The sequence below is a fragment of the Ventosimonas gracilis genome, assembly GCF_001580025.1.
GTDB lineage: Bacteria > Pseudomonadota > Gammaproteobacteria > Pseudomonadales > Pseudomonadaceae > Ventosimonas > Ventosimonas gracilis.
On the sequence record NZ_LSZO01000135.1, the window covers coordinates 1 to 107250 of the forward strand.

Genomic DNA, 107250 nt, shown 5'->3' on the forward strand with positions numbered 1-107250 from the left:
CGGGCTACGCCCTACGCCGCCTGAAACCGCAAGGCAAAACCGGACAGTTCATTTGCTTTAAAACCGGACAAGTCTATTTGTTGACAACAGGACTTTCGAGAAGTTCCCCTTTCTCATAACGGGGCGAGGGGCGAGATACTCAGGCGAGCCGCCAGTCAATCGGGCTGAGGCCGTGCTGGCTTAAGAAATCATTGCAGCGGCTGAAGTGGCTGTTGCCGATAAAACCGCGGTGGGCAGACAAGGGCGAGGGATGCGGCGAGCGCAAAATCAGATGCTTGCTGGCATCAATCAAGGGCTGCTTGCTTTGCGCATGAGCGCCCCAGAGCATAAAAACCAAGTGCGGGCGCAAGCGGCTTATTTGCTCAATCACTAAATCGGTAAAGTGCTGCCAGCCACTTTTGGCGTGCGAACCAGCTTTGCCCTGCTCCACCGTAAGCGAGGTGTTAAGCAGCAGCACGCCTTGCGCCGCCCAAGCCGCAAGGCAGCCGTGGTCGGGCGAGTCAATATTTAAATCGCGCTTGAGTTCTTTAAAGATATTTTGCAGTGAGGGAGGCACGGCAATGCCCGGCGGCACAGAGAAACTCAAGCCGTGCGCCTGCCCCGCACCGTGATAAGGGTCTTGCCCCAAAATCACCACTTTGACCTGCTCTAGCGGGGTGCTGTTCAGTGCATTGAAAATCAGCGAACCTTTCGGGTAAATGATTTTTCCGGCGGCTTTTTCTGCGAGCAAAAAGCGACGTAACTCATGCATCCAAGGCTGATTAAAAGCCTCTTGCAACGCAACAAGCCAGCCAGCTTCAAGCTGTATGGCTCGCCCTTCAGCGCTGTCAGGGCTTGATTTCGACATAGGTCTCGTCACGAATTTGCCGCAGCCAAGCCTGTAACTCTTCATCGTATTTGCGTGCACGCAAAAAGCCGAATGCCTGTTGCTGGCGGATTTGCTCACGGTTATCGACGCTGCGCCTGTCCAGCACTTGCAGCACGTGCCAGCCGTAGGTGCTCTGGAAGGGTTTAGAGAGCAAATCCTTTGGGCTGTTTTCCATCACCTGACGGAACTCAGGCTCCAAGGCATCCGCCGTCACCCAGCCCATATCACCGCCTTCACGTACTGAGCCTGGGTCTTCGGAAAACCTTTGCGCAAGTTCGGTAAAGTCTTCACCATTTTGGATGCGTTGATACAGGCGCTCGGCGAGTCTTCTCGTTTCAGCGTCACTACGGATTTCACTGGGGCGCAGCAGGATATGACGGACATGGGTTTCATTGCGCATTTGCGGCGTTTCGCCGCCGCGTTTTTCCAGCAGCTTGACGATCACAAAGCCGCCCGGGATGCGTACCGGTTCGGTCACGTCCCCCGGCCGCATCAGGCTGACCTCGCGGTCAAACGGCGACGGCAGTTCAGCGGCTTTACGCCAGCCCATATCGCCGCCTTCCAGTGCGCTTTCACTGGCGGAAACCATCATCGCGGCTTGTGCAAAGTCCGCGCCTTGGCGCAACTTTTGGTACAAATCGGTTGCCTTGCGGGTGGCTTCTTGCACGCTTTGCGTGGAGGCGCTTTCCGCTATCGGGACGAGGATGTGCGCCAGGTGGTATTCCTCAGACAGCTCCAGTTTACCCACTTCCGAGTTCAAGAAGTTCTGTACTTCCTGCTCGCTGACCTGAATACGCCCGCCGACCTGGTGCTGACGCACGCGGCTGATAATCATCTCGCGGCGTACTTGCTCGCGCGCCGTGTCAAACGACAGCCCATCCTGCGCCAACGCGGCGCGAAACTGCTCAAGCGTTAGATTGTTGCGTGCGGCAATGGTCTGCATCGCTTGGCCTAGCTCTTCATCGTTAATGCGGATGGCAGCACGCTCACCAATTTGCAATTGGATGCTTTCCAAAATCAGCCGCTCCAGCACTTGTTGGCGCAATGTGGCTTCATCCGGCATCGGCATGTCGTCGCGCTTTTGGATGGTTTGCCGTACTTCGGCCATGCGCTGATTAAGCTGGCTTTGCATAATCAGATCGTTGTCAACAATGGCCACCAAGCGGTCGAGCGGCTGCACCGCCGCAAACAGCGAACCCGATGCCAAAAGCGAGGCAACAAAAATAAAACATAATTCGCGCCCAAAACGGCGCAGCGGTTTAAAAGCCTCGTTTTTCACGTTGTTGATACCCTTCTATGCCATTCATAAAACTTTCCACCTTGTTACCGGCAATGCCGCCCAAGCCTTTAAATACAACTTGCAGAAAAACCCCACGGTCGGGTTTTTCATTTAATACCGGCGACAGGCTGTATTGATCATCATCGAGCCATTCGCGGGCGACCAGCCGCGCCTTCCAGCAACAACTATCGTATTCCACACCAAACAGGCGTTCCAGATTGCGGCTGCGGTTGTAATCGTGCTGCCAACGACCCAACAGGCTCCACTGGTTAAACAGCGGCCAAATAACGCTCAAATCGTGTTGTGAAATCTTGTAATAGTCATGAATCAGTTTGCCGGTGACCGGATCTAAATAATCGCCGCCCGATTGCCAATTACCGGTAGTGGAGTTGTAAACCAAGGTATCGTTGCGATAGCGATAACCCAGGTTAATGATTTTGCGTGGGTCATCTTCCGGCTGATAATGGAACATCACTCTGCCGGAGTGGGTTCGGTGCGCTTTGGCATCCCAATTAAAATCGGAAGAAACACGCCAGTCACGATTCATCCGATATTGCCAAGCCAGCGCGTAGGGCGACTCGCGGTTTGTCGACATGGAACGATTTTTATAATTGATGTTTGGCATTTGCACCGTGCGGTCACGGAAATAACGGATTTGCCCCAAGCTCAAACGCTGGCGCTCAACACCATCGGCCATGATTTCACGCGCGCTAAGTCCCAGCGAAAGCTGATTGGCATCGCCAATGCGGTCATGTCCGCTAAAACGGTTATCGCGCCATAATGAGGCGTAACTAAAGCTGCTTTCAGCGGTATCAAAAATCGGAATGTCTTGTTGGTCTTTTTCCGGCACATAGAGATAAAACAGGCGCGGTTCCAGCGTTTGCTTGCTGTTTTCACCTTGCCGCTCAAAATAAAGGCCAGCGTCCAGACTGGAAATCAATAAATTACCACTGGGTGTTTTATCAAAGTTCGCACCTACCTGGCTTTTGCCCAAGCTGTCCAGCGTTAAACGGTAATCGGTATGCAGGTATTTAAGCCTGGGTTTGATAAAGCCCCATTGCGTTTCAAGCGGCAAACTGATGCTGGGGGCAAAATACAGACGGTCGGCATTACTGCGTTCCATGCCAGACAAATTGGTGTCATACCAAAGCGTTGATACGCCGTTTTTGTCGGTAAAACTGCCGTGGCGTAAATTGCGGGTAAAGCGCGTATATTCCCCGGCATAATCAAATTGCAAACCAGCCGGGGAAAACGGCAGTTTACCGTTAATACCGACTTGCGGCAGGCGGTCATAAGGGGTGACTTGTACCACTGAGGCGAGTTCATAAGCATGCAGTTTAATAAAGGCGCGGTAGCTGTCACCGCGCCAAGTTAAGCTGCCACGCTGGTCTACTTGTTTATCCACATCCGGCAGCAACTCACTGGAAAGGTCTTGAAAAAAATACGGGTCACTAATGCGGCTAAAGTCAATTTCACCCAATAAACGTGAAGCAAAGCCTTGGCTGTGCTGCCAGTTATACAGCCAGCGATTTTTACTGTAACCCGATTGCAATTTACGCTCATCTTCGCTGTCGGAAAGAAACGCCGCGCCCAAGCGCCCTTGTCCATCGTTTACAAGATAACGCCCCTCGCCTTCCAGATATAACCCGCGTTTTTCCATCCAGGTGGGATACAGCGTGGCATCATAATGAGGCGCGAGGTTGAAGTAATAGGGGGTTTGCAAATAAGCACCGCTATCGGTACTGCGCCCAAACGAGGGCATCAGAAAACCGGAAACGCGGCGGTCGTCAATCGGAAAGCGAATATAAGGCGTATAGAGTATCGGCAGGTTTTTAACGCGCAGGGTAACGTTAGTCGCCGTGCCAAAGCCTGCTGCGGGGTCGAGCATGATATTGTTGCCGCGCAAGTGCCAAGCATTACTGTCTGGCGCACACTGCGTATAAGAGCCGTTTTTTAGACGAATAATGCCGTTTGCCTCGCGCTTGATGTAATTGGCACCACCGCGGCTGCGCGTTTCGTGCAAAACATATTCGGCGTTATCGATCTGTGCAGAACCATCGCTCAACTGTACCTCGGCGCGCTCGCCCACCAGTAATGCGCCTTTTTCGCGCAAGCGCACGCCACCGGACAACTCGGCGCGGCTTTCTGTTTGATACAGATGCGCTTCATCGGCCTCAACCTGCAAACTGCCTTGGCGCAGTACCACGCCACCGGCCAGGGTCGCGATTTGCTCCTGCTGCTGATAACGCGAAACACGCGCCGACAGATGGGTAGGCGACTGGCTGGGCGGGGTTTTGTCATCCATCCCCGGGCGAAACGGCTCAACGTAAGTGCCGCTGCACCAAGGCGCTATTTCGGCGCGTTGCGCGTCGCTCAACTGTTCACGTGGCACCCAGTCCAGATGCGTGTAATAGGGGCTGCGTAATTGCAGGGCAAAGCCTTTGTTGTCACCGACTAGAGATTTATCCTGTGCCATCGCCATCGTGCCAAAGGCACAGGCTGCCACCGCCTGTACGCACAACAAAAGGCGAGAACTTGTTGCGAAAGCCCATCCATTGGTTGAGCGATTTTTAACAAGCGTTGGATGAAGTGTTGCCATCTATGCGTTTCCATACCTGTTGATTTATCGACCACCGCATTTAATTGTCACTGCTTTTGTGCTGCACCCGATAATGCATAGGACAGCCCGTTTTCGGCTTGTCATAGTAGCAAGGTTTGCCGCTTGCAGCAGTAGGATTACAATCAGCGCCTTTGTTGCCTTAAGAAGCCCTGTTATGCCGCAAACCCACCGCCCGCCCACCGCCATACTGGATACACGCGGCCTGCTGTGCCCGGAACCGGTGATGATGCTACACGGCAAAGTACGCGAACTGGCTAGCGGTGATGTACTTAGAGTGCTCGCCAGCGACCCCTCCACGCGCCGCGACATCCCCAAGTTTTGCCATTTTTTGGGGCATGAACTGCTTAAGCAAAGCGAGCAGGACGGTGCTTTTGAGTATTGGCTAAGGATTGCTCAATAAGCGAAAAGGCCGCTTGAATAGATCAAGGTTTGTACAAGATTTTTTGCAAGTGGAGGCTACTTAAATGGTCGATAACGTAGAAAACTTGACGCTGGAACATTTAAAGTGTTTTCAAGAAGGGCAAGAGCGTATTGAACACCGATTGGTTGAGTTGACCCAGCGCATTGGCCGCATTGAACAGACACTTGCTCGCTCCAACGCCATTCATGAAGAAAGTTACGCCGAACAAAGCGCCAGACTTGACCATCTGAATGATCGCATCGAACGTATCGAGCGGCGACTTGAGTTGCGTGACCATTAAGCGGCTTTATGGGAACCGCTCTGTTCGCGCACCCAAAGTACGGTAGCTCCGGCTACGGCAATCGGCGCGATCAAAAAACCGACAAAGGGTACGCAAAGGCCAATCACTGCGCCCAAGCCAAGGCTTTGCAGGCGTTTTTTACGCAGCCAGCCGAGGGTTTGTTGCCAGTTAAGACCGTTGTTTTCTGCTGGATAATCCAGATATTGCAACGCCATCATCCAAGCACTTAATAAAATCAGCAATGGAGCGGTTAGCAGATTAACAACGGGTATCCAGGATAAAATAAAAAGCGGCAAAAACCGTGGTAAAAAATAAACCCATTTACGTAACTCGCGCTGCACGCTGCTAATAACAGTGCTGAAGGTAAAAGGCGGGAAATCCTCTTTGCCGGTTAATAGCCCTTCGATTTTTTCCGCCAGCAAGCCGTTAAAAGGTGCCAGAACCAAACCCACCAATAGGTTAAAAGCCAGTGTCAGCAAAAAGACCAACAAGATGGCAAGCAAGGGTTTAAATAAATAGCGTAAAAAATCCAGCCAACTGGGTAAAAAACTCATCAGGCTATCAATAAGGGATGAAAAAAGAATGAGCGCCAGCCATATAATCAGTCCATAGACCAGCATACTCACCAGCAGCGGCAAGACAATAAAGCGTTTAATCTGCGGGCGAAGTAACAGTGGTAATCCTTCAACTAAACAAGCCGAACCTCTAAATAGTTTGAATAGTTTGGCAACAGGCATAAATAGTCCGTTGTAGATCCGTTAGTTTTCGGGGAATTCGTAGATATAAACCTTATCCGCCGCCATTTGGTAGCCCACTTCGGCTAAATCGCTGGTGCTTTTTTCCACTTTTAGATTGCCTTCAACCCAAAACGGTTGATAGAGCATATCCAGCGGTACGCCAAGTTCAGTGGTGACGTGCACAATTTGGTTGGACGGCGGTGGCGGTACGTGGATGCACGCGCCAAAGTAAGGCACTAACAAAAACTCCGGCACGCGCCCTTCTTCTGTGACATCCAACGGCACGATATAACCGGGCAGTTTGACTAATTTGCCATTAAGCGATTGCACCACCGGCGCATTGGGATATTGCTGCAAGGCGGCCGGGCTCGACTCCACGCCATTCAGTACATCAGCCAATTGATTAAGGTTGTGCATCGGCGTTAACTGCGGGATTTGCGGCGGCGCATCGGCTGGGATTAACTCATCCCAAGTGAGTTCGCGCGGCGAGGCGGCGTTTGCCACATTCAATAAAAACAATAAAAAACACAGCGCAATGCGCATGAGAAGAACTCTTTACAAGCGGATGGAAAGCCCATCAGAAAGCGACTGGCGATAGGCGCGCCAAGCCGGTATAAAACCCATCAGCAAGGCAGCAGACAGAATAGCGCCAAGCAGTGCCCATTCATAGCCAGAAGGCAGCGTAAACGGCAGATGCAAGCCGTACAGGCTTTGCAGCAGGTCTCTAGAAACGGCAATGCCCAAATAGAGCAGCAAAAGCCCCAGCAGAATGCCGAGGCCCGTCAGCGCCAAGGCTTCCAGCACCAAAAGACTTGCGATATGCCAAGGCCGCGCACCGACTGAACGCAAAATCGCCATTTCACGGCGGCGTTCATTAAGGCTGGTCAAAATGGCGGTGAGCATGCCTATCAGGCCGGTCAATACCACAAACAGGGAAACCACAAACAGCGCTTTTTCTGCTGTGCCCATCAGACTCCACAGCTCTTGCAGGGCAACGCCCGGCAAAACCGCCAAAAGCGGTTCGCCGCGAAATTCGTTGATTTGCCGCTGCATGCCAAAAGTCGCCACTTTGCTGTTAAGCCCCAGCATAAAGGCGGTAATGGCCTTGGGGGTTAAATCCATCTGCTTTGCTTGCTCAGCGCTGATACGTGCATTGCCGCGAGCGGGCACGCCGTTTTGCCAGTCGATATGCAGCGCCTCCATGCCGCCGAGGCTGATATGCAAGGTGCGGTCCACCGGCGTGCCGGTACGCGCCAAAATGCCGACCACGGTAAAGGGTTTGTCATCGTGCAGCAGCAGATTGACGGTAGCCACACCATGCGCCAGCACGATGCGCTGTCCCAAAGCGTAACGCAGCTTATCGGCGACCTCCGCACCCAGCACCACTTCAAATGGCTCATCGTCTTTAAAAAAACGCCCGTCGCGGATGGCAAGCGACTGCTTGCGGCCATAGCGGTAGTGTTCAAAATAATCGGTATTGGTACCCATCACTCGATAACCACGATGCGAATCGCCCAAGGAAATCGGTATCGCCCAGCTCACCCGTTTATCACCGGCAATGGTCTGAAAACTGCTCCAGCGGATATTGTTGGTCGCGTTGCCGATGCGAAAAACCGAATACAGCAGCAGATTGATGCTGCCGGAACGCGCACCGACGATTAAATCCGTCCCGCTAATGGTGCTGGCAAAACTCGCGCGTGCTTCAGTGCGCACGCGCTCCACCGCAAGCAGCAGGCAGGCGGAAAGGGCAATGGCAAAAACGGTCAAAAAAGCGGTAAAACGGCGATTAGCCAAGCTAGCCAAGGCTAGGCGCAACAGGTGCATTTCAGCAGACCTCGCAGGCGTGGTTGATTTGTGCGAGCGATAAACTGCGGTCAAACAAGGGCGCCAAGCTCTGGTCGTGACTGACAAACAAAAGGCTCGCCCCCGCCGCGCGGCATTCGGCAAACAGCAATCCTAAAAAGGCTTCGCGGGTATCCGCATCCAGCGCGGAAGTCGGCTCATCGGCAATGACCAACTCCGGCTGCCCAATCAGCGCCCGCGCCGCAGCAACACGCTGCTGCTGGCCGATGGACAGCGTATCGGCGCGCCGATGGAGTAAATCCTCAGCCAGCCCCAAATGCTGCAAAAGCTGCTGCGCCGCCTGCGCTACGCTGCCATGACGCGCCGCCGCCCTGCTTTCACGCAGTTTGGAGAAGCAACAAGGCAGTTCGACGTTGCCCTGCACCGACAAAAAAGGCAGCAGATTAAATTGCTGGAAGATATAGCCGGTATGGTCTGCGCGAAAATAGTCACGCTTCGCAGGTGATAGCTTGCCAATGTCCTGCCCCAAAAGCCGCACCACACCACGACTGGCGCGTTGCACGCCGCCAATTAAGCCCAGCAACGTGGTTTTGCCGCTACCTGACGGGCCTTTAAGAAACAAGGTCTCGCCCGCATCCAGATGAAATTCGGGGATATTGAGCAGTTCGTCTTTCTGGCCGGGCCACGCAAAGCCCAGTCCAGAAAGTTCCAACAGATGTGGCATGGTTTAGAAGTCAAAACGCGGATTGGCCGGGGTCACTTCTGCGCCTTTTTGTCCATTCGGGCCGACAAACTGCACCTTGAATTTTTCGGTGCCCGGAAATTGTTTAAAAAAGGCCGATAAATCCAGCGCTTTCAGTTGCTCAGGCGCCGTGCAATTGAATTCGTATTCGGCCTCAATATCGGCGTGCTGATGACTGTGGCCGTCTTCGTCATGGTCATGGTCATGGTCATGGTCGTGGTCGTGGTCGTGCGCGTCGCCAAACAATGGGCTTTCCAACTCCATTTCGGTGACTTTGCAAACGCCCGCAGGCAGCGCAAACAGGGTTAAAGGTTTTTCCAGCGCGGCGCGCGCGGCAGCCAGTTTGGCTTTATCGGCATCGCTCTCAGCCTGGTGCTCAAAGCCCACAAGGTTAATCGCTGGGCTGTCCAGTTCAATCTCAAACTTAGTGCCTTCGAGCGCCAGATTAAGCGAGGCAATCCCGTGCACGTGTGCGCCCAAGCTGCCGTGCGCGTGGTCATGATCATGGTCGTGCTCATGAGGATGGTCGTGGTCATCCGCCGAGGCGATATACAGCGGCGACAGGGCAAACGGCAGGGCAAGCAGTATTGAGCGCATAGCGGCAACTCCATTTTTCGGGGAAAGAAAGAGCGCAATTGTTACGGTATAACGTGGCTATTGGCAATAGCCTACCTGCCCATTTTTAACGCTTTGCTGCGCGCCCTGTTGCAGCAAGGCATGATGCGTGCCGCTTTGATGGTGGCGTTCAGCCAACGCATTGATAAGCCCCTTCCCCACTTGTGGGAGAAGGGAGTAAAGCGCCCTAGTCTTCCAGTTCTGCCCAGCGTTCCAGCAGCCCGTCCAATTGTTGTTGCAGCGCTTGAAGTTGCTGCAACAGGGCGCCGGTTTGTTCTGGCGGGCGCAGATAAAAGTCGGCGGCGGCGATTTCGCCGTTAAGTGCCTGGATTTGCTCTTCCGTCTGTTCAATACGCGAAGGCAGTGCGTCAAGCTCGCGTTGCAGTTGGTAGCTCAGTTTTTTTCGGGCGGACGGAGCGCTATTGGCCTCGCTGCTTCTTGGCTTATCAACGGCGGGTTTATCGCCTTCTACCTTGTCGCCAACGGCCGCAAGCCACGCGGGCGAGCCGCCTTGTGCCAGCCAATCCTGATAGCCACCGACGTATTCGCTAACCTTGCCGCCGCCTTCAAAGACCAAAGTGCTGGTGGCGAGGTTATCTAAAAAGCTGCGGTCGTGGCTGACCAGCAAGACGCTGCCGCTAAATTCAAGCAGTCGTTCTTCGAGCAGTTCGAGGGTTTCTACGTCGAGGTCGTTAGTCGGTTCATCCAGCACCAGTAAATTGGCCGGTTTGCTGAACAGTTTGGCCAGCACCAGCCGCGCCCGTTCGCCGCCAGAGAGCGCCTTGACCGGCGTTCTGGCACGCGCAGGACTAAATAAAAAATCGCCCAGATAACTTAAAACATGGCGGTTTTGCCCGTTGATCTCAATAAAGTCGCGCCCTTCGGCCAGGTTATCCAGCACGCTTTTTTCCAGATCCAATGACTCGCGTAATTGGTCAAAGTAAGCCAGCTGTAGCTTGGTTCCTGCGGTCACTGTGCCGCTGTCGGGTGTGAGTTCGCCCAGCAAAAGTCGAAGCAAGGTACTTTTGCCGCTGCCATTGGCACCCAATAGGCCAATACGGTCGCCACGCTGGATGACCAAGGAGAAGTGATCAATCAGCTTTTGCCCGCTGCCCGCATGGCTAAAGCTAATGTCCTTGGCGACTATCACTTGCTTGCCGGATTCTGCCGCTGTTTGCAGTTGCAAATTGGCGCGTCCTTGCCGTTCGCGGCGCTGCTTGCGCTCTTCACGCAGTGCTTTAAGTGCGCGCACACGGCCTTCATTGCGAGTACGTCGCGCCTTGATGCCTTGGCGAATCCAGACTTCTTCTTTGGCAAGATTTTTATCAAAGAGGGCATTAGCGGTTTCTTCCGCCTCAAGCTGCTGGGTTTTGTGCTGCAAAAAGCCCGCGTAGTCGCCTTGCCACTGCGTTAAGTGACCACGGTCGAGTTCCCAAATATGGGTCGCCAGATTTTGCAGAAAGCTGCGGTCGTGGGTGATAAACAGCAGCGCACCGGAAAATCCACGCAGCACGTCTTCAAGCCAGGCGATAGCGCCGATGTCCAGATGGTTAGTCGGCTCGTCCAAAAGCAGCACATCCGGCTCTGCGACCAAGGCTTGCGCCAGCAGCACGCGCCGCCGCCAGCCGCCGGACAGTTCACTTAGCGCTTTATCCGCCGGTAGATGCAAGCGGCTCAGCGTGCTCTCCACCCGCTGCTGTAACTGCCAACCGTCGTTTGCTTCCAACTGGTGCTGAATATGGCTTAGCCGGGCAAGGTCGTCATCGGTCTTGATATGCTGCGAAAGGTGCTGATATTCGGCGAGCAGGCGGCCATTTTCAGCCAAACCCAGAGCCACTTGCTCAAATACCGTGCGCTCGCTGGCTTCGGGCAATTCTTGTGGCAACTCGCCAATGATAAGGCCGTTTTCCTTCCAGACGTCACCGGAATCGGCCTGTATTTCGCCTTTAATCACGCGCAGCAGGCTGGATTTTCCGCTGCCGTTGCGACCAATCAAACAAACCCGCTCACCACGCGCAAGCTGCGCCGACACGCCGTCTAAAAGCGCCATAGCGCCGTAAGCGAGTGATAGTTGATTGAGCCTTAATACCGTCATGCCACATTCTCCAAAGCAAGCGGCGGATTTTACGGGAAAGCTTAAGTTCTTTTCCTGGCGCGGATTAGAGAGGAGTAAAAACTTTCCATTTAATATTTTTATCCATTACTCTTGCGCCTCTTTAGTAGTTTCGACTAATAACCACTTCGCAAGGAAGCCTTGCCATGCCTTACCTTCGTTTGTTGCTGGTCTGTGCGTTATTTGCTTTGACTGCCTGCGAGCAGTCGTCCACCGATTCCTCGCAAAATCAGCTCACGACAGCAGCGCAGGCACAGACCGGCCAGCCGCAGCCGCCCAAAAAAGCATCTCTTGATACCAAGGAACTGGCGCAGCGCTACGCAGACCGCCCGCTTACTGTGGCGGATGTTTCAGAAATCCAGCTTGACGGTGCCAGCACGCTGTCAGTGACCTTTTCCACACCGCTTGACCCGCAGCAAAAGCTCAGTGATCGCCTGCATCTGGTAGACAGCAAAAGCGGCGCGGTCGATGGTGCGTGGGAGCTTAGCGATAACCTGATGACGGTCTATCTGCGCCATCTTGAGCCGCAGCGCGAGCTGATTTTTACCGCCGATGCCCATTTGCAGGGCGTGGCCGGGCAGCGTTTGGGCACGGATCACAGCGAGAAACTGGCCACCCAAGACATTAAGCCGATGATTGGTTTTGCCAGCCGTGGCTCGCTGCTGCCGACTCGTCTTGCTGAAGGCTTGCCGGTGATTGCGCTGAATGTGGATAAAGTCAATGTCGAGTTCTTTCGTATCAAACCAGAAAGCTTGCCGAAGTTTCTAAGCCAATGGGGGCGCTCGACCGGCTTGGTCCATTGGAATGCCGAAGACTTAATTCCCATGGCCGATTTGGTCTACGGCGGGCGTTTTGATTTAAATCCAGCGCGCAACACACGCGAGCGCTTGCTGCTGCCGCTATCCGGCATTAAAGCGTTGCAAGAGCCTGGCGTTTATTTTGCCGTGATGCGCGAAGCGGGCGATTACAGCCGATACACCCATCCGGCAACAGTGTTTTCCTTGAGCGATATTGGCCTGTCCGCGCACCGCTACCAAGGGCAGTTGGCGGTATTTACCCAGGCGCTGGAAGGCGGCGAGGCACTCGCTGGCATTGAGCTGGAACTGCTGGACGATAAAGGCCAACTGGTGCAAAGCGGGAAAACCGATAAAGCCGGTTACGCGCTGCTGCCGTTATCCACTAAAGCAGAAGTGCTGCTGGCGCGCCAAGGCCATCAAACCAGTGTGCTGCAACTTAAACGCGCGGCGCTGGATTTATCCGAGTTCAAGGTAGACGGCGCTAGCGCACAGGCGCTGCAATTTTTCGTCTTTGGCCCGCGCGATTTATACCGCCCAGGCGAGACCGTACTGCTCAATGCCTTATTGCGTGATGCCGACGGCAAGCCGGTCGCCGCGCAGCCAGTGACGGTGGAAGTTAAAAAACCGGATGGCCAGACCGCACGAACCTTTGTCTGGAATCCTGGCGAAGGCGGCTTCTATCAATACCAACTGCCGATTGACGCAGGTGCACCGACGGGTCGCTGGCAACTGCTGTTTAATTTGACCGGCAACAGCAGCGCCGTGCACAGTTACGAGCTGATGGTCGAGGACTTTTTGCCCGAACGCATGGCGCTTACCCTATCCGCCAGCAAAGAACCACTCAGCCCAAAAGAACTGGCGCAGATTGAAGTCGAAGGCCGCTACCTGTACGGCGCTCCAGCGGCGGGCAACCGCCTGTCCGGCCAATTTTTTGTACGCCCGTTGCGTGAAGCAGTGCCCGCACTGCCGGGCTATCAGTTCGGCTCAGTGACCGAAAAAATCGAACAATACTTTGATTTGGATGAAGAAAATCTAGACAGCGAAGGCAAAGCCCAGCTAATCATCGAAAGCTTGTGGGCAGAAACCCGCTCGCCGCTTGCCTTAACGGTGCAAGCGAGCTTGCAGGAATCTGGCGGCAGGCCGATTACCCGCCGCGTGCAGCAACCGATTTGGCCGGCGAAGCAGATGCCCGGATTGCGCCCGCTGTTTGACGGCCTAGAGGTCGATGCAGACAGCCTCGCCGAATTTGAACTGGTGATGGCCGATATTGACGGCAACAAGCTGGCGGCGGATAACCTTGCCTTACGCTTTATTCACGAACGGCGCGATTACTACTGGAGTTTTTCCGAAGATTCCGGCTGGGGCTATCGCTACAACGAAAAACCCATCCAGCTTGACCAAAGCACGGTGCAGATTACTGAAGGCAGCAGCTTAAATTTAAGCTTTCCGGTGGAATGGGGCAGCTACCGCGTTGAGGTAGAGGATCCTAAAAGCGGCGTGATCAGCAGTGTGCGCTTCTGGGCGGGCTACCGCTCGCAGGACAACAGTGAAGATGGTGCCGTACGCCCCGACCAAGTCAAGCTCAGCTTGGATAAACCGGCCTATCAGGCCGGTGAAATCGCCCAAGTCACCATTACTCCGCCTGCCGCCGGACGCGGCTGGCTGCTTTTAGAATCGTCCAAAGGCCCGCTCTGGTGGCAGGAAATCGACCTGCCGGAAGGCGGCAAAACCGTTGAGCTGCCGGTAAGCCATGATTGGGCGCGGCATGATTTGTATTTAAGCGCCTTGGTTATCCGCCCCAGCGAGCGCAAAGTGGCAAGTGTGCCCAAACGCGCGGTCGGCGTACTGCATCTGCCGTTATCGCGCCAAGAGCGAAAGTTAAGCCTTAATCTGCAAGCGCCAGAAAAAATGCGCCCACGCCAACCGCTTAAGGTAAAGGTCAGCGGTTTGGATGCTCAGGGTGTCGCCGCCAGCGGTGCCAAGGTACTGGTGTCGGCGGTGGATGTCGGCATTTTGAATATCACCGACTACAAAACCCCCGACCCGTTTGCCGCGCTGTTTTCGCGTAAGGGCTACGGGGTAGACCAGATGGATGTCTACAGCCAGCTTATTGAAGCCGGCAACGCGCGTTTGGCCAATCTTGCCTTTGGCGGCGATGCGGAGCTTGAAAGCGGCGGCAAGCGCCCTGACACCAGCGTTAATATTGTCGCGCTGCAAAGTGCGCCGGTCACGCTGGATGAAAACGGACAGGCCGAAATTAGCCTCGATATTCCCGACTTTAACGGCGAGCTGCGGCTGATGGCGCAAATCTGGAATGACCAGCAATTTGGCGCAAGCGAAGAAAAAACCATTGTCGCCGCGCCTTTAATTGTCGAACTGTCTGCCCCGCGCTTTTTAGGCAGCGGCGATCACAGCCTGCTGGCGCTGGATCTGCACAACTTGACCGATACGGCCCAGCAGCTTGAAATCCAGGTTGAATTTGACGGCCAATTGACCTCAGACACTACGCCATCTTGGTCTCAATCGCTCGCCGCCGGGGGAAAACACATCGCCCATCTGCCGGTATCGGCCAAGTCAGGCTATGGCACAGGCACGGTACGCGTTTCCGTGACCGGTCTTAGTCTGCCGGATGAAACCTTTGATGTTTGGCAGCGGCAGTGGCGCATCGGCGTGCGCCCGCCTTACCCTGCGCAGGTAAAAATCTTGCGCGCGGCGCTTGAAGGCGGCAAGTCCTGGTCCAAGGACGAGCTACTGGCAGGCTTTGCCCGCGCTGGATTGCAAGCACGCTTTGAGCTGTCCGCGCATCCGCCGCTTAATCTGTCTGAACATATCCGCGCCCTTGAAGCCTATCCCTACGGCTGCGCCGAACAGACCACCAGCGGCCTGTTCCCCTCGCTTTATGCCGATGCCGCGAGCCTCAAAAAACTTGGGCTGCAAGGCGACAGCAACAGCGAACGCGCGCAAAAAATCGAAATCGGCATTGAACGCCTGCTCGGCATGCAGCGCTACAGCGGCGGTTTTGGCCTATGGAGCAATAACGGCCGCGAGGAATACTGGCTAACCCCTTATATCTTCGATTTTCTGCTGCGCGCCCGCGAACAGGGTTTTACCGTGCCACAGCAGGCACTGGATAAAACCAGCGAACGCCTGCTGCGCTATCTGCAAGAACGCAGCCTGATTGAGCCGGACTACACAGAGGACAGCGCACACAGCATCTTCGCCACCCAAGCCTACGCAGGCTTCGTGCTCTCGCGCAGCCAGCAGGCACCGCTCGGCACACTGCGCAATCTGTTTGAACGGCGTGGCGAAGCGCAAAGCGGTCTGCCTTTGCTGCATCTTTCCATCGCCTTGAAAAACATGGGCGATGAGCTCAAAGCGCAACAAGCACTGAGCGAGGCGTTAAGCAAACAGCGCTCATCACAATACTGGTTGGGCGACTACGGCAGCGACTTGCGCGACCAAGCGCTGATACTCGCCCTGCTTGATGAGCACCAACTGCTGCCGCAAGCGCAGCGCGAAGAGCGCCTGTTTGCCCTATCCGACCTACTTGGGCGGCAGTCTTACCTGTCCACCCAAGAACGCGGCGCACTGTTTATGGTTGGCCGCAGACTGCTCAATTGGGCAAGCGGCGACTGGACGGCCAAGCTGCAAAGCGGCGAACAATCCTTTGCCCTGTCCAATCATGCGGCCTCGCTTGCCTTCTCCGCTGAAAGCTTGGCCGATAGCTTGCGCGTGGAAAACAACAGCGAGCAGACGCTGTATCAACGCCTGGATATTTCCGGCTACCCCATCAGCGCCCCGCCCGCCGGGGGTGAAAACTTAAAGATCGACCGCGAATACCTAAGCTCCGACGGGCAGCCGCTTAGCGCTGATCAGCTTAGTCAGCTTAAAAGCGGCGACTTGCTGCTGGTGCATATTCGCCTGTCCGCCAAAAACCGCGTACCCGATGCACTGGTGGTGGACTTGCTGCCCGCTGGATTGGAATTGGAAAACCAAAACCTCGCCAGCAGCAGCGCCCAACTGACCGCCACCAGCCATCAGGTCAAGGAATGGCAAAGAGAGATGTACTACCGCGCCCGCATCAAGCATCAGGAATATCGTGATGACCGCTATGTGGCCGCCCTGGACATCGACTCGGGCGTCGTCACCCACCTGCTCTATCTGGCTCGCGCCGTCACCCCCGGCACTTACCAAATACCGCCCCCGCAGGTCGAATCCATGTACCGCCCCAACTGGCAAGCCATCGGCAGTACTTCGGGCACACTCACCATCCAGGCCGAGCGATAAAAGCGCCCACTCCCCCGCCCCTCTCCCGTGAGGGGGCGGGAAGTTAATCCCAAGTGCGGGGGTCATCGGTGCTTGTCTATTGGCTGGAAACCAAGCGGGAAAGAAGCCATTAACGGGTGGTAAAAATCACTCACGGATGATTATTTATTGGATAAATCCGCTTGTTTGGACAAAGGCAGGCGCAGGGTATGTTTGTCTTGTTGCGCATTAGGAAAGTCTTGCAGCGCAGCCCGAAACAATAGGGCAAAGATATCAAGTGTATTGCTGCGCATGCCGCGGTATTCGGCGCTGCTCTCATAAACCAGTTGGCCGCTTTGGCTGTCGCGCAGCAGCAGGCGAACGCTGCGCCGGTAAATCGTCCGCGCGGGTGGAGGATCCCAGTAAAAAGGCCCCCAAGCCGAGCCAAAGCCATAAGGCGAGTAAGGCCACCAAGGCGAATAAGCGCTGTAGTAACGCGGCCAGGGGCTTTCATCAGAGACATCAGTATCGACACTAATCTGCACTATCCAGCGCCCCTGCTGATCGTCACGCTGCAAACCAGCAGCGGCCAGCGCAAGTTCTGCCCTAGCGAGAATCTGCACAAAACGCCCGCTATCACCCTGTTGCGAGGGCAGCCGCTCCAAGCGATAGCCGGTTGCCTCAAGCGGCTCGGTCAAGCTGGAATAGCTTTGCACCGTTACCGGCACTTCACGCCAACTGGCGCAGCCGGTCAGCCAGCCAAACATCAGCAGGCAAACGCCTGCATATAAAGTTCGCTTGTTAATCGGTAAGATTTGCATTTTGCCACCCCCTTCGCCGAACCATCGGCCCACTCTGCGGAAAATGAACGGATGAATGTAGAACAAGCGCTGAATTTGCGCCATTCGGCGCGTGCCTTTCTGCCACAAATTCCAGATAAATCACTGGTAAAACAATTGCTTGAGCAATCGGCGAAAGCCGCTTCCGGCGGCAATTTGCAGCCTTGGCGGGTGATTGCCTTAAGCGGTGCGCCGTTGCGTGAGCTTATCAATAAGGCCAAAGCCAGCGAAGCCTGCCCACAACAGGGGATGTCCTACCCTTCCCCACTGTTTGAGCCGTACCGCAGCCGGCGTTTTGAAAATGGCGAGATGCTCTATCAAGCGCTTCGCATTGACCGCGAAGACAAAGCCGCACGAATGGTGCAGTGGCGCAAAAATGGCGAATTTTTCGGAGCTCCTGTGGGCATTTTTATCGCTGTGCATCAGCGCATGGGCTATGCGCAGTGGATTGATCTGGGCATTTATCTGCAATCGTTGATGTTGCTCGCTTGTGAAAACGGCTTGGCCACCTGTGCGCAAGGCTATTGGCGCGACCACAACGCGCTGTTAGTTAAGGCACTGGAACTGCCCGCTGATTACCAAATCGCCTTTGGTATCGCCTTGGGTTTTGAGGATAAAAGCGCAGCAGTCAACCAATGGCGGGCAACCCGTACGGATTTTGCCGAGTGGGGCGAGTTGCGCGGGTTTTAACCCTACACCATCGCCCGCCCTACCCGGCCGGAAAACAAGCAGCCGCCTAAAAGCTACCTTCCAGCGCGTTGTACCCTTGATAGCCGCCTTCGCCAAAGCCAGCGACTTCAGCGGCTGGCACCAGTCAATCCTGCCGTGCCAGTGCCAGTGCCAAGCTGTCTCGAATGCCAAGGCGGCGTTCCAGCGGAAGTTAGCTCACAGGCCGCGACCAAACCGGCAAGACCGGCTCCCACAATAATGGCATCAGCGCTTTCCACCGGTGTGCTCCTCAGGTTTTACTCCACGGTTATCTGAATACGCTCGGAAATCACCGGTGGATTAAACGGGATATGGTTTTTATCGCCCAATAACAACTGCAAGCTGTGTTTACCCGGTGGCAAGGTGATTTGCGTTTCGGTCTGACCACCGCCAAAGTGTTGGGATTGTTCGGTAAAGGCAATGGGCTGCGCCATATCCGGAAGCGTATCCAGATCAATCAACAGATGATGATGGCCGGTCGCCGGGAAATCGACACCTGCTGGTGCGACACCCATGCCGGCAAGGCCAAATTTGACGGTGAAGGTCTGCGCGACCTTTGCCCCATCTTGCGGCTCAATAAAATAGAGCTTGGCACCTTCGGGCGCGTCGGTACGCGGCAACTCTTGCGAGGCCGCGTTGAAACTGGCTGCCAAAATCAGCGCAGACAACAGAGATTTCATCGAGTATGGCATGGCATATTTCCTTAAAATTCAGGTCTAAAGAGACGAAATAATACACAATAGCAACGAAATCGTTTTTTGCGCTTATCTTGGATAACATCACCATCAACATGCCCGAATTGCTGCTTGCCCGTGTAGAGACCTGTTATCAGCAGGCGCAGCGGTTTTTCAATCGCACCTTTACCCGCCCGCATATCAGCTTTGCACTGCGCGGACAAAAAGCCGGTTGTGCGCATCTACAGGAAAACCGCCTGCGCTTTAACGAGCGGCTCTACCGCGAAAACCAGAGCCATTTCCTGCTGCAAACGGTCGCCCATGAGGTCGCGCACTTGGTGGCTTATCAACAGTTTGGCGACAACATTCGCCCGCACGGCAAGCAGTGGCAATCCATTATGCGTGAAGTTTATGGACTCAAACCCGATCGCTGCCATCAGTACGTCATCGCTGAAAAACCGCGCCAAGGCTTTATTTACCGCTGCGCTTGCGCAGAAGACGTGATTTTCTCCGCAAAAAGACATACTTTGGTGCAAAAAGGACGGCGCTACCGCTGCCTGCGCTGCGCCAGTCCCTTGATATTTTTTGCCAAACAAGGACGTTGAAATAATGCGCACCCGCCCATCAATGGGCTATACAATCCGGCGCACAACATGCACCCTGCAAAACAATCGCATCCAAGGGAGAATGGTATGCACAAGCCTTGCGTGGCAATGGGAGTTAGCCTTGCGCTATTGCTGAACTGCGCGTTAAGCAAGGCAGAGGATTACGCTGACTTTGAGTTGCGCCGCGGTTTTGCCAGCCAAACCAGTAGCGGGGAAACCGGCGGCGATAGGGATGCTGCCGAATACTATGGAGGCGATTGCTTGGGTTTTATTGACGAAACACCCGACCATCACATTAAGGTGCTAGAACCCGTGACCCTGACCTTAACCCTAGACAGCACCACCGATTCCACCTTGATTGTACAGGGAGAAAACCGCCTTTATTGTGATGATGACAGCGCCGGCGGCGAGGACGCACGCATTACCACATCGCTGACTGCGGGCGATTACGCGGTTTATGTCGGGCACATCCAACAAAATGGCTATTACCAACTGACCTTAGACGAAGGCGAACCCGTATCTGCTGCCATACCGAAAGCCGCCGTGTATCAATATGCCAATTTCAAACTCAGCCCGGGCTTTGCCACTACCCACATCAGCGGCGGCACTACCGGCGGCAATAAAGACCACCCAGTCGACGCGGGCGAGCGTTACGGTGGGGGTTGTGTAGGGGAAATTGATGATATACCCGACCATCATTTATTGATCAAGGAACAAGCGGGGCTGCGTCTTACGCTGCAAAGCACCGCCGATGCAACCTTGGTGATCAGCGGGCCAGATGGTTTGCTGATGTGCGAGCAAAACCGTTCGGATAATGGGCAGACCGTGATGGAAGGCTCTTTTTTACCCGGGCGTTACGAAGTCTATGTGGGTCACTTAAGTGGAGTCGGTGTTTACCGGCTAACCATCAGTGAACTAACAGCCGACTAATCAAGCCAGCAGGCTTTTTGTTTTTTACTCTTGATTGGTGTTGTTTTATCGTTATTTCCACTATCTACAATAGGAACGACCATGTACGAGAATTTTTGGAAAGACAAATACCCAGAAGGTATTCCCAGCGAAATTAACCCCGACGAATTTGAAAATATCCAGCAGGTGTTTAAATATTCCTGCGAGCGCTATGCTAATAATCCCGCTTTTACCAATATCGGCCATACCTTAAGTTATTCTGAGCTTTATCGTTTATCCGGCCAGTTTGCCGCCTGGCTGCAACAGCATACGGATTTAGTGCCGGGCGACCGTATCGCCCTGCAAATGCCAAACCTATTGCAATATCCGATTGCCTTGTTTGGTGCAATACGCGCAGGTCTTATCATCGTTAATACCAACCCGCTCTATACCGCCCGCGAGATGGAGCACCAGTTTAATGACTCTGGCGCGAAAGCCTTGGTTTGCTTGGCCAATATGGCGCATTTGGCACAGCAAGTTATCCCAAAGACCAGCATCAAGCATGTAGTGATTACTGAAATTGGCGATATGCTGCCGTTTTTCAAACGCCACTTGGTCAATGCGGCGGTGCGTTATGTGAAAAAAATGATACCGCCTTACAACCTGCCGCAAGCACTGTCCTTTCGCAAAGTGCTTAGCCTGGGTGAAGGCAAGGCGGTGGTCGAAGCCAGTCCAAAATCGAATGATTTGGCGATGCTGCAATATACCGGCGGCACTACCGGGGTTGCCAAAGGTGCCATGCTCAGCCAGCGCAACCTGATTGCCAATATGATTCAAGCCAAGGCGCTGGGCACTTCTGAATGGGTAGAAGGCGAAGAAATCATTATTGCGCCGCTGCCGCTTTATCACATCTACGCCTTTACCTCCCATTGCATGCTGGCGCTACTCGCCGGTGCGCATAGCGTATTGATTACCGACCCACGCAATGCGGCGTTAATGACCAAGGCGATTTCACAGTGGCCGTTCACCGCTTTCCTTGGTCTTAATACCTTGTTTGTGAGTTTGTGTAATTACGAGCCATTCCGTAAGCTGGACTTTTCCAAACTGCGTTTAACCGCCTCTGGCGGCATGCCGTTGCAACAAGCCATTGCCGAGCGCTGGCAACAAGTCACCGGGTGTCCTATCCACGAAGGCTATGGCCTAACCGAAACCAGTCCGATTGCCGCCGCTAACCCCTATATGAAATACCAGATTGGTAGCATTGGCATGCCGGTGCCTTCCACCGCCTTTAAAACCATTGATGCCGACGGCAATGATTTGCCCATAGGCGAAACCGGCGAGTTGTGCATTAAAGGCCCGCAAGTGATGCAAGGCTACTGGCAGCGCCCGGAAGCCACCGCTGAAGTATTGGATAAAGACGGCTGGTTAAAAACCGGTGATGTCGGCTTTATTCAGCCGGACGGTTATATCCGCATTGTTGACCGTAAAAAAGACATGATTTTAGTCTCCGGCTTTAATGTGTATCCCAATGAACTGGAAGACGTACTCGCCAGCATGCCAGGCGTACTGCAATGCGCCGCTATCGGCGTGCCGGATGAAAAATCCGGTGAAACCATTAAAGTCTTTGTGGTACGTCAACCCGGTTCGGCTATTACTGAAGAACAAGTGCTTAAATATATGCACGATAACTTGACCGGCTACAAGCGCCCCAAATACGTTGAGTTTCGCAATGAACTGCCGCTAACCCCGGTCGGAAAAGTATTGCGCCGCGAATTGCGTGATGAGGAACTGGCAAAACGTAAAAAGTCTTAAGTTACCATTCACCGGACTGGCCGATGGGTCAGCCCGGTATTTAATATCGAATAAACTGCCTTATTAAACAGCGGCAATGCTATTTAAGCATTGCCGCTGAATAACGACTTACCTTTAATCAACCAAGCTGTATCCAAATGGCTTTTTGCTCGGTGTATTGCTCGTGTGCGGCAAGCCCTTTGTCTTTACCACCAAAGCCCGATTCCTTATAACCGCCAAAGGGAACGGCGTAGTCGCCTTCGCTATAGCAATTGACCGATACCGTTCCGGCGCGGATGGCTTTAGCTATACGGTGCGCCGTATTTAAATCCTCGGTATACAAGGACGCGGCCAGACCATAGTTGGTATCGTTAGCAAGACGCACGGCTTCTTCTTCACTGTCAAACGGGATCACCGAAAGTACCGGGCCGAAGATTTCTTCACGGGCAATCGCCATATCATTGCGCACGTTTTCGACAATAGTCGGCTCAACAAACCAGCCGCCGCTTTCGACCAGCGCTTGTTTGCCGCCAAAGGTGACTTTGCCGCCTTCGGCTTTGCCGCGTTCAATCAATCCCAACACTTTTTGCAGGTGCGGTTGCTCAATCAAGGCACCGATACGGGTATCGAGCGCCAGTGGGTCGCCGACTTTCCACTGTGCAAACACCGGTTTAAGTTGTTCCAGCAGCTTATCAGCAATACTGCGGTGCACTAACAGGCGCGAACCCGCCGAGCAGTTCTCGCCTTGGCAGAACAGGATGCCGGTGGCGATATTTTCGACCACTGGCGCTAAATCTTTAACATCCGGCATAACAATGGCCGGACTTTTACCGCCGCATTCGAGCACGATACGCTTCATATTGGACTCGGCGGAATACTGCAAAAAGTAGCGCCCGACTTCGCCAGAACCGGTAAAACTGACGCAATCAATACCGCGGTGCAGGCCGATGGCGCGTCCTGCTTCCTCGCCAAGGCCGGGGACTACGTTAAATACGCCGTCCGGGATACCGGCATCGGCGGCGAGTTCTGCCAAGCGCAGCAAGGAGAGCGACGTCAATTCTGCTGGTTTTAAAATCAGTGAATTGCCGCCCGCCAGTGCCGGCGCCATTTTCCAAGCCGCCATAAACAGCGGGAAGTTCCACGGAATCACCCCGGCGACCACGCCAATCGGCTCGCGCACCAGCATGGACACCACATTGTGCGGCGCAGGCGACATCTGGTCGTAGAGTTTATCGATGGCTTCGGCGTGCCAGCGCAGGGTTTCGATGGTATCCGGCAAATCCACCTCGTTGGAATCGCTGATGGGTTTGCCGCAGTCCAAGGTTTCCAGCAACGCCAGTTCGCCCAAGTTCGCTTCAATTAAATCGGCAAATTTAAGCAGGATTTTTTTGCGCTCACGTGGTGCCATGCGTGACCAGCTTCCTGCTTCAAAAGCACGGCGGGCGGCACTGACGGCGCGGTCTACGTCTTCATCCGCGCAAGAGGCGACTTGCGCAAGCTCTCGTCCAGTAGCCGGATTAACCGTGGCAAAGGTCTTGCCGGAGGCGGCATTAACGTACTTTCCATCAATAAAAGCGCGGGTTTCAAAGGAAAGCGCTTTGGCGACTTGGTGAAAATCAGTGGTCATTATCGGCTTACTCCATGCGATTTTTAAGGAGGTCTAGCCTGTCGGAAAACCAGCGAGCAGGTCAAGTTACTTTTGGTATTTTATTGCCCGCTCCCCCTCTCCCGCATGCGGGCGAGGGGAATATCAGCATCAGGCTTTGATGCGCAGTCCATCCGGGTCGTAGAACGGGCGCAAACTCAGCCCGAGCGCACTAATCAGCTTTAGCACCGTGTCATAACGCGGCTAAGCGCCAGAGGCTAACGCCTTATACAAGCTCTGCCGCCCTACCCTGCCGCTTCGGCTAGCTGAGCCATGCCGCGAGCCTTTGCCACGTTGCCCAATGCCAACAGAAAGCGTCGGGGTTTGGGTCTTCCAGGGCGGCGCTGAGGTAAGCGCGAATGGTTTCTTCGTCGTCCAGGTGTGCCGACACGTCAAACGCTTGAATAGTTACGGTTGTTACTCCTTGCCAAGCTCGGCCGCGAGCTTGATTGCTTGTTTAGTGTCGCGCTTTTGCATAACCAAACCGCGAAGCGCTACTTTTTTGTAGTACAATCCCGTCATGGAACAGTATTTTGAATGGGACGATGCGAAAGCGGCCAGCAATCTGCGCAAGCATGGCATTCAGTTTGAAGATGCTGTCGAAGTCTTTGATGACCCGCATTCCATCACCAAGCAAGACCGCATCGAGGGCGGCGAGTATCGCTGGCAGACCTTGGGAACCACCATCAGCAAAACCTTGCTTCTTCTGGTTGCACACACCAGCAACACAGACGATGGAAACATTGAAATCATCCGTATCATCAGCGCCCGAAAGGCCAACAGGAAAGAGAGAGCACGTTATGAGCATGGTCAGATATAAACGAGGCGAATTGCCGCCAATGACCGAACAGCGAAAAGCTGAACTTAGGGCCTTGGCCGAGCGCCCGGACAGCGAGATCGATTACAGCGACATCCCGCCGCTGGATGAAAAATTCTGGCAGAACGCGGTGCCCAATCTTTTCTACAGACCCACCAAAACCGCCAAGACATTGCGCATCGATTCGGATGTGCTGGCTTGGTTCATGCAAACCGGAAAAGGCTACCAATCGAGGATCAACGCCATTTTGCGCGATGCCATGTTGCGCTCGATGCGCGAGCAAAAAGTGTAGGTAGCAAGCACGGCTGTATGTTTCCCCTCCTTTAACGCAAGACAAGGCGAACGGGGCGCTGTCGTTTCACAGCGCCACGGATACGAGTGGATTGATACCCCACTCAGGCGGCCAGCAGATCCCCGTGCGGGTCGAGCACATATTTCACCGCCGCGCCTTTATCGAAAGTGGCGTAGCCTGCTACCGCCTGATCCAGCGGGATGATTTTGGCGTTGACAATATCGGCAATCGGCAAGCGGTCATGCCAAATGGCCTGCATCAGTTGCCGGTTGTAGCGCAGAGTCGGGGTTTGCCCGGTATGCAGGCTCTGTGCCTTCGCCCAGCCCAGCCCAAAACGGATGGAAAGACTGCCGTGCTTGGCGGCATCATCGACCGCGCCCGGGTCTTCGGTGACATAGAGGCCAGGAATGCCGATATGCCCCGCCGGACGGGCGATTTGCATCATCTGATTTAATACCGTGGCCGGTTGCTCGCCGCCCGAATGGCCGCGCGCCTCAAAGCCAACCGCGTCAATGGCGCTGTCCACTTCATCCGTGCCGATGACTTCGGCAATCATCTCGCCCAAGCGGTCGCTTTTGCTTAAATCAATCGGCACAAAGCCGTGTTTGGCGGCGTGCGCCAAGCGTTCAGCATTAAAGTCGCCCACCATCACCACCGCCGCGCCCAAAATCTGCGCCGATGCCGCTGCCGCAAGCCCCACCGGCCCGGCTCCGGCCACATAAACGGTTGAACCTACGCCGACTTTGGCATTGACGGCAGCGTGAAAGCCGGTCGGCAGAATATCCGAGAGCATGGTCAGATCGCGGATTTTTTCCCGCGCGCGGTCGCGATCCGGGAATTTCAGCAGGTTAAAGTCCGCGTAAGGTACCATCACATAACGCGCCTGCCCGCCAACCCAGCCGCCCATATCCACATAGCCATACGCCCCGCCTGCGCGAGAGGGATTGACCGTTAGGCACACGCCGGTATCTTGCTCGCGGCAGCAGCGGCAGCGACCACAGGCCACGTTAAACGGCACGGAAACAATGTCGCCAATGTCGAGCATCTCCACATCCGCGCCTTTTTCGATGACTTCGCCGGTAATTTCATGTCCCAATACCAAGCCAGCCGGTGCGGTGGTACGCCCGCGCACCATGTGTTGGTCAGAACCGCAGATATTGGTGGAAAGCACTTTTAAAATAACCGCGTGGTCGATTTTTTTACCATTGGGCGCTTCAAATTTAGGGTCGGCAATATCCTGCACTTCGACTTTGCCTGGACCAATATAAACCACGCCACGATTTTTGCTCATTGTATTTTCTCCATGAAAATAATTTGTTGTGCTTGTTTGAAAATAACTTTCCCTTTCTACTTGGGGAAAGTGATTTTTGGCACAAATAATCGCGTCACTCAAGTGATTATTCAAATAAAGTCGCAAACAATTATCCAACAGGTCGCAAATACTCCAGGTCGTTATCATATAACATAGCCAAATACCGTCTTTTAATGATCTACTGATATTAAATTCAGCAATGACTTATTGAGATTTAATTTAAGACGACACGGCCAGTTTATTTTATGGATTATTCTTGTAGCAGGTTTAGCCCAAAACAAAATAACGCTCAAAAAAGCCTGCAACTTATCCAGCACGCGCTGCTTTTTCTTCACTACTGCCGCCAATGGCAGAACTTTCGATGGATTTAAAAACCCTTGCCAAGGGCTTTAGAGACAGTAAATAAGGCCGATGGTAAGGGATTGGCGCGCTATTGGGGTTAATTTCGGCTAAACTTTGCCTTTTTGACCGGTTGCTTTATTGATGTTTGATTTTGTTGGAGTAGTGTTTTGAACCCTAATTGCCGCATGCGTTTTGAACGGCTTGCCAGTGACGGCAAGGCGCGGCACGGACGGCTGCATTTTCCGCGTGGCGTCGTGGAAACGCCCGCTTTTATGCCGGTGGGTACTTATGGCACGGTTAAGGGCATGTTGCCGCGCGATATTGAGGCGATTGGCGCGCAGATTGTGCTCGGCAATACCTTTCACCTGTGGCTGCGCCCAGGCACTGAGGTGATCGAGAAGCTGGGCGACCTGCACGATTTTATGCAGTGGCAGCGGCCCATTTTGACCGATTCCGGTGGCTTTCAAGTCTTTAGCTTGGGCAAGCTGCGCAAAATCCGTGAAGAAGGCGTGCACTTTGCCTCGCCGGTGGACGGACGCAAGGTGTTTATGGGGCCGGAGGAATCCATTGCCGTGCAGCGCTCGCTGGGGTCGGACATTGTGATGATTTTTGACGAATGCACGCCCTACCCTGCCGATTTTGCTAGCGCGCAGCGTTCGATGGAGCTGTCGCTGCGCTGGGCGGCACGCTCCAAGGCGGCGCACAGCGGCAGCAGCGCCGCGCTGTTTGGCATTATCCAAGGCGGTATGTATCAAGATTTACGGCTGCGCTCGCTGGAGGGTCTTGCGCAAATTGGCTTTGACGGCCTTGCCATTGGCGGGCTTTCCGTCGGCGAGCCAAAGGATGAAATGCGCCGTGTGCTGGATTTTTTGCCGGAGGCCATGCCGCCCGAACTGCCGCGCTATCTGATGGGCGTGGGCACGCCGGAGGATTTGGTCGAAGGCGTGCGCCGCGGCGTTGATATGTTCGATTGCGTGATGCCCACGCGCAACGCACGTAACGGCTATCTGTTTACCGAAAGCGGCATTTTAAAAATCCGCAATGCCAAAAACCGTCACGATGACTCAGCCGTTGACCCTGGCTGTGACTGCTACTGCTGCCTGCATTTCTCCCGTGCTTACCTGCATCATCTGGATAAATGCGGCGAGATGCTCGCGCCCATGCTGATGACCATTCACAACCTGCGTTACTACCAAAGACTGATGGCCGGTTTGCGTGATGCTATCGAGCAGGGTAAATTAGCCGACTTTTCGCACGCCTTCTACGCTAAGCGCGGTCAATCTTGTCCGTCAGTTTAAGCACTTAATTTTTGGAGTTTTTATGAGTTTTTTGATTCCACAAGCCTTTGCCGATACCACCGCGAGCGTACCTGCTGATGCGGCAATGGGCGGCGGGTCTTTTCAGTTTATATTCCTGCTTGGCTTTGTGGCGATTTTCTATTTTATGATTTGGCGACCACAGGCCAAACGCAGTAAAGAACATAAAGCACTGATTGGTGGTTTGCAAAAAGGCGATGAAGTCGTTACTGCCGCTGGTATTGCTGGCAAAGTCAGCAAAGTCACGGATGACTTTGTACTGGTTGAAGTAGCCGATAAAGTGGAACTTAAGTTCCAAAAAAGCGCTATTGCTGCAACTTTACCCAAAGGCACTTTAAAAGCCATTTAACTTTAACTTTCCGCGTGCACTTTATTTAAGTGCGCGTAAAAGCGAGCGGCTGCATGCTGAATAAATATCCCCTGTGGAAATACCTGCTGATTTTGGCCTTTCTTTGCATTGGCTTGGTCTATGGCATTCCCAATCTTTATCCCGATGACCCGGCCATTCAAATCAGTGGCGCGAGCGCCACACAAGCGATTGAAGAGTCGCTTTTGCAACGCGCTCAAACAGCACTGGAAGAAGCCGGTATTGCCGTTAAAGCAAGCGAGCTCAATAAACGCGCCGATACCAGCAGCGGCCTGCTGCGCCTTAACCGTTTGCAAGACCAGCTTCCGGCCAAAGACATCGTGCGCCGCGCCTTGGGGGATGATTATGTGGTCGCGCTCAACCTTGCGCCGACTACGCCAAACTGGCTGCGCTCGATTGGCGCAAGGCCGATGAAACTGGGGCTGGACCTATCCGGCGGCGTGCATTTTTTGCTCGAAGTGGATATGGAAAAAGCCGTCGCTACGCAGCTTAAAGTCTATGAAACCGAGCTTAAAAACCTGCTGCGCCGTGAGCGCATCCGCTATCGCAGCCTGCCCACTCTTGAACGCGCCATCCAATTGGGCTTTGTCGACGAAAGCGCCTTAAATGGGGCGCAAAGCCTGCTGCGCAAAAGTTTTGCCGATTTTGCCGACTTTGAACTGAGCCGCAGCCAGCAGGGTGAACTGCAGGTGCTGCATCTGGCCATGACCGAGGCCAAATACAACCAAATCCGCGATAAATCGATCGAGCAAAACCTCACCACGGTGCGCAATCGCGTGAATGAACTGGGCGTATCCGAGCCTTTGGTACAGCGCCAAGGCGGCAGCCGAATAGTAGTAGAACTGCCGGGCGTACAGGATACCGCCGAAGCCAAGCGCATTTTGGGTGCGACCGCCAACCTCGAACTGCGCTTGGCGGCAAACCCCGATAGCCCGCGCGCGGCGACCGAAACTTTTGAGTTCCGCGATGGCAGCCGCCCGCCCGCCGCTTTGGAGCGCGACATTATCGTCACAGGTGAAAATGTGGTGGATGCCCGCGCCGCCTTTGACGAACAAGGCCGTCCGCAAGTGGACATCCGTCTCGACGGCCACGGCGGCAGCCGCATGCTGGACATCACCCGCGCCAATCTGTATCGCGGCATGGCCGTCGTGTTTATCGAGCAAAAACCCGTTACCCGTTATGTGCGTGAAACAGCAAACGGCACGGAAAAAGAAACCGCCATACAGACCTTTCGTGAAGAAAAAAGCATCATCAGCCTCGCCACCATTCAAGGCGCGTTTGGTGAACGCTTTCGCATTACCGGCATCGGCGGTTCTGCAGAAGCCTCAGAACTCGCGCTGCTGATGCGCTCCGGCAGTCTCGCAGCGCCCATGTACTTTGCCGAAGAACGTACCATCGGTCCCAGCTTGGGTGCGGAAAATATCGCCAAGGGCATTACTTCAACCTGGTGGGCGCTGATTTTTGTCTCAGTCTTTGTGATGCTGATTTACCGCTTCTTCGGCCTGCTGGCGACCATCGCGCTAGCCTTTAACCTGGTGCTATTGGTTGGCTTGATGTCGATTATCGGTGCGACTTTAACCTTGCCTGGTATCGCCGGTATCGTATTAACGCTGGGTATGGCGGTCGATGCCAACGTGCTGATTTATTCGCGTATCCGCGAAGAACTTAAAAACGGGCTGCCCGTGCAACAAGCCATTCACGAAGGCTTTGACCGCGCCTATAGCGCCATTATCGACAGTAACCTGACCACGTTATTGGTTGGTGCGATTTTATTTGCGCTAGGTAATGGGCCGATTAAAGGCTTTGCCGTCACGCTTTCGCTTGGCATATTAACTTCATTATTTACCGCCATTATGTTTACCCGCGGCATGGTCAATTTAATCTTCGGCGGGCGTAACGTTAAGAAACTATGGATCTAACCATGCGCAAAATCATTCCCTTTATGGCAATACGCAATCTTGCGTTTGCCATTACTGTATTACTGACCGTCGTCGGCATTATCGCACTGATTGGCAAAGGCTTAAACTTTGGCCTTGACTTTACCGGCGGCACTTTAATTGAGCTTAAATACCAACAAGCCGCCGACTTAGAGCGTATTAAAGCGGAACTTTCGGCAGAAGGCTTTAATGATGCCGTAGTACAAAGTTTTGGTGCCACCACGGATGTATTGGTGCGCTTGCCGGGGGATGACCCGCAGCTTGGCAACCGTATCGCCGCCGTCCTGCACAAAGCAGGCGGCGACAGCCGTTTTGAACTGGTGCGGGTAGAGTTTGTCGGCCCGCAAGTCGGCAAGGAACTGCGCGACCAAGGCGGCCTTGCCATGCTGCTCGCCTTGGGTGGCATTCTTTTATATTTGGCTTTTCGCTTTCAGTGGAAGTTTGGCCTGGGCGCCGTCGCCTCCTTGTTTCACGATACGGTATTAACCCTTGGCATTCTTGCCTTCTTTGGCGTGCCATTTGATTTAACCGTACTGGCCGCCGTGCTCGCCATGATTGGTTATTCATTAAACGACACCATCATTATTTACGACCGTATCCGCGAGAACTTTCGCGTACTGCGCACAGCCAGCCTGATTGAAAATATCGATACCTCAGTCACGCAAACCCTGCTGCGCACCTTGGCAACGTCCTTTTCCACCGCACTCGCACTGATTGCCCTGCTGGTCTTCGGCGGCGATACGCTGGCTAACTTTGCCTTGACCTTATTGATTGGTGTAGTGGTCGGTACTTATTCTTCCGTTTATATCGGCGCAACCGTATTGATTTGGCTAAAACTGACCAGTGAAGATTTAATCCCGCCGCCGGTTAAAGAGCATGAAGTGGAAGAGATGGTTTAAAAAACCATAAACAGCTATCTTTTCCGATAATCCTTATGGCTGTTCAGCGAGTTTGTCTGATGAAAACGGCCATATCGATTGAAGATGCTCGGTACGACCAAGCCATTAGGGTTTTTGTCATGGTTCAGTCAACCAGATATACCTTGTCGCTTACCTTCCCTAAGCAACAAGGTATTGATTTTATCAACGCTCTTTTAAAGACCCGGACAAATAAGGCTGAATGGCCGTTAATACCGCTTTAAAACATTTTGGATTACCGGCGACTATTTGGCTTTTTGGCAAAAACTGTTCGCTACCGGCAAAATCACTGACCAATCCGCCCGCCTCTTGAATGAGCAGCGCACCAGCGGCCATATCCCATTCAGACAGGCCAAACTCCCAAAAGGCATCAAAACGTCCGGCGGCAACGTAAGCCAAATCCAAACTGGCCGCACCGGCACGGCGCAGTCCACCGCACTGTTCAGTTAATGCGCGGTACATACCCAGGTAGTTATCCAGTCGCTGGGCATTTTTGTGGTAGACAAAGCCGGTACCCACCAAGGCACCGCTCAAACTTTTGCGTGAACTTACCCGCAAACGACGGCCATTTAAGCTCGCCCCGTGCCCGCGACTGGCGGTAAATTCTTCCTGGCGCACCGGGTCGAGCACTACCGCGTGTTCCAGACGCCCTTTGTATTGGCAGGCAATGCTAATAGCAAAATGCGGTACGCCGCGCAGAAAATTGGTGGTGCCGTCCAGCGGGTCGATAATCCACAGATAATCACGCCCCGCACCCTGGCCTTCCATCAGTCCGCTTTCTTCACAGAGAAAACCGTGCTCCGGCCAAGTTTTGCGCAGCGCCTGCACAATGCACTGCTCTGCCGCGCGGTCTACCTCACTGACATAATCCCCACTGCTTTTTTCACTAACAGCCAGGCTGTCGAGCCTGTCCATCGAGCGCACAATCAACTGCGCCGCACTGCGCGCCGCACGCAGTGCCATATTCAGCATGGGCTGCATAACAAGATACCGAGAACATCCAAAAGAGCCGCGTATTCTAGCAGCATTGCAGACGGCAAATAAGACAGACTGTTACCCTTCCAAGTTTTCCTCGCTTGGATAAAAGTGATATTTTTGTCAAATTAAAATCTTGCCGATGCACCATAGATAGAGGGTGCTGCATGGCAGCAAAAAGGAGGATAAGTGCATGGAAACCATTATTTTTAGACTGATTGCGCTACTTGCACTCGCGCTTTTGGCGGGTTGCCAAAACGTGCAGACCACCAGCGGCGGGGCGGTGGGCGTGGAGCGATCGCAGTATATGTTTCTTGGTGTATCGGCGGCGGAAATTGAGCAGCAGTACGCTAAGTCCTACCAAGATTTGCTGATTAAAGCCGAAGAAAAGAATCTGCTCGATTATGAGAGTAAAAACGCCGAACGAGTCGATACCATCAGCGAACGTCTGATTAAACAAGCGCCGGTATTTCGCGCCGATGCGGCCAATTGGAACTGGCAGATTGCGCTGATTAAAGACGACACCATCAATGCCAACTGCGGGCCGGGCGGCAAAATTATTGTTTACACAGGTATTATCGAGAAGCTTCAGTTGACCGATGACGAACTCGCTGCGGTGATTGGTCATGAAATCGCCCATGCCTTGCGTGAGCACAGCCGCGAGGCCATCTCCAAGGCGTATCCGATTAACGTAGCCAGTCAGATTGGCTCGCTTTTGGGCTATGCCAATGAGGTGGAGCTTGTCAATCTCGGCGTGGGATTGCTGATGACCTTGCCGAACAGTCGACAAAATGAAAATGAAGCGGATTTAATTGGCTTGGAGCTCGCCGCCCGCGCGGGCTACAACCCCAATGCCGCGGTCACCCTGTGGCAAAAAATGGCGGCCAAAGCCGGTGGCGCACCGCTGGAATTTCTCAGTACTCACCCCTCGTCAGAAAACCGCATCAACAACCTGCAAGCGGTCATTCCCAAAGTGTTGCCGCTTTATCAGCGGGCGAACAAGCACTAATACAAATCCATCGGGTCGACATCCAGCGACCAGCGCACGCGCCTGCTGCTGTGCTCGGTTTCCAAAGCGACCAGCCAAGGCGCAAGCAATCGATGCAGTTCGCGGCGGCTAGCCGCTTTTAGCAGCAGTTGAGCGCGATATTTCCCCGCACGGCGCTCCATTGGCGCAGGGATTGGCCCCAGTAACTCAACACGGCTGCCAAGCTGCGCTTGTTGTTTTTCAGCCAGCAGGCAGGCGTTATCCAAAAAATCAAGCGCGCGTTTGGGCTTTGGCGCTTCGGCGCGCAGCAGGGCGAGATGGGCAAAAGGCGGTAGCCCTGCGGCTTTGCGCTCTTGCAACGCTTGCCTTGCAAAGGCTGCGTAGCCCTGTTCGCAAAGCTGCACCAGTAGCGGATGGTCGGCAAAATGGCTTTGAATGATGACTTGCCCGGGCGCATCCGCGCGACCGGCGCGACCGGCCACTTGCACGATTTGCTGCGCCATGCGCTCGGCGGCGCGAAAGTCCGCCGAAAACAGTCCGCTGTCTGCATCCAAAATGGCCACCAAGGTCACGCGGGGAAAGTGATGCCCTTTGGCGAGCATCTGCGTGCCTAACAAGATGCACGGCTTGCCGCGCTGCACCCGGCTTAAAAGCTGCTCCAAGGTGCCTTTGCGGCGGGTGCTGTCACGGTCAATACGCAGCACCGGATAATCCGGGAAGAGAATACCTAAGCGTTGTTCGGCACGTTCGGTACCCGCCCCCAGTGGCCTTAAATCCACTTGTCCACAATCGGGGCATTGTTTCGGCCTTGGCTTTACATGGCCGCAGTGATGACAGCGCAGCTCGCCGCTTTGCTGATGCAAGGTCATCCTTGCGTCACAGCGCGGGCATGCGCTCAGCCAGCCGCAATCGTGACAACAGAGTACCGGCGCAAAACCGCGCCGATTAAGAAACACCAACACTTGCTGCCCGCTCGCCAATGCCTGCCCTATCGCCTTGGCGAGCGGTTCAGAAATCCCGCTATCGAGCGGCCTGCTTTTAATATCCAGCCGAATAAAACGCACCGCCGCTGCACCGGCTGCCCGCTGCGCCAAGTGCAGCCATTGGTAGCGTCCCGTTTGCGCGTTATGCAAGGTTTCCAGCGCGGGGGTCGCCGAACCCAGCACAATCGGCACCGCCTCTTGCTGCGCGCGCACCAGCGCGAGGTCACGCGCGTGGTAGCGCAGCCCTTCTTGCTGCTTGTAGGAGCTGTCGTGCTCCTCATCAATCACTATCAGCCCAAGCCTTGGCAGCGGGGTAAACAGCGCCGAGCGCGTACCAATCACAATATCCGCCTCGCCAAGGCTCGCGGCCAGCCAAGCATCCAGCCGTTCTTGGTCGCTGCGGGCGGAATGCAGCAGGGCAATCCGCGCATTAAAACGGCAGGTAAAGCGCGACAGCGTCTGCGGCCCCAAATTGATTTCCGGAATCAGCACCAGTGCTTGCTTGCCTGATTGCAAAATGGCGTGGATCAGTTGCAGGTAAACCTCGGTCTTGCCGCTGCCGGTCACGCCGTCGAGCAAAAACGCGGCAAACTCACCCGCTTTGGCCTGCACGGCTGCAAAAGCTGCCTGCTGCTCAGTATTTAAAGTAAGTTCCGGCTGCGCCAACCAATGAGCAGGCGGCGCGACAGCTGTGTGCCTGTGGGTTTTAACCTCAACCAATCCTTTGCCGAGCAACAGATTTAAGCTCTCGCGGTTTAACTGCAAACGCGCAAGCAACCGCTGCGGCACACCGTGCGGATGCTGCGCAAGCACTTGCAACACCTGCCGCTGACGCGGCGCACGGGCAAGGCGCGGGTCATCAAGTCTGGCCTGCTCTGCCACTTGCCAGAACGGCTCCTGCCAGCGCCTTGCAGGCTCGCCCTGACGCAAAAGCAACGGTAGCGCGCAACTTAAGGTATCGCCCAAACTGTGTTGCCAGTAGCTCGCAGCAAACCGGCACAGGCGCAGCAAGGGCTGCGGGATAACCGGCTGCTCATCCAACACTTCAAGCGCCGCTTTAAGTTTTGCCGGCGCTATATCGGAATGGCTTACAACCTCCACCAATACACCGACCATTTGCCGCCTGCCAAAGGGCACAAGCAGGCGAATGCCCGGCTGCAAGTCATCCGCAACCAGCGAAGGCGGCGGCAGATAGTCAAACAGGCGGCGCAGTGGCGAAGGCAGGGCAAGGCGCAAAATGGGTGAAGACACAGGCACTCCAGACAGATGCGCTATCTTAACTGGCCAGGGCTGTTCCCGTTCCACACATGCGATAAGTCAATAATGGTTAGACCGTTTGGCTTTAACCTACCTTAACCTGCCCTACCTGAATCAGGATTTGTTATGTTGCTTTTCAACCGACTGCACTTATCTACCCTGTTGCTTATTTTGCTGTGTACAGTAGCCGCCAACAGTTGGGCGAACTGCCCACACCCCGGGAAATTGCCGGGGTATCAGGTTAAACGGGTGGTCGATGGCGATACTTTGCGCCTTACCGATGGGCGCAGTGTGCGGCTGATTGGGGTGAATACGCCGGAATTAGGCAGGCGTGGTACGCGTACTGAACCTTACGCCAAAGCAGCCAAAGCGGCGCTGGAAAAACTGGTCACGGCCAGCGGCGGCGTGGTTTTACTCAAAGAAGGCGCTGAGGCTAAAGACCATTACGGGCGCACGCTGGCTTATCTGTTTGATAAAAACGGACGCAGTATTCAGGCGCAGTTACTCGCACAAGGTTTGGGTTTTTGGGCGGTTATCGCACCCAATAACGAGTTTTTGGTCTGTTTTCGTGAAGCGGAAAACAGCGCACGCCACGCGCAGCTGGCGCTGTGGAAAAAATCGCCGTTGCGCACGCCCAAGCAAATCCGCCGTTCCGGTTTTACGCTGATACAAACGCAAATTACTGGTGCCACGAAAAAAGGCAGCAGTCTTTGGCTTTCCACCGATGGCGCTTTAGTGCTGCAAGTGCCGAAAAGCCGCTTGCGCTATTTTGACCAAGGCGCACTGCAAGCCTTGGTCGGTCAAAAGGTGGAGGCGCGCGGCTGGATGATTGAACGCAGCAATCGAAAGCGCGGACAACCGCGCTGGCAGTTGCCGCTGGGCGATAGCTCCATGCTGGTACGGCGCAATTAAGGTTAAAATGAGCCGCATTTTCGCTGCCAAGGCTGTTATCACTTGCCTACTACCACCCCTAGCTGGTTTACCCCAGAGCGATGCCAGTGTGCGCCCAAACTGCTCGGTTGGCTGCTTGATACGGGTTCGCTGACCCGTCGTTTAACCCATCTGGCGGGTGGCGATTTTTCCGTTCGCCCACTTATCGAAGGCTGGCAGCCATTGCGTGATGATGAATGTTTAGCGCTTGACGTGCCGTGCGCAAGTCTGGGCTGGGTGCGCGAGGTGCATTTGCTGGGCAGTGGGCGGCCTTGGGTATTTGGGCGCAGCGTGGCGGTGCAGTCCGCGCTTGCGGCCAGTGATTTTGACCTGAGCGGGCTGGGCAATCGTTCCTTGGGTGAGCTTTTGTTTTGCGAGCAGGATTTTATCCGTGGCGCGATTGAGCTGTGCCGCTATCCGGCTTCGCTGCTGCCGCCCGATACCCGCGCAGACGGCTTGTGGGGACGGCGCTCGTGCTTTCGTCGGGGAACGCTTGCGGTATTGGTTGCGGAAATTTGGCTGCCACAACTGCTCGCTGAGCTTGATCTCTCCCGAAGCCCCTCTCCCGCAAACTGCCGGGGGGAGTAAGTTGTCGTATGCTTGGCGACCTTAAATCAGCACATCAGGAAGTCCTTAAAGATGCTTGCTCGCCTGTTGCAATCAGCCAAATCCTTGAAACCCGCCTTGCTTAACCTGCTGCCAGCGCGCAGTTTGGACTTTATCCAACTCATGCGCCTGAATAAGCCCATCGGCATTTGGCTGCTGCTGTGGCCGACGCTTTGGGCATTGTGGATTGCCGGGGCCGGCAGACCCGCGCTAAGCAACCTGCTGATTTTTACTTTGGGAACGGTACTGATGCGCAGCGCCGGTTGCGTATTAAATGATTGGGCTGACCGCGACTTTGACGGCCATGTCAAACGCACGCAAAACCGCCCGCTGGCAACCGGCAAAATCACCGGCAAAGAAGCGCTGCGGCTCGCCGCCGGTTTGCTCGCAGCGAGTTTTCTGCTGGTGCTTTGCACCAATGGCTTAACCCTGCTCTGGTCGCTTGGCGCCGTCGCCATTGCCGCGCTTTATCCTTTGATGAAGCGCTACACCTTCTACCCGCAACTGGTGCTGGGGGCTGCGTTTTCTTGGGGCATGCCGATGGCCTTTACCGCCGAAACCGGCCAGATGCCGCCGCCTGAGGCTTGGCTGTTGTTTCTCGCCAATCTGCTGTGGACGGTCGCTTACGATACCTACTACGCCATGGCCGACCGCGAGGACGATATCAAGCTGGGGCTTAAATCCACCGCCATTTTATTCGGCGACCTCGACCGCCCAATCATTGCCCTGCTGCAAGGCATGGCGCTGCTTTGTCTCGTGCTCGCCGGGCAGCGCTTTGATTTTGGTATTTACTTTTATCTGGGATTGCTGGTGGCAGCCTGTTGCTTTAGCTATCAGTTTTATTTCAGCAGAGCACGGGATGCGGCCAGTTGCTTTCGCGCCTTTTTGCATAATCATTGGGCGGGACTTGCTATCTTGGCCGGAATTATTGTGGATTTTCTCGCGCGGTAACCAATCGGTAACAATCGGCTGGCCTACTGCGCGTATCCACTTGCTGGGGTATTGCCATGCCAGAGCGGCAAATTCTGATCGTCGATGATGAAGCACCCATCCGTGAACTGCTGGTCGATACGCTGCAAGCGGCCGGATATCAATGCCTTTGCGCCGAAAACAGCCAGCAGGCGCATGCCTTGGTGGTGGACCATCAGCCGGATTTGCTGCTGCTCGACTGGATGCTGCCCGGCATCAGCGGATTGGAGCTGGCGCGGCGGCTAAAGCGCGATGCCAGCACGCGCGACATTCCCTTGCTAATGTTGACCGCCAAGCACGCTGAAGACAGCAAAGTCGCGGCGCTGGAAAGCGGCGCGGACGATTACATCTGTAAGCCGTTTTCCCCGCGTGAGCTGCTCGCGCGCATCAAAGCGGTGCTGCGCCGCAGCCTGCCGGATGAGCAAGCAATGCTGGAAATAGGCGCGGTTCGGCTAGAACCTAGTAGCGCGCGCGTATTTATAGGTGGTGAAAACGTAGCCATAGCGCCGACCGAATACCGTCTGCTGCGGTTTTTTATCAGCCATCCCGAGCGCGTTTACAGCCGCAGCCAATTGCTCGACCAGGTCTGGGGTGCCAATCAGTATCTGGAAGAGCGCACCATCGACGTGCATATCCGCCGCCTGCGCAAAGTATTGGGCGAGCGCGCCGCGCACCTGCTACAAACCGTACGCGGCAGCGGCTATCGCTTTTCCGACAAATAATGCGCCCAGCTCTGTTTGCCCTGCTCGCACTGCTGACAGGCAGTGCACTGATCGGTTGGCTAATCGATGCGCCCGCGCTTTGTTTGGCGCTGGGCTGGCTGCTCTACGGCCTTATCCAACTCTGGCAACTGGCTCGTTTGCAGCGTTGGCTTATCCGGCCTTCCATGCAAACCCTGCCGCATGCCAAAAGACTTTGGGGCGATCTGTTCGATACGCTGCACCGCCTGCTGCGCCGCGAGCAAAAAGAGCGCGAGCGATTTGGCAGGATTATCGAGCGGATTGAAACCGCCACCGCCGCACTGCAAGACGCGCTGCTGATACTCGATAGCCAAGGCCAGTTAAGTTGGTGGAACCCTGCCGCCGAAAGCCTGCTGGGGCTTAAATCGCGGCAAGACAGCGGCCAGTTACTGTGCAATCTTATCCGCCATCCCGATTTTCGCGCCTGGTTGATGCAGCCTGAAACCAGCGATGTGCTAGCGCTGCCCTCACCGCTTAATGAGCAAAATACCTTGCAGTTTCACAAAACCCAGTACGGCGACGGTGAAACCCTACTGTTGGTGCGCGATATCACCCGCGTCAAGCAACTGGAGCAAATGCGCAAAGACTTTGTCGACAACCTCTCGCACGAACTACGCACGCCACTGACGGTGATTAGCGGCTATCTGGAAATCCTGCAATACAGCGCCGATGCACTGCCCGCACCCAGCAAAAAAGCACTGCTGCAGATGCAAACACAGGCGGTGCGCATGCAACGTTTGCTGGAAGACTTACTGCATCTGGCCGAACTCGAAGGCAGCGCGCCCGCCGCTTGCGAGCCGGTGGATGTTGCCGCACTGCTAAGCAGTATCGTCACCGATACCCGCGTACTGGCCGATGCCAGAGACTTGCGTATCCAGCTTGAGGCGCATCCTGCGCTGCAACTTTTAGGCTGCGCTGAAGAACTGCGTAGCGCCTTTGCCAATCTGATTGTTAACGCCGTTAAATACAGCCCAAACGGCACTCAGATACAGATTCGCTGGTGGAGCGATCAGCAAGGGGCGCACTTTGCCGTGCAAGACCAAGGCAGCGGAATTGAGGAAAAACACCTGCCAAGGCTGACCGAACGCTTCTACCGCGTCGATAAAAGCCGCGAAAGCACAAGCGGCGGCAGCGGGCTGGGTCTTGCCATCGTCAAACATGTGTTGCTGCGCCACGGCGGGCAGTTGCAAATCCAAAGCAAGCCAGGCGAAGGCAGCACTTTTAGTTGCCACTTTCCCCTTACTCCCTTCCCTGCTGGCGAAAGAGGGAAGTAACCGCGAGCGGTGCTTGCAATGGGTCGCCCTGCCCTGTAACCATAACTGCCTTCTTGGCTGCCAGTGATTTCAATGGATCCTTCCAGTAGTACCTTTCTAATCTATTTCGCCGATTTCGGCCTTGTCCTGTTTGCTTTGCTGCTCGTGTTACTTAACGGCTTTTTTGTCGCCGCTGAGTTCGCCATGGTCAAACTGCGCGCAACACAGGTTCAAGCCATTGCCGCGCAACACGGCTGGCGCGGGCGCATTTTGCGCACCGTGCATGGACAGTTGGACGCTTACCTGTCCGCCTGCCAACTGGGCATTACGCTGGCCTCACTGGGGCTTGGTTGGGTGGGCGAACCGGCTTTTGCTGAACTACTGACCCCGCTGCTCAGCTTCATGGGTATCAGCAGTGCCGCGTTAATACACGGCATTGCGTTTTTTCTGGCGTTTTTCATCATTGCTTACCTGCATATTGTGGTCGGCGAACTTGCGCCAAAATCCTGGGCCATTCGCCAGCCGCAGCGTTTGTCGTTATGGACAGCCGTGCCACTGTATCTGTTCTACTGGCTGATGTATCCGGCCATCTGGCTGCTTAATGCCAGTGCCAACAGTATGTTGCGGCTGGTCGGTCTCGGCGCGACGGACGGCCCTCACGACCATCACCACTACAGCCGTGAAGAACTCAAGCTGATTTTGCACGGCAGCCGTGCGCGTGACCCATCGGATGAACATATGCGCGTGCTGGCGCAGGCGGTTGAGCTGGGCGAATTGGAAGTGGTGGACTGGGCCAATTCACGCGAGGATTTGATTAGTATCGACAAACAAATGCCACTGGCGGAGATTTTCAGCATTTTTCGCCGCCACAAATACAGCCGTTATCCGGTTTATGACGAGCAAGTAGGCGAATTTATTGGCCTGCTACATATCAAGGATTTGCTGCTGCAACTCTCCTTACTGGAAATGCTGCCCGAACGTCTTGATATGGATGAACTTATCCGCCCGATTGAGCACGTTGCCCGCACCTTGCCCTTGGCGCGGCTGCTGGAACGCTTTCGCCAGGGCAGCTCGCACTTTGCGCTGGTTGAAGAGGCCGATGGCAAGGTGATTGGCTATCTGACGATGGAGGATGTACTGGAGGTTTTGGTTGGTGACATTCAAGACGAGCACCGCCGCACGGAACGCGGCGTACTCGCCTATCAGCCGGGCAAACTACTGATTCGTGGCGACACACCGCTGTTTAAACTCGAACGCCTGCTAAATGTTGATCTGGACCATGTCGAAGCAGAAACCCTCGCCGGTTTGGTCTACGAAACCTTAAAGCGCGTACCACAAGAAGAAGAGCCGCTTGAAGTGGAAGGGCTGCGCATCACCATCAAAAAGATGAAAGGACCCAAGATAGTGCTGGCAAAAGTGCTGAAGATGCCCTAGCCCTTCTCCCATAAATAGCCGTTAAACCGCTGCTACCGGCGGCATATAGGAAATCGGCGCGTCGCTTGCATTATCAAAGGTGACGATTTCAAAGGCATCCGGCTGTGACAGCAAGGTGCGCAGCAGGCGGTTGTTCAGGCCGTGGCCGGATTTAAAGCCGCGAAACTCGCCAATCAAGCTTTTGCCCAGCAGGTACAAATCGCCAATGGCATCGAGGATTTTGTGTTTGACGAACTCATCTTCATAACGCAACCCGTCTTCGTTCAGTACGCTGGTATCGTCCACCACAATGGCGTTTTCAAGACTGCCACCCAAGGCAAGGTTGCGCGAGCGCAAATATTCGATGTCACGCATAAAACCAAAGGTGCGGGCGCGGCTGACTTCCTTGACAAAAGAGGTGCTGGAAAAATCCACCGAGGCGCACTGCGTATGGCTGTCAAAGGCCGGATGCTTAAACTCGATTTCAAAGCCCACTTTAAAGCCTTCAAATGGCAGGAAGGTCGCGCGTTTGTCACCGTCGGTCACGCTGACTTCACGCAAAATGCGGATAAATTGCTTAGGTGCGTCCTGTTCCTGTAAACCGGCAGACTGGATTAAAAACACGAAAGGCCCGGCGCTGCCGTCCATAATCGGCACTTCCGGCGCAGAAATTTCCACACAAGCATTGTCAATACCGAGACCGGCCATTGCCGACAACAAATGCTCGACCGTATCGACCTTGGCTTGCCCTTGCACCAGAGTGGTGGAGAGCGTAGTTTCACCGACGTTCTCGGCGCAGGCGCGGATTTCCTGCGCCGGTTCCAGGTCGGTACGGCGAAATACGATACCGCTGTCGACCGGAGCTGGGCGCAAGGTTAGATAGACTTTTTTTCCAGAATGCAGGCCAATGCCCGTTGCGCGGATGATGTTTTTCAGGGTGCGTTGTTTAATCATGAATTCACTACGGGAAAAATTATTGATAACGGCTTGCAATAATCAGCGTGGGGCATGATAGCAGGTCGCTGCCCTGGCTGAAAAAAATCCTCCCTTTTCCCTCGTTCCCCTCTCCCGCAAGCGGGCGAGGGGGAGAAACCCGCCATCAGTCGGCTTGGTTACGCAGCCAGGCGGGTATATCCAGATAGTCGCTGTCCACGGCGGCAGCGGCGTTTAGTCTTTGTCCACCACGTGCCAATGGGCGCGGTTCTACGTCCGCGACAGACAGGGCGCGAAGGGTTCTGCCCGCTTGCGGTGCAAGTGTTTCGCGTGTTTTTTCCAGCACGCTGTGCGGGCGTTCCAAGCCGGTCACTATCACCGTGACCTGTAGCTCGCCTTGTTTATCGCGGTCAACCACTGTGCCGATTTTGATGTCGGCTTCTTCGCTGCTGAAGGTGCCGAGCATTTCCGCCACGGCTTTCACATCACGCGGGCCAAAGTCGCCGGTGATATTGACCAAAATGCCACGCGCACCTTGCAGGTTGACGTCTTCCAGCAGCGGGTTGTGAATAGCCGCTTCAGTGGCTTCGCGGGCGCGGTTGGGGCCGCTGGCTGATCCGCTACCCATCACCGCCATGCCCATTTGGCTCATCATGGTTTTGATATCGGCAAAATCGACGTTTTGCAGACCGGCCTTTTGGATGATGTCGGAAATGCCGCGCACTGCGCCCAGCAGCACATCGTCTACCTTGGCATAGGCTTCCACCATGCAGACATCTTCCTCAAGGATGGTCAGCAGTTTTTCATTGGGGATGGTAATCAGCGAATCGACCGATTCGACCAGTGTGCGAATGCCTTCTTCGGCTATCTTCATGCGCTTGCTGCCTTCATAGGCAAACGGGCGGGTGACTACGGCAACCGTCAAAATGCCTTTTTCGCGGGCGATTTCGGCAATCACCGGGATGGCTCCGGTGCCGGTGCCGCCGCCCATGCCGGTGGTGATAAACAGCATGTCGGTGCCTTCGAGCAATTCACCGATAGCCGCTCGGTCTTCTTCGGCCGCGCTTCTACCAATTTCTGGCTTGCCACCTGCGCCCAAGCCGCGCGTCAAGTTGCGGCCAATGACTATTCGCTGGTCGGCTTGCGCTTTTTGCAGCGACTGTAAATCGGTATTGATGCAGATAAGCTCCACGCCCTCAATACCGCTTCTTTTCATGTTGTCGATAGCGTTACAGCCACCACCACCTACCCCAATGACCTTGATAACGGCGCGTTGCAGCGCTTCGCCTTGCAGGGCATTGTCCAAAACCTCAAGCATTTCGCTCTCCTTTACAATTTAAATTCGTAACTTTCCTGCGCGGCTTACAGATTGTCCCATATCCAGCGCTTAAGACGCGCCAGCCAAGTGTTGGCAGAGGGTGATTTAAAGCCGTCAATAGGCAGCGGGTCTGCCAATGGCGCGCGGTCAAAATCCCCGGCCAGTCGTCCGCGCCCGTACTGCAACAAACCGACGCTGCTTGCGTAAATCGGGTCTTGTACCACATCCAAAAGCCCGCTGATACCGTAGGGTGAGCCCAAGCGCACGGGTATTTGGAAGACTTCTTCGGCCAGTTCCACCGCACCTTCCATTTTGGCGGTGCCTCCGGTTAGGACTACACCGCCGGGCAGCAGCTCCTCATAACCACTTCGTCTAAGTTCTTCACGTATCTGCGCAAACAATTCTTCATAGCGCGGTTCAATGGCTTCCGCCAGGGTTTGCCTGGACAACTCGCGCGGCGGCCTGTCGCCTACGCTCGGCACCTTGATGATTTGTTCGGCGCGGGTCATTTTGCTAAGGGCACAGCCGTAGCGGATTTTAATCGCCTCGGCATCGGCTGTCGGTGTACGCAGCATCATGGCAATGTCGTGGGTGACTTGGTTGCCGGCAATGGGGATAACCGCCGTATGGCGAATCGCCCCTTCGCTGAAAATGGCAATGTCACTGGTGCCGCCGCCAATATCGACCAAACACACGCCCAGTTCTTTTTCGTCCTCAGTCAATACCGCAAAGGCCGAAGCCAAGGGTTCGAGCACAATACCATCGACCGCTATGCCGCACAGCTCGACGCATTTTTCAATGTTCTGCGCCGCATTCATCGCACAAGTGACCACGTGTACCCGCGCTTCCAGGCGCACGCCGCACATGCCTAACGGCTGGCGCACACCACTTTGGTTATCCAGCAGGTAATCTTGCTCCAAGGTATGCAGCACGCGCTGGTTGGAAGGCAGCGGCACGGCGCGGGCGCTGTCCAGCACGCGCTCGATGTCGCTAGCGCTGACTTCGCTGCCGTGAATACCGACCACGCCTTTGGAGTTAAGCCCGTAAATATGGCTTCCGGCGATGCCAACCCAGGCCGAATGAATGCGGCATCCAGCCATTTGCTGCGCTTCATCGACCGCAGCGCTAATGGCCTGGGCGGTGGATTCGATATTAACCACCACGCCTTTTTTTAAGCCACGTGATGGGTGAGTGCCTAACCCTAATATTTCCAGGCCATCTTCACGCACGGCAGCGATCACCGCCGCCACCTTGGAAGTGCCAATATCCAACGCCACCAATATTCGCTCGTTTGACTCGCCGGTCATACGCGCTCCTTTTTCTCTATTTGCCATCATTGTCATCATGGTGCGGCTTTCGGTTCCGCTTGCCTGCTGACTACGGCAAAGCCATTGCGGTGACGCAAATCGACCCGCGCCAATTCGCTTAAGGAAAGCGCCCCTTGCCTTACGAAATGAATAAAGCGCTGCATTTTTTCCATCCACTGCCCACTGCCTAACGCAAGCTCAACGACCCTATCGCCACTTAGCGCTTTTGCGGTCAAAAAACCGCTGCCGCGCTCCTGTTGCACAAGCCGCACGACACTCAAACCCAGCGGCCGCAGCATTTGCTCAAACTGCTGATACTGTTTAAAAAGTGCCTCTTCACTGCCGATAGGACCGATCAGTTGCGGCAACTGCGGGTAGTGCTGCGCGCCTTCGGCCAGTACCTGTCCGCCGGAGGCCAATAAACCCTGCTCGCCCCAACGTGCCAGCGGCTGGTGCATTTGCAGTTGCACAACCAATTGCCCCGGCCAGCGTCTGCGCAAGCTCGCATGGGCAATCAACGGCAGACTTTCCAGCTCCCTGCGTGCGGCATCCAGATCAAGGCTGAAAAAACCGCTGCGCGCAAACAAAGGAGCCAAGCGCTGCTGTACCTGCTGCTGGTCAATATTGGCCGTGGAAGTGACTAATTGTACCTGTGCCAACGGCTGGTCAAGGTCCGTAAACAGCGATTGCACCAGTTGAAAACCGCCCAGCAACAGTGCGCCCAGCAGCAAAGTCGGGGCGGCGCGTCCAGCCTGCTGGCACAGCACCATTAACAGACGCAGCGCAGCGCAGCCGCCCGCCAGCAATAACGCCAGCGCCAGTGCCAAGCCTCGAACCAAGCCTTGCGCGTTCGCACGCCTTGACGGCTGTTCGCGCACTCGGCTTGCACCGCGCAATAAATCCGGCGAGTAAATGGGGTCTGCACGCAAATAGGTGGCAAACATCGCTAATCCCTCTTAAGGCTGTGCGCCAAAATCAGCAGCACGAGCTGGTCAAAATCATGTCCCACGGCTTTGGCTGCCATCGGTACCAAGCTGTGGTCGGTCATCCCTGGCGCGGTGTTGACTTCCAGCAGATAAAAATGTCCGGCCTGGTCTTGCATTAAATCCACCCGTCCCCAACCGGTAACGCCGAGACTTTCACAGGCACGTGCGGACAGTGCGCGAAGTTCGGCTTCTTGAACTTCATCAAGGCCACAGGGGATTTGGTATTGGGTGTCGTCGGCCAGATACTTGGCGTGGTAGTCGTAAAACAGGTGCGGCGTGCCCAGGCGTATCGGCGGCAGAATTTCGCCGCCCAGCATGCTGACGGTAAATTCGGTGCCGCTAATCCACTGCTCAACCAACACTTGCGCGTCGTACTTTCTTGCTTCAACAAAAGCCGCATTCAGCGCTTCAAGGGTTTCGACCTTGGCCATGCCGATGCTGGAACCTTCGTGCACCGGTTTGACCATCAGCGGAAAGCCCAATTCCTCAGCCGCAGCCTGACAGTCGAGAACGCTTGAAAGCGCCGCGTAACGTGGCGTCGGCAGGCCCAGCGCCAGCCAAAGCTGTTTGCTGCGCAGTTTGTCCATGGCCAAGGAGGAAGCCAGCACGCCGCTGCCGGTGTAGGGGATACCGGCGCATTCGAGTAGTCCTTGCATGCTGCCATCCTCGCCGCCACGCCCGTGCAGAATGATAAAGGCGCGGTCAATCTTGGCTTTGGCCTGTTCGGCCACCCACTCACCCAAGAAATTCGCGCCGACATCCATGCCAAAAGCGTTCACGCCCATGCGCTGCAACGCGGCAAGAACCGCCGCACCGGATTTAAGCGAAACCTCACGTTCGGCGTTTTGTCCGCCAAACAGTACCGCAACGCGGCCAAAAACGGCGGGATTTACTCGGTTATCAAGGATGCTTTGAATAAGTGAGTCATGGTTCATGGCTGTTCTCCTTGATCTGCTTCGGTGAATAGCGGGTGCGCCATCAACTGTGCGGCGAGCAGGCCAATGTCGCCCGCGCCTTGGCAGAGCAGGATGTCGCCGTCTTGCAGCAGTGGTGCGAGCAGCGGCGCGGGGTCGCTGCCGCGTTCCAGATAAATCGGGTCGATTTGCCCGCGTTGGCGGATGCTTGCGGCCAGATGGCGACTGTCTGCCCCGGCGACGGGCGCTTCGCCCGCCGGATAGACTTCGAGCAGCAACAATAAATCGACCTCGCCCAGCACTTTGACAAAATCGTCGTATAAATCGCGCGTACGGCTGTAACGGTGCGGCTGGTAAATCATCAGCAAGCGCCGCCCCGGCCAGCCGCCGCGTACTGCGCGAATCACCGCCGCTACTTCGCTGGGATGATGGCCGTAGTCATCGACCAGCATCACCGCTCCATCCGCACAAGGCAGTTCGCCGTAAACCTGAAAGCGCCTGCCTACGCCCGCAAATCCCGCCAATCCCTGGTAAATATGTTCGTCACTGATGCCTTCATCGGTAGCGATGGCGACACAGGCCAGCGCGTTTTGTACGTAATGCAGGCCGGGCAGGTTGACGGTGAGCGGCAGCGGCTTTCGGCCTTCGCGCAGCGCGGTAAAGTGGGTGCAAAGGCCGTCCTGGCGCACATCCACCGCGCGCACGTCGGCCTCTTCGGCAAAGCCGTAGGTAAGGGTCTGGCGGGAGACTTGCGGGGCGATTTCGCGCACTACCGGATCATCGATGCAAAGCACCGCCAAGCCGTGGAACGGCAGGTTGTGCAAAAACTCGATAAAGATCTTTTTCAGCAGGGAAAAATCACCTTGGTAGGTATCCATATGGTCGCGGTCGATATTGGTAACGACCGCAACCAAGGGCAGCAAATGCAAAAAGCTCGCGTCGCTTTCGTCCGCTTCGGCAACCAGATAGCGGCTACTGCCAAGCTGTGCGTTGCTGCCTGCCGCATTTAAACGCCCGCCGATGACAAAGGTCGGGTCAAGACCTGCCGCCGCAAAAACCGACGCCATCAAGCTGGTGGTAGTGGTTTTGCCGTGCGTGCCCGCCACCGCGATACCGTGGCGATAGCGCATCAGTTCGGCCAGCATTTCCGCACGCGGCACCACTGGAATGCGCCGCTCTTGCGCCCGCGCAACTTCCGGGTTGTTGCTGTCGATAGCGCTGGAAACCACCAAAACATCGGCCTGATCAGCATTGTCTGGCTGATGTCCTAAGGCAATCTGTGCGCCAAAGCCCTTTAGTCGTTCGGTAACAGGCGAGGTTTTAAGGTCTGAACCGCTCACCTGATAGCCTAAATTAAGCAGCACTTCAGCAATGCCGCACATGCCAGTGCCACCAATGCCGACAAAGTGGATATTGCGAATGCGGCGCATGGTAGGAATGCGGATGCCTTTTTCATTATCAGGACTTTGCATGCGTCTCTCCGCTGCTAAGGGTTAGGCAGTAATCGACCAGTGCCTTGGTCGCGCAAGGCTTGGCACATTGCCGCGCGTTTTGCCCCATCCGTTGCAGGATTTGCGGCTGTGCGAGCAGTTCGCCAAGCTGCGCCGCCAGCACGGCTCCCGTGGTTTGGCTTTGCACCAGCAGACGCGCAGCGCCCGCTTCGCTTAAAAAACGGGCGTTCTGTGTTTGGTGGTCGTCAATGGCCTGTGGCAGCGGTATCAGTAACGCGGCCTTGGCGGCAGCGGCCAGTTCACTCACGGTGAGCGCTCCGGCTCTGGCAATAAGCAAATCCGCCCAAGCGTAGTGGCTTGCCATATCGGCGATAAAGGGCAGCACTTCGGCGCTGATACCGGCTTTTTTGTAGCGCTCCTCGGTTTTTTCTGCATGCGCACGTCCGGCTTGATGTTTCACCTTAGGGCGCAGCTTCGCGGGCAGTAAAGCCAGCGCTTCGGGCAGCAGTTGGTTAATCGATTCCGCGCCTAAGCTGCCGCCCAATACCAACAGGTGCGGCGCACCCGTTATCGGGCGAGGCTCGATGCTGGTCAGCGTTTTACGCAGCGGATTGCCGATAGTGCGGCATTTGCCTTGGTATTTTTCGGCCAGTCCCAGCACCTTGGGGAAACCCAAGGCAATCCCGCGGGCAAAGCGGGCAAGCAGGCGGTTGCTGGTACCCATAACGGCATTTTGTTCGTGAATAATCAAAGGCACGCGCGAAAGCCAGGCCGCAAGCCCGCCGGGGCCGGTCACGTAGCCGCCAAAGCCCAGTACGCAGTGCGGGCGCAGTTGTTTTATCAGCGCTCGCGCCTGCCAAAGCGCACGCAGCAGTTGCCAGGGCGCTTTTAGCAAACTGCCGATGGCTTTGCCGCGCAGCCCGCCAATCTGAATGTGGTGCAGCCGGTAGCCTGCCGCTTCAACCAGTTCGTTTTCAATGCCGCGCGGCGTACCCAGCCAGTGCACCTTAAAGCCGCGCACGGTAAATTCCTCAGCCGTCGCCAGCGCGGGGAACACATGGCCGCCGGTGCCGCCTGCCATAATCAGCACGCTCTTAACCATAGATTTAGTCATAGCGCAGCCTTTGCAGCCAGTCGGGCAATCGGTCGTCCTCTGGCTCGTCCGCTGGCACGACAGGCAACTGCTGATATTCCCAGTCAATACGCAGCAACAGCCCTAAACTTGCGCAGCAAGCCAGCAAGGCGCTGCCGCCGTAGCTGACAAAAGGCAGCGCCAAGCCCTTGGTCGGTACCAGCCCTAAATTGACCGCGAAATTCACCAGCACCTGCCCCATCCACAAGAGGGCAATGCCGTAAGCGAGCAAGGCCGAAAACAACAAACCGGCGCGTTCCGCGCGCACGCCGATATAAAGGGCGCGCAGACAGACCAGGGCAAACAGGCCAAGACAAGCCAGTACGCCGACAAAGCCCAGCTCTTCGCCCAATATCGCCAAGATAAAGTCGGTATGCGCTTCGGGCAGATAAGCGTGCTTTTGCACACTGTTGCCCAAACCGACGCCAAACCAACCGCCACTAGCAAAGGCAATCAGTGATTGGATCACTTGATAGCCGTTGCCGTAGCGGTCTGCCCAAGGGTCGAGCGCGTGCATCCAACGCTCAATACGGTAGCCGCCATCCAGCAGCAGCCAAGCCACCAACGTACCCGCCAGCCCAGCCAGAAACAGCAGATGACGAAAATTAAGCCCAGCCAGAAACAGCATCCCGCCGGCGACGCCCATCAGTACCAAGATGCTGCCAAAGTCCGGCTGTAAATTGAGCAAAATGCCCAGCGGAAACAGGGAGACAATCGGTATCAGTACGCCTTTCCAACTGGAGCGCAAATTGTGCCTGCGGTGCAGCAAGTAACCGGCGAGATAAATAATGACGAAGAGTTTGACCAGTTCGGCCGGCTGTACTTTGAATACGCCCAGATCAAACCAGCGCAGCGCCCCGTTGGCCGGCTTGGCAACGAGCAGCAGCAGTGCCAACAAAAAGATGGATAGCCCCCATAGCCACCAACCGACTTGTCGGCGCTGCCACAGACGAAGCGGTATCAGTAAAAAAAACAATCCAGCCAGCACACCCGCCAGCAGGTTCAAGCATTGGCGGCTTAAGTAGCCATACGGATTGTTGTCTGCGACCACGCTGGTCGAGGTAATCATCACCAGTCCCAGCGCCATCAACGCCAAGCAGCCACCGAGCAGCAGCCAGTCCAGACTAAGCGGACGCAGCGGCGAGGGTCTGTGCCAAAAATCGGTGATAAAGCGGCGCATCAGCTAAGCGCCTCCACCGCTTTGGCAAACAGATCGCCGCGTTGCTCAAAGTTGTCAAACATATCGAGGCTGGCACAGGCCGGTGAAAGCAGCACGGCATCGCCTGTTTGCGCAAGCTGTGCGGCAAGCTTTACCGCTTGTTCGAGGCCACCTACGCGCTGTTGCACCACGGTGTTCGGCAACGCGGCTGCCAGCTTGTCGGCATCACGACCGATCAGCAGCACGGCGCGGCAGTGCTGAGCGACCGGCTCCGCCAGCGGGGAAAAATCCGCGCCTTTTCCGTCGCCACCTGCGATTAACACCAGCTTGCCGTCAATATCAGCACCCAAGCCATTAATGGCCGCACAGGCTGCGCCCACATTGGTCGCCTTGGAGTCGTTGTACCAAGCAACGCCATGTAACTCGCGCAGCCATTGGCAGCGGTGCGGCAATCCGGCAAATTCGCGCAAGGCATCAAGCATGGCCTGCATCGGAAAGCCTGCGGCATAGCCGATGGCAAGCGCGGCCAGTGCATTAAGTTGATTATGTGTGCCACGGATTTTTAGCTGCGAGACCGGCAGCAGGAGGCTGTCCCCGTGACTTAGGTGATAAACGCCGCGGGAAAAAAGCAGCCCAAAATGCTTGGGGTCGCCGCCTTGCTGATATTCACCAAAGGTAAAGGTTGGCCTTGGTTCGGCGGATTTCAAATCGGGGCAGTCAGTAGCGACCACCTGATAATTCACGCCATTAAAAATGCGCAGCTTGGCGGCGCGGTATTCATCCAGATCGGCATACCTGTCCATATGGTCTTCAGACAGGTTCAGGCAGCAGGCGACTTCTGCGCTTAATTCACGGCAGGTTTCCAGTTGAAAGCTGGAAAGCTCCAGCACGTAAAGCTCCACATCATCGGCCAGCAAGTTAAGCGCGGGCGTTCCCAGATTGCCGCCAACGGCGACGCGCTTACCCGCTTTTTTGGCCATCTCGCCCACCAGGGTGGTGACCGTGCTTTTGCCGTTGGAGCCGGTAATAGCGACGACAGGTGCTTTACTCAATTCACTGAATAAATCCATATCCCCGCTAAAGCGCACGCCACGACGGGCGGCTTCTTGCAAAGCCGTCTCCTTTAGGGAAATGCCCGGGCTGACATAGACCTTATCCACGGACTGCAAAAAGTCGGCATGCCAAGCACCCAGCCTGACTTCAACTTCGGGAAATTCCCGCTTTAAGGCGGCAAGTTCCGGTGGATTTTGCCGACTGTCACAGCCAATTACCGTGCAGCCGCGCAGGCGCAGAGCGCGCACCAGCGAAAGTCCGCTTTTACCCAGGCCAAGCACTATCGCGCGTGAATGCTCCATGCTTATCTCAACTTCAAGGTCGAAAGGCCGACCAGAACCAAAATCAAGGTGATAATCCAAAAGCGCACAGTGATGCGTGGCTCCGGCCAGCCTTTGAGTTCAAAGTGATGATGTATGGGTGCCATGCGAAACACGCGCTTGCCGGTCAATTTGAATGAGGCGACCTGAATCATCACCGACAACGCCTCGACCACAAAAATCCCGCCCATCACCGCCAGTACCAATTCCTGGCGCACGATAATGGCGATGGTGCCAAGCGCCGCGCCCAAGGCTAGTGCGCCGATGTCACCCATAAACACTTGCGCCGGATAGGTGTTAAACCACAAGAAACCCAAACCCGCGCCGACCAGCGCGGCGCAGTAAACAATCAGTTCGCCGCTGCCGGGCAGATAAGGGATTAACAGGTATTCGGCAAAGCGCGCGTTACCGGACAGATAGCAAAAAATCCCCAGCGCCCCGCCCACCAACACCGTCGGCATAATGGCGAGACCGTCCTGCCCATCGGTCAAATTGACCGCGTTGCTCGCACCGACAATGACGAAATAAGCCAGCAAAACAAAACCGGCCAAGCCCAGCGGCAGGCTGATGCCTTTTAATAACGGCACAAAGAGTGTTGTTTCCAGCGGACTTTGCGCCGTGCTGTAGAGAAACAGCGCCGCGCCCAAGGCAAATACCGATTGCCAAAAATACTTCCAGCGTCCGGGCAAGCCGCGCGAGTTTTTCTCCACCACCTTGCGCCAGTCGTCCACCCAGCCGATGCCGCCAAACAGCAGCGTGACCAGCAGTACGACCCAAACATAGCGGTTATCCAAATCCGCCCAGAGCAAGGTGCTGATGGCAATCGAAGCCAAAATCAACGCCCCACCCATGGTTGGCGTGCCTTTTTTCGATAGGTGCGCCTGCGGACCGTCATGGCGTACCGCTTGACCAATTTGTCCGCGTTGCAACGCGCGAATCATCCAAGGCCCAAGGCACAGGGAAATCAAAAGAGCCGTCAGCACGCCAAAAATGCCGCGCAGCGTCAGGTATTGGAAAACCGCAAAACCTTTGTGGAAGGTTTGCAGATATTCGGCGAGCCATAGCAGCATCAGTGCGTTCCCCCATCTTCGCCGCACAGCGCTGCGGTGACCTTATCCATCTGCGCCGAACGCGAGCCTTTGACCAGCAGCACGCTATCTACAGGTTCAAGGTTAAGTGCCGCAATCAGGCTGGCAAAATCCTCAAAATGCTGGCTTTGCCCGATAAAGGCGCGTACCGCGTGCGCCATCATCGGACCCACGGCATAGAGTGCATCGACTTTGCCGCTGGCATAGCAGCCAATTTCGCGGTGACTGGCCTCGCTCATCTCGCCCAGTTCGCCCATATCGCCCAGCACTAGCACGCGCCGTCCGGCAAAAGCAGCGAGCAAATCAATCGCCGCGTGCAGAGCCGCCGGATTGGCGTTGTAGCTGTCATCCAGCAAACGCTGGCCTTGCAAGGTGCGGCGCAGCTTGCCGCGCCCGCTCATCGGCTTGACGCTTTGCAAGCCCTGGCCAACAACCGCCAGCGGCACACCCAGCGCATGCGCCGCAGTCGCTGCGGCCAGCGCATTGGCGACTTGGTGCAGGCCGTGCAGCTTAAGTTGCACATCGATTTGTCCCGCCGGGCTATGCAGAGTAAAAGCGGCGCAGCCGTTGCCATCCAAGCGGATGTTTTGCGCATAACAATCGGCGCTGTCATCGGTTAGTGAGAAGCTAAACACGCGCCGCCCGCCTGCACGCGCCTGCCAAGTGCTAAAGGCGGCATCGTCCAGATTAAGCACTGCCGTGCCATCTGCGAGTAGCGCATCGAGTATCTCGCCCTTGCTCTCAACGATTTTCTGCAAGCTGCCAAATTCGCCCAAATGTGCACTGCCCGCATTGGTAATCAGCGCCACTTGTGGGTGAGCAAGCGTGGCACTGGCGGCAATTTCGCCCACGTGGTTGGCTCCTAACTCAATCACCGCGGCTTGATGCTTAGCCGATAGTTGCAGCAGGGTTAAAGGCACGCCCAGGTCATTATTAAGGTTGCCCAAGGTGGCGCAGACCGCGCCGTTAAGCTGCGCTTTTAAAATGGCCGCGAGCAGTTCTTTGACCGTGGTTTTGCCGGATGAGCCGGTTAGCGCGACCAGCTTGCCTTGCCACGCGGCGCGGTGCCAGGCGGCAAAGGCCGCCAGCGCGGCGCGGCAGTTATCGACCTGCAATTGCGCCAAGGCAATGTCATTGTTTACCCGTTCGAGCAAGGCCGCTGCCGCGCCTTTTTCTTTGGCGGCCGCCAGCCAATCGTGACCGTCGAAATGTTCACCCTTAAGCGCGACAAACAACTGCCCAAGGCTTAAGGTGCGCGTGTCGATACTGACCGCGTTAAAGGCGGCGTCCGCGCCGTGCAGGCGACCGTTCAGTACGGCGGACAGCTCGCTCAATCGCCACTCAGGCATGAGTACGCTCCCAAGCAAGCAGCGCGAGGCTTGCTTGCTGCAAATCAGAAAAAGGCAGGCGTTTACCGTTCAGCTCTTGATAGTTTTCATGTCCCTTGCCCGCTAACAGCACAACATCCCCCAACTTGGCACTATTGATAATCTGCGCAATGGCTTGGTCGCGGTCTGCCACAAACTGCACGGCTTGCGGGTTTGCGAAACCTTCACGGATGTCTTGAATAATCTGCTTGCGCTCTTCACCGCGTGGATTGTCATCCGTTACCCAAACGCCATCGGCCAGACCTTCTGCGACCTGCGCCATCAGCGGGCGCTTGCCCTTATCGCGTTCGCCGCCACAGCCAAACAGGCACAATAAGCGCCCCGGACAATGCGCGCGTAACGCGCTTAGCGTGTTTTTAAGAGCATCCGGGGTATGCGCGTAATCGACCGCGACCAGCGGTAAATGCCCGCCGCCCAAGCGCTGTAAACGCCCCGGCGGCGGCGCAAGTCTTGGCAGCAACGGGGCAATACGGCTAAGCGGATAACCTAACGCCTGCAGCGTGCCGATAACCGCCAGCAGATTGGCAAGATTAAAGCGCCCAAGCAGCGGGCTGCGCAGCGTGCCTTCGTCGCTCTCGCTGATCAGCCGGGCGGACAGCCCCTTGTCGGAAAGCTTAATGTCACGGCAGTACAGGCTCGCTTTGGGATTATCCAAACTGTAACTGAGCACCTGCGCCGCGCCCGCTTGCTGCACCAAGCGCTGCCCCAATTGATCATCCAGATTAAGCACTTGCCTTTGGCAACCGGCAAACAGCCGGGCTTTGGCGGCGGCATAAGCGTCCATTGAGCCGTGGTAGTCCAGATGGTCGCGCGACAGGTTGGTCAATACCGCAACGGAAAAATCCAAAGCAGCCACGCGGGCTTGTACCAGTGCATGTGAGGACACTTCCATCGCCACTGCCTTGGCTCCACCTGCAACCAAGCGCGCAAGGCTCGCCTGCACGCCAATGGCATCCGGCGTGGTGTGAGCACTTTCTTGCAACACGCCGTAAAAACCATTGCCCAGCGTGCCGATAATCCCGCAGCGCTCGCCAAGACCTTCCAGCGCTTGCGCCAGCAGTTGGCTAACGCTGGTTTTGCCGTTGGTGCCGGTAATGCCAATGAGTCGCAGCTTTTGTGCAGGATGGCCATAAAAGCGCCCGGCAATGGCCGAGATTTCATCGGCGAGGTTTTCTACCGCAAGCATCGGCACGTCGCTTTCTGGCAAAGGCGGCGCGTTGCTTGCTTCATAAATAACCGCCGCCGCGCCGCGCTTAAGTGCGTCTTTGATATAACTGCGGCCATCACTTTTTATACCCGGCACGGCAAAAAACAAATCGCCCGCCTGCACTTGAGCACTAGAAAGGCAAAGATTGCGGATAAGCGAATGGCTTTGTGCCCCCACAAGCAACTGATCAAGCGGCATTGGCATCAGTTGGACGCTCCGGCAAGGCGGGCTGCAGGCATATCCGGCGGCACTTGCATCAAGCGCAAAGTGCCTTCCATCACTTTGCTAAACACCGGTGCGGCCACCGCGCCGCCATAGTGTGCAGTGCGCTTGCCGGGGATTTTTTCTGGCTCATCGAGCACCACGACCAAGGCAAAGCGCGGCGCATCGGCCGGAGCGAAACCTGCAAACAGTGCGCGGGTTTTGCCTTTCTTGCCGGGTTCGTTTTTGTCTGCCGTGCCGCTTTTACCCGCGACACGATAGCCTTCCACCCGCGCCAGGCTGCGCATGCGTGAACCATGAACCACCTGTTGCAACATACCGCGCACGGTTTTGGCGAGGGTTTTATCGATCACTTGTTCGCCTTGCGGTATTTCGCTTTGCCGAAGCAGCGTTAACGGTTTCATCAACCCATCATTGGCGATGGTCGCGTACGCTTGGGCAAGCTGCACGGCGGTCACTTCCAGGCCATAGCCGTAGGCGAGGTTAGTCGTCTCGCTCTCGCCCCAGCGCTTGTGCGCAGGTAGTTTGCCGAACTGTTCAGCAGGAAACCCAAGGCTGCTGCCTTGGCCTAGACCCAGGCGCTGCATCATCTCGCGGATAGGCTCTGCGCCTATATCCAGCGCAATCTTGCTGATGCCGACATTGCTCGACTCAATCAAAATTTGCGTTAAATTCGGCTCGTTCGGCCCGCCAATCGCAACGTCCTTGATCGGCGATTTGCGGCCTCTGACCATCAGCTCACGCCTGCCCGCAGCGTTAAGCAAACTGACTTGGTCTTGCGGCTTCCAGCGCCCTGTTTGCAAGGCGGCCAGCATGGACAGCGGTTTGATCGTAGAGCCTGGTTCGATATTGTCGAGCAGTGCATGGTTGCGTGCTGCCCTTGGGTTGTAAGCCTTGCGGTCGTTGGGGTTATAGGTCGGTTGATTGGCCAGCGCGAGTATTTCACCGCTTCCCACATCCACCAGTACCACACAGCCCCAAGTGGCTTTGCTTTGCTCTAACGCCCGTGCCAACTCAAGATTGGCCAGATTTTGCAGGCGCAAATCGATGGAAAGCCGCAAATCCTTACCGGCCTGCGGCGACTGCACAATGCCTAAATCTTCAAGCACGCGCCCGTTGCCATCCCTAAGCTCGCGCTGCTTGCCTGGCGTGCCGCCAAGCCAGTTATCGAACATCTTCTCCAGCCCTTCCTGGCCGTGCCCGTTATGGTCTACACGACCAATAAGCTGTGCGGTCGTTTCGCCGTACGGGTAATAGCGGCGGTATTGTTCCATGGCAACAATGTCGGGGATTTTTAGCGAAAGTACCGCTGCTGCCCGTTCCGGCGGCAGTCGCAGCGCCAGCGGATAGGCGTTGCGGGTGCCTACTTTATTGACCCGCTCGGCAAACGCTTTATCCGTTTCACCTTCCATCGGCTTGGCGGGACCTACGTTTTCCAGACGGCGACGTAGCGCGTCCGGCGGCTCGCCCAGCGCAGCGGCCAGTTCTTCCCAGCGAGCGCGGCTGCCCTGCGCTTCAATGCGCTTAACAAATTCATCGGCGTCAAGTCCGAGCTGCTCGGCCAGTTTGCTCAGGCTCCGTTTCTCATCCCTTTTCAGCGGGCGCGGTTCTTCCCATAACAGTCTGCCCGCTTGCAGCGTAACCTGCGTGGTGCTGACGGCAAGCGGCGCGCCGTCCCGATCGACGATCATGCCGCGCGGCGCGGCGATGAGGCGGTCACGAACCGCTTGCTTGCTGGCCTCCAAGCGCAGTTCGTCGCGTTGCAACCACTGCACGTTGAACAGCTCTACCACCAACACCAGCAACGCCAACACAAATAACGCCACTACCCAGCGCAAACGCGCAGGGAAGGCCGTGCCAGTAAATCCTTTCATTGCATCAACTTGCGCACTTGCTCATGGCTGGGAATGCGCATCTGCAACTGCACCTGTGCCAATTGCTCAATACGACGAGGGGCGTTTAATGCGGCTTGCTCAAGCAGCAAACGTCTCCATTGCTGTTGCGCTTGATGCTGCACCGCGCCCTGCCGGGACAGTTCATTGAGGCGGTGTTTTTTTTGTTGCGCCAATATCGGCAGTGCAATGGCGCTGCACAGTACCGATAGCAACAGAAACAAAGGCACGCCGATACGTAACACGGACTTAACATCGTTCATGACAGCTTCTCCGCCACGCGAAAAATGGCGCTGCGGGCGCGCGGGTTACGCGCCACTTCATCATCACTGGCACGCCTTGGCCTGCCCAGCACAGCAAGACGCGCAGTAAAGGGCTTTAGCGGAATCGGCAGGTGGCGCGGCCGGTTATCCTTCGGCGGTTTCGCCTGACTTTGCATAAAGCGTTTGACGATGCGGTCTTCCAGCGAATGAAAGCTGATCACCACCAGTCGCCCGCCGGGCATCAAGGCTTCCAGCGCCGCCGCCAAGCCGCGCTCAAGGTCGGCAAGTTCTTGATTAAGGTAAATGCGCAGCCCCTGAAAAGCTCGGGTAGCCGGATGCTTACCCTTTTCCCAGGCGGGATTGGCGGCTTTAAGCACTTCGGCCAAATCCAGCGTGCGGGTGAACGGGCGCTCGGCACGGCGCTCCACCACAGCACGCGCCATGCGCCGAGCAAAGCGCTCTTCGCCATAGTCTTTAAACACTTGCGCAATCGTTTGCTCGTCCGCACTCGCCAGAAAGTCGGCGGCGGACTGCCCTGCGTTCGGATTCATGCGCATATCCAGCGGGCCGTCTTGTTGAAAGCTAAAACCGCGCGCAGCATCGTCAAGCTGCGGCGAGGACAGGCCAAGATCCAATAAAATGCCGGATAATTTGCCGTTAAGTTGTCGCGCTTCTAATACTTCGCCCAGTTCGGCAAAGCTTTTATTGATTATTTCAAAGCGCTTATCTTGCGCCGCCAGTTCACGGCCAACCGCTACCGCTTCGGGGTCTTTATCAAAACCCAGCAAGCGGCCTTCTGTGTTTAAGTTTTGCAAAATCAGGCGGCTGTGCCCGCCACGACCAAAGGTGCCATCCAAATAACAGCCAGTCGCCCGCACATTCAGCGCCGCTACTGCTTCATCCGGCAATACGCTGATATGTTCAAATCTTTGTAGTTGGCTGGTGCTGCTCATAAAATTCCTTAATTACTACTTGCACTTCACATCTTGAAGCTATGCAATCCTTTGACTAACTCGTCCCAAGACTTGTTTTTTTGTCCAGCCACTCCAGACAAGAGGGCTTGTTTGATCTCATTTTTCATCGCTTCTTTACCTGCTTTAGCCTCTTCCATAAGCTCTTTCATCGCTTCTTCGACCGCATCGAAGGCGGCCTGGTTTCTTGCCCTTTCCTTGGCTTGTTCGACTTCTTTAACCTTTCTGGCAAGTTCTTGCTTTTCCTTTAAAGCCGCATTAGCCCGTTGATACTCTTCATCCCACAGTTCTTTTTGCCACAGCTCCAGCTTGTTTTTCTTGCCAATCAAACAAAATTTGTTTTTTGATAACTCTTTTAACTTCAAGCCGATGCATTCAAGCAAGTATCCAGGCAGTGCAAAGCGCCCCTTGGCATCCAAATCCACAACAGTGACCAATCCCAAGAGCGTTTCTATATATTCACTATCTTCATCTTGTCCGGCGCGTTCTTCCCAATCGCGCTCAACCGCTTCCCACTTATCCAGTGGATACACCAGCAGACGTTTGCTTGAGTTCACATCCGGCGCGATAACCAGCCGTCCTTTGAGATCCTTGCCTTCTTCGCCTTTTGCTTCAGATAGCTCTTCGGTCTCTTGGTCAGTCTCTTGGAGAGCCTTTGCGGCTTGCTCATCGTGCTTTAGGGCAAAGGCAGGCAAGCAGCGACTTGGCATAACCAAGCGGCCTTTATCGTCAATCGTGACTTCAAACTGTCCGCGAAGCACATCCTTACCCTGTTTTCCAAGCGACTGCTTTAAGTCGTTAAAGAGAAGCCGCTTGCTTCAACTGACCCACTACTACCCAATTTGACCCATTTTATCCCCCGATTAAAGACAAAGGCTATAGAAGGCTGCATTATTTTTCAGTAATCAATAATCAAATAATAACCATTAAAATCAACTAGTTATAATAAATCCAGGCAAGCAAACGGACAGCAGAAAAAAAAAATTTACAAAAAATGTAAAAAATACAAGGATTTTTGTTGAAGACGGGTGCGGATGCAAAAGCACATCCAGCAGAAAAGTAAGGAGGAAAGTCGGTCTGTAAGCCGGGTTCTGTCGTGGACAGTCATTCATCTGGGACGATTTTCACAAATCGCCTCAAGCAACCTACCCGGTTCCAACGCGGGCCGCGCTTAGGAACCCTATTTGGTCTTGCTCCGAGTGGGGTTTGCCTTGCCGCGGACTGTTACCAGCCGCGCGGTGCGCTCTTACCGCACCTTTTCACCCTTACCGGCCTTGCGTGCAAGACTTAGGCGGTTGTTTTCTGTGGCACTTTCCGTAGGCTCGCGCCTCCCAGGCGTTACCTGGCACTTTGCCCTGTGGAGCCCGGACTTTCCTCCCCCGTGACTTGCAGACAACTTTTCTTGCAAGAAGACGGCAGCGACTGTCCGACCGACTTTCCGCAGGCAAGGGTACTTGGCAAGCGTTAAAGCTGCAAGTTATTAAGCGTCTTGATTTTTTAAATCTGCCAAAATTTGCAGCGCACGCAAACGGTCAGCCAAGGCATAAAAATCGCAAGTCACTATCAGTTCATCGGCCTGCGTTCGCTCAAGCAGTGCCTCCAGCTGCGCCTCCACTTTTTCTGCGCCGCCAATCAGGGCAAGCCCCAAATGCTCAAAGACCGCTTGGCGTTCCCAGGGTTGCCAATCAAGCTTATCCAGGCTCGCGAGTGGCGCTCGTATGCGCAGACTTTGTTCACGCACCAAGGCGAGCACGCGCTGGTAGGCGGAGGTCGCCAGATGCTCAGCCTGTTCGTCGCTGTCTGCAACCAGTAGCGGCGCGGCAATCATCAAGTAAGGTTTGCTTAAGACAGGCGAAGGCTGAAAACCACGGCGATAAGTATCAATCGCCTCAAACAACAGGCGTGGAGCAAAGTGGGAAGCAAAAGCAAAAGGCAGGCCCTTGGCGGCGGCGAGCCGCGCACCAAACAGGCTGGAACCCAAAATCCACAGCGGCACGCCGGTGCCGTGGCCGGGTACGGCAATCACCTGCTGTCCCTCGCGGCGTGGGGCAAAATAGGCTTGCAGTTCTTCGACTTCGACAGGGAAGTCGTCACTGCTGCCAAGGCGCTCGCGGCGCAGCGCATAGGCGGTGAACGGGTCAGTCCCCGGTGCGCGGCCAAGGCCAAGGTCGATTCGTCCGGGGTAGAGCGATTCGAGCGTGCCGAATTGTTCGGCAATCACCAAGGGGGAGTGATTGGGCAGCATCACGCCGCCTGCACCAAGGCGGATGCTTTGTGTGCCTGCCGCCAGATAACCAATCAATACGGCAGTCGCCGCGCTGGCAATGCCGTCCATATTGTGATGTTCGGCGACCCAAAAGCGCTTAAAGCCTAATTTTTCAGCAAGTTGTGCCAGTTGCAAGGAATGCTGCAGTGCTTCAGCGACTGTGCCGTCCACCCGCACCGGCGCGAGGTCGAGTACCGAGAGGGCGGTATTTTGCAAACGGCTCATCGGAGCACCCTTTGCGGGTTTTGCTGGGTTAGTCGGCGGCTTTGCTTGCTGAGCGCTCCTGTTCTATCAGCTTATCGGCCAGTTGCAGAGCGGCTTCAGCACCACCGGCCTGGCCTACGCCAAAGACGTATTTACCACCCACGACCAGAGTCGGCACGCCAGTGACTTGGTAGCCCATCAACTGTTTTTTGGCTTTTTCCATCTGCGTTTTTACGCCAAAGGAGTTGTACGCCTTAAGGAAGCTCTCTTTATCGATACCCAAGGGGGCGAGGAAGGCGGCCATTTCATTCGGCGTTGCCAGCATTTTGCCTTCTTGGTGAATGGCATTGAAGATCGCCTCATGCACTTCGTGCGGTGCTTTTAGCGCTTCGAGGGCGAAAAAAAGCTGTCCGTGGACATCCCACAAGCGGCCAAACAGTGCGGGCAGGCGCACCAGGTTGACGTCTTCCGGCAGCGTTTTCGACCACTCGTTGATATAAGGCTCAAACTGATAGCAATGGCCGCAGCCGTACCAAAATAGCTCAACCACTTCGATTTTGCCGGGATCCCTGGTGGCTACCGGAGTTGCAAGCTCAGTGTATTGCGCAGGCGTCTCGGCCGCCACCAAGCCGCCCGACAGAAGGCCAAGGGTTGCCATAAGGGCGGTTAACAGTTTACGCATAGTCTTTATTCCTTGACCGATTAAACAGATTTAGTGCAAGCCCTGGATATAGCTGGAAATAGCGGCAATGTCCTTGTTGGACAGCTTGGCGGCAATGCTGCGCATAATCATCGCATCGCCATCGTTGACGCGCTCGCCTTCACGAAAATCGGTCAACTGCTTGGCGGTGTACTGTGCGTGCTGGCCACCCAAATGCGGAAAGCCCGCTGCGCTGTTGCCAGTGCCTTGCGGGGAATGGCAGCCGGTGCAGGCGGGCATGCCTTCGGCCAGTTTGCCACCGCGAAACAGGCTTTCACCACGTGCGACCAGTTCAGCATCGGCTGCGCCTACGGTCATTTTCTGACTGGCAAACCAAGCGGCGATGTCGGCTAAATCCTGCTCGTTAAAGTTATCCAGTTGACCGGTCATCTCCAGTACCGGGCGACTGCCGGATTTGATGTCCTGCAACTGTTTAAACAGGTAGCGCTCGCCTTGTCCGGCGAGCTTCGGGAAGTTCGGTGCCGGGCTGTTGCCGTCTGGCCCGTGACAGGCGCCACAAACGGCGACCTTGCCCTGTCCGGCGGCGGCATCACCGGCAGCATGTACGATACCGGTAAATCCCATCAGCAAAAGACCCAGAAGTAGTTTATTCATCAGTTCATCCAATCTGCGGTCAAACAATCTGCCGTGCTATCAGTTATCAAGCCGCCTGCGGCTGTCCGATAATCCCCGGCACTTCGCCCATTTCATAACGATAAGGGCGCACAACAAAGAGGCGCATTATATACTCGCGCAGCTTACGCGAAACACTTATGCCGACTGTGACCACCCGTCGCACACTTAATTTTGACTTTTATCATGCCTTCTATTGAAACCCTTTGCCAACAAGCGAGTTTTTTAACCAGCGCCACCCAGCTTGGCGAGTGCCCCAGCGACAGCGGTCTTGAGGTGGCCTTCGCCGGACGCTCCAATGCGGGCAAATCCAGTGCACTAAATGTATTGACCCACGCCCGTTTGGCGCGTACTTCGAAAACCCCCGGACGCACGCGACTGCTTAATTTTTTTCGCCTGGATGACGAGCGCCGTCTGGTGGATTTGCCCGGCTACGGCTATGCCAAGGTCTCGCTTTCGCTCAAGCAGCACTGGCAGCAACATCTGGAAGCCTATCTCGGCGGTCGGCAGAGTTTGGTCGGCATGGTGTTGCTGATGGACATCCGCCATCCCTTGACCGATTTTGACCGCATGCTGCTTAACTGGTCTGGTGCCTGCAATATGCCGCTGCATGTGCTTTTGACCAAGGCGGACAAACTCAGCTTTGGTGCGGCGAAAACCGCGCTGTTTAAGGTCAGTAGCCAGCTTAAGCAGGAATTCCCTAACGCCCGCGTGCAGCTTTTTTCCGCACCGGCGCGCCAAGGTATCGAGCAAGCGCAGAGCGTGTTGGCCGATTGGCTCAGGCTTGGCTAGGTTTCTCGCGGGTTAAATACCAAGCGGCGAGTATCGGCAGCATGGTTGTCAGCATCACCAGCAGAGCGACCACGTTGGTAATCGGCACGTCGCGCGGACGGGCGAGTTGATTAAGCAGCCACAGCGGTAGGGTGCGTTCGTGCCCGGCGGTAAAGGTGGTGACGATGATTTCATCAAAGGACAGCGCAAAGGCGAGTATCCCGCCCGCCAGCAAAGCAGTCGCCAGATTGGGCAGCACGATATGGCGAAAGGTCTGCCAGCCGTCCGCGCCCAAGTCCATGCTCGCTTCAATCAGGTTATGACTGGTGCGACGAAAACGCGCAATCACGTTGTTGTAGACGATAACCACACAAAAGGTCGCGTGGCCTATCACTATGGTTAAAGTCCCCGGCTCAATGCCTAATCGTTTGAACGCGGATAAAAGCGCCAGTCCGCTGATAATGCCGGGCAGCGCGAGCGGCAGCATCAGCAGCAGCGAGAGACTCTGCTTGCCGAAAAAATCCCGCCGCCACAAGGCCGCCGCTGCCAAAGTCCCCAGCAGCAGGGCAATCACCGTAGCGAGGCTTGCCACTTGCAGCGACAGGCTAATCGCCTCGCGCACATCCTCGCGCGACCATGCAAGGCGAAACCAGTTAAGCGTTAATCCTTTGGGCGGAAAGCTCGCGCCGCTGCGTTCGGCGTTAAAGGCGTAAAGAAAGATCATCAGAATCGGAAAATGCAAAAATACCAAGCCGCCCCAAGCGGCGAGTTTTAGCCCGAAGGAAGCACGTTCAGAGTGCATCGAAAGCCCCCAGTCGCCGAACGACGGAAAGATACAGCGCAATCAGCACAATCGGCACCAAGGTAAAGGCCGCCGCCAGCGGCATATTGCCGACCGTGCCTTGCTGCGCATAAACCATATTGCCGATAAAAAAGCCGGGCGGGCCGACCAGTTGCGGCACGATAAAATCGCCCAGCGTCAAGCTAAAAGTAAAAATCGAACCGGCGGCAATGCCCGGCACGGCCAGCGGCAAAATCACCAGCCTGAAAGTTTGCCAAGGACGGGCACCCAAATCGCTGGAGGCTTGCAGCAGAGAAAGCGGCAAGCGTTCCAGCGAAGCCTGAATCGGTAAAATCATAAACGGCAGCCAGATATAGACGAAGACCAAAAAGCGCCCAAGGTGCGAGGTAGACAGCGTATTGCCGCCAATCGGGGTCGCCAGCAGGAAGTCCAGCAGCCATTCAAGGTGCAGCCTTTGGATAAACCACAGGCTTATGCCTTCTTTAGCCAGCAGCAACGTCCAGGCGTAGGCTTTAACGATATAGCTCGCCCACATCGGCAACATCACTGCGATATAGAAAAACGCCTTGAGCCTGCCGCTGGCATAACGCGCCATGTAATAGGCAATGGGAAAGGCAATCAGCGCCGCCGCCAAGGAAACCGCCAGCGCCATCAGCACGGTACGGCGGATGATATCGAGATTGGCCGCTTGCAGCAGCGCTTTAAAGTTGGCGAGCGTCAGCGTGCTGCTGACTGTCATGGAAAAATCGTCGTAGCTGTAAAAGCCCTGCCAGAGCAGCGCGAGCAGCGAGGCGAGATAGACCGTGCCAAACCAGAGTAGTGGCGGTATCAGCAGCAGTAGCAGGTAGAGATTGGGACGGCGGTACAGCACATCGGATAAACGCCGCAGCGCACCACCTGCGGCGGGCGCGAAAGTCGCGTTCATCGGGAAGCTTCCTCGCGTAGCGCGACCATCAGGCGGCGCGGCCAGCGCAAGGTTAGCGGCTGCCCCAGTTGCAGCGGTTCGCTGCCTTCCTGCCCGCTGGCACGCGTCACCGTGAACACCTGCCCGCTTGGCAGCAGCACTTCATAGCGCGTGCTCGCACCTTGGTATTGGATGCCCTGCAAGCTGCCGGACAGTTGCAGATAATCATCAGGCAGCGGGCTGCTGTCTGCCAGTTCCAGATATTCCGGTCGAATGGCAAAGGGCGCCCTTCTTCCGGTCAATTGCTGCGCCAATTCCCCGCGCAGCAGGTTGCTGGTGCCGACAAATTCGGCGACAAAAGCCGTAGCCGGTTGTTGATAGAGCGCCCTTGGCGTATCCACCTGCTCAATCCGCCCTTGGTTAAACACGGCCACACGGTCGGACATGGACAACGCCTCGCCTTGGTCGTGGGTGACAAACACAAAAGTAATGCCCAACTGACGCTGAAGTTTTTTCAGCTCGCCCTGCATTTGCTCGCGCAGTTTTAAATCCAGTGCGCCCAAAGGCTCATCCAGGAGCAGCACGCGCGGACGGTTAATCAGCGCGCGCGCCAAGGCCACGCGCTGGCGCTGACCGCCGGACATCTGCGAGGGTTTGCGCGCACCAAAACCCTCAAGGGCAACCATTTCCAGCGCTTCTTCGGCCTGCTTGTACCGCTCGGCCTTGTCCACGCCGCGCACTTTTAAGCCATAGGCGACGTTATCGCGCACGTTCATATGCGGAAACAGTGCGTAGTCCTGAAAGACCGTGTTGACATCACGCCGATAAGGAGGAAGTCCCGCCGCTTCCACCCCGTGAATGCGGATGCTGCCGCTGTCTGGCTGTTCAAATCCGGCAATCAGCCGCAGGCAAGTGGTTTTGCCGGAGCCGGACGGGCCGAGCAACGAGAAGAACTCGCCCTCTGCAATCTCAATCGACAGATTGGAGACCGCCTGCACGCTGCCAAAACGGCGCGAGACGTTAAGTAACTGCACGGCAGCGGGCATGATTTTGCTTTCCTTATTGTTTTGGCCGAGTGATCAACGACAGGGTAAAGGTGACAACCAGTGTCGGCAAGGCCGAACCCAACCCCAAGTCAAGCAGCGGCAAACCGTGATAGCAGGCAATCCCCAGCAGCCAGAGCAAGGCCGGAACCGGCTCAATCAGACGAGCACTCACTGGGCGGGCGAGCGCGCCAAAGGCTTGCCTGCCTAAAATCACGCCGTACAGCGGCACAAATACTGAACTTAGCATCAGCAAGAAAGGCTCCAAACTGTGCATCGGCAGCAGCAAGGCGCACAGCGAGCCCACCAGCACCAGCAGCAGGGCAAAGCGGCGGATGCTAAAGCGCGGCAGCAGGCTGTGCGCAGAAACGGCAGCGCTGTACAGGTCGCCGTAGGCGTTATCCAGCTCGTCCAGCAAAATCAGCCCCAGTGCGATCAGCCCGCCTTGTGCCAGCAGCAACGCGGTAACGACTGAACCATCGACCTGCCCGCTGCTGGCTATCATCACGCCCAGCGCGTAGCACCAGATATTGGCGATGGCATAACCCAGCCAAACGCCGCCCAAGGCGCTGCGCCCACTGCGACCATGACGGGCGTAGTCGGCCACCAGCGGCAACCAGGAAATCGGCATGGCAATCACCAAATCCAGTGCGCCGAACAGGCCAAGGCTGCCATCCCCGGTACGGTTCCAAAATGCTGCAAAACCGCTGTCTGCCAAGCGGGAGGCAAACTGATAGGTCAGCCACAATAGCGAGATAATCACCAAAGGCAGGCCAAATCGACTGACAAAACGGCGCACCAAGGTTTGCATGGAAGCGGATAGCAGTGCGGCCAGTAGCAGCCCCCAAAAGAGCGCGACCACAATCGACGCGATGGGACTTTGTGCGTTAATTCCAAGGGCTTGCGCAGCAATCGCCAGCGTACCTTCGCGCATGATTAACAGCTCAAAACTGGTCCAGCCGATCAGCTGCACGATATTGAGCAGCACCGGCAGCCGCGCAAAGCCGCGGCCATAGCTATGGTGCATCAATGCGGCACTGGACAGGCCGCTGTCACAGGCAATTTTACTGACCCAGGCAAGCAAACCTGCGCCAATCACTGAACCGGCCAGTGTGGCAAAAATAGCTTCACGAATGCCCACCGCTGGCACCAGATAAGCGCCGACCTGGATGACCAACAGCCCCACGCCGAGGCTAAACCAAAGCGCGGCGTGGTCGCGCCAAGCGAATACGCGCTCAGCGGCGGGAACGGGATTTAACGCTTGATTGACAACCGTTTCTTTCATGGCAGCACCTTAAGGGAAGAACGCGGCAGGTGCGCCAGCACCTTGGCGCAGACGCACCAAGGCCGGTCGCTTTCCTGCGCGAGGATTATCTCAACAGGTTCAAAGGGACTCTCTCAGCCAGTCGTCCAGACAGACGGCGGCACCCCCAGCGAGCCTCGTAGCATGCCCTGTGCCGCACGGCAGGTCAAATCCTGCTCGCCTGCAAGCGGGAGAGGGGCTAAGGGAGAGGGAACCAGAGGCAGGGGCTCTTTTGGGAGCCGATAAGAGGTTCAGTTACAACGCCGATTGACACTCCTGTAGCAAACGTCCGTTTTATGATCAGCTCCTCAGCAGTCAGTAAAACCGGACAACTCATTTGCTCTGCTGCGGACAGATTACTTATCACTGACACCGCCTTAATCAGTGCTTGGCAAATACTCCATCAGCAATACCGAGCACAGGCTGACGACAGGGCATTTGACAAGCGAATACGCCTGCATCGGTCGCTCAATAAGCGAAAACCAATGCAGTTTCTGGGGATTGGAGGGTAGCTCAATGCCGCCCACTCAGTTAACGGGCGGCAAGGAGAAATCAAGCAGTCGGCGGAGGCCGTTGTCCTTTTTGGATACGTTGGTAGATTTCTTCACGGTGTACGGAAACGTTTTTAGGCGCATCAACGCCAAGTCGCACTTGATGGCCTTTTACTGCCAGTACGGTGATGCAGATGTCATCACCGACCATCAGGGTCTCCCCAACCCGGCGCGTTAAAATTAGCATTCCCCAATCTCCTTGAGTCTCTCGCCTCCCCCGCTTGTATCGCGGATACGACCAAGCATTGCAGAATCAAGATTGAACAAATAAAGGCGGGAATCACGCAAAAATGCGCGAATAGGTACAAGAGTATAGCTGGCTACTGCCGACTTGCTAATTTTTTTAGCAGCAGAATCACTCAAATTTGCAAGTGGTTCTACCCTGTTTTCGTTAGCGAAATTGATGCCAATTATTGCCAGTACTGGATGGAAACTGCACATTCCCCAAAGTAGGCAGGAGCGCCCTTGCGGCGCTCCCGTGGCTGGCATTAAACCAGTTTTTCTTTGATGCGGGCGGCTTTGCCGGAGAGGGCGCGCAGGTAGTAGAGCTTGGCTTTGCGCACATCGCCACGGCGCTTGACCTGGATGCTTTCAATCAGCGGGGAATAGCTTTGGAAGGTGCGCTCCACGCCGGTTCCGCTGGAGATTTTACGCACGGTGAAGGCGCTATTTAAGCCGCGATTGCGTTTGCCTATCACGACGCCTTCAAAGGCTTGCAGACGGCTGCGTTCGCCTTCTTTCACGCGCACTTGCACGACGACGGTGTCGCCTGGGGCAAAAGCGGGGATTTCTTTGCCCATTTGCTCGGCTTCGAGTTGGGCGATGATATTGCTCATGTTGCGTGCTCCTTTAAGGTCAATCTTGACCATCGATACGGGGTCTATCGTCCTGCTGAGCGCGGTATTGCGCTAGCAGCGCTTGTTCTTCTCCAGAAAGCGAGCGGCTATCCAGAAGATCAGCGCGACGTTGCAGCGTTCTGATTAAAGATTGCTGTAAACGCCAGCGCCGGATGTGTTCATGATGGCCGCTTAGCAGCACTTCAGGAACACGTCTGCCTGCATAGACTTCGGGTCTTGTGTAATGCGGATAGTCAAGCAAGCCGTCCGTAAACGAGTCTTGCTCGGCAGAATCCGCATGCCCCAAAGCACCGGGCAGCAGGCGGGTTATTGCATCGATCAGCACCAGTGCAGGCAGCTCGCCGCCGGATAGCACATAGTCACCGATGGACCATTGTTCATCGACGTGCATCTCAATAAAACGCTCGTCGATACCTTCGTAACGTCCGGCAAGCAGAATGAGTGCCGGCTCTTGCGCCAATTCGGCGACTGCCGCCTGGTTTAATCTGCGTCCCTGGGGCGACAGGTAAATCACTTTGGCCACTTGATTTAGCGCTTGCTTGGCGGCAAACAGCGCGTCTTCCAGCGGTTTTATCATCATCACCATGCCGGGGCCGCCGCCAAACGGGCGGTCATCGACTTTGTGATGCACGTCTTGGGTAAAGCTGCGCGGATTGTGGCAATTGAGCTGCAACAAGCCGCGCTTGAGCGCCCGTCCAGTAATGCCCTGTTCGAGCGCATCCGTAATCATCTGCGGGAACAGGCTGATGACTTCAATTTGCATCAATCAAAAGTCTGCGTCCCATTCCACCTGCATTTCACCGGCACCAAGGTCAACCCGCCGCACACAACCATCCGTGTAGGGCAGTAGGCGTTCGCGCTGATCCAGACTGCCTTCGCAGGGCAATACACGCATCACGTCATTGGCACCGGTGGACAACATACGTTCAATACGGCCAAGCAGCCTGCCGTTTTGTTCAATAACCTTAAGCCCTTCCAACTGATGCCAGTAATATTCACCGTCATCCAATTTTGGCAACTCGCTACGCCGGACGCAGATTTCCAGATGGGCCAGTTGCTGCGCTTGGTCGCGGTCGTCAATGCCGTCTAAAAACACCAGCAGGTTTTTGCCCTGCTGACGGCTATCGCTTAATGTCACTTCAAGGTGCCTGCGACTGTCTCGCAATATCCAGTTGGGATAATCCAGCAGATTGGCGGGCGGTTCGGTAAAGGAATAGACCTTAAGCTCGCCGCGTACGCCGTGTGCGGACAGCACTTTGCCGACGACGATCAGCTCTTGATCAAGCGGCGGCACGGGTTTTGGCGGCTTCCTTGAGCAGGCTGGCGACGCGCTCGGACGGCTGCGCACCTTGACCCAGCCAGTAGTCGGCACGGGCTTGGTCTACATTCAGGCGAACCTCGCCACCGGTCGCTATCGGGTTAAAAAAGCCGATGCGCTCGATAAAGCGGCCATCACGCGCGTTGCGGCTGTTGGCGACGGTTAAGTGGTAGAACGGGCGTTTTTTCGAGCCGCCACGTGCAAGACGAATAGTTACCATTAAAAATCTTTCCTTTATGCCTTCCTGCCTTGGCTAAGGCAGGGCGAAATTGAAGTCATCATGACCCGAAAGGGCGAACATTCTAAGAGCAGTCGATAGTTGCTGCAAGAGTGTCCTGGCTAAATTACCCTCTCCCACCAGTGGGCGAGGGTTTAGTGGGGTTTTAGGCGGCGCTGGCCTCGTAGGCTTCGACATCTTTAATCGACAGCTTGATGCGGCCACGGTTGTCAACGTCGAGCACCACGACTTTGACCTCCTGACCTTCTTTGAGTACATCGCTGACTTTTTCGATGCGCTGATGGCTAATCATGGAGATATGCACCAGCCCATCCTTGCCGGGCAGGATGTTGACAAAGGCACCAAAGTCGACAATGCGCTCAACACGTCCGACATAGATCTTGCCAATTTCCGCTTCGGCGGTAATGGCCAGTACGCGCTGGCGAGCCGCTTCGGCGGCTTCTTTGCTTTCGCCAAAGATTTTTACCGCGCCGTTGTCTTCAAGGTCGATGCTGGCTTTGGTTTCTTCGCAAATCGCACGGATGGTCGCGCCGCCTTTGCCAATCACGTCACGGATTTTGTCCGGGTCGATTTTCATCGTCAGCATGGCCGGGGCGTTTTCCGACAGTTCTTGGCGCGAGGCGGGCAGCACTTGATTCATCTGCGAGAGGATGTGCAGACGAGCTTCACGCGCCTGCTCCAGCGCGATTTCCATAATCTGCTCGGTAATGCCCTGGATTTTGATGTCCATTTGCAGTGCGGTGACGCCGTTTGCGGTACCGGCGACTTTAAAGTCCATATCGCCCAAGTGGTCTTCATCGCCGAGGATGTCGGTTAATACGGCAAATTGTTCGCCTTCTTTGACCAAGCCCATAGCGATACCGGCGACCGGCGCTTTCATCGGCACACCGGCATCCATCAGCGCAAGCGACGCGCCGCAGACCGAGGCCATCGAGCTGGAACCGTTGGATTCGGTGATTTCCGACACCACGCGGATGCTGTAGGGGAAGTCGTTTGCATTCGGCAACATGGCCGCGACGCCACGCCGCGCAAGGCGACCGTGGCCGATTTCGCGCCGTCCGGCACCGCCCATGCGGCCGCATTCGCCGACCGAATAGGGCGGGAAATTGTAGTGCAGCATAAAGTTGTCGCGCTTTTCGCCTTCGAGCGTATCGAGCAGTTGAGCGTCACGTGCCGTGCCCAAGGTCGCCACGACCAAGGCTTGCGTTTCGCCGCGGGTAAATAGCGCCGAGCCGTGGACTTTCGGCAGCACGCCGACTTCAATCGACAGCGGGCGCACGGTGCGCGTGTCGCGTCCGTCGATACGCGGCTTGCCTTCGACGATATTGCGGCGCACGGTGCGGTATTCGAGCAGGCTGAAGGCTTCTTTTACCGCGCCCGGATCAAATTCGCTCAAAGCGGCTACGGCTTCGCTGCGCAGCACATCCAGGCGGTTGTAACGCTCTTGCTTAAGAATGATGCCGTAGGCGTCGTTAATCGCCGCGGCAAAACGACTTTCAACCGCCTCCCGCAGTGTGCGGTTTTCTTCCGGCGCAGACCAGTCCCAAACCGGTTTAGCGGCCTCAGCGGCAAAGCTCTTGACCGCTTCAATCACCGCTTGAAATTCCTGATGGGCAAACAGTACGCCGCCCAGCATTTGGTCTTCGGTCAGTTCAAGGGCTTCGGATTCGACCATCAGTACCGCGCTTTCGGTACCGGCGACGACCATATCGAGGCTGGATGCAGCCAGTTGTTCGTAGCTGGGATTGAGCAGATAACCCAATTCGCTGTGATAAGCCACACGCGCCGCGCCAATCGGTCCGTTAAAGGGAATGCCGGAAATGGCCAGCGCCGCCGAGGTGCCAATCATCGCGGCAATATCCGGGTCGGTCTTTTTGCTGGTGGAAAGCACGGTGCAGACCACCTGCACCTCGTTCAGAAAACCTTCTGGAAACAACGGACGAATCGGGCGGTCAATCAGCCTGGAGGTGAGCGTTTCTTTTTCCGAAGGACGGCCTTCGCGCTTAAAAAAACCGCCGGGGATTTTACCGGCGGCGTAGGTTTTCTCTTGATAGTGTACGGACAGCGGAAAAAAATCGCGCCCCGCTTCGGCTTGTTTTGCACCGACTACGGTCACTAATACGCTGATGTCGTTATCGACTGTGACCAGTACCGCGCCGCTGGCCTGACGGGCGATCCGTCCGGTTTCCAGCGTCACCTGTGACGAGCCGAAGGTAAATTGTTTGATAACCGGTTTCACGGTGTCTTCCTTTTCTCTTGCCTTGGGGAAAGTTGCGAAATGCGCAGGAGTGGGACCTGCGCATTCCTGGAGAGGTCTTAGCGACGCAGACCCAAACGGCCAATCAAACTGCTGTAACGTGCAGTGTCTTTACCTTTGAGGTAATCCAGCAGTTTACGGCGTTGGTTGACCATGCGGATAAGCCCGCGTCTGGAGTGGTGGTCTTTTTTATTGGCCTTGAAGTGCTCTTGCAACTTATTGATGTTGTAGGTCAATAGGGCAACCTGTACTTCCGGCGAGCCGGTGTCGTTTTCCGCTTGACGGTATTCGGCCAAAATTGCAGCCTTTTCAATCACGCTTAATGCCATGTCGGCGTTTCCTTCTCTAACAGGCTGGGAATAAAAGGGTTTGACCGTGCCTGCCAACAGCCAACCCCACACTGCGCCGGTTTTGGCGCAATCGCTTTAGGCTGAGCGAATCAAGCGGCGCGGAGCAATGCGTCCGTCCTCGCTGATTTCGCCAATGCCAATAAATTCACCTTCGGCGTTTTGTACACGCAGCAGGCCAAATTTGGGCGCATTCGGCGCACGTACCGGCTGACCCTGTAGCCAATAAAAAGCGCTGCTGGTCGAAAGCTTGACCAAGGGCAAATCCTGCAAGGCGGTATCGACCGGCAGCAGTAATTCATCCAGTGCCGTCGCACCTTTTTCCTCTTGCAGCTGGATTAAATGATCCAGCGCCAAACACTGGCCTAACTCAAAGGGTCCTGCCTTGGTACGCACCAATTCGGCGACATGCGCCCCGCAGCCCAAACGCTCGCCAATATCTTCGGCCAGCGTGCGGATATAAGTGCCTTTGCTACAGCGAATGGATAATCTTGCCTGTGCTTTTTCAACATCAAAATCCATCAGCTCAAGACTATGGATAGTGACCGTGCGCGGCTCGCGCTCGACCGTTTTGCCTTCCCGCGCCAGCTTATAGAGCGGCTGGCCGTTTTTTTTCAGCGCCGAATACATCGGCGGAATTTGCTTGATTTCCCCGCGAAATTCCGGCAGCAAATGTTCTAAATCGGCGCGGGTTAATTTCACTTCACGCTGCGCGAGAATTTCACCTTCCGCATCACCGGTCGCGGTGGTGACACCCAGCTGTATAAGCGTTTCATAGCCTTTATCGGCTTCGAGCAGATACTGCGAAAACTTGGTTGCCTCGCCAAAACACAGCGGCAATACGCCGGTTGCGAGCGGGTCGAGATTACCGGTATGACCGGCTTTTTCCGCTTCAAACAACCAGCGCACTTTTTGCAGCGCAGCACTGGAGGTGAAGTTCAAGGGCTTATCCAGCAATAAAATGCCGTTAACCGCCCGACGTTTGCGCTTGACTTGCGGCCTACCGGGTTTACGTTCAGTCATTGGCGTGCTGCTGGTCTTCGGCGACGGCGCGCTCAATCAACGCCGACAAACGCGCACCGCGCTGGGTGCTTTCATCGAAATAAAAATGCAGTTGCGGCAAGCTGCGCAGCTTGATCGCCTGCCCCAGACGGGAACGCAACAGTCCGCTGGCATCGGTCAAAATATGCAGACTTTGCTGGATTTTGTCGGCATCGTCATCCATCAGCGTAATAAACACCTTGGCATGACCAAGGTCGCGACTCACCTCAACACCGGTAATGGTGACAAAGCCAAGGCGCGGGTCTTTCACTTCACGCGGAATCATCAACGCCAACTCACGCTGAATTTGGTCGCCGATACGAAGCGTTCGGCTGTAGTCTTTGGGCATGCTTGGGGTAATCGACAGAAACTTAAGAGAAACCCCAGCGAAGCGAGGGGGCGGATAAAAGCGCGGCAGTTTAACGGATAGCGGCGCTTTAGTCCAAGGCATGCAGCGATTTTATCCGCTATTTTCTTGCAGTTTGAGTGCAATGGAATTGATGCAGTAACGCAATCCCGAAGGCGGCGGGCCGTCCTCAAATACATGCCCCAAATGCGCATCACAGCCCGCACAGCGTACTTCAATGCGCTGCATGCCGTGGCTGTTATCGACCAAGCCGCGGATAGCATCAGGCTTAACCGGCTGCCAGTAACTCGGCCAGCCGCTGCCGGAGTCGTACTTGGCGCTGGCATCAAACAACGGTGCCTGGCAGCAAACGCAGTGATAAATCCCGGGCTTATCGCAACGGTAATAGGCGCCGCTACCGGGCATTTCGGTTTCCCCCAATCGGCAAACACGAAACTGCGCTTCGCTTAATTGCTGCCGCCACTGCTTAAGGGACTTTTCGGCTGCTGCCATCACAAAACTCCTGCTGTTTGTAAGCATTGATGGGAAAGAGCAAGCCATGCAGCATAGCCTGCCTCTTGTTACCATGCCCGCCCGCTTTACTGATAGAGCCTCGCCAAGTGCTTAACCTCTACCACGCCGCTGACTTGGAAAGCTTGGGCGAACTCGCCTGCACTTTACTGGCTCAGCCGATGACCGATGCACTGTCCGCGCAGCCCATCGTTGTGCCAAGCCAAGGCATAGGCCGCTGGCTGGAACTCGCCGTTGCCCGTCATCAGGGCATTGCCATGCGCCTTGAATTTGAACTGCCTTCGGCCTTTGTTTGGCGGCTCAGTCGGCAAATATTGGGCGAATTGCCCGAGCAGTCGGCCTTTGCCCCGGAAAATCTCACCTGGCGGCTGTATGACTGGTTGAGCAAGCCTTCCAATCTGCTTCAAATTCAGCCGCTTGCGCGTTATCTGAAAGACGGTGACGAACGCAGACGGCTAACGCTGTCGGCGCGAATAGCCGATGTATTCGACCAATACCTGCTTTATCGCAACGACTGGCTGGCGGCTTGGGAACGCGGGCAGCTTTTGCACTTGGCGGCCGATGAAGCCTGGCAAGCGCAACTGTGGCGCGAACTCACCAAAAGCGGCCATCCGCACCGCGCTCGCTTGCTCGATGCGCTGCTGCGCCGTCTATACAGCGATGAACCTCTGCCAGGCTTGCCCGAACGGCTGCTGGTGTTTGGCATCAGCAGTCTGCCGCCGCACCAATTACAGGTATTGGCCGGGCTTTCCCGCCACTGCGAAGTGGTGCTCTGTGCGCTGTCACCCTGCCGTGAGTTTTGGGGGGATTTGCGCGATAAAAAACAACTGCTGCAAGACCACAGTGTTTCGCCCGATGACTGGTACCTGGATTTGGGCAATCCGCTGCTGGCAAGCCTTGGCAAGCAGGGGCGCGACTTTTTCCAAAGCCTGCTGCAAACGCTGGAGGCCGAACAGGGCGAAGCCTTTGCCATCTACCCCGAAGACGATGAATTAACAGACGACAGCCTCTTGCACGCGCTGCAAAACGACGTACTGCGCCTGCATACACGCACCGCTACACAGCGATTTTTGCTGGCCGAAAACGACCGCTCGCTGGAAATCCACGTTGCCCATTCGCCGCTGCGCGAGGTGGAAATCCTCTACGACCAACTGCTCGCCCGCTTTGCCGAAGACGCGGCGCTAACGCCCGACCAAGTGGTTGTCCTTACGCCCGATATTGAGCAATACGCACCTTGGATTGAGGCGGTGTTTGCTGAAGGAGGCATCCCGTTTAACTTGGAAGGGCGCAGTCCACGCGCAGAAAACCCGCTGGCCGAACCCTTACTGAAACTGTTCGCCCTGCCCGACTCACGCTTTAGCGCCGAAGACATTCTTGACCTGCTGGAGTGTCCGCCTATTGCCGAACGCGCCGCCATCGATGATGCCGATTTTTCGTTGCTGCGCGATTGGCTGCGTGAAGCGGGCGTGCGCTGGGGACGCGACAGCAAGCACCGCGAAAGCCTTGGCTTGCCAGCAAATGCAGCGATAGGCTGGCAGGAAGGCCTGGATCGCCTGCTGCTTGGCTTTGCCGCGCCGCCCACTTTAGCCGGTGAAAACCCACCACTGCTCGGCGAACAGGCACCACTTAATGTGCTCGAAGGCAGTCGCGCGCAGCTTTTGGGGCAGCTTTCGGCCTTTGTCAGCCTTTTAAGCAAACTGGCGCAAAGCCTGCAAAGGCCGCGCCCGCTGGCCGATTGGGCAGACAGCCTGCAACAGATACTCGATACGCTGTTTGATGAAAACAGTGCCGGTGAAGACCTGCTACTACTGCATGGAGCCTGCGCCAGACTACGCGAACAGGCCGCCGCCAGCGGTATCACCCGCCCGCTGGAACGCACCCTTATCCAGCAGCAACTCACCGATTTACTCAGCGAAAGCCGTGCCAATCGCGCATTGCTCAACGGCGCATTGACCTTTGCCAGCATGGTGCCGCTGCGCAGCCTTCCGTTTAGCCTGATTTGCCTGCTGGGACTGGATGACCACGCGCTGCCAAGGCGCACCACAGCGGCGGGCTTTGACCTGATCACGCAGCATCCTCGTGGCGGCGACCGTATGCGTCGTCTGGACGACCGTTATCTGTTTTTAGAAGCACTACTCTGTGCCCGCAAAGCGCTCTATATCAGCTACCTGGGTCGCAGCGTGCGCGACAACAGCGAACTGCCGCCCTCGGTCTTGGTCAGCGAACTGCTCGAAGTGGTCGATCACACGGCCTTTAGCCATAATGGCGACGCCCGCGCCCTTATCCACTTTGATCATCCGCTGCAAGCCTTTGCCGCAAGCAACTTCCAAGGTGGCCGTGTGCAGAGTTTTGCCGCCCCTTGGTTTCGCGCAGCTTTAGCGCTGGCGCTGCCTGCCAGGGCAGAACCTGCGCCCTTTGCCGCGCCGCTGCCTGTCATCAAGGAGGAGACGGTTGAAGTGGAACTGGGCGACTTTTTGCGCTGCTTTGCCAACCCTTCGCGGTTCTTTCTGCAACGACGTTTAGGCATTGACCTGCCAGACAGCGACAGCAGCCTCGAAGTGGATGAACCGTTTGAACTGACGCGAAAACCGGCCCAACAACTTGCCGCGCTGGCCTTGGCAGGCTTTGAAAAGCATTGGAGCCAGGCCGCCATGCAGCCACTCGCCCGCACCCTGCTACCCGCTGGGGAACTTGGCAACGTGCATTGGCAACAACTGCAAGAGCGCATCAGCCGCTTTGCCCCGCGCCTTTGTGAACTTCGTCCGCAAGACCCGATCGAGCCACTGCGTATCGCTTTTAAAGCCGAAGGCGTACAACTTTACGGACATTTGGCGGATGTTCGCGCCAGCGGGCTATTTGACTTTCGACTGGATCAACTCGCTCCTTGGGATTTACCCGCTTTCTGGCTGCGCCATTTACTCTTGTGTCTGTGCGCACCAGCAGAAGTGATCCGCAATAGCCTGCTGCTTTGCCCACAGCAAAGCTGGCACTTGGGCGTTATCGAACGGCCAGCAGAAGGGCTAACGCCTTGGCTTGCTGCCTACCGACAAGCACTTGGCCAGCCCCTGCCGTTTTTCTCGCGGGCAAGTCTTGCCTTTGCCGAAAAAGCGCAAAACCTGCCGCCCGAAGCGCCGCGCAGCGAGGCGCACAAAGCCGCGCACAATATCTGGGCAGGCAACGGTTTTATCAAGCAAAAACCCGAGCGCGAAGACCCTTGGCATGCACTCGCCTTCCGTGGCCGCGAAGCGCTCGATAGCCCATTTGCACAACTTGCCGAAACCCTTATGGTGCCTGCACTGCGCGCGCGGGTATTAGTGGAGTAGCCGCGGCAGGCGCTTATCCAGCAATTGGTAAAGCGCGCTGTTTGCCGGGAAGTTGCGCAAGAGCCTTTCGCGATCGCGCGCAAAGGCGCGGGCGAAGCGATACCGGCAACGGTGCTGCTGCATGGCATCAAGGTCGATCAAATGCCATTTGCCGCCATTCCACAGCAGGTTGTGTCCCTTTAAGTCGCCGTGACTGATTTGCGCGCGTATCAAGCTGGCGAGCAATTGCTCCAAGGCTTGGATGTAGATCTCTGGCGGCGGCTTATCGTGATAATCGGCCAAACAGGCGATTAAATCCGCACCCGGACAGTGTTCGGTCAATAGATAAGCACGGCCACGCAGGCCAAAGCGGCGCTGTTCGATCACCGCCAGTGGTTTGGGCGTGGCTATCCCATACATCAGCAGCCGATGCGCCTGCCGCCAACTGCGCAGTGCGCGGCTTTCGCGCAAGCCGCGTTTAACGGCGTGCCAGAGGCTTTTGATGTTGTAGCGTTTAAGCACCAGCCACCGGCCATGCCAATCCACACGCGTAACGCTGGCGCTACCTTCCTGTTTGTAGCGCTCGCCATTTTCAATGTGCTGGTCAGCCGTTGCCAGCAAGGGCGACAGCTTTGATTGTTCGCTACGGCGGATAATGCAAAATCCTTGTGCGCTGCGCCGCGCGGCAAATTCACTGCAATCGCGTGTGCATTTTTTGACAAAAGCCTGCACCCGCCGCTTTCGAAAGCGCCTGATCGCTTGCAGCAATAAGGGCAAGGATAGATTTAACCCTGCGCCCGCGCGCAGGTAAGCGGGTAATAGCGGCTCAATAAAGTCTTCCAACTCTGGCGCAAGCTGGGCGAAAAACAGTGCCAGATTGTCCCGTGCCCGCCGCAGCGACAAGGGCTTGCCAAGACGCTTGACCTGAACGCCTGCGCCGTCAATCAGCCAGATTTTGCCCTCTTGTTGCAGCAGGTTGTCCAGATGTAAATCGTCCTGCCACAGCCCGTGCGCGTGCAAGCTGCCGATGCTGTGCAGCGCTTGTTCCAGCAAATGCTGCTGGCTTTGACTGAGCAGCGGCTCGCTCGCCACTTGCTGCCAGAGGCTAAGTAGACTTTGGCTGTGCTCTAGATAGTCAAACAGTAACCAGCCACCCTGTGCACACTGGCCGTTTGCCAGCAGCTTGGGCGTGGGCTGCGTTGATACGGCAAGCAGCAGTGCACCGTAAAGTTCCGTTTGGTAATGGTGGGTGAATTTGCGCCCGACAAACAGTTTGGCGAGCACGGTTTTGCCCTGCCAAAGCGCTTTACCGACATAGCGCTGCGCGGGCAGTACGCGCAGCCATTGTTCAACGCGCAGCACTTCGCCATCTGCAAGCTCAATCAGCAGAGGTAGCGGTGGCTCACGTCCGCTGCCTGGCAGTTCGGCAAGCTGCACTAACGTGCCTGCTTTCGCTGGCTGCGGGCGCTTAAGCGCTCAAGCCAGGGCGTCAGGTTTTCGCCTTGGGGCAGATAGCTGCGCAGAAACAGTCTTTGCTCATCCGCCGACCAAGGCTCGCTACGACGCAGCAGGGGTTCGAGATCGCTGATACGATCGCGCTGAAAAGGCAGCAGCGGGCGGGCTTTTTCCAGGTCAATCAGGCAGCTTTGCCAATCGTCTTGGGTTTGTCGCAAGAAAATATGCTTAGGGTAAAGGCAGCCGTGTTTTTGCCGAGCTTGATGCAGATTTTTTGCAAGTGCGCCGCAGCAGCAGACAATGGCTTGTCGCTGCCCGCTCGCTAAGGTCTGCCAGTTTTTAAGATAACTGCAAAGGTCATTAAAACCGTCCAGCGCATGCGTTAATAAAATGGCACGTTGTTCTTTACCGCTGTCGCGCGTACCGAAATAAGCACAAGTCACGGCGGCAATATTAAGGCGCTGGAATTTTTGGATATTGCGCCATTCACGCGCACACAGCGACTCGCCAAAAGGATGATGCAAGCTGCGGGTAAAATAGCCTTGCTGGCGCTTGAGATAATACCGGGCACTGCCGATTTTAAGAAAACAAACTGAGCTTACGCCACCACGGCGGATATTGGGTTCATCCACCGACGCAAGGTCAAGTCGCCACAGCGCTTCAAAATCGGCAAGTCCGGCAGCGTTCAGCGCCTGTAGGTCGGTTTGGGCGATAAAGTCCTTCATTCGCGTCCTTGAAAAAATCGGCAAATGCGGCGGATGCGCTTTTTATCTTGCCGGTTAAGCCGCAACTGGCCGCTGTATTGCAGGTAAAAGCGCAGCCTTTGCGCCGCCCTTAAGTGGTATTTGCCGAGCTTATCCAGGCAGGCCAAGTCTTTGATAATGCGGTATTCGAGCAGCGGCCAACGCCAAAAGCGGCCGCTAGGGCAGTCGATAAAAAAGACATTACCAAGGCCATCGACCAGCACATTGCGCCATTTTAAATCGTTATGGGCAAAGCGATTCGCGTGCAGGGCGCGTGTGGCAGTGGCCAGTTGCTCGCTGATGCGCCCAACAAAGGCGCGGTCTTTCAGCCTTGGGTCGTTATTGCCCGCGAGTTTGGCGAGGTCTTCGCAGCCTTTAAGTTCCGCAGTAATCAACGCGCCGCGCACAAAGCCGCCGCAGCGGCGCTGCAAACCAAAAGCCAGCAACGGCGCACAGGCAATACCCCAGCGCGCAAAGTGCTGAAGATTTTCCCATTCGCTTTGCACCTTGGGTTTGCTCAGCCAACGCCGTGGCCCGTGACACCAGTAGCGCTTAAGATAAAAACCGCGGCCCTGATGGTTAATCCGCAGGACTTCAGACTGCGAATCGCCGGAAACCTTTTCGCCACAAAGCGCAAAGACGGCATCAAGGCTCGGGAAGACCTCAGCTAGCGCGGGGTCAACGGTCCAGCGGTTCACAGCATCGCCTCTTTACGCAGGTAGCGTTGCTGTAGCCGCCGCGCTTTGCGCCTTAGCCAAGCTAACAGCACGGCCTCGTTTGCCAAGATTTCACGTAGCGGGCGCTGAAAATAGCGTTGCAAAAAGCGCAGTTCATCACGGCGCGTTAAGCCAATCGTCAGCGCAGAAAAATAAAGTCCCGCCAAGTCCTTATTACGCCAGCGTTTTGGCACTTTTGAGCGAGTTTGCGCGCGGTGCAGGTCAATCAAGGAAAGCCTTGGGTGATCCGTGGGCGCTTTATCCAGATGCAATAGAAAATGGCAGATATAGCAGTCGCGGTGGTTCACCCCGCCTTGGTGCATGGCGGCTGTGATACGCGCCACCTCCATGATCAGGGCGCGTTTTAAAGCAGGTTCAGGCGGCTCAGTGCGCCAATCTTGGCAGAACTGCTCAAGGTCAATGGTCGGTGCGAGTTCGCGGGTGATGATAAAGGACTGCTGTCTTGCCGGATTGCGTCCCTTTTCACCAAAAGCGACCGCCTGCATGCTGGGTACGCCCAATTGCTGCAAACGCTCAAGCGCCCGCCATTCCTGCCCGGCGCCCAATACCGGGGATTTGGCGCTGAGCCAGTTTTTGCCCATTTCCCGCCAGCCAATGCCTTGGTGGATTTTGACGAAAAAACCTTGACCGTCCACTTCCACACGTAAAGTCCGCCGCCCTTCCAAGGCGCGGTAGACCTTGCCTTGCAGCTTTAAAACCTCAACAAAGGGGTCTTTATCCTGCCATAGGGTTTTAAAAGGCTCAGCCAATATCAGACGCATAAAAAGCGACCCTTAAGCCAAAATCAAGTCCGCCGCGTGTTGCGGCAGGCGGTATAAATCGACCTGTCCGGCAAAGGCCAACGCGTTTTGCGCATAATGAGCGCGCTCGTCATCGTCCGTTAGCATCTGCTCCAAGCGTTCGACCAGCGCCTGCTGCATAAACGGGCTGGGCAGCACCCAACCGGCCTTGGCCTCGCGAATGTAGTGCGCGTAGCCACAAATATCGGTGACCAGCACCGGCAGACCAAAGACCAAGGCTTCCAGCAGCACGGCTCCGGCGCTCTCAAAGTAAGCGGGGTGAATCAGCAGGTCTGCACCCAATAGAAAGCGTGCAATGTCGTCACGTCCGCCCAGAAAGCGCACCCGTTCGCCAACGCCCTGTTGTTTTGCCAGCTTTACAAAGGCTTTGGGATTGTCTTCGCCAATAACAAATAATTGTGTGCGTTGTTTGAGCGAGCCAGGCAGCGCCGCCAAAGCTTTAATGCTGCGGTCAACGCCCTTGGTTTTAAAGCCGGAGCCGATGCAAAGCAGCAAGCGCTCACCTTCTTCGAGCTGCCATTCACGGCGAAAATCCGCGCGGATGGTTTTGCCATCGAGCGGCCTTTTGCGGTCTTGCCCAAGCCCCGGCGGCAGCAGGTGCAGGCGGTTTGGCGGGGTTTGGTAGTGCGCAATAAACAGCGGCTGTTGCATCTTTGCAATCAGCAGGATTTGTGTGGCCGACTGTGCTGAAAAGACCGCTTGCTCGTAATGAAGAAAGTGCCGGTAACGCCCACTTAAATGGCGCAGCCAAGACGACTGATGGGTTTTTTCTGCCAGACAGCCGTCCGCCGCAAAGTAAAAATCAAGACCCGGCATTTTGTTAAAGCCAATCACCCGCTCAGCCGGGCGCTGTTGTAATTGCCTACTGAGCCACTGGCTGAATTTTTGATTGCGCCGGTGGCTGGAAAACGCACGAACCGGCGCGATATTAAGTTCAAAGCCTTGCGGTAGTTCGCCTTGCCACTCCAGGCAATACACGCGAATCACATGCCCACGCCGCTGGCATTCCAGCGCAATGCGCAAAAAATCACGCTGCAAGCCACCAAACGGAAAGTATTTGTACAGTACAAAAGCCAAAGTCATCAGGCGCTCTTATCCAGCAGGGTTTGCAGCGCTTTGCCGACTTGTTCAGGCAAAAGGCTGTCGAAACAGGGTTGATAACGGTCGCCACGTCCGGAGTGCTCGCTTATCGCGCACAGATGCTGTTGATTAGCCCCGCGCGTACCCACCCGCGCGGGCAGCGTCGGCCCGTACAGGGAAAGGCAAGGCACCGAAAGCGCCGCCGCCAGATGACCCAGGCCGCTGTCTACCGCCACACAGGCACGCGCTCCGGCAATGGCGCTCGCCATGCCGTTAAGGTCAAGCGGCGGCAATACCTGCACCTGCTTAAGGCCAGCGGCCAAGCGCTGCGCCCGTGCCTGCTCGGCGGCATTACCAAAGGGCAGGCGAACCGGCAGCTTTATTTGCTCTAAAAGAGTACGCCAGAACGGCTCCGGCCAGTGTTTGCTCGGCCAAGTGGTGCCGTGCAAAAACAACAAATAGGGTTCGCTGTTTTGTGGCATAAAATCTTGCCGTGACAGGCCGTAATCTGGCGCATCCATTGGCGGCGGATAATTTAGCGCCTGCGCCAATAACTGGCGCAGGCGGTCTATCGCATGCTGGTTTTTATCGACAAAAAAACGCTTCTGGTAAAAGCGGCTCGAAAGCGCTTCACGGGCGCTGGCGCTATCGAATCCGGCTATCGGCGCAGAAGCTGCCCGCGAAAGCCAAGCGCTTTTTAGCAGCCCCTGCGCATCAATCACCAAGTCGTAATCCGTCGCCCGCACTTGCTGCTTAAACGCCCGCCATTCATCGTTACTAAGCAGCGGCCAAAAGCGCTTGCGCCAACGCCGCACGGCGACCAAAAGCACCTGATCTACCGCCGAATGCCAAGCAGGGATTTGCGCAAAGTGCTCCTCGGCCACCCAATCAAAACGGATGGCCGGATGAGCGCGCCTCGCATCCGTCAGCGCGGGCAGACAATGGATTAAATCGCCCATTGAGGAGGTTTTTACCAGCAGTACGCGCATCTAAGGCTATCCACGGGCAACACAAACAGGCGTTTTTAAGTGTTCAAACAGAGGGTTCAAAGCAGGCTCTGGTGGCAGTTTTAAGGGTAAGGTCGCAAAGGGCGCGATTTTACCGCAAAGCGCTGCGCTCTGTTTTCGTTTCAAACAGCCGCCGAAAAAGCCTTGCCGCCTTTTGACAGCAGTAATACTCTGCGCGAACCTATGCGCGAACCTCTGTGTAAACAGTCGCGTGCGGTGCAGTTATCTTTCTTTGCTGAAAAATCTACAGATTGGCTTTTCATTGTTATTTTTATTACCGCTGTTTTTCGCTTCAGTTCAGTCCATTAAATTTAATTGTTAAACCACAAAGTATCCGTGGAAATTTGAGGAGTATTGCTCATGCTGGCCTCTGTCAAATCGTCACCCGCGTTACCGGAACAACCCCACCCCACCCACCATCCAGAACTCGACGCGCTGCTCGCCCGCCAACGCGCCGCTTTTGCGCAAAACCCCATGCCCAGCGCCATACAGCGCATTGAATGGCTGCGCAAGCTGCGCCAGATGCTGAAAAATCATCAAGAGGAATGGGTCTGCGCCATCAACCAAGACTTTGGCAACCGCAGCGCCGATGAAACGCGCCTCGCCGAACTGATGCCGTCCATCCTTGGCATTCGCCACGCCTGTGCGCATATCAAACAATGGATGAGGCCTTCAAAGCGATCGGTGGGCATGGCTTTTCAGCCCGCACGCGCACAAGTGGTTTATCAGCCGCTTGGCGTAGTCGGCGTGATTGTGCCGTGGAACTATCCACTGATGCTCGCCATCGGCCCGCTGGTGGGGGCGTTGTCGGCGGGCAATCGAGTGATGCTGAAAATAAGCGAGTTCACCCCGGCGACCGGTGCACTGCTAAAAAAACGCCTGGCGCAGATTTTCCCCGAAGACCTGGTCGCCGTGGTGCTCGGCGAGGCCGATGTGGCACGGGCATTTTCCCGCCTGCCGTTTGACCATCTGCTGTTTACCGGCTCGACTGAAGTCGGCAAGCAGGTCATGCGTGCCGCCGCCGATAACCTTACCCCGCTGACCTTGGAATTAGGCGGCAAATCGCCGGCCATTATCAGCCATTCAATTCCCATCGAGGAAGCCGCTCGCCGCCTGGCCTTTGGCAAAGCGCTTAACAGCGGGCAGACCTGCATTGCGCCGGATTATGTGTTGCTGCCAAAGGCGCAGCAGGATGCGTTTGTCCTCGCTTATAAGCAGGCTATCGAAGCCTTTTACCCGAAGATGGCAGACAACCCTGACTACAGCAGCATTATCAACGAACGCCAGTTTGAGCGTCTGCAAGCGGTACTGGCGGAAGCGCAAAACAAAGGTGCACAGGTTATTCGCCTGTTCGATAAAGCCGGTGACCGAAGGATGGCGCACACACTGATACTGAACATTGATGACTCCATGCGCCTGATGCAAGAAGAAATCTTCGGTCCGCTGCTGCCGGTCGTGACTTACGAAAACCTGGATGACGCCATTGCTTATATCAACGCAAGGCCAAGACCGCTGGCGCTTTATTACTTTGGCTACGACCAAGAAGGCCAGCAAAAAGTGCTGCATGGCACGCATTCCGGCGGCGTGGGGCTAAACGAATGCCTGTTGCACATTGTGCAAGACGACATGCCGTTCGGCGGCATCGGCCCATCCGGTATGGGGCATTACCACGGGCACGAGGGCTTTTTAACCTTCAGCAAGGCCAAGGCGGTGTTTTCCCGTGGGCGCTTTAATGCGACCCGCTTTATCTACCCGCCCTACGGAAGACCGCTGCAAAAGCTGATTTATAAGCTGTTTATCCGCTGACCTGCCTGGAGAAAAACCATGCTGGAGAGTAAAACCAACGGCGGATTGTCTCGCCGTGCACTGTTTAAATACGGGCTGCTGGGTGCAGCAGCGCTTGCCGCTGGCGGCGGGATAAGCAGCATTGACTTTTTCCGCGAAAGCGCCTTGGCTCAAGGCATGCGCATTCTGCGCGAGCGCGATCTGCACTTTTTACGCGCGATCATCCCGGTACTGTTACAAGGTGCTGTTAGCGCCGATGAAATGCCCAAAACCGTCGAACAAACCCTGCGCGGTATGGATTACAGCCTAAGCCACCTTTCCCCGGCCATGCTGGCGCTGACCGAGCAGCTTATGGTCACGCTCAGTCTGCCGCTTTCCCGTGCGCCACTGTCTGGCATTTGGGGACGCTGGGAAAACGCAAGCCCTGAAGATATCCGCCGCTTTTTTAAGCGCTGGCAAAACAGCCCGCTGGCGCTTTTAAAAATGGGGCATAACTCGCTGCTGCAACTGGTGCCGATGGGCTGGTACGGCAATCCCGCTTCATGGCAGCACTGCGGCTACCCCGGCCCGCCGAATATCTAAAAAGACCATTTAAGTCCATTTAAAAAAGAGAACTTAAAAATGCCTGTACCCGATTTATTTGCCGAGGGGTTAGCCCGCGGCTGGAAAGTCCATAACGCCTCGCAATTGGAACAAGACCTTGAGCTTGAAACCGATATTGCCATTATCGGCAGCGGCGCCGGTGGCGGCACCAGTGCAGAAATCCTGAGCGCCGCCGGTTTTCGCGTGCTGATCATTGAAGAAGGCCCGCTAAAAACCAGTAGCGACTTCAAACTACAAGAACCAGAGGCCTACGCCAGCCTCTATCAAGAAGGCATTGGGCGGATGAGTAAAGATGCCGCTGTCAGCATCCTGCAAGGTCGCGCCGTCGGCGGCAGCACGCTGGTCAACTGGACATCGAGCTTTCGCACGCCGCCGCAGACACTTCAGTTTTGGGCGGATCACCATGCCGTTATCGGCCACAGCGAACAGGACATGCAGCCTTGGTTCGAGATGATGGAAACACGCCTTGGCGTTGCCCCTTGGTACGTGCCTCCGAATGCCAATAACGACGTGATACGCAAAGGCTGCGAGAAACTAGGCCTGCACTGGGCGGTTATCCCGCGTAACGTGCGCGGCTGCTGGAACTTGGGCTACTGCGGCATGGGCTGTCCGGTCAACGCCAAGCAATCCATGCTGGTCACCACCATTCCAGCGACTTTAGATAAAGGCGGCGAACTGCTCTATCTCGCCCGCGCCGAACGCTTGCAGCTCAAAAACGGGCGCGTCACCGGCCTTGAATGCAGCGCACTGGATGATCGATGCGTGCAGCCCACTGGCCGCAAAATCAAGGTGAAAGCGCGGCATTACGTGCTGGCCGGTGGCGCGATTAACAGTCCGGCGCTGCTTATGCGCTCGCAAGCGCCCGACCCGCAAAAGCGCGTCGGCAAGCGCACCTTTTTGCATCTGGTGAATTTTTCTGCCGCGCAGTTTAAGGAGGTGGTCAACCCCTTCTACGGCGCGCCGCAGTCGATTTATTGCGACCACTTCCAGTGGCAAAACGGCGTAACCGGGCCGCTTTCTTACAAACTGGAAGTCCCGCCACTGCACCCTGCATTCGCCGCCAGCATTCTGGGCGGCGTGGGCCGCGTCAATGCGCAGCGCATGCAGGCACTGCCACATACCCACATGATGCTTTCCCTGCTGCGCGATGGCTTTCACCCACAAAGCCCCGAAGGCACGGTGGAACTGCGCAGCGATAACAGTGCCGTGCTGGATTACCGCCTCACCGACTACGGTTGGGATGGCGTACGGCGCGCTTTTTTAAGCATGGCCGAAATTCAATTTGCCGCCGGTGCGAGCAAAGTCATGCCGCTGCATCAGGATGCAGACTACGTGACAAGCTGGGCGGCTGCGAAAAAACTGATTAACGCGCTGCCCATGGAGCGCTACCGTACCCGTCTTGGCAGCGCTCACGTGATGGGCGGCCTCGCAATGGGCGAGGATAAGCAGCTTGCAGTCGCCGACAGCCTGGGGCGACATCACTACTTGGAGAACCTCTCCATCCACGACGGCTCACTGTTCCCAACCAGCGTAGGTGCCAACCCACAACTTTCCATCTACGCCTTAAGCGCCCAATTGAGTACAGCATTGGCACTTCGTTTGCAGCAAACTTAAGCTATCATTTGCGCCTTTTTGCGGAGTTCCCATGAATCGAGTGCTTTACCCCGGCACCTTTGACCCGATTACCAAAGGCCACAGCGACCTGATTGAACGCGCGGCCCGTCTGTTCGATACGGTTATCGTGGCGGTTGCCGCCAGCCCCAAAAAAAACCCGCTGTTTACGCTGGAGCAGCGGGTGCAGCTTGCGCGGGAAGTCACCGCGCACTTGCCGAATGTGAAGGTCGTGGGTTTTTCCAATCTTTTGGTGCACTTTGTCAAAGAGCAGCAAGCCAATATTCTGCTGCGTGGCCTGCGTGCAGTATCGGACTTTGAATACGAGTTTCAGCTTGCCAATATGAACCGCCAGCTCGCGCCAACGGTGGAAAGCATGTTCCTCACCCCGTCGGAAAAATACTCCTTTATCTCCTCCACCTTGGTGCGCGAAGTCGCTCTCTTGGGCGGTGATGTCGGCCAGTTTGTCCATCCAGCCGTCGCCTCTGCCCTCAGTGAGCGCGCCAAAAGCTGACAGACTCTAATTTGCTCCCCTGCCCCACCGCCCTGCGAACTGTTGTTATGGCACTAAAAATCACTGACGACTGCATTAACTGTGATGTCTGCGAACCCGAGTGCCCGAATGAGGCCATCAGTGCCGGGGAAGAAATCTATGTGATCGACCCCGCCCGCTGCACCGAATGCGTCGGCCACTTTAGCGAACCGCAATGCCAACAAGTCTGCCCGGTAGACTGCATCCCGCTGGATGAAGACCACGCAGAAAGCCAAGAAGCGCTTATGCAAAAATATCAGCGGCTGATTGGCAAGGCTTGATTGGCTCACGGGGAGACGGCAGTCTGCAAGGCCAACTGGGCGATATACGCCGAACGGCTTTCGCCCGCCAAACTGGCCTTGTTATCCAGCAAAGCCAAGATACGGCGCGGCAGGGTAATGTTGACCCGCTCGGCGCGCTCATCCATCCACGCCGGATCGACCTGCACCACCGCCCAAATCCATCCGTCAAACTCACCGGACTTGGCTAGCTTATCAATGCTGGACGCACGAGGGATGGCTTGGCCATTGGCAATGGCTTCTTCCATCCACGCAGCAATCGCCTCATGCGCATTGTCCAAGGCTTCGTCCAAACCGCTGTCGGCAGCCGAAAAACACCCCGGCAAGTCAGGCACCACCACGCCCCACGCCGTCGTATCGCTGCCAGGCTCAATCGCAACAGGATATTTCATCATGACTTACTCCGTTTCAATCCACGCGCCCGCGCAGGGCGCGGCCACTTACTCCAAACCGGCTTGCTGCCGAATCTTGCGAACCAGACCGACACCCAAATCTTTACGGGGATGCGGCACGCTGATATGACCGCCCCGTTCAGGGTGGCGGAAAATATAGTGCGAACCCCTGATGCGGGAGAGATTCCACCCCGTTGCTTCAAGTTGTCGAATCAAGTCTCTGCCGCTCATGGTGTGTATTATACACATAAATCAGCGCTTTTGACCCATTAGCGCGGGTTTGCTACCCCAATAGTGGTATCAACGCAACGAAATCACCCGCCAGCCACGCGCTTCGGCAACCTTGCGCAGTTTGTCGTCCGCGTCTACCGCAACCGGATAAGTCACCACTTCCAATAGCGGCAAGTCGTTGTGCGAGTCGCTGTAAAAGTGGCTGCCATCCAAGCTAAAACCGCTTTCGGCGAGCCACTCATTTAGCCGAACAACCTTGCCTTGCTGATAGCAAGGCGTGCCGCTTAACTGCCCGCTATAGCGGCCATTTTGCATGCCGCATTCAGTGGCAATCAGCGTTTCTACCCCCAAGCGCTCTGCAATGCGTTCGGTAATAAAGCGATTGGTCGCGGTGATAATAACGAGCTTATCGCCTGCCTTTCGGTGTTGTTCTAATAGTGCTTCGCCTTTCGGCAAAATCATCGGCTCAATCTGCTCGCGGACAAAATCCTCTTGCAGGCGTGTTAAATCCGCCGCTTCAAGCTTGGTCAAAATAGCCTGATTAAAGCGTTGAAAAGCGACGATATCCATCGATCCTGCGCAGTAATCGGCGTAAAAAGCATCGTTACGGGCGCGGTGCTCCCCAGCATCGACTAACCCACGCTGGCAGATAAATTCACCAAAGGCGTGCTCACTGTCACCTTCGAGCAAGGTGTTATCCAAGTCAAACAGCGCAAGTTTTTGCATAGCTTTTTGCATAGTTTTTTGCATGGCAATTATTCTCTTATGTCTGGCAGAAGGCGGGAAGGATACGCAGCTTTTATTCATCCTGCCAACGCGCCTTGCGCTAAAATCCGCGCAAACTTTTCCCCTTGGAGCCTCTTATGCCTCGCGTCACCCTAAGCCGTTATCTGATTGAGCAAACCCGCAGCCACAATACCCCAGCGGATTTGCGCTTTCTGATTGAGGTGGTCGCGCGCGCTTGTAAGGAAATCAGCCACACCGTTTCCAAAGGCGCGTTAGGCGGCGTGCTGGGCAGCACCGAGACGGAAAACGTGCAAGGCGAGGTGCAGAAAAAACTCGATGTAATGTCCAATGAAATCCTGCTCGAAGCCAACGAATGGGGCGGGCATTTGGCTGCAATGGCTTCCGAAGAAATGGACAGCGCTTACCAAATCCCCGGCCGTTACCCCAAGGGTGCCTACCTGTTGGTGTTTGACCCGCTGGACGGCTCGTCCAATATCGATGTGAACGTATCCGTTGGCACGATTTTTTCTGTGCTGCGCTGCCCGTCGCAACACTTTAGCCAGAACGATAGCTTGGGCGAAGCCGCCTTTTTGCAGCCAGGCAGCCGTCAGGTCGCCGCCGGTTACGCGATCTACGGCCCGCAAACCATGCTGATGTTAACTCTAGGCGACGGCGTAAAGGGCTTTACCCTTGACCGCGAGCTGGGCAGTTTTGTGTTGACGCATGACGCTATTCGCGTGCCAGAAACCACCCATGAATTTGCCATCAACATGTCCAACCAACGCCACTGGCAAGCGCCGGTTCAGCGCTATGTGGGCGAACTGTTGGCCGGAACCGAAGGTGCTTTAGGCAAAAATTACAATATGCGCTGGATTGCCTCGATGGTCGCCGATGTGCACCGCATCCTCACCCGCGGCGGCATTTTTATGTATCCGCGCGACAGCCGCGAGCCCGCCAAACCCGGCAAACTGCGGCTGATGTACGAGGCCAATCCAATGGCCTTTATTATCGAACAAGCCGGCGGCGCGGCGACCAATGGCGAACAGCGTATTCTCGACATTGTCCCGCAATCACTGCATCAGCGCGTGGCGGTCTTTTTGGGATCAAAAGAAGAAGTAGAACGGGTAACGCAGTATCACCAAACGGCATAAAAAAGCCCCATGCCACAGCATGGCGCTTTTTTTAAGCCTGGTTTATGCCTGCTGCTCTTTAAAGCGACGGCGAAAGTGGTGCAAAAGTGGTTCGGTATAACCCGAGGGTTGCGCCGCGCCTTGCAGCACCAACGCCAGCGCGGCCTGGAAGGCGAGGCTTTGCTGCAAATCGGCGCACATCGGGCGATAGGCTTTATCGGCGGCATTCTGGCGGTCAACCACTTGCGCCATCCGCGCAAAACTTTCGCGGATTTGCGCTTCGCTCAGCAGGCCATGTAGCAGCCAGTTGGCCAGCAGTTGGCTGGAAATACGCAAAGTGGCACGGTCTTCCATCAGCGCTACATCATCAATATCCGGCACTTTCGAGCAACCAATGCCCTGCTCCACCCAGCGCACCACGTAGCCCAGAATACTTTGCGCGTTATTGTCCAGTTCAGTCGCTATTTCTTCTGCCGAACAGGTTTTATCTGCCAGCGGAATGGCAAGCAAGCGGTCACGCTCGGCACGGGATTGCCCAGCGCGTACTTTTTGCTCGGCGAATACATCGACTTGGTGATAGTGCAATGCATGCAAGGTGGCCGCGGTGGGCGACGGCACCCAAGCGGTATTGGCCGCGCTTTTTGGGTGAACGATTTTTTCCTTGAGCATGGCGGCCATTAAATCCGGCATCGCCCACATGCCCTTGCCAATCTGCGCACGACCGGATAGCCCACATGCAAGGCCAATATCCACGTTTTGCGCCTCGTAAGCGGCCAGCCAGTCGGTGCCTTTCATCTGCGCCTTGCGCAGCATGGCTCCTGCCTGCATGGAGCTGTGGATTTCATCGCCGGTGCGGTCGAGAAAACCGGTATTGATAAACACCAGTCGCTCGCTCGCGGCTTTAATACAGGCTTTGAGGTTAAGGCTGGTGCGCCGTTCTTCGTCCATCAGACCCAGTTTCAGCGTGTTTTTTGGTAAGCCTAACAACGTCTCAACGCGCTCAAATAGTTCTACGGTAAAGGCGACTTCTTCCGCACCGTGCATCTTGGGTTTGACGATATAAACACTCATGCTGCGACTGTTGCGGTATTTGCCCTTGCCTTGCAAATCGTGGACGGCGCACAAACTGGTAATGAGCGCATCCAAAATACCTTCCGGCAGCTCACGGCCGGATTGATCCACAATCGCCGGTGTGCGCATTAAATGACCGACATTGCGCACAAATAGCAGCGAACGTCCGCGCACACTTAAAGCGCTACCCGCTACTTGCTGATACTCGCGGTCAGGATTTAACGTGCGGGTAAAGCGCACGCCGTTTTTCTCGACCACCTCAGTCAAATCGCCCTTCATCAAGCCCAGCCAGTTGCGGTAGACCGTCACTTTATCCTCGGCATCGACGGCAGCGACCGAATCTTCGCAGTCGATAATGGTCGAAAGCGCCGCTTCCAGCAAAATGTCTTTAATCCCTGCCGGGTCTTGCTTGCCCACTTCGCTTTTTGCATCGAATTGGATTTCCACATGCAAGCCGTTGTGGATAAGCAAAATAGCCGTCGGCTGCTGGATGGGTCCTTGAAAACCCAAAAACTGCGACGGATTTTTAATGCCCGTAGACTGCCCACTTTTAAGCTGCACCGACAGTTGCCCGCCGCTAATGGCATAGCCTTGCGCATCAAGGTGCGAACCTTGCGCAAGCGGCGCGACTTCATCGAGTACCTTTCGGGCAAAGGCAACGACTTTTGCACCACGCACGGGATTGTAGCTCGCGCCTTTTTCTGCGCCGCTTAGCTCGCTAATCACATCGGTGCCATAGAGCGCGTCATACAACGAACCCCAACGCGCATTGGCGGCATTGAGCGCAAAACGCGCATTGCTCGCCGGTACCACCAATTGGGGTCCTGCCATCTGAGCGATTTCTTCATCGACCCCTTGCGTCTTAATGACAAAGTCATCCGGCTCTTGCTGCCAATAACCGATTTCCTGCAAGAACGCCTTGTAACTTGCTCCATCGTGCGGCTGACCACGACGCGCCTTGTGCCAATCGTCGATTTGCTGCTGGAGCCGCTCGCGCTTATCGAGCAGCGCCTGATTTTTCATAGTTAACTCAGCAAACAAGGTTGACGCACCTTGCCAGAAAGCCTCCTGCGAGATCCCGGTACCCGGCAACGCTTCATTATTGACAAAATCAAACAGCACCCTGGCAACCGCCAAGCCCCCTACCCCAATACGCATCGTCATCGTTAATCTCACTGATTAAAGGGAATGTAGTGCAGCGCCGCGCATACTACATAAAAATGCGCGGCTTTCCTAAGCGCAAAATGCCAGCAAAGGCTTTTATGGTAATACCCCCATTCTTACCGGGTCGCAGAAGTAGAAACTGATACTGCAAGCATCCCCAAAAGCCGTGGATTTTTCTGTGGATAATCTGGGGGATAGTATCGCGGTACGGCTTGGTCACTGGCTTTAAAGGGCTTGCTCAAAAAATCGCCAGTGCTTTTCCGCTTGTCCCCAAATGCACGGGATGAAGCTGTGCAAAAGTCTTGAATAACGTCCGCCAAGCCTTGCCGTTACTGGCTTTCAGCCAACTGCCTGTTTTTTGTTCAGCTTTTATTCAACTGCGACATAAGGACGCTTAAAGGAAATAACCGCTGGCTAGCGGATTGACAAAGCCCCTGTCAATCCCGCCAGCGCTCTGTGGATAACTTAGTGGGTAAGTTTTTAGTGATTGGCCGAAAGCCCCGCCGCTTCGCGCAGAATTGGCGCTTTGTCGGTACGTTCCCAGCTAAAGCAGGTAAAGCGGTCGCCGCAGGCGGTAAGCTCATAAGGCTCGCGGCCAAAGTGGCCGTAGGCGGCGGTGGCGCGGTACATCGGGTGCAGCAAATCGAGCATGCGGGTGATGGCGTAGGGGCGAAGGTCAAAATGCTCGCGGATCAGTTGCACAATCCGCGCGTCGCTGATTTTGCCGCTGCCAAAAGTATTGATGGCAATAGAGGTCGGCTGCGCCACGCCGATGGCGTAGGAAACCTGCACCTCGCAACGCGCCGCCAATCCGGCGGCGACAATATTTTTTGCCAAGTAGCGTCCGGCATAGGCCGCCGAGCGGTCCACTTTGGACGGGTCTTTGCCAGAAAACGCGCCGCCGCCGTGCCGCGCCATACCGCCGTAGGTATCGACAATAATTTTGCGACCGGTCAACCCGCAGTCGCCAACCGGCCCGCCGATCACAAAGTTGCCGGTCGGGTTGATATGAAAGCGCGTGCCCTTGTGTAAAAGTTCCGGCGGCAGCACGTGTTTAACAATCAGCTCCATCACCGCCTCGCGCAAATCGGCGAGGCTAATACCCGGCTGGTGCTGGGTGGACAGCACCACGGCATCAATGCCCACCACTTTGCCGTCTTCATAACGGCAAGTCACCTGACTTTTTGCATCGGGCCTAAGCCAAGGCAACAGACCCGATTTACGTGCTTCGGCCTGGCGCTGGGCGAGGCGGTGGGAAAAGCAAATCGGCGCGGGCATCAGTACATCGGTTTCATCGCTGGCGTAGCCGAACATTAAGCCCTGGTCGCCCGCCCCCTGGTCTTCGGGCTGCTCGCGGTCAACGCCTTGGGCAATGTCGCCGGACTGTTTGCCAATCACATTAAAAATGGCGCAAGTCGCCCCGTCAAAGCCGACCTCCGAGCTGGTGTAGCCAATTTCGCAGATCACATCGCGGACGATTTGCTCCAAATCCACCCAAGCGCTGGTGGAAACCTCCCCAGCGACTATGGCAACGCCGGTTTTAACCATGGTTTCACAGGCGACGCGGGCGTTTTTATCCTGCATCAGGATGGCATCTAGCACCGCATCGGAAATCTGGTCGGCGATTTTGTCCGGATGTCCCTCAGATACGGACTCGGAAGTAAACAGGCTGTACTCGCTCATAGGGCTACTGGCTCATGGGTGAAATGCAATGGCGCATTATCCGCACTCAGCGCACCGCAAGCAAAAGCGCGTGGGCATAAGCACTGTGGGGAAGACATCTAAGCTTTGTTTCCGTTATCCTTGCCTGGCCTGTGCGACAAGAACACCAAATTACACTGATAAATAACTAAAAGAGGATTTACCATGAAGTATCTAAGTTTATTGCTTGCGTTTTGCTTGATTGCACCGCTGGCTTATGCCGATAATCCCGATCTTCCCGCGCGGCTGCAAAAAGCCGATAAGTGGGTATTTTGCAGCGGGGTGGATTCACCACCTATGGTCTTTAATGACGAAAAACAAAACCGCGCCGGCGTAGTAGTCGATTTAGGTGAACAAATCGCCAAGCGGCTTGGCAATAAAAAGATTGAATGGCGGATTATTCCCTTTGCCGGATTGATACCAGCCATGCTCGCCAGGCAATGCGACATTATTATGGATCAATTATTCGATAAGCCGGAACGGCGCGAAGTGATCGATATGGTCAACTATATGTATTCCAGCCAGGCCGTATTAGTTGGCAAAGGCAATCCGCACAATATTCATAAGCTGGATGATTTATCCGGCAAAAAAGTTGCGGCACTTAACGGCTCAACCATTCGCGTTTTATTGGAAGAACATAATAAAAAGCTGCAACAAGCCCAAAAAGCACCGATGAAGTTAGTGATTTATTCTACCGATACCGACGCTTTTCAAGCACTGCGCTTTGGTCATGCCGATGCTTATGGCACTACGGTAGAAAGCGCCGGTTGGTATCAGAGTATTGCCCCGGATTTATTTGAAACCGGCGTGCCATCTTTTGCGCGTATCTTGACCGGTGTAGGTATTCATAAAGAAGACAAAGCCTTAACCGCCGCGGTAGAACAAGTCATTAAAGCCATGCAGGCCGATGGAAGCTATCTGCAAATATTAAAGAAATGGAATATTGAAGACGACCAACTGGAATTTTAAGGGGGATTTATGAATTTCAGTTGGGATATCTTCTGGCAATACCTGCTGCGTCCCAGTGATGTTTATCTACACGGATTATGGATAACCTGCGCGATAGCGGTATTTTCCATGTTATTAGGCTGTGTATTAGGCTTGGCCGCGGCGTTACTGCGCTTATCGCCTTATGCGCTGCTACGCTGGCCGGTGGATTTTTATGTCTGGCTGATGCGCGGCACGCCGTTATTGGTGCAGATTGTCTTTCTTTATACTGCGCTTGCGGCAGGTGGTATCTTTCGATTTGAAGATATTGACCTGGGATTATTTATCCTGCCCGGCAATATTCAAGCGGCGATTATCGCACTGGGATTAAATGAAGGCGCCTATATGGCAGAGATTATCCGTTCCGGTTTAAGCTCGGTCAGCCGTGGGCAATACGATGCCGGACGTTCACTGGGCATGAGCTTTCCAGTGTTAATGCGCCATATTGTATTGCCGCAAGCCTTTCGCATTATTATTCCGCCACTCGGCAATGAATTTAATGTCATGCTGAAAAATACCACCTTGGTGAGCGTCATTGGCGTACAGGAATTATTGCTCAGTACGCAAATGGTCACCTCAGCGACTTTTCGGGTATTTGAGCTGTATTTAGTCGTGGCGCTGTATTTCTTATTATTAACGACCATTTGGGGCTTTTTTCAGCGCGCATTGGAACGGCGCTTTGGCAAGTCCACACAAGCCGGGGAAAGCGCCAGCAGCCGCTTATTGGGCGCACAGTGGTTTAAACAACTGCGCAGCCGTTAACTCTCTATTGATAAAGAAAAGATAAAGAAAACCATGCTTAATTTTTCCTCTCATCATTACCCTTACCCTTCTCAGCGCCAATGCGTGTTTGCACAAAATGGCATGCTGGCCACCTCGCAGCCGCTCGCAGCCGAAGCCGGTATCCGCATGCTGCATCAGGGCGGCAACGCCATTGATGCGGCAATAGCGTGCGCCGCCGCGCTAACCGTGGTTGAGCCGGCCGGCTGCGCTATCGGCGGCGATGCCTTTGCTCTGGTGTGGACCGCTGGTCGCCTGCACGGCCTTGATGCCAGTGGCCATGCGCCCGCAGCGCTTTCCATCGACAAGGTTAAGGAAAAAGGCTATGAGCGTATGCCGATGCACGGCTGGCTGCCGGTCACAGTGCCGGGTTGCCCATCCGCTTGGGCGGCACTTTCCAAACGTTTTGGCAAGCTGCCGTTTGCCGAACTGCTGAAGCCCGCGATTGATCTGGCGGTCAAAGGCTTTCCCGTTTCGCCAGTGATTGCGCACCAGTGGGAAATTTCAAAGAATGCCTATCAAGCGAGCCTTGAGCGCGAGCCGGTGCTTGCTAGCTGGTTTGAGTGCTGGACAGAAAACGGCCAAGCACCCGCCGCAGGCGAGCTGTTTAAAAATCCAGCACTGGCAAAAACCTTGCAAGAACTGGCAAAAAGCGGCTGCGAGAGTTTTTATCGCGGCGAACTGGCGCGGCGGCTGGTCGATTACGCGGCGCAAACCGGCGGCCTTTTAAGCGCTGAAGACCTTGCTAATTACCATCCGCAGTGGGTAGAGCCGATCAAGGTCAATTATCGCGGGGTGGATGTGTGGGAAATCCCGCCCAGCGGGCAGGGCTTGGTCGTGCTGCTGTGCTTAAATATCCTGCAAGGCTTTGATTTTACGCATCGTGACAGCGATTTGACCTGGCATCGCCAGCTTGAAGCGCTGAAAAAAGCCTATAGCGATGGCCGCCACTACATTAGCGACCCCGCGCATATGCGCATTTATGCCCGTCATCTGCTGCAAGCGAGCTACGCCCAAACCCGTCGTCTTGAGATTGGCGAACAGGCCGCCCTGCCCTTTCACGGCACGCCAGAAAGCAGCGGCACGGTTTATCTTGCGGCTGCCGATGGGCAGGGCAATATGGTCTCCTTTATCCAAAGCCCCTATCACGGCTTTGGCTCAGGCGTAGTGCTGCCGGACAGCGGGATTTGCCTGCAAAACCGCGGCTATGAATTTAGCCTTGAGCCTTCGCACGTCAATGCGCTAAAGGGCGGAAAAAAGACCTTTCATACCATTATCCCCGGCTTTCTCAGCCAACACGGACAGCCACTGGGGCCATTTGGCGTAATGGGTGGCTATATGCAGCCGCAAGGCCATGTACAGATGGTGATGAACCTGGTGGACTTTGGCCTGAATCCGCAAGCCGCGCTGGATGCCCCGCGCTGGCAGTGGCTGGGCGAGATGAAAATAGGGCTTGAACAAAGCACCCCGCAAAGCCTCGCGCTGGCGCTAGCACGACGCGGGCACCAGGTGGAAATCAACGGCGACAGCCTCGACTACGGACGCGGCCAAATCATCCTGCGTGACCCGCAAAGCGGCGTGCTCTGCGGCGGCACCGAACCCAGGGCGGACTCACATATTGCGGTGTGCTAAGAACCAGGCAATGTATCGCAAGCCTGCAAGATAATGAAGCGGCGATGCAGAGTGACGGGTTAGTCGTGTTGATCAGCAAAGCTTTGTGGATGCCTATTCCCTTCTCCCGCAAGCGGAAGAAGGGTTGGGTAGTCAAAAGTGGTCGCTAAACCCGCGTCAGCCACTCGCCGTGTGCTTCGCTTTTGCCGCTGACCAACTCAAAGTAGGCTTTTTGCAAGGTTTCGGTGATTGGTCCGCGGCAGCCTTGGCCGATTTGGCGGCCATCCAGTTCACGGATGGGCGTTACTTCGGCGGCGCTACCGGTAAAGAAGGCTTCATCGGCAATATAAACTTCATCACGGGTAATGCGTTTTTCGATGATTTCAATACCGCGTTCACGCGCTAATACAAAAATAGTATTACGGGTAATACCGTTTAAGCAGGCAGTGACTTCCGGTGTATAGAGCACGCCGTTTTTAACGATAAACACATTCTCGCCGCTGCCTTCGGCAACATAGCCTTCCGGATCAAGTAATAAGGCTTCATCCGCACCGCTGGCTAAGGCTTCTTGCAATGCCAACATGGAGTTGACATAAGCGGCGCTGCTTTTGGCGCGGGTCATGGTGATATTGACATGATGACGGGTAAAGGAACTGGTGCGGATGCGAATACCTTTGGCGAGCGCTTCTTCGCCCATATAAGCGCCCCACTGCCAGGCGGCAACAAACACATGGGTGTTTAATCCTTCCGCGCGCAGCCCCATACCTTCGCTGCCATAAAAGGCGAGTGGGCGGATATAGGCGCTTTGCAGATGGTTTTCGCGCACCGCCGCGCAGCAGGCGGCGTTGATTTCATCCTTGCTGTAGGGGATTTTCATATTGAGGATATGCGCCGACTCGAACAACCGGTTGGTGTGTTCTTTAAGGCGAAAAATCGCCGTGCCGGATGGCGTTTGATAGGCACGGATGCCTTCAAACACGGCAAGGCCATAGTGCAATGAGTGGGTCAGTACGTGGGTATTGGCCTCGCGCCAAGGCACTAGTTTTCCGTCGTACCAGATAACACCGTCCCTATCCGCCATTGACATTGTTTGTGCTCCGTAGCTGTCTTGAAATTCGCGGCTTTAGCCTTGCCCACCAGCGCGGGCAAGACTCATCATTCGCCATAAAATGACGCTACTTTAGCGACCCCGCCTTGCGCAGGCTAGGGGAATTTAAGGATTGACGCTTTTGATTGGGCTCGCCGATTAATTAAGCCCCAGTTCGTGCCACAGGCGGATCACTTCGCGGCGTTCGCTGGCAAACGCATCATCCGCCAAGCGCAGCGCTTTTTGTTGCAAGGCCAGTTGATGCGCTTTGCTGCGGTAGCTTTTGTAGATGCTTTGCAGCACATGCGCATCTTCGGCAGAAAACAGGGCGCTACTGCCAAGTTCATCCAAAAGGCGCATGCAGTCCGTCCAGCGCAGTAAGTCGGGGTGTTGGTAGGCAAAGGCGAGGGCTGCGTATTGCACGATAAATTCAATATCGACGATACCGCCGACATCTTGTTTTAAATCAAAACCTTGACCTCCGCTGCGGGTTCCCAAGTTTTCACGCATTTTGCGCCGCATATCGCTGACTTCTGCCGCGAGTTTCGTTTTATCGCGCGGCCTGCTCAGCACGCGCTGGCGCACTTGCTCAAAGGCCGCGCCCAGTTGCTCGCTACCCGCCAGTACGCGGGCGCGAAGCAGCGCTTGGTGCTCCCAAGTCCAGGCGGATTCGCTCTGGTAGCGCGCAAAGGCGGCGAGCGAGCTGACCAATAGGCCGGATGCGCCGGACGGGCGAAGGCGCATATCCACTTCGTACAGTGCGCCGGAGGCGGTATTGGTGGTTAACAGATGCAAAATGCGCTGGCCTAAGCGCATAAAAAACTGTGCGCCATCGACCGGCTTGTCACCATCGGTGCTGGCATTGGGGTCGCCGTCGTGCAGAAAGACCAAGTCCAGATCCGACGAATGGCTAAGTTCCAAACCGCCTAATTTTCCGTAGCCAATAATGACAAAATCAAGCTCAGAGCGGCCGCCATCCAATCGCTTCGGCCTGCCGTGCCGCGCGACGCACTGTTGCCAGGCAAGATGCAGCACCTGCTCCAAAATCGCCTCGGCCAGCCAGGTGAGATAGTCCGATACCTTCATGAGCGGTAACGTACCACCCAGTTCCGCGGTGACCACGCGCAGGCTGTGCGCGAGTTTGAAGTGGCGCAGTGCTTCCATTTGTTGTTCGAGGTCATCCGCCGGGATACGCAGCAAGCGCTCTTGCAATTCGGCGGCAAGCTGCGGGGCACGCGGTACTTGGTAAAGTTTGTCGCCTTGCAAAAGCTCATCTAACAAAAGCGGATAACGCGCCATTTGTGCGGCAATCCACGGACTTTTTGCGCACAGCTCCAGCAATTGATTCAGTGCATCGGGGCGCTCACACAGCAGCAGCAGATAAACCGAACGCCGCGCAATGGCGCCAACCAATGGCAATACGCGCTCCAGCACTTCACCTGGCCTGTCTTGCTGCACGATTTGTGCGAGCAGGCGCGGCATCAGTGCATCCAAACGTTGCCGCCCTTGGCTTTGCATGGCGCGCACGGCTGAACTTTCACGCAATGCCATCAGTTGTTGCCAGGCGGTTTGCGCTTGGCTAAAACCCGCTTCGCCAAGCTGCGCCTGGGCGCTGGTTTCGGGTAATCTGCCCAGCCAAAGCGGCAGCCACTGGCCGCTTTCATCGGCGCTTTCGGTTTCGTCATCCTTTGCTGCAATCACCGCGCGAAAGTGTTGATCAATCCGCGTGCGCCACTGCCCAAGCTGCCGCATAAAGCTCGTCCAGTCGGCAAAACCCATCAGACAGGCGAGGCGTGCCCGGTTAACCTCATCGTCCGGCAGCGCGTGGGTTTGTTGGTCGGCAATCGCTTGCAAGCCGTGTTCGACATAGCGCAAAAAGCGGTAGCCGTCTTTAAGCTCGCGTATCACTTTTGCCGGCAGATAGCCTTGTTTTTCCAGTACCGCCAGCACGTCGAGCAAGGCACGTTGTTGCAGCGCGAGATTGCGCCCACCGTGGATAAGCTGGAAGGCTTGCGCGATAAACTCCACCTCGCGGATGCCGCCCGCGCCGAGCTTGATATTGTCTTGCAGTTCGCGGCGGCGTACTTCCTGCTCAATCAGCCGCTTCATGTCGCGCAGCGCTTCGATCGCCGAATAGTCCAGATAACGGCGAAACACAAACGGGCGCAGTAGTTTGAGCAGTGCCCGTCCGGCGCTGTTATCGCCTGCGACCACCCGCGCCTTAATCAGCGCGTAGCGCTCCCAATCGCGCCCTTGCGTTTGGTAATACTGCTCCAACGCGTTAAAGCTAAACACCAACGGGCCGCTGGAGCCGTACGGACGAAGGCGCATGTCCACGCGAAAGACAAAACCGTCCACGGTGATGGCATCGAGCGCTTTAATCAGCTTTTGCCCCAGCTTGGTGAAAAATTCCTGATTGTCGATAGAGCGTTTGCCGCCATGCGTTTCACCGCTTTGCGGGTAGGCAAAAATCAAGTCAATATCGGATGACAGGTTCAGTTCTTCTGCACCTAACTTGCCCATGCCGAGCACCAACAGTTGCTGCTCCTTACCGCTCTGTTTACCAATTGGCGTGCCGAACTGGGCGATTTGCTGGCGATAGAGAAAATCCGCCGCAAGGCTGATGGTCGTATCGGCCAGTTGAGACAGGTCGCGGCAGGTCTCGGCCAAATCGGCGAGGCGATTTAACTCGCGCCAAACAATGCGCAGTTGCTCGCGGTTACGAAAACGGCGCAAACAGTGCGCAAGCTGCGTTTCATCGGTGCAGTTTTTAAGCTGCTGTGAAAGCAGCGTGCGCAACTCGCCCGCTCTTCGCGGGCGCTCCAACTCGCCCGTTTCGGCTAATTGCAGGAGCTGTTCGGGGTCGCGCTGCACTTGTTCAAAGGCAAAATCACTTAACGCGCAGACCCACTGCAACGCGCTCTGGCGTTCGTCCGGCCAGGCCGCCAAGCGGGCATCTGCCAGCAAGCGGTCTGCGCGGCACGCTTGTTCGCCCAAGTCATCCGGCAAAGCCCGCAGCAGCGGCAAACTCATGGTTAATCTCCAACAAAAAGATGAAAACTGGTGCGTTTTGTAGTAAAACTACAGAGTTACTGGCTACCCGCCCGTCCGTTACAACAATACCGGTGCCTGCGCCTTACAAGGGGGCTGGCATTTCCTGCTAGGCTTTCGATTTTGACGGCCTTTTACGTACTGGAGCAAGGCATGCAAGACATCGATAGCGTCGAAACCCAAGAATGGCTCGACGCGCTGGAATCGGTCATTGAGCGCGAAGGTGAAGAACGCGCCCATTATCTGATGACCCGCATGGGCGATTTGGCCACCAAAAGTGGCTCGCAACTGCCCTACGCCATCACCACGCCCTACCGCAATACCCTTGGCGTTGACCAGGGCGCGTTGATGCCGGGAGATTTGTTTATGGAGCGGCGCATCCGCTCGCTGGTGCGCTGGAATGCGCTCGCCATGGTGATGCGTGCCAACCTGCAAGACCCGGACTTGGGCGGGCATATTTCCAGCTTTGCGTCTTCGGCCACGCTCTATGACGTGGGTTTTAACTACTTTTTCAAAGGCCCTTCCGAGCAACAGGGCGGCGACTTGGTGTTCTTCCAGGGTCACGCTTCTCCGGGCGTCTATGCCCGTGCGTTTTTGGAAGGACGGATCAGCGAAGAACAGATGAACAACTTTCGCCGTGAGGTCAGCGGCGGCGGGCTGTCGTCCTATCCGCATCCTTGGCTGATGCCCGATTTCTGGCAGTTCCCCACCGTTTCGATGGGGCTCGGTCCGATTCAGGCCATCTACCAGGCGCGTTTTATGAAGTATCTGGAAAGCCGCGGCTTTATCGAGGCCGGAACGCGCAAAGTCTGGTGCTTTTTGGGCGACGGCGAGTGCGACGAGCCGGAATCCTTGGGCGCGATTTCACTCGCCGGACGCGAAAAACTGGACAACCTGATTTTTGTCATCAACTGCAACCTGCAACGCCTCGACGGCCCGGTGCGCGGTAACGGCAAAATCATTCAGGAGCTCGAAGGCGTATTCCGTGGCGCAAAATGGAATGTGCTGAAAGTCATCTGGGGCAGGCTGTGGGATCCGCTGCTCGCACGCGATAAAGACGGCCTGCTGCAACGGCGGATGGATGAAGCGGTCGATGGCGAGTACCAAAACTACAAAGCCAAAGACGGCGCGTTTGTTCGCGAAAACTTCTTTAACAGCCCCGCACTGAAAGACCTGGTCAAGGATATGACCGACGATGAAATCTGGATGCTCAACCGTGGCGGGCACGACCCGTACAAGGTCTACGCGGCCTATCATCGTGCGGTCAATACACAAGGCCAGCCCAGCGTGGTTTTGGCGAAAACCATCAAAGGCTACGGCACCGGCGCAGGTGAAGCGCAAAACACCGCGCACAATACGAAAAAGGTCGATACCGAAAGCCTTAAAAAATTCCGCGACCGCTTTAATATCCCGATTGCCGATAGCGAACTGGAACAACTGCCGTTTTACCGTCCGCCAGCAGACAGCATCGAGGCGCGTTATCTGACCGAGCGCCGGCAAGCCTTGGGCGGCTTTGTACCGCAACGGCGCAGCAAAAGCGTTGCCATCCCCGCGCCCAAAATGGATAGCTTTAAAAGCATTACCGACGGCACTGGCGAGCGCGAAATCTCCACCACCATGGCCTTTGTGCGCATCCTCTCGCAGCTTGTCAAAGACAAAGCCTTGGGCAGCCGCATCGTACCGATTGTGCCGGACGAAGCGCGCACCTTCGGCATGGAAGGCATGTTCCGCCAGCTTGGCATCTACTCCTCGGTCGGCCAGCTTTACGAACCGGTCGATAAAGACCAGGTGATGTTCTACCGCGAGGACAAAAAAGGGCAAATCCTCGAAGAAGGCATTACCGAAGCCGGTGCGATGAGTTCCTTTATTGCCGCGGCGACCAGCTACAGCACGCACAATCAGCCGATGCTGCCGTTTTACATCTTCTACTCGATGTTCGGCCTGCAACGCATTGGCGACCTCGCCTGGGCCGCCGGTGACAGCCGTGCGCGCGGCTTTTTGATTGGCGGCACCGCCGGACGCACCACGCTTAACGGCGAAGGCTTGCAGCACGAAGACGGCCACAGCCATATCATGGCGAGCACCATTCCGAATTGTCGCAGCTACGACCCCACTTACGCGGGCGAGCTTGCCGTGATCATCCGCGAAGGCATTCGCCAGATGACCGAAGAGCAGCAGGACGTTTTCTACTACATCACCGTGATGAACGAAAACTACGCGCAACCGGCGCTGCCTGAAGGCTGCGAAGAAGGCATTATCCGTGGCATGTACCGACTGGAGGCCGCGCCTGCCGGTGCCGCGCGCAAAGTGCAGCTTTTAGGCAGCGGCAGCATTTTGCGCGAAGTGCGCGAGGCGGCGGTTATTTTGCGCGAGCAATACCAGGTCGAGGCCGATGTATGGAGCGTGACCAGCTTTAACGAACTGCGCCGCGACGGTCTTGATGTTGAGCGCTACAACCGCCTGCACCCCGGCGCAAAGCGGCGCGCCAGCTACGTGGAGCAGTGTTTGGATAAAGACGGCGGCGCGGTGATTGCGGCGACCGACTATATGAAGCTGTTTGCCGAACAAATCCGCCAATGGGTGCCGGTTAAAGAATACAAAGTGCTGGGCACCGACGGCTTTGGCCGCAGCGACAGCCGCAAGCAACTGCGCCACTTCTTCGAAGTAGACCGCAACTGGATTGTGCTGACTGCGCTGGAAGCCTTGGTCGAACGCGGCGAGCTGAAGGCGCAAGTTTTGACCGAAGCCTTTGCCCGCTTGGGTATCGATCCGGAAAAACCCAACCCGCTTAACGTCTAAGGAGCGCCGCAAAATGAGCGAACTGATTTGCGTACCCGACATCGGCAGCGGTGAAGGTGAAGTCATTGAACTGATGGTCAAAGTGGGCGAGCGTATCGAGGCCGAACAAAGCCTTTTAACGCTTGAATCCGACAAAGCCAGCATGGATATTCCAGCGCCCAAGGCCGGGGTGGTGAAGTCACTCAAAGTTAAATTGGGCGACCGGCTAAAACAGGGCGACCCGCTTTTGGAGCTGGAAGCCGAAGACAGCAGCAACGCCACGCCGCTTGCTGCCCCCGCAGCCACTGCGCCGCTTGCGCAAAGCGCCCCGGCGACTGTGCCGGAAGCCACCGAAACGGTGCAAGATATTTGCGTGCCGGATATCGGCTCAGCCGGTAAAGCACGAGTGATTGAACTGTTGGTTAAAGCAGGCGACAGCATCGAAGCCGAACAAGGGCTGATTACGCTCGAATCCGACAAAGCCAGCATGGAAATCCCCTCCCCGGCGGCGGGCGTGGTGCAAAGCCTGCACGTACAGCTTGACAGCGAAGTCGGCACCGGCGAACTGATTTTAAAACTGCGCACGGCGGGCGCGGCATCTGCTGCTGTAAGCACTCCCGCATCCGCTGCACCCGCAATGCCCGCCGCCGCACCCGCACAGCAGGCAGCCGCAGTCGCCGCCAAGCCGGCAGAACCTGTCGCCGAAGTCGTGACCAGCAACGCCAAAGTGCACGCAGGCCCCGCCGTTCGCCTGCTCGCCCGTGAATTTGGCGTACCACTGGCAGAAGTCAGCGGCACTGGCCCGAAAGGGCGCATCCTCAAAGAGGACGTGCAGGCTTACGTCAAAGCCCGGCTGCAACAAGCGAAAACCGCGCCAGAGCCTGCCCGAGTGACGGACGGCGCGGGCATCCCACCCATTCCGGCGGTGGACTTTGCGCAATTTGGCGAAGTCGAAGAAGTGCCGCTCACCCGCCTGATGCAAATCGGCGCGGCCAATCTGCACCGCAGTTGGCTGAACGTGCCGCACGTCACCCACTTTGAATCGGCGGATATTACCGAGCTGGAAGCCTTTCGCATCGCGCAAAAAGCCGCCGCCGAAAAAGCCGGGGTCAAGCTCACCTTGCTGCCGCTTTTGCTTAAAGCCTGCGCCCATTTATTGGCTGAAATGCCGGACTTTAACAGCGCCCTCGCGCCGTCCGGCAAAGCGCTTATCCGCAAAAAATACCTGCATCTGGGGTTTGCCGTGGATACGCCGGATGGCCTGCTGGTGCCGGTTATTCGCAATGTGGGGCAAAAAGGACTGCTGCAACTCGCAGCCGAAGCTTCGCAGCTTGCCGATAAAGCACGCAAGAAAAAACTCTCTGCCGATGAAATGCAAGGGGCTTGTTTTACCATCACCAGCCTTGGGCATATCGGCGGCACCGGCTTTACCCCCATCGTCAACGCGCCGGAAGTCGCCATCCTTGGCGTGAATAAAGCCAGCATGCAACCGGTTTGGGACGGCAAAGGCTTTGCGCCAAGGCTTATGCTGCCTTTGTCGCTATCCTACGACCACCGCGTCATCAATGGCGCAACCGCAGCGCGGTTTTCCCTAAGACTTGCCCAAGTCCTCGCCGACATCCGCACGGTATTGTTATAAGACTACCCTCTCCCTTTCCCGCAAGCGGGCGAGGGAGAGGGTCGATTTTTTAACCTTTTTTTGCAAAGGGTCTTAGGAAGCAAACATGTTTTTATGGCATGATAACTTCCTGATATGACTGGTAAAAATAGGTACTTCAAACGTTCGA

General features: G+C 55.8%; 95 protein-coding genes and 1 other RNA gene. 33 read left to right on the top strand and 63 right to left on the bottom strand.

Annotated elements, in window-relative coordinates; all coding sequences use genetic code 11:
* Nucleotides 1-139: 139 nt before the first annotated feature.
* Genes ung through AXE65_RS05895 form a run of 3 tightly spaced genes read right to left on the bottom strand, consistent with a single transcriptional unit; the run spans nucleotide 140 to nucleotide 4623 of the window.
* Nucleotides 140-847, bottom strand: a complete 708-nt coding sequence (gene ung / locus AXE65_RS05885) for a uracil-DNA glycosylase (RefSeq protein ID WP_068389418.1) — start codon at nucleotides 845-847, stop codon at nucleotides 140-142.
* Complete coding sequence (locus AXE65_RS05890; RefSeq protein ID WP_068389665.1) at nucleotides 828-2093, bottom strand: peptidylprolyl isomerase; 1266 nt, start codon at nucleotides 2091-2093, stop codon at nucleotides 828-830. The genes ung and AXE65_RS05890 overlap by 20 nt, the downstream gene beginning before the upstream one ends.
* 34 nt (nucleotides 2094-2127) lie before the next feature.
* Nucleotides 2128-4623, bottom strand: coding sequence for an LPS-assembly protein LptD (locus AXE65_RS05895; RefSeq protein ID WP_068389668.1), 2496 nt, complete (start codon nucleotides 4621-4623; stop codon nucleotides 2128-2130).
* Between the two features lie 298 nt (nucleotides 4624-4921).
* Here AXE65_RS05895 and tusA point away from each other — a divergent pair, with 298 nt between their 5' ends.
* Together tusA and AXE65_RS05905 are read left to right on the top strand one after the other, a co-directional pair.
* Nucleotides 4922-5167 carry a sulfurtransferase TusA gene (tusA, locus tag AXE65_RS05900; RefSeq protein WP_068389421.1) on the top strand — a complete coding sequence of 82 codons (246 nt, stop codon included), beginning with the start codon at nucleotides 4922-4924 and terminating at the stop codon, nucleotides 5165-5167.
* 64 nt (nucleotides 5168-5231) lie between these two features.
* On the top strand, nucleotides 5232-5468 hold the full coding sequence (locus AXE65_RS05905) for a hypothetical protein (protein WP_068389433.1): 237 nt from the start codon (nucleotides 5232-5234) through the stop codon (nucleotides 5466-5468).
* On the opposite strand, the gene cysZ is transcribed toward AXE65_RS05905, so the two are convergent.
* The 6 genes from cysZ to AXE65_RS05935 all read right to left on the bottom strand — a co-directional run bounded on the left by cysZ (nucleotide 5465) and on the right by AXE65_RS05935 (nucleotide 11460).
* Nucleotides 5465-6205 carry a sulfate transporter CysZ gene (gene cysZ, locus AXE65_RS05910; protein ID WP_068389436.1) on the bottom strand — a complete coding sequence of 247 codons (741 nt, stop codon included), beginning with the start codon at nucleotides 6203-6205 and terminating at the stop codon, nucleotides 5465-5467. The two genes, AXE65_RS05905 and cysZ, sit on opposite strands and share 4 nt — an antisense overlap.
* A 21-nt stretch (nucleotides 6206-6226) precedes the next feature.
* The gene (locus tag AXE65_RS05915; protein WP_068389439.1) at nucleotides 6227-6748 is read right to left on the bottom strand and encodes a DUF3299 domain-containing protein; all 522 of its coding nucleotides are present in this window, start codon (nucleotides 6746-6748) and stop codon (nucleotides 6227-6229) included.
* A 12-nt stretch (nucleotides 6749-6760) separates the two neighbouring features.
* Nucleotides 6761-8029, bottom strand: coding sequence for an ABC transporter permease (locus AXE65_RS05920; RefSeq protein WP_068389440.1), 1269 nt, complete (start codon nucleotides 8027-8029; stop codon nucleotides 6761-6763).
* A 1-nt stretch (nucleotide 8030) separates the two neighbouring features.
* Entirely contained in the window at nucleotides 8031-8732 is a 702-nt protein-coding gene (locus AXE65_RS05925; protein WP_068389444.1) for an ABC transporter ATP-binding protein, read from the bottom strand.
* Nucleotides 8733-8735: 3 nt separating this feature from the next.
* Entirely contained in the window at nucleotides 8736-9347 is a 612-nt protein-coding gene (locus AXE65_RS05930; RefSeq protein WP_068389447.1) for a DUF2796 domain-containing protein, read from the bottom strand.
* 205 nt (nucleotides 9348-9552) lie between these two features.
* Nucleotides 9553-11460, bottom strand: coding sequence for an ATP-binding cassette domain-containing protein (locus AXE65_RS05935; RefSeq protein WP_068389450.1), 1908 nt, complete (start codon nucleotides 11458-11460; stop codon nucleotides 9553-9555).
* A gap of 164 nt (nucleotides 11461-11624) precedes the next feature.
* Here AXE65_RS05935 and AXE65_RS05940 point away from each other — a divergent pair, with 164 nt between their 5' ends.
* Nucleotides 11625-16562: an alpha-2-macroglobulin family protein gene (locus AXE65_RS05940; RefSeq protein WP_068389452.1), complete on the top strand. Its 4938-nt coding sequence runs from the start codon at nucleotides 11625-11627 to the stop codon at nucleotides 16560-16562.
* Nucleotides 16563-16702: 140 nt separating this feature from the next.
* On the opposite strand, the gene AXE65_RS05945 is transcribed toward AXE65_RS05940, so the two are convergent.
* A complete protein-coding gene (locus AXE65_RS05945) occupies nucleotides 16703-17341 on the bottom strand; it encodes a DUF4136 domain-containing protein (RefSeq protein ID WP_068389453.1) in 639 nt (212 codons plus the stop codon).
* A 51-nt stretch (nucleotides 17342-17392) separates the two neighbouring features.
* Between AXE65_RS05945 and AXE65_RS05950 the strand changes: the two genes are divergently transcribed.
* Nucleotides 17393-18049, top strand: coding sequence for a nitroreductase (locus tag AXE65_RS05950; protein ID WP_068389454.1), 657 nt, complete (start codon nucleotides 17393-17395; stop codon nucleotides 18047-18049).
* Between the two features lie 107 nt (nucleotides 18050-18156).
* On the opposite strand, the gene AXE65_RS14015 is transcribed toward AXE65_RS05950, so the two are convergent.
* A complete protein-coding gene (locus AXE65_RS14015; RefSeq protein ID WP_204376526.1) occupies nucleotides 18157-18306 on the bottom strand; it encodes an FAD-binding protein in 150 nt (49 codons plus the stop codon).
* Nucleotides 18307-18324: 18 nt separating this feature from the next.
* Nucleotides 18325-18759 (bottom strand): DUF4399 domain-containing protein, encoded by a 435-nt coding sequence (locus tag AXE65_RS05955; RefSeq protein WP_068389455.1) that lies wholly within the window; start codon nucleotides 18757-18759, stop codon nucleotides 18325-18327.
* A gap of 98 nt (nucleotides 18760-18857) precedes the next feature.
* Here AXE65_RS05955 and AXE65_RS05960 point away from each other — a divergent pair, with 98 nt between their 5' ends.
* From AXE65_RS05960 to AXE65_RS05970, 3 genes are all read left to right on the top strand, one after another.
* Nucleotides 18858-19346, top strand: a complete 489-nt coding sequence (locus AXE65_RS05960) for a SprT family zinc-dependent metalloprotease (RefSeq protein WP_068389670.1) — start codon at nucleotides 18858-18860, stop codon at nucleotides 19344-19346.
* A gap of 87 nt (nucleotides 19347-19433) precedes the next feature.
* Entirely contained in the window at nucleotides 19434-20276 is an 843-nt protein-coding gene (locus AXE65_RS05965) for a hypothetical protein (RefSeq protein ID WP_068389456.1), read from the top strand.
* A gap of 81 nt (nucleotides 20277-20357) precedes the next feature.
* Complete coding sequence (locus AXE65_RS05970) at nucleotides 20358-22046, top strand: AMP-binding protein (protein ID WP_068389457.1); 1689 nt, start codon at nucleotides 20358-20360, stop codon at nucleotides 22044-22046.
* A gap of 118 nt (nucleotides 22047-22164) precedes the next feature.
* Here the strand turns inward: AXE65_RS05970 and AXE65_RS05975 are convergent, their stop codons facing one another.
* Nucleotides 22165-23652, bottom strand: coding sequence for an aldehyde dehydrogenase (locus tag AXE65_RS05975; RefSeq protein ID WP_068389458.1), 1488 nt, complete (start codon nucleotides 23650-23652; stop codon nucleotides 22165-22167).
* A gap of 538 nt (nucleotides 23653-24190) precedes the next feature.
* Here AXE65_RS05975 and AXE65_RS05985 point away from each other — a divergent pair.
* Nucleotides 24191-24490 carry a BrnT family toxin gene (locus tag AXE65_RS05985; RefSeq protein WP_068389459.1) on the top strand — a complete coding sequence of 100 codons (300 nt, stop codon included), beginning with the start codon at nucleotides 24191-24193 and terminating at the stop codon, nucleotides 24488-24490.
* A complete protein-coding gene (locus AXE65_RS05990; protein ID WP_068389462.1) occupies nucleotides 24471-24779 on the top strand; it encodes a BrnA antitoxin family protein in 309 nt (102 codons plus the stop codon). Before AXE65_RS05985 ends, AXE65_RS05990 begins: the two co-directional genes overlap by 20 nt.
* 103 nt (nucleotides 24780-24882) lie before the next feature.
* On the opposite strand, the gene fdhA is transcribed toward AXE65_RS05990, so the two are convergent.
* A complete protein-coding gene (gene fdhA, locus AXE65_RS05995; protein WP_068389464.1) occupies nucleotides 24883-26070 on the bottom strand; it encodes a formaldehyde dehydrogenase, glutathione-independent in 1188 nt (395 codons plus the stop codon).
* Nucleotides 26071-26618: 548 nt separating this feature from the next.
* Here fdhA and tgt point away from each other — a divergent pair.
* Genes tgt through secF form a run of 4 tightly spaced genes read left to right on the top strand, consistent with a single transcriptional unit; the run spans nucleotide 26619 to nucleotide 30952 of the window.
* On the top strand, nucleotides 26619-27731 hold the full coding sequence (gene tgt / locus AXE65_RS06000; RefSeq protein WP_068389467.1) for a tRNA guanosine(34) transglycosylase Tgt: 1113 nt from the start codon (nucleotides 26619-26621) through the stop codon (nucleotides 27729-27731).
* Nucleotides 27732-27753: 22 nt separating this feature from the next.
* The gene (yajC, locus tag AXE65_RS06005) at nucleotides 27754-28098 is read left to right on the top strand and encodes a preprotein translocase subunit YajC (protein ID WP_068389470.1); all 345 of its coding nucleotides are present in this window, start codon (nucleotides 27754-27756) and stop codon (nucleotides 28096-28098) included.
* A gap of 53 nt (nucleotides 28099-28151) precedes the next feature.
* On the top strand, nucleotides 28152-30035 hold the full coding sequence (gene secD, locus AXE65_RS06010; protein WP_068389473.1) for a protein translocase subunit SecD: 1884 nt from the start codon (nucleotides 28152-28154) through the stop codon (nucleotides 30033-30035).
* Nucleotides 30036-30037: 2 nt separating this feature from the next.
* On the top strand, nucleotides 30038-30952 hold the full coding sequence (gene secF, locus AXE65_RS06015) for a protein translocase subunit SecF (RefSeq protein ID WP_068389476.1): 915 nt from the start codon (nucleotides 30038-30040) through the stop codon (nucleotides 30950-30952).
* 183 nt (nucleotides 30953-31135) lie between these two features.
* On the opposite strand, the gene AXE65_RS06020 is transcribed toward secF, so the two are convergent.
* Nucleotides 31136-31951 carry an inositol monophosphatase family protein gene (locus AXE65_RS06020; protein WP_068389478.1) on the bottom strand — a complete coding sequence of 272 codons (816 nt, stop codon included), beginning with the start codon at nucleotides 31949-31951 and terminating at the stop codon, nucleotides 31136-31138.
* A 187-nt stretch (nucleotides 31952-32138) separates the two neighbouring features.
* Between AXE65_RS06020 and AXE65_RS06025 the strand changes: the two genes are divergently transcribed.
* Complete coding sequence (locus AXE65_RS06025; RefSeq protein WP_068389481.1) at nucleotides 32139-32954, top strand: M48 family metallopeptidase; 816 nt, start codon at nucleotides 32139-32141, stop codon at nucleotides 32952-32954.
* Here the strand turns inward: AXE65_RS06025 and AXE65_RS06030 are convergent.
* Nucleotides 32951-35167: a primosomal protein N' gene (locus tag AXE65_RS06030; protein ID WP_068389484.1), complete on the bottom strand. Its 2217-nt coding sequence runs from the start codon at nucleotides 35165-35167 to the stop codon at nucleotides 32951-32953. The two genes, AXE65_RS06025 and AXE65_RS06030, sit on opposite strands and share 4 nt — an antisense overlap.
* Nucleotides 35168-35299: 132 nt before the next feature.
* Between AXE65_RS06030 and AXE65_RS06035 the strand changes: the two genes are divergently transcribed.
* The 6 genes from AXE65_RS06035 to AXE65_RS06060 all read left to right on the top strand — a co-directional run bounded on the left by AXE65_RS06035 (nucleotide 35300) and on the right by AXE65_RS06060 (nucleotide 41105).
* Nucleotides 35300-36085, top strand: coding sequence for a thermonuclease family protein (locus tag AXE65_RS06035; protein ID WP_068389488.1), 786 nt, complete (start codon nucleotides 35300-35302; stop codon nucleotides 36083-36085).
* Between the two features lie 42 nt (nucleotides 36086-36127).
* A complete protein-coding gene (locus AXE65_RS06040; protein WP_068389491.1) occupies nucleotides 36128-36691 on the top strand; it encodes a chorismate--pyruvate lyase family protein in 564 nt (187 codons plus the stop codon).
* A 51-nt stretch (nucleotides 36692-36742) separates the two neighbouring features.
* Nucleotides 36743-37660: a 4-hydroxybenzoate octaprenyltransferase gene (ubiA, locus tag AXE65_RS06045; RefSeq protein ID WP_068389495.1), complete on the top strand. Its 918-nt coding sequence runs from the start codon at nucleotides 36743-36745 to the stop codon at nucleotides 37658-37660.
* A 56-nt stretch (nucleotides 37661-37716) separates the two neighbouring features.
* On the top strand, nucleotides 37717-38400 hold the full coding sequence (gene phoB / locus AXE65_RS06050) for a phosphate regulon transcriptional regulator PhoB (protein ID WP_068389498.1): 684 nt from the start codon (nucleotides 37717-37719) through the stop codon (nucleotides 38398-38400).
* Nucleotides 38400-39692, top strand: a complete 1293-nt coding sequence (gene phoR / locus AXE65_RS06055) for a phosphate regulon sensor histidine kinase PhoR (protein WP_068389501.1) — start codon at nucleotides 38400-38402, stop codon at nucleotides 39690-39692. Before phoB ends, phoR begins: the two co-directional genes overlap by 1 nt.
* Nucleotides 39693-39764: 72 nt before the next feature.
* Entirely contained in the window at nucleotides 39765-41105 is a 1341-nt protein-coding gene (locus tag AXE65_RS06060) for a hemolysin family protein (RefSeq protein WP_068389504.1), read from the top strand.
* A gap of 21 nt (nucleotides 41106-41126) precedes the next feature.
* Here AXE65_RS06060 and lpxC read toward each other — a convergent pair whose 3' ends face one another.
* The 20 genes from lpxC to AXE65_RS06160 form a co-directional block, all read right to left on the bottom strand.
* The gene (lpxC, locus tag AXE65_RS06065; RefSeq protein ID WP_068389509.1) at nucleotides 41127-42038 is read right to left on the bottom strand and encodes a UDP-3-O-acyl-N-acetylglucosamine deacetylase; all 912 of its coding nucleotides are present in this window, start codon (nucleotides 42036-42038) and stop codon (nucleotides 41127-41129) included.
* A 145-nt stretch (nucleotides 42039-42183) separates the two neighbouring features.
* Nucleotides 42184-43335, bottom strand: coding sequence for a cell division protein FtsZ (gene ftsZ / locus AXE65_RS06070; protein ID WP_068389513.1), 1152 nt, complete (start codon nucleotides 43333-43335; stop codon nucleotides 42184-42186).
* Between the two features lie 44 nt (nucleotides 43336-43379).
* A complete protein-coding gene (gene ftsA, locus AXE65_RS06075; protein WP_338061933.1) occupies nucleotides 43380-44681 on the bottom strand; it encodes a cell division protein FtsA in 1302 nt (433 codons plus the stop codon).
* Nucleotides 44678-45586, bottom strand: a complete 909-nt coding sequence (locus AXE65_RS06080; protein WP_068389521.1) for a cell division protein FtsQ/DivIB — start codon at nucleotides 45584-45586, stop codon at nucleotides 44678-44680. Before AXE65_RS06080 ends, ftsA begins: the two co-directional genes overlap by 4 nt.
* Nucleotides 45587-45588: 2 nt before the next feature.
* Complete coding sequence (locus AXE65_RS06085; RefSeq protein WP_068389525.1) at nucleotides 45589-46563, bottom strand: D-alanine--D-alanine ligase; 975 nt, start codon at nucleotides 46561-46563, stop codon at nucleotides 45589-45591.
* Nucleotides 46560-48014 carry a UDP-N-acetylmuramate--L-alanine ligase gene (murC, locus tag AXE65_RS06090; RefSeq protein WP_068389526.1) on the bottom strand — a complete coding sequence of 485 codons (1455 nt, stop codon included), beginning with the start codon at nucleotides 48012-48014 and terminating at the stop codon, nucleotides 46560-46562. The genes AXE65_RS06085 and murC overlap by 4 nt, the downstream gene beginning before the upstream one ends.
* Nucleotides 48001-49095, bottom strand: coding sequence for an undecaprenyldiphospho-muramoylpentapeptide beta-N-acetylglucosaminyltransferase (gene murG, locus AXE65_RS06095; RefSeq protein ID WP_068389528.1), 1095 nt, complete (start codon nucleotides 49093-49095; stop codon nucleotides 48001-48003). The genes murC and murG overlap by 14 nt, the downstream gene beginning before the upstream one ends.
* 4 nt (nucleotides 49096-49099) lie before the next feature.
* On the bottom strand, nucleotides 49100-50305 hold the full coding sequence (gene ftsW, locus AXE65_RS06100; protein WP_068389533.1) for a putative lipid II flippase FtsW: 1206 nt from the start codon (nucleotides 50303-50305) through the stop codon (nucleotides 49100-49102).
* Nucleotides 50305-51639, bottom strand: coding sequence for a UDP-N-acetylmuramoyl-L-alanine--D-glutamate ligase (gene murD, locus AXE65_RS06105; RefSeq protein ID WP_068389535.1), 1335 nt, complete (start codon nucleotides 51637-51639; stop codon nucleotides 50305-50307). Before murD ends, ftsW begins: the two co-directional genes overlap by 1 nt.
* Before the next feature lie 2 nt (nucleotides 51640-51641).
* Nucleotides 51642-52727: a phospho-N-acetylmuramoyl-pentapeptide-transferase gene (gene mraY, locus AXE65_RS06110; protein WP_068389542.1), complete on the bottom strand. Its 1086-nt coding sequence runs from the start codon at nucleotides 52725-52727 to the stop codon at nucleotides 51642-51644.
* Nucleotides 52727-54094 carry a UDP-N-acetylmuramoyl-tripeptide--D-alanyl-D-alanine ligase gene (locus AXE65_RS06115; protein WP_068389545.1) on the bottom strand — a complete coding sequence of 456 codons (1368 nt, stop codon included), beginning with the start codon at nucleotides 54092-54094 and terminating at the stop codon, nucleotides 52727-52729. Before AXE65_RS06115 ends, mraY begins: the two co-directional genes overlap by 1 nt.
* On the bottom strand, nucleotides 54087-55544 hold the full coding sequence (locus AXE65_RS06120) for a UDP-N-acetylmuramoyl-L-alanyl-D-glutamate--2,6-diaminopimelate ligase (protein ID WP_068389547.1): 1458 nt from the start codon (nucleotides 55542-55544) through the stop codon (nucleotides 54087-54089). Before AXE65_RS06120 ends, AXE65_RS06115 begins: the two co-directional genes overlap by 8 nt.
* Nucleotides 55544-57436: a peptidoglycan D,D-transpeptidase FtsI family protein gene (locus AXE65_RS06125; RefSeq protein WP_079214065.1), complete on the bottom strand. Its 1893-nt coding sequence runs from the start codon at nucleotides 57434-57436 to the stop codon at nucleotides 55544-55546. The genes AXE65_RS06120 and AXE65_RS06125 overlap by 1 nt, the downstream gene beginning before the upstream one ends.
* Nucleotides 57433-57717, bottom strand: coding sequence for a cell division protein FtsL (gene ftsL, locus AXE65_RS06130; protein WP_068389548.1), 285 nt, complete (start codon nucleotides 57715-57717; stop codon nucleotides 57433-57435). Before ftsL ends, AXE65_RS06125 begins: the two co-directional genes overlap by 4 nt.
* The gene (gene rsmH / locus AXE65_RS06135) at nucleotides 57714-58670 is read right to left on the bottom strand and encodes a 16S rRNA (cytosine(1402)-N(4))-methyltransferase RsmH (RefSeq protein ID WP_068389552.1); all 957 of its coding nucleotides are present in this window, start codon (nucleotides 58668-58670) and stop codon (nucleotides 57714-57716) included. Before rsmH ends, ftsL begins: the two co-directional genes overlap by 4 nt.
* 26 nt (nucleotides 58671-58696) lie before the next feature.
* On the bottom strand, nucleotides 58697-59449 hold the full coding sequence (locus AXE65_RS06140) for a division/cell wall cluster transcriptional repressor MraZ (protein WP_068389555.1): 753 nt from the start codon (nucleotides 59447-59449) through the stop codon (nucleotides 58697-58699).
* 303 nt (nucleotides 59450-59752) lie between these two features.
* An RNA gene (rnpB, locus tag AXE65_RS06145) (RNase P RNA component class A) lies at nucleotides 59753-60126 on the bottom strand.
* Between the two features lie 42 nt (nucleotides 60127-60168).
* On the bottom strand, nucleotides 60169-61179 hold the full coding sequence (locus tag AXE65_RS06150) for an LLM class flavin-dependent oxidoreductase (protein WP_068389558.1): 1011 nt from the start codon (nucleotides 61177-61179) through the stop codon (nucleotides 60169-60171).
* A gap of 28 nt (nucleotides 61180-61207) precedes the next feature.
* The gene (locus AXE65_RS06155) at nucleotides 61208-61816 is read right to left on the bottom strand and encodes a thiol:disulfide interchange protein DsbA/DsbL (protein ID WP_439144673.1); all 609 of its coding nucleotides are present in this window, start codon (nucleotides 61814-61816) and stop codon (nucleotides 61208-61210) included.
* Nucleotides 61817-61870: 54 nt separating this feature from the next.
* Nucleotides 61871-62473, bottom strand: coding sequence for a c-type cytochrome (locus AXE65_RS06160; protein WP_068389673.1), 603 nt, complete (start codon nucleotides 62471-62473; stop codon nucleotides 61871-61873).
* 192 nt (nucleotides 62474-62665) lie between these two features.
* Here AXE65_RS06160 and yihA point away from each other — a divergent pair, with 192 nt between their 5' ends.
* Nucleotides 62666-63283 carry a ribosome biogenesis GTP-binding protein YihA/YsxC gene (gene yihA, locus AXE65_RS06165; RefSeq protein ID WP_193393236.1) on the top strand — a complete coding sequence of 206 codons (618 nt, stop codon included), beginning with the start codon at nucleotides 62666-62668 and terminating at the stop codon, nucleotides 63281-63283.
* Here yihA and AXE65_RS06170 read toward each other — a convergent pair.
* The 14 genes from AXE65_RS06170 to msrB form a co-directional block, all read right to left on the bottom strand.
* The gene (locus tag AXE65_RS06170) at nucleotides 63270-64064 is read right to left on the bottom strand and encodes an ABC transporter permease (RefSeq protein WP_068389564.1); all 795 of its coding nucleotides are present in this window, start codon (nucleotides 64062-64064) and stop codon (nucleotides 63270-63272) included. The genes yihA and AXE65_RS06170 overlap by 14 nt on opposite strands.
* Complete coding sequence (locus AXE65_RS06175) at nucleotides 64054-64989, bottom strand: ABC transporter permease (RefSeq protein ID WP_068389567.1); 936 nt, start codon at nucleotides 64987-64989, stop codon at nucleotides 64054-64056. The genes AXE65_RS06170 and AXE65_RS06175 overlap by 11 nt, the downstream gene beginning before the upstream one ends.
* Nucleotides 64986-66014: an ABC transporter ATP-binding protein gene (locus AXE65_RS06180; RefSeq protein WP_068389570.1), complete on the bottom strand. Its 1029-nt coding sequence runs from the start codon at nucleotides 66012-66014 to the stop codon at nucleotides 64986-64988. The genes AXE65_RS06175 and AXE65_RS06180 overlap by 4 nt, the downstream gene beginning before the upstream one ends.
* Nucleotides 66015-66027: 13 nt before the next feature.
* Nucleotides 66028-67296 carry a purine-cytosine permease family protein gene (locus AXE65_RS06185; protein ID WP_068389573.1) on the bottom strand — a complete coding sequence of 423 codons (1269 nt, stop codon included), beginning with the start codon at nucleotides 67294-67296 and terminating at the stop codon, nucleotides 66028-66030.
* A 570-nt stretch (nucleotides 67297-67866) separates the two neighbouring features.
* Entirely contained in the window at nucleotides 67867-68052 is a 186-nt protein-coding gene (gene csrA, locus AXE65_RS06190; protein WP_068389576.1) for a carbon storage regulator CsrA, read from the bottom strand.
* A gap of 301 nt (nucleotides 68053-68353) precedes the next feature.
* Nucleotides 68354-68701: a 50S ribosomal protein L19 gene (gene rplS, locus AXE65_RS06200; protein ID WP_068389582.1), complete on the bottom strand. Its 348-nt coding sequence runs from the start codon at nucleotides 68699-68701 to the stop codon at nucleotides 68354-68356.
* A gap of 19 nt (nucleotides 68702-68720) precedes the next feature.
* Entirely contained in the window at nucleotides 68721-69485 is a 765-nt protein-coding gene (gene trmD / locus AXE65_RS06205; protein ID WP_068389585.1) for a tRNA (guanosine(37)-N1)-methyltransferase TrmD, read from the bottom strand.
* A 3-nt stretch (nucleotides 69486-69488) separates the two neighbouring features.
* Nucleotides 69489-70016: a ribosome maturation factor RimM gene (rimM, locus tag AXE65_RS06210; protein ID WP_068389588.1), complete on the bottom strand. Its 528-nt coding sequence runs from the start codon at nucleotides 70014-70016 to the stop codon at nucleotides 69489-69491.
* Nucleotides 70003-70260 carry a 30S ribosomal protein S16 gene (rpsP, locus tag AXE65_RS06215; RefSeq protein ID WP_068389591.1) on the bottom strand — a complete coding sequence of 86 codons (258 nt, stop codon included), beginning with the start codon at nucleotides 70258-70260 and terminating at the stop codon, nucleotides 70003-70005. The genes rimM and rpsP overlap by 14 nt, the downstream gene beginning before the upstream one ends.
* 163 nt (nucleotides 70261-70423) lie before the next feature.
* Entirely contained in the window at nucleotides 70424-72517 is a 2094-nt protein-coding gene (pnp, locus tag AXE65_RS06220; RefSeq protein ID WP_068389594.1) for a polyribonucleotide nucleotidyltransferase, read from the bottom strand.
* A 77-nt stretch (nucleotides 72518-72594) separates the two neighbouring features.
* Entirely contained in the window at nucleotides 72595-72864 is a 270-nt protein-coding gene (rpsO, locus tag AXE65_RS06225; protein WP_068389597.1) for a 30S ribosomal protein S15, read from the bottom strand.
* 96 nt (nucleotides 72865-72960) lie between these two features.
* Nucleotides 72961-73905: a tRNA pseudouridine(55) synthase TruB gene (truB, locus tag AXE65_RS06230; protein WP_068389599.1), complete on the bottom strand. Its 945-nt coding sequence runs from the start codon at nucleotides 73903-73905 to the stop codon at nucleotides 72961-72963.
* On the bottom strand, nucleotides 73898-74272 hold the full coding sequence (gene rbfA, locus AXE65_RS06235; protein WP_068389679.1) for a 30S ribosome-binding factor RbfA: 375 nt from the start codon (nucleotides 74270-74272) through the stop codon (nucleotides 73898-73900). The genes truB and rbfA overlap by 8 nt, the downstream gene beginning before the upstream one ends.
* Before the next feature lie 111 nt (nucleotides 74273-74383).
* Nucleotides 74384-74782 carry a peptide-methionine (R)-S-oxide reductase MsrB gene (msrB, locus tag AXE65_RS06240; RefSeq protein WP_068389601.1) on the bottom strand — a complete coding sequence of 133 codons (399 nt, stop codon included), beginning with the start codon at nucleotides 74780-74782 and terminating at the stop codon, nucleotides 74384-74386.
* Between the two features lie 107 nt (nucleotides 74783-74889).
* Here msrB and recC point away from each other — a divergent pair, with 107 nt between their 5' ends.
* Complete coding sequence (recC, locus tag AXE65_RS06245) at nucleotides 74890-78123, top strand: exodeoxyribonuclease V subunit gamma (RefSeq protein ID WP_068389604.1); 3234 nt, start codon at nucleotides 74890-74892, stop codon at nucleotides 78121-78123.
* On the opposite strand, the gene AXE65_RS06250 is transcribed toward recC, so the two are convergent.
* The 6 genes from AXE65_RS06250 to waaC are packed head-to-tail and all read right to left on the bottom strand — an operon-like array spanning nucleotide 78112 to nucleotide 83906.
* Nucleotides 78112-79539: a lipopolysaccharide kinase InaA family protein gene (locus AXE65_RS06250; RefSeq protein ID WP_068389607.1), complete on the bottom strand. Its 1428-nt coding sequence runs from the start codon at nucleotides 79537-79539 to the stop codon at nucleotides 78112-78114. The genes recC and AXE65_RS06250 overlap by 12 nt on opposite strands.
* Entirely contained in the window at nucleotides 79539-80282 is a 744-nt protein-coding gene (locus tag AXE65_RS06255; protein ID WP_068389610.1) for a lipopolysaccharide kinase InaA family protein, read from the bottom strand. Before AXE65_RS06255 ends, AXE65_RS06250 begins: the two co-directional genes overlap by 1 nt.
* Complete coding sequence (locus tag AXE65_RS06260; protein ID WP_068389613.1) at nucleotides 80279-80998, bottom strand: lipopolysaccharide kinase InaA family protein; 720 nt, start codon at nucleotides 80996-80998, stop codon at nucleotides 80279-80281. The genes AXE65_RS06255 and AXE65_RS06260 overlap by 4 nt, the downstream gene beginning before the upstream one ends.
* The gene (gene rfaP, locus AXE65_RS06265) at nucleotides 80995-81798 is read right to left on the bottom strand and encodes a lipopolysaccharide core heptose(I) kinase RfaP (protein WP_068389616.1); all 804 of its coding nucleotides are present in this window, start codon (nucleotides 81796-81798) and stop codon (nucleotides 80995-80997) included. Before rfaP ends, AXE65_RS06260 begins: the two co-directional genes overlap by 4 nt.
* 12 nt (nucleotides 81799-81810) lie before the next feature.
* The gene (locus tag AXE65_RS06270) at nucleotides 81811-82920 is read right to left on the bottom strand and encodes a glycosyltransferase family 4 protein (RefSeq protein ID WP_068389619.1); all 1110 of its coding nucleotides are present in this window, start codon (nucleotides 82918-82920) and stop codon (nucleotides 81811-81813) included.
* The gene (gene waaC / locus AXE65_RS06275) at nucleotides 82920-83906 is read right to left on the bottom strand and encodes a lipopolysaccharide heptosyltransferase I (protein ID WP_068389622.1); all 987 of its coding nucleotides are present in this window, start codon (nucleotides 83904-83906) and stop codon (nucleotides 82920-82922) included. Before waaC ends, AXE65_RS06270 begins: the two co-directional genes overlap by 1 nt.
* A 378-nt stretch (nucleotides 83907-84284) precedes the next feature.
* On the opposite strand from waaC, the gene AXE65_RS06280 reads away from it, so the two are divergent.
* Genes AXE65_RS06280 through AXE65_RS06300 form a run of 5 tightly spaced genes read left to right on the top strand, consistent with a single transcriptional unit; the run spans nucleotide 84285 to nucleotide 88736 of the window.
* Nucleotides 84285-85730: a coniferyl aldehyde dehydrogenase gene (locus AXE65_RS06280; RefSeq protein WP_079214066.1), complete on the top strand. Its 1446-nt coding sequence runs from the start codon at nucleotides 84285-84287 to the stop codon at nucleotides 85728-85730.
* Nucleotides 85731-85748: 18 nt separating this feature from the next.
* The gene (locus AXE65_RS06285; RefSeq protein WP_068389625.1) at nucleotides 85749-86291 is read left to right on the top strand and encodes a twin-arginine translocation pathway signal protein; all 543 of its coding nucleotides are present in this window, start codon (nucleotides 85749-85751) and stop codon (nucleotides 86289-86291) included.
* A 39-nt stretch (nucleotides 86292-86330) separates the two neighbouring features.
* Nucleotides 86331-87926, top strand: coding sequence for a GMC family oxidoreductase (locus tag AXE65_RS06290; RefSeq protein ID WP_068389628.1), 1596 nt, complete (start codon nucleotides 86331-86333; stop codon nucleotides 87924-87926).
* Between the two features lie 31 nt (nucleotides 87927-87957).
* On the top strand, nucleotides 87958-88437 hold the full coding sequence (gene coaD / locus AXE65_RS06295; RefSeq protein ID WP_068389630.1) for a pantetheine-phosphate adenylyltransferase: 480 nt from the start codon (nucleotides 87958-87960) through the stop codon (nucleotides 88435-88437).
* 47 nt (nucleotides 88438-88484) lie between these two features.
* Complete coding sequence (locus AXE65_RS06300) at nucleotides 88485-88736, top strand: YfhL family 4Fe-4S dicluster ferredoxin (protein WP_068389633.1); 252 nt, start codon at nucleotides 88485-88487, stop codon at nucleotides 88734-88736.
* A 5-nt stretch (nucleotides 88737-88741) separates the two neighbouring features.
* On the opposite strand, the gene AXE65_RS06305 is transcribed toward AXE65_RS06300, so the two are convergent.
* From AXE65_RS06305 to AXE65_RS06310, 3 genes are read right to left on the bottom strand one after another with little or no spacing between them, the layout of a single operon-like run.
* Nucleotides 88742-89149, bottom strand: a complete 408-nt coding sequence (locus AXE65_RS06305) for a type II toxin-antitoxin system HicB family antitoxin (protein WP_204376527.1) — start codon at nucleotides 89147-89149, stop codon at nucleotides 88742-88744.
* A 45-nt stretch (nucleotides 89150-89194) separates the two neighbouring features.
* Entirely contained in the window at nucleotides 89195-89395 is a 201-nt protein-coding gene (locus AXE65_RS13295) for a type II toxin-antitoxin system HicA family toxin (RefSeq protein ID WP_079214067.1), read from the bottom strand.
* Between the two features lie 51 nt (nucleotides 89396-89446).
* Nucleotides 89447-90103, bottom strand: a complete 657-nt coding sequence (locus AXE65_RS06310) for a histidinol-phosphatase (protein ID WP_068389685.1) — start codon at nucleotides 90101-90103, stop codon at nucleotides 89447-89449.
* A 137-nt stretch (nucleotides 90104-90240) separates the two neighbouring features.
* Between AXE65_RS06310 and AXE65_RS06315 the strand changes: the two genes are divergently transcribed.
* Nucleotides 90241-91254 (top strand): class 1 fructose-bisphosphatase, encoded by a 1014-nt coding sequence (locus AXE65_RS06315; protein ID WP_068389639.1) that lies wholly within the window; start codon nucleotides 90241-90243, stop codon nucleotides 91252-91254.
* A 42-nt stretch (nucleotides 91255-91296) separates the two neighbouring features.
* On the opposite strand, the gene AXE65_RS06320 is transcribed toward AXE65_RS06315, so the two are convergent.
* A complete protein-coding gene (locus tag AXE65_RS06320) occupies nucleotides 91297-93468 on the bottom strand; it encodes a malate synthase G (protein ID WP_068389642.1) in 2172 nt (723 codons plus the stop codon).
* A gap of 480 nt (nucleotides 93469-93948) precedes the next feature.
* The gene (metK, locus tag AXE65_RS06325) at nucleotides 93949-95151 is read right to left on the bottom strand and encodes a methionine adenosyltransferase (RefSeq protein WP_068389645.1); all 1203 of its coding nucleotides are present in this window, start codon (nucleotides 95149-95151) and stop codon (nucleotides 93949-93951) included.
* Between the two features lie 183 nt (nucleotides 95152-95334).
* Here metK and AXE65_RS06330 point away from each other — a divergent pair, with 183 nt between their 5' ends.
* From AXE65_RS06330 to AXE65_RS06340, 3 genes are read left to right on the top strand one after another with little or no spacing between them, the layout of a single operon-like run.
* Nucleotides 95335-96138 carry an ABC transporter substrate-binding protein gene (locus tag AXE65_RS06330; RefSeq protein WP_068389648.1) on the top strand — a complete coding sequence of 268 codons (804 nt, stop codon included), beginning with the start codon at nucleotides 95335-95337 and terminating at the stop codon, nucleotides 96136-96138.
* Between the two features lie 9 nt (nucleotides 96139-96147).
* Nucleotides 96148-96918 (top strand): amino acid ABC transporter permease, encoded by a 771-nt coding sequence (locus AXE65_RS06335; RefSeq protein ID WP_068389651.1) that lies wholly within the window; start codon nucleotides 96148-96150, stop codon nucleotides 96916-96918.
* Between the two features lie 33 nt (nucleotides 96919-96951).
* Nucleotides 96952-98568 (top strand): gamma-glutamyltransferase family protein, encoded by a 1617-nt coding sequence (locus tag AXE65_RS06340; RefSeq protein ID WP_068389653.1) that lies wholly within the window; start codon nucleotides 96952-96954, stop codon nucleotides 98566-98568.
* Between the two features lie 145 nt (nucleotides 98569-98713).
* Here the strand turns inward: AXE65_RS06340 and AXE65_RS06345 are convergent, their stop codons facing one another.
* Both AXE65_RS06345 and glnE read right to left on the bottom strand, forming a co-directional pair.
* On the bottom strand, nucleotides 98714-99634 hold the full coding sequence (locus AXE65_RS06345) for a branched-chain amino acid transaminase (RefSeq protein ID WP_068389657.1): 921 nt from the start codon (nucleotides 99632-99634) through the stop codon (nucleotides 98714-98716).
* A gap of 159 nt (nucleotides 99635-99793) precedes the next feature.
* Nucleotides 99794-102667 (bottom strand): bifunctional [glutamate--ammonia ligase]-adenylyl-L-tyrosine phosphorylase/[glutamate--ammonia-ligase] adenylyltransferase, encoded by a 2874-nt coding sequence (gene glnE, locus AXE65_RS06350; RefSeq protein WP_068389659.1) that lies wholly within the window; start codon nucleotides 102665-102667, stop codon nucleotides 99794-99796.
* A 171-nt stretch (nucleotides 102668-102838) separates the two neighbouring features.
* Between glnE and aceE the strand changes: the two genes are divergently transcribed.
* Nucleotides 102839-105484, top strand: coding sequence for a pyruvate dehydrogenase (acetyl-transferring), homodimeric type (gene aceE / locus AXE65_RS06355; protein ID WP_068389687.1), 2646 nt, complete (start codon nucleotides 102839-102841; stop codon nucleotides 105482-105484).
* A gap of 13 nt (nucleotides 105485-105497) precedes the next feature.
* Nucleotides 105498-107102, top strand: a complete 1605-nt coding sequence (gene aceF / locus AXE65_RS06360) for a dihydrolipoyllysine-residue acetyltransferase (protein ID WP_068389662.1) — start codon at nucleotides 105498-105500, stop codon at nucleotides 107100-107102.
* Nucleotides 107103-107250 lie beyond the last annotated feature (148 nt).

What these genes read in the sequence shown, in the direction of transcription:
- ung (WP_068389418.1), bottom strand. Translation starts at nt 847, where the DNA reads ATGTCGAAATCAAGCCCTGACAGCGCTGAAGGGCGAGCCATACAGCTT.
- AXE65_RS05895 (WP_068389668.1), bottom strand. Translation starts at nt 4,623, where the DNA reads ATGGCACAGGATAAATCTCTAGTCGGTGACAACAAAGGCTTTGCCCTG.
- tusA (WP_068389421.1), top strand. Translation starts at nt 4,922, where the DNA reads ATGCCGCAAACCCACCGCCCGCCCACCGCCATACTGGATACACGCGGC.
- AXE65_RS05905 (WP_068389433.1), top strand. Translation starts at nt 5,232, where the DNA reads ATGGTCGATAACGTAGAAAACTTGACGCTGGAACATTTAAAGTGTTTT.
- cysZ (WP_068389436.1), bottom strand. Translation starts at nt 6,205, where the DNA reads ATGCCTGTTGCCAAACTATTCAAACTATTTAGAGGTTCGGCTTGTTTA.
- AXE65_RS05915 (WP_068389439.1), bottom strand. Translation starts at nt 6,748, where the DNA reads ATGCGCATTGCGCTGTGTTTTTTATTGTTTTTATTGAATGTGGCAAAC.
- AXE65_RS05920 (WP_068389440.1), bottom strand. Translation starts at nt 8,029, where the DNA reads ATGCACCTGTTGCGCCTAGCCTTGGCTAGCTTGGCTAATCGCCGTTTT.
- AXE65_RS05925 (WP_068389444.1), bottom strand. Translation starts at nt 8,732, where the DNA reads ATGCCACATCTGTTGGAACTTTCTGGACTGGGCTTTGCGTGGCCCGGC.
- AXE65_RS05930 (WP_068389447.1), bottom strand. Translation starts at nt 9,347, where the DNA reads ATGCGCTCAATACTGCTTGCCCTGCCGTTTGCCCTGTCGCCGCTGTAT.
- AXE65_RS05935 (WP_068389450.1), bottom strand. Translation starts at nt 11,460, where the DNA reads ATGACGGTATTAAGGCTCAATCAACTATCACTCGCTTACGGCGCTATG.
- AXE65_RS05940 (WP_068389452.1), top strand. Translation starts at nt 11,625, where the DNA reads ATGCCTTACCTTCGTTTGTTGCTGGTCTGTGCGTTATTTGCTTTGACT.
- AXE65_RS05945 (WP_068389453.1), bottom strand. Translation starts at nt 17,341, where the DNA reads ATGCAAATCTTACCGATTAACAAGCGAACTTTATATGCAGGCGTTTGC.
- AXE65_RS05950 (WP_068389454.1), top strand. Translation starts at nt 17,393, where the DNA reads ATGAATGTAGAACAAGCGCTGAATTTGCGCCATTCGGCGCGTGCCTTT.
- AXE65_RS05955 (WP_068389455.1), bottom strand. Translation starts at nt 18,759, where the DNA reads ATGCCATACTCGATGAAATCTCTGTTGTCTGCGCTGATTTTGGCAGCC.
- AXE65_RS05960 (WP_068389670.1), top strand. Translation starts at nt 18,858, where the DNA reads ATGCCCGAATTGCTGCTTGCCCGTGTAGAGACCTGTTATCAGCAGGCG.
- AXE65_RS05965 (WP_068389456.1), top strand. Translation starts at nt 19,434, where the DNA reads ATGCACAAGCCTTGCGTGGCAATGGGAGTTAGCCTTGCGCTATTGCTG.
- AXE65_RS05970 (WP_068389457.1), top strand. Translation starts at nt 20,358, where the DNA reads ATGTACGAGAATTTTTGGAAAGACAAATACCCAGAAGGTATTCCCAGC.
- AXE65_RS05975 (WP_068389458.1), bottom strand. Translation starts at nt 23,652, where the DNA reads ATGACCACTGATTTTCACCAAGTCGCCAAAGCGCTTTCCTTTGAAACC.
- AXE65_RS05985 (WP_068389459.1), top strand. Translation starts at nt 24,191, where the DNA reads ATGGAACAGTATTTTGAATGGGACGATGCGAAAGCGGCCAGCAATCTG.
- AXE65_RS05990 (WP_068389462.1), top strand. Translation starts at nt 24,471, where the DNA reads ATGAGCATGGTCAGATATAAACGAGGCGAATTGCCGCCAATGACCGAA.
- fdhA (WP_068389464.1), bottom strand. Translation starts at nt 26,070, where the DNA reads ATGAGCAAAAATCGTGGCGTGGTTTATATTGGTCCAGGCAAAGTCGAA.
- tgt (WP_068389467.1), top strand. Translation starts at nt 26,619, where the DNA reads ATGCGTTTTGAACGGCTTGCCAGTGACGGCAAGGCGCGGCACGGACGG.
- yajC (WP_068389470.1), top strand. Translation starts at nt 27,754, where the DNA reads ATGAGTTTTTTGATTCCACAAGCCTTTGCCGATACCACCGCGAGCGTA.
- secD (WP_068389473.1), top strand. Translation starts at nt 28,152, where the DNA reads ATGCTGAATAAATATCCCCTGTGGAAATACCTGCTGATTTTGGCCTTT.
- secF (WP_068389476.1), top strand. Translation starts at nt 30,038, where the DNA reads ATGCGCAAAATCATTCCCTTTATGGCAATACGCAATCTTGCGTTTGCC.
- AXE65_RS06020 (WP_068389478.1), bottom strand. Translation starts at nt 31,951, where the DNA reads ATGCAGCCCATGCTGAATATGGCACTGCGTGCGGCGCGCAGTGCGGCG.
- AXE65_RS06025 (WP_068389481.1), top strand. Translation starts at nt 32,139, where the DNA reads ATGGAAACCATTATTTTTAGACTGATTGCGCTACTTGCACTCGCGCTT.
- AXE65_RS06035 (WP_068389488.1), top strand. Translation starts at nt 35,300, where the DNA reads ATGTTGCTTTTCAACCGACTGCACTTATCTACCCTGTTGCTTATTTTG.
- ubiA (WP_068389495.1), top strand. Translation starts at nt 36,743, where the DNA reads ATGCTTGCTCGCCTGTTGCAATCAGCCAAATCCTTGAAACCCGCCTTG.
- phoB (WP_068389498.1), top strand. Translation starts at nt 37,717, where the DNA reads ATGCCAGAGCGGCAAATTCTGATCGTCGATGATGAAGCACCCATCCGT.
- phoR (WP_068389501.1), top strand. Translation starts at nt 38,400, where the DNA reads ATGCGCCCAGCTCTGTTTGCCCTGCTCGCACTGCTGACAGGCAGTGCA.
- AXE65_RS06060 (WP_068389504.1), top strand. Translation starts at nt 39,765, where the DNA reads ATGGATCCTTCCAGTAGTACCTTTCTAATCTATTTCGCCGATTTCGGC.
- lpxC (WP_068389509.1), bottom strand. Translation starts at nt 42,038, where the DNA reads ATGATTAAACAACGCACCCTGAAAAACATCATCCGCGCAACGGGCATT.
- ftsZ (WP_068389513.1), bottom strand. Translation starts at nt 43,335, where the DNA reads ATGCTTGAGGTTTTGGACAATGCCCTGCAAGGCGAAGCGCTGCAACGC.
- ftsA (WP_338061933.1), bottom strand. Translation starts at nt 44,681, where the DNA reads ATGATGACAATGATGGCAAATAGAGAAAAAGGAGCGCGTATGACCGGC.
- AXE65_RS06080 (WP_068389521.1), bottom strand. Translation starts at nt 45,586, where the DNA reads ATGTTTGCCACCTATTTGCGTGCAGACCCCATTTACTCGCCGGATTTA.
- AXE65_RS06085 (WP_068389525.1), bottom strand. Translation starts at nt 46,563, where the DNA reads ATGAACCATGACTCACTTATTCAAAGCATCCTTGATAACCGAGTAAAT.
- murC (WP_068389526.1), bottom strand. Translation starts at nt 48,014, where the DNA reads ATGCAAAGTCCTGATAATGAAAAAGGCATCCGCATTCCTACCATGCGC.
- murG (WP_068389528.1), bottom strand. Translation starts at nt 49,095, where the DNA reads ATGGTTAAGAGCGTGCTGATTATGGCAGGCGGCACCGGCGGCCATGTG.
- ftsW (WP_068389533.1), bottom strand. Translation starts at nt 50,305, where the DNA reads ATGCGCCGCTTTATCACCGATTTTTGGCACAGACCCTCGCCGCTGCGT.
- murD (WP_068389535.1), bottom strand. Translation starts at nt 51,639, where the DNA reads ATGGAGCATTCACGCGCGATAGTGCTTGGCCTGGGTAAAAGCGGACTT.
- mraY (WP_068389542.1), bottom strand. Translation starts at nt 52,727, where the DNA reads ATGCTGCTATGGCTCGCCGAATATCTGCAAACCTTCCACAAAGGTTTT.
- AXE65_RS06115 (WP_068389545.1), bottom strand. Translation starts at nt 54,094, where the DNA reads ATGCCTGAGTGGCGATTGAGCGAGCTGTCCGCCGTACTGAACGGTCGC.
- AXE65_RS06120 (WP_068389547.1), bottom strand. Translation starts at nt 55,544, where the DNA reads ATGCCAATGCCGCTTGATCAGTTGCTTGTGGGGGCACAAAGCCATTCG.
- AXE65_RS06125 (WP_079214065.1), bottom strand. Translation starts at nt 57,436, where the DNA reads ATGAAAGGATTTACTGGCACGGCCTTCCCTGCGCGTTTGCGCTGGGTA.
- ftsL (WP_068389548.1), bottom strand. Translation starts at nt 57,717, where the DNA reads ATGAACGATGTTAAGTCCGTGTTACGTATCGGCGTGCCTTTGTTTCTG.
- rsmH (WP_068389552.1), bottom strand. Translation starts at nt 58,670, where the DNA reads ATGAGCAGCACCAGCCAACTACAAAGATTTGAACATATCAGCGTATTG.
- AXE65_RS06150 (WP_068389558.1), bottom strand. Translation starts at nt 61,179, where the DNA reads ATGAGCCGTTTGCAAAATACCGCCCTCTCGGTACTCGACCTCGCGCCG.
- AXE65_RS06155 (WP_439144673.1), bottom strand. Translation starts at nt 61,816, where the DNA reads ATGGCAACCCTTGGCCTTCTGTCGGGCGGCTTGGTGGCGGCCGAGACG.
- AXE65_RS06160 (WP_068389673.1), bottom strand. Translation starts at nt 62,473, where the DNA reads ATGAATAAACTACTTCTGGGTCTTTTGCTGATGGGATTTACCGGTATC.
- AXE65_RS06170 (WP_068389564.1), bottom strand. Translation starts at nt 64,064, where the DNA reads ATGCACTCTGAACGTGCTTCCTTCGGGCTAAAACTCGCCGCTTGGGGC.
- AXE65_RS06175 (WP_068389567.1), bottom strand. Translation starts at nt 64,989, where the DNA reads ATGAACGCGACTTTCGCGCCCGCCGCAGGTGGTGCGCTGCGGCGTTTA.
- AXE65_RS06180 (WP_068389570.1), bottom strand. Translation starts at nt 66,014, where the DNA reads ATGCCCGCTGCCGTGCAGTTACTTAACGTCTCGCGCCGTTTTGGCAGC.
- AXE65_RS06185 (WP_068389573.1), bottom strand. Translation starts at nt 67,296, where the DNA reads ATGAAAGAAACGGTTGTCAATCAAGCGTTAAATCCCGTTCCCGCCGCT.
- csrA (WP_068389576.1), bottom strand. Translation starts at nt 68,052, where the DNA reads ATGCTAATTTTAACGCGCCGGGTTGGGGAGACCCTGATGGTCGGTGAT.
- rplS (WP_068389582.1), bottom strand. Translation starts at nt 68,701, where the DNA reads ATGAGCAATATCATCGCCCAACTCGAAGCCGAGCAAATGGGCAAAGAA.
- trmD (WP_068389585.1), bottom strand. Translation starts at nt 69,485, where the DNA reads ATGCAAATTGAAGTCATCAGCCTGTTCCCGCAGATGATTACGGATGCG.
- rpsP (WP_068389591.1), bottom strand. Translation starts at nt 70,260, where the DNA reads ATGGTAACTATTCGTCTTGCACGTGGCGGCTCGAAAAAACGCCCGTTC.
- rpsO (WP_068389597.1), bottom strand. Translation starts at nt 72,864, where the DNA reads ATGGCATTAAGCGTGATTGAAAAGGCTGCAATTTTGGCCGAATACCGT.
- truB (WP_068389599.1), bottom strand. Translation starts at nt 73,905, where the DNA reads ATGACTGAACGTAAACCCGGTAGGCCGCAAGTCAAGCGCAAACGTCGG.
- rbfA (WP_068389679.1), bottom strand. Translation starts at nt 74,272, where the DNA reads ATGCCCAAAGACTACAGCCGAACGCTTCGTATCGGCGACCAAATTCAG.
- msrB (WP_068389601.1), bottom strand. Translation starts at nt 74,782, where the DNA reads ATGGCAGCAGCCGAAAAGTCCCTTAAGCAGTGGCGGCAGCAATTAAGC.
- AXE65_RS06255 (WP_068389610.1), bottom strand. Translation starts at nt 80,282, where the DNA reads ATGAAGGACTTTATCGCCCAAACCGACCTACAGGCGCTGAACGCTGCC.
- rfaP (WP_068389616.1), bottom strand. Translation starts at nt 81,798, where the DNA reads ATGCGTCTGATATTGGCTGAGCCTTTTAAAACCCTATGGCAGGATAAA.
- AXE65_RS06270 (WP_068389619.1), bottom strand. Translation starts at nt 82,920, where the DNA reads ATGACTTTGGCTTTTGTACTGTACAAATACTTTCCGTTTGGTGGCTTG.
- waaC (WP_068389622.1), bottom strand. Translation starts at nt 83,906, where the DNA reads ATGCGCGTACTGCTGGTAAAAACCTCCTCAATGGGCGATTTAATCCAT.
- AXE65_RS06280 (WP_079214066.1), top strand. Translation starts at nt 84,285, where the DNA reads ATGCTGGCCTCTGTCAAATCGTCACCCGCGTTACCGGAACAACCCCAC.
- AXE65_RS06285 (WP_068389625.1), top strand. Translation starts at nt 85,749, where the DNA reads ATGCTGGAGAGTAAAACCAACGGCGGATTGTCTCGCCGTGCACTGTTT.
- AXE65_RS06290 (WP_068389628.1), top strand. Translation starts at nt 86,331, where the DNA reads ATGCCTGTACCCGATTTATTTGCCGAGGGGTTAGCCCGCGGCTGGAAA.
- coaD (WP_068389630.1), top strand. Translation starts at nt 87,958, where the DNA reads ATGAATCGAGTGCTTTACCCCGGCACCTTTGACCCGATTACCAAAGGC.
- AXE65_RS06300 (WP_068389633.1), top strand. Translation starts at nt 88,485, where the DNA reads ATGGCACTAAAAATCACTGACGACTGCATTAACTGTGATGTCTGCGAA.
- AXE65_RS06305 (WP_204376527.1), bottom strand. Translation starts at nt 89,149, where the DNA reads ATGATGAAATATCCTGTTGCGATTGAGCCTGGCAGCGATACGACGGCG.
- AXE65_RS13295 (WP_079214067.1), bottom strand. Translation starts at nt 89,395, where the DNA reads ATGTGTATAATACACACCATGAGCGGCAGAGACTTGATTCGACAACTT.
- AXE65_RS06310 (WP_068389685.1), bottom strand. Translation starts at nt 90,103, where the DNA reads ATGCAAAAACTTGCGCTGTTTGACTTGGATAACACCTTGCTCGAAGGT.
- AXE65_RS06315 (WP_068389639.1), top strand. Translation starts at nt 90,241, where the DNA reads ATGCCTCGCGTCACCCTAAGCCGTTATCTGATTGAGCAAACCCGCAGC.
- AXE65_RS06320 (WP_068389642.1), bottom strand. Translation starts at nt 93,468, where the DNA reads ATGACGATGCGTATTGGGGTAGGGGGCTTGGCGGTTGCCAGGGTGCTG.
- metK (WP_068389645.1), bottom strand. Translation starts at nt 95,151, where the DNA reads ATGAGCGAGTACAGCCTGTTTACTTCCGAGTCCGTATCTGAGGGACAT.
- AXE65_RS06330 (WP_068389648.1), top strand. Translation starts at nt 95,335, where the DNA reads ATGAAGTATCTAAGTTTATTGCTTGCGTTTTGCTTGATTGCACCGCTG.
- AXE65_RS06335 (WP_068389651.1), top strand. Translation starts at nt 96,148, where the DNA reads ATGAATTTCAGTTGGGATATCTTCTGGCAATACCTGCTGCGTCCCAGT.
- AXE65_RS06340 (WP_068389653.1), top strand. Translation starts at nt 96,952, where the DNA reads ATGCTTAATTTTTCCTCTCATCATTACCCTTACCCTTCTCAGCGCCAA.
- AXE65_RS06345 (WP_068389657.1), bottom strand. Translation starts at nt 99,634, where the DNA reads ATGTCAATGGCGGATAGGGACGGTGTTATCTGGTACGACGGAAAACTA.
- glnE (WP_068389659.1), bottom strand. Translation starts at nt 102,667, where the DNA reads ATGAGTTTGCCGCTGCTGCGGGCTTTGCCGGATGACTTGGGCGAACAA.
- aceE (WP_068389687.1), top strand. Translation starts at nt 102,839, where the DNA reads ATGCAAGACATCGATAGCGTCGAAACCCAAGAATGGCTCGACGCGCTG.
- aceF (WP_068389662.1), top strand. Translation starts at nt 105,498, where the DNA reads ATGAGCGAACTGATTTGCGTACCCGACATCGGCAGCGGTGAAGGTGAA.